The following is a 115,343-nucleotide window of genomic DNA, read 5'->3' as shown; positions in this document are numbered from 1 at the left end:
GCCGCTGACTTCACGGGGTTCGGCTGCGGTGGAGCCGGGATACGGGGCGGCGCATGGAGCCCCTTGCAGAGCGGGGACCGGCAAGGAGCCCCACCGTACGGCCGTCGCCTCTGTCGGCTCTCGGTATGTTCCGCCAGGCGCTCACCCTCCGCATGGGACGGCTCGGTGCGTTACGTGGCGGGGTACTGGCCTCAGCCGGATCCATGTTCCCTCGCAGCGTGTCGCCTTCGGCCCGCGACGGCGTCGGGTACTCGACGTTCTGGCTCCTGGCCGCCTCCGTAGGCCGCAACGCGTGTCTACAAAATGAGCCTAACGCCTCGCCCGGTTGGCGGCTTGGGCTGCGCGCATCGCCGCGCAGGTCGGGCCCGGAGCAGCTGCTGGGCGAGTTCGAGCCCGTCGCCGGCCCGGCCGGGGTCGGTGGAGGCGGCCGGCGTACAGGGTCATCAGGCCGGTGAATCGGCCGCCGACGACCTGACCTTCCGTGACGGCGTGACGCCTGCACAGCGCAGTTCCGCCCGGAACGCCACTGGAGTTGTCCCCGTGTGCTGATGGAAGAACTTCGAGAAGTTGGCTGCGTCGGGAAAGCCCACGGAAGCGCCGATGCGGCCGATCGCTATGTCCGTGTGGGCCAGTAGCCGTCTGGCCTCGAGGACGACGCGTTTGTCGATGAAGCCCTTGGGGGTCTTGCCAGTGGCCGCGCGCACCGCGCGGACGAGGGTGCGGCGGGAGTAGCCGAGGGCGTCCGCGTACGCGCTGACGCTGTGGTTGGTGGCGAAGCCCTTCTCGACCGCGTCCCGGAAGCGGGTGAAGGTGGTGTCGGTCTGCTCGCGTGCCGTCTCGGCGGAGCTCGCCGCGAGGTGGGCCAGGCGGAGCAGGAACGCGGTCAGGGAGTGCCGGAGCACCGCGGTGTGGAGGCTCAGCGGCAGCGTGGTCGTGTCGACGTACTCGCGTTCCAGCTGGGCGAGGGAGTGCTCGAGGGCGGCCAGCTGATCCGCGTCGGGGCGCAGCAGCGGGGGCTGGTCATAGCGGTAGAGGCCCGTCGCCTCGACGGTCGCTCGGGGCAGGAAGCCGGGCTGCATGGTCAGGGCGGTCCCGCGGTACCCGGCCGTGGGGGCGAAGCGGTGCACCTGGCCTGGGCGGATCCACAGGAGATCGCCGGCGGAGACCTCGTACTCGGCGAAGTCGATCATGTGTCTGACGGGGCCGCCGTGGAACAGCATCACCACGTGGAAGTCGACGCGGTGCACGCGCTCCAAAGGCGCGTCCTCATGCCAGGTCCGACCGGGCTCCATGGGTCCGACCTGCATACCTACGCCGGAGACGCTCAGGTTCGTGGGGAAGGGAAAGGTCTTGATCCCTCCACCCTCTTGATCCGTTCTGTCTGTCATGTCCCTCTCGCGTCGGCTCGGTACGGCACTCGCTGTCCCACTTTCACCGAAGGCTGACACAAGGGCACCTTCCCCAGCAAAAGTCATACTTTTAGGTTTGAACGCATCAGAGCACTTTCCCGGCCCCTATCGAGGACTTCTTGAAGATGAGCACGCAGATACCCGACAGCCTCCCTGACGGATTCGTGTGGACCGAACTCGACCGGCGTGCCGTCGACACCGCCCGCCTTCTGGCGGCCGATGCCGTACAGCAGGTCGGAAACGGCCACCCGGGCACCGCGATGAGTCTGGCGCCGGCCGCGTACACCCTCTTTCAGAAGGTGATGCGGCACGACCCGGCCGACCCGGAGTGGACCGGCCGCGACCGCTTCGTTCTCTCCCCGGGCCACACCTCGCTGACCCTGTACACCCAGCTCTTCCTCTCCGGGTACGAGCTGGAGCTGGACGATCTGAAGGCGTTCCGTACGCACGGTTCGAAGACGCCCGGTCACCCTGAGTACGGGCACACCGCGGGCGTCGAGACGACCACCGGTCCCCTCGGCCAGGGTGTCGCGAACGCCGTGGGCATGGCGATGGCCGCCCGCTACGAGCGTGGCCTGTTCGACCCCGAGGCGCCGGAGGGTGAGTCCCCCTTCGACCACACCATCTGGGCGATCGTCTCGGACGGCGACCTGGAGGAGGGCATTTCCGCCGAGGCCTCGTCCCTCGCGGGTCATCAGAAGCTCGGCAACCTCGTCCTCGTCTACGACGACAACCACATCTCCATCGAGGGCGACACGGCAACCGCCTTCTCCGAGGACGTCCTGAAGCGGTACGAGGCGTACGGCTGGCACGTCCAGCGGATCGAGCCCTCAGCCGACGGCGACATCGACGTCCGAGCGCTGTACGGGGCGCTGACCGCCGCCCGCGCCGAGACCGGGCGCCCCTCGATCATCGCGATGCGCACGATCATCGCCTGGCCCGCCCCGAACGCGCAGAACACCGAGGCTTCGCACGGTTCGGCGCTCGGCGCCGAGGAGATCGCGGCCACCAAGCGGGTCCTGGGCTTCGACCCGGAGCAGACTTTCCAGGTGGAGCCCGAGGTACTGGCCCACGCCCGCGAGGCCCTCGACCGCGGCGCCGAGGCGCACGCCGCCTGGGACAAGCAGATCGCCGAGTGGCGCACCGCCGACCCCGAGCACGCCAAGCTGTTCGACCGCGTCGTCGCCGGTCAGCTGCCCGAGGGCTGGGAGGCCGCTCTGCCGCAGTTCGAGGCGGGCACCTCCGTCGCGACCCGTGCCGCGTCCGGCAAGGTGCTGCAGATGCTCGGCGGTGTGATCCCCGAGCTGTGGGGCGGCTCCGCCGACCTCGCCGGCTCGAACAACACCACGATCGACAGGACCAGCTCCTTCCTGCCGAAGGGCAGCCCGCTGCCGGAGGCCGACCCGTACGGCCGCACGGTCCACTTCGGGATCCGCGAGCACTCGATGGCCGCCGGGATGAACGGCATCGCGCTGCACGGCAACACCCGCATCTACGGCGGCACCTTCCTGGTGTTCTCCGACTACATGCGCAACGCCGTGCGTCTGTCCGCGCTGATGGAGCTGCCGGTCACGTACGTCTGGACGCACGACTCCATCGGTCTCGGCGAGGACGGCCCGACCCACCAGCCGGTCGAGCACCTGGCCTCGTTGCGCGCCATCCCCGGGCTCAACATCGTCCGCCCCGCCGACGCCAACGAGACTCGTATCGCCTGGGCCGAGATCCTCAGGCGGCATGCCACGAACCCTGCGCCGCACGGCCTCGCGCTGACCCGCCAGGGTGTGCCGACATACGAGGCGAACCCCGAGGCGGTGAAGGGGGGTTACATCCTGCGCGACTCCTCCACCGAGACCCCTGACGTCATCCTCATCGCCACCGGCTCCGAGGTGCAGCTCGCCGTCGCGGCGCGTGAGCAGCTCGAGGCCGAGGGGGTCGGTACGCGTGTCGTGTCGATGCTGTCCGTCGAGTGGTTCGAGGAGCAGTCCACGGAGTACCGCGCGAGTGTGCTTCCGGCGTCCGTGAAGGCCCGGGTGGCGGTCGAGGCAGGCATCGGCCTGACCTGGTACCGGTACGTCGGTGACGCCGGACGCATCGTCTCCCTGGAGCACTTCGGCGCCTCCGCCGACGCCAAGACCCTGTTCGCCGAGTACGGCTTCACCGCCGAGAACGTCGCCTCCGCCGCGCGGGAATCTCTCGCCGCCGCGCGTGGTTGATCAGGCCGCCAGAAAGAAGAGAGTCACTGTGAGCAACACCGCCGAACCCCTCAAGTCCCTCACCCAGGAAGGCGTTTCCATCTGGCTGGACGATCTGTCCCGCAAGCGGATCGCATCCGGCAACCTCGCCGAACTCATCGAGCGGAAGCACGTGGTGGGCGTCACCACCAACCCTTCCATCTTCCAGGCCGCCATCGGCTCCGGGGAGGGTTACGAGGAGCAGCTGGCCGACCTCGCCGTGCGCGGCGTCACGGTCGACGAGGCCGTCCGCATGATGACCACCGCCGACGTCCGCGCCGCCGCCGACATCCTGCGGCCCGTGTACGACGCGACCCGCGGCCGCGACGGCCGGGTCTCCATCGAGGTCGACCCGCGCCTCGCGCACGACACCGCGGCGACCGTCGCCGAGGCCAAGCAGCTCGGATGGCTGGTCGACCGGCCGAACGTGATGATCAAGATCCCGGCGACGAAGGCCGGCCTCCCGGCGATCACCGAGGTCATCGGCCTCGGCATCAGCGTCAACGTGACCCTGATCTTCTCGCTGGAGCGCTACCGCGAGGTCATGGACGCGTACCTGGCGGGCCTGGAGAAGGCGCAGGCGGCGGGCATCGACCTGTCCACGGTCCATTCGGTCGCCTCGTTCTTCGTCTCCCGCGTCGACAGCGAGATCGACAAGCGCCTTGCGAAGGTCGGCACCGACGAGGCGCTCGCACTCAGGGGCAGGGCCGCGCTGGCCAACGCCCGTCTCGCATACGAGGCGTACGAGGGCGTCTTCGGCGCCGACCGCTGGACCGCGCTCGCCACCGCGAGCGCCAACAAGCAGCGTCCTCTATGGGCCTCGACGGGCGTCAAGGACGCCGCGTACAAGGACACCCTGTACGTCGACGAACTGGTCGTGCCCGGCACGGTCAACACCATGCCGGAGGCGACCCTCGACGCCACCGCCGACCACGGCGACGTCCACGGCGACGCGGTGACCGGCGGCTACGCCCAGGCCCGCGCCGATCTTGCGGCCGTCGAGCGGCTCGGGATCTCCTACGACGAGGTCGTGAAGCAGTTGGAGGACGAGGGCGTGTCGAAGTTCGAGGCGGCCTGGGAAGACCTGCTGCGAGTGGTCGCGACGACGCTGACCAGCAAGGGAGTTGAGGGGGAATGAGTGAGCGCGAGACGCTTCCCGGTGGTGCCGCGCAGAATGCGCCCGCCGCGGCGGGCGGATCTGGTGACGCGGCCGTGGAACCGGGCGGCTTGACCGCCGGATCGGGTGGCGCGGCCCGGGAATCGGGCGGCGACGCGGCGGCGGTACCCGGCGACGTGTTGGGCGACGGGAGCGCTACCGCCCCGGCCCTCGACTGGAACAACCCGCTCCGTGACCCTCGCGATCGGCGCCTCCCCCGTGTCGCGGGCCCCTCGGGCCTCGTCATCTTCGGCGTCACCGGCGACCTCTCACGCAAGAAGCTGATGCCCGCCGTCTACGACCTCGCGAATCGGGGTCTGCTCCCGCCGGGCTTCTCGCTCCTCGGGTTCGCCCGGCGCGAGTGGGAGGACCAGGACTTCGCGCAGGTGGTGCACGACTCGGTGCGCGAGCACGCCCGCACGGAGTTCCGTGAGGAGGTCTGGCAGCAGCTGGCCGAGGGCATGCGGTTCATCCCGGGCGACTTCGACGACGACCAGGCGTTCAAGCAACTCCGTTCTGCCGTCGATGAGTTGGACGCATCTCGGGGCACCAGTGGCAACTACGCGTTCTACCTCTCGGTGCCGCCGAAGTTCTTCCCGAAGGTCGTCCAGCAGCTGAAGAAGCACGGTCTCGCGGACGCGCCGGAGGGTTCCTGGCGGCGTGCGGTCATCGAGAAGCCGTTCGGCCACGACCTGGCCAGTGCGCGCGAACTGAACGCGATCGTGCACGAGGTGTTCGACCCGGACCAGGTGTTCCGTATCGACCACTACCTCGGCAAGGAGACGGTCCAGAACATCCTGGCGCTGCGCTTCGCCAACCAGATGTACGAGCCCATCTGGAACCGCAGTTACGTCGACCACGTGCAGATCACGATGGCCGAGGACATCGGCATCGGCGGCCGCGCCGGTTACTACGACGGCATCGGCTCGGCCCGTGACGTCATCCAGAACCACCTCCTCCAGCTCATGGCGCTCACCGCCATGGAGGAGCCGGCCGCCTTCGACGCGGAGTCGCTGCTCACCGAGAAGCTGAAGGTCCTCAAGGCCGTGAAGCTGCCGGAGAACCTGGGCGAGCACACTGTGCGCGGGCAGTACGCGGCGAGCTGGCAGGGCGGCGAGAAGGTGCGCGGCTATCTGCAGGAGGACGGCATCGACCCCGAGTCGACGACCGACACCTACGCGGCCGTCAAGCTGGAGGTCGACAACCGCCGCTGGGCGGGCGTCCCCTTCTATCTGCGCACGGGAAAGCGCCTCGGCCGCCGCGTCACCGAGATCGCGGTCGTCTTCCAGCGCGCGCCCCATTCCCCCTTCGACTCGACCGCCACCGAGGAGCTCGGCGCGAACGCGATCGTCATCCGTGTCCAGCCCGACGAGGGCATGACGGTGCGCTTCGGATCGAAGGTGCCGGGTACGTCGATGGAGATCCGGGACGTCACGATGGACTTCGCGTACGGCGAATCCTTCACCGAGTCCAGCCCGGAGGCGTACGAACGCCTCATCCTGGACGTCCTGCTCGGCGATGCCAATCTCTTTCCCCGTCATCAGGAGGTGGAGGAGTCCTGGAAGATTCTCGACCCGATCGAGGGGTACTGGGACGCGCACGGCAAGCCCGCGCCGTACGCGTCGGGCAGCTGGGGTCCCGAAGAAGCCCACGAGATGCTCGCACGAGACGGACGGAGCTGGCGCAGGCCATGAAGATCGATCTGACCGACACCACGGCAAGCAAGATCAACAGGGCGCTCGTGCAGGGGCGCCGAGCCATCGGTACCCCCGCCATGGGCATGGTCCTGACGATGGTCATCGTGACCGACGAGGAAAACGCGTACGACTCGATCAAGGCGGCCGAGGAGGCGTCGCGCGAGCATCCCTCGCGCACCCTGGTCGTCATCAAGCGCGTCGCACGCACCCCGCGCGACCGCACGAACTCCCGCCTGGACGCGGAGGTGCGGGTCGGCTCGGACGCGGGCACCGGTGAGACGGTCGTCCTGCGCACCTACGGCGAAGTCTCCGACCACGCCGACTCGGTGGTCCTGCCGCTGCTGCTGCCGGACGCGCCGGTCGTCGTCTGGTGGCCGGTGGACGCGCCCGACGTCCCGGCGAAGGATCCGTTGGGCGCCCTGGCACAGCGGCGGATCACAGACTTGTACGCCGTCGAGGCCCCACTCGTCGCCCTGGAGGCCCGCGTCTCCTCGTACGCGCCCGGTGACACCGACCTGGCGTGGACACGGCTGACGCCGTGGCGCTCGATGCTGGCCGCGGCCCTGGACCAGGCCTGTAAGAAGGTTGTGTCGGCCGTCGTGGAGAGTGAGGCCGAGAACCCGAGTGCCGAGCTGCTGGCCCGCTGGCTGGAGGCCCGGCTCGAGGTCCCGGTCGAGCGCGTCGTCACCGCCGGGCCGGTCGTGACGGCCGTCCGGCTCGGAACGGAGAGCGGCGAGATCGTGATCGACCGCCCCGACGGCCCGCTGGCCACGCTTTCCCTGCCGGGCCAGCCCTCGCGCACCCTCGCCCTGAAGGTGCGCAGCACCTCCGAGTTGATTGCCGAAGAGCTGCGCCGCCTCGACGCGGACGAGATGTATGCCGTCGCCCTGCGCGGGGACGGTACCAAGGAGAACCCCCGTCATGTCTGACACACCCCAGCTCACGCACCGCCCGGAGTGGACGGCCCTTGAAGGCCACCGCGCAGGGGAGCTGCGTGACCCGCAGCTGCGTGACCTGTTCGCCGCCGACCCCGGTCGCGCGGAGCGTTACACCGTGCGGGCCGGCGATCTGCGCATCGACTACTCCAAGCACCTGATCACGGACGAGACCCTCGCCCTGCTCCAGGAACTCGCCGCCGTGACCGACGTGTTCGGGCTGCGGGACGCCATGTTCCGCGGCGAAGAGATCAATGTCACCGAGCAGCGTGCCGTACTGCACACCGCGCTGCGCGCCCCGCGCGACGCCGTCATCGAGGTCGACGGCCAGAACGTCGTCCCGGCCGTTCATGCCGTGCTCGACAAGATGGCCGACTTCTCCGAGCGCGTCCGCTCGGGCGAGTGGACCGGGCACACCGGAAGGCGGATCCGTAATATCGTCAACATCGGCATCGGCGGGTCGGACCTCGGCCCCGCGATGGCCTACGAGGCGCTGCGGGCCTTCACCGACCGCTCGTTGACCGTACGGTTCGTCTCGAACGTGGACGGCGCCGATCTGTACGAGGCCGTACGGGACCTGGATCCGGCGGAGACGCTGTTCATCGTCGCGTCCAAGACCTTCACGACCATCGAGACGATCACCAACGCCACGTCGGCGCGGTCCTGGCTCCTTGCCGGGCTCGACGACGGGGGCGCCTCCCGCTCGAGCGAAGCCGAGGGTGGGGGAGAGAAGGCGGTCGCGAAGCACTTCGTGGCGCTGTCGACGAACGCCGGGAAGGTAGCGGACTTCGGCATCGACACGACCAACATGTTCGAATTCTGGGACTGGGTCGGCGGGCGCTACTCGTACGACTCGGCGATTGGTCTGTCGCTGATGATCGCTATCGGCCCGGACCGGTTCCACGAGATGCTCGACGGCTTCCACCTCGTCGACGAGCACTTCCGCACCGCGCCCGCGGCGGTCAACGCACCTTTGCTGCTCGGCCTGTTGGGTGTCTGGTACGGATCGTTCCTCGGCGCCCAGTCGCACGCGGTGCTGCCGTACTCGCACTACCTGTCCAAATTTACTGCGTACTTGCAGCAGCTGGACATGGAGTCCAACGGGAAGTCGGTGGATCGCGACGGCAATCCGGTGGAGTGGCAGACCGGTCCGGTGGTCTGGGGCACGCCAGGTACCAACGGGCAGCACGCTTACTACCAGTTGCTCCACCAGGGCACGAAGGTCATCCCGGCCGACCTGATCGGTTTCGTCAACCCGGTCGACGAGCTGAGCCCCGAACTCAAGGACCAGCACGACCTGTTGATGGCCAACCTGTTCGCGCAGGGCCAGGCACTCGCCTTCGGCAGGACGAGTGAAGAGGTGCGCGCCGAGGGCGTGCCCCAGGAGCAGGTGCCGCACCGCACGTTCCGCGGCAACCACCCCACGACGACGATCCTGGCAAGCGAGTTGACCCCCTCGGTCCTCGGCCAGCTGATCGCGCTGTACGAGCACAAGGTGTTCGTGCAGGGCGCGATCTGGAACATCGACTCCTTCGACCAGTGGGGCGTCGAGCTCGGCAAGGTCCTCGCCAAGCGCGTGGAGCCGGCGCTCACCGACGGAGCGGACGCCCCCGGCCTCGACCCCTCAACCGCCGCCCTGGTGGCCGCGTACCGCACTCTCCGGAAGAAGTGAAACAGCATGACAACGATGCAATTGGGCCTCGTCGGCCTCGGCAAGATGGGCGGCGACATGCGCGAGCGGATCCGCCGCGTGGGCCACACCGTCATCGGCTACGACCGCAATCCGGACCTTGCCGACGTGAGCAGCCTGGCCGAACTGGTCGAGAAGGTCGAAGCCCCGCGTGTGGTGTGGGTGATGGTGCCCGCGGGCGGCCCGACCCAGCACGTCATCGACGAGCTCGGTGACCTCCTGGAAGCCGGCGACACCGTCGTCGACGGCGGCAACTCCCGCTGGACGGACGACGAGAAGCATGCCGAGGAGCTGGCGGCCAAGGGCATCGGCTTCGTCGACGCAGGTGTGTCGGGTGGTGTCTGGGGTCTCCAGAACGGCTACGCGCTGATGGTGGGCGGCGACGCCGAACACATAGCGAAGGTCCAGCCCATCTTCGACGCACTCAAGCCCGAGGGCGATGCAGGCTTCGTCCACGCGGGCAAGGTCGGCGCCGGCCACTTCTCCAAGATGGTCCACAACGGCATCGAGTACGCCATGATGCAGGCCTACGCCGAGGGCTGGGAGCTGTTGGAGAAGGTCGACTCCGTCACCGATGTGCGTGAGGTCTTCCGCTCCTGGCAGGAGGGCACGGTCATCCGCTCCTGGCTGCTCGACCTGGCCGTCAATGCACTGGACGACGACGAGCACCTCGACAAGCTGCGCGGCTATGCGCAGGACTCCGGCGAGGGCCGCTGGACCGTCGAGGCGGCGATCGACAACGCGGTGCCGCTGCCCGCGATCACCGCGTCGCTCTTCGCGCGCTTCGCCTCGCGGCAGGACGACTCCCCGCAGATGAAGATGATCGCCGCGCTGCGCAACCAGTTCGGCGGCCACGCCGTCGAGTCGGCGAAGTAACCGCCATGGGCGACCTCCTGCTGGTCCGCCACGGCGAAACCGAGTGGAGCGTGTCGGGCCGGCACACAAGCTGGACCGACCTGCCCCTCACTCAGCGCGGCGAGGAGCAGGCCAAGTCCCTCGCCCCGCTGCTCGCCGGGCGGACCTTCGGCCTCGCGCTCACCAGCCCGCTGGGCCGCGCCGTGCGGACAGCGGAACTCGCGGGCCTGTACGACGTCGTGCCCGAGCCCGATCTGCACGAGTGGGACTACGGTGCGTACGAAGGCGTGACGACCCTCGAGATACATCGCACCCGGCCCGACTGGTACCTGTGGAACGACGGGGTGCCGCCCGGCGCGGCCGGTCATCCGGGCGAGTCGCCGATCGAGGTGGGACAGCGCGCCGACCGCGTGCTGAACCGCATCGGGACGGCACTCGACAGCGGTGACGTGGTGCTCGTGGCCCACGCCCACTTCCTGCGGGTACTCACGGCGCGTCGCCTAGGGCTGCCCGCCGCGGACGGGCGGCTGTTCCAGCTGGCGACGGGGACGGTCAGCCGCCTCTCCACCGAGCACGGACGAGCTGTGATCGCCGAGTGGAACGCCACAGGAACTTCTGCGACCGTCCACTGATTTCTACAGTGCCGTAGAAACCGAAGAGGTTCCGGTCAGCCCCCCCCGCGGGCTGGCCGGGCGGCCTTCTCGCCGAATAGGTTCTGCGGGCCGATCCGGGTCCCGTCCTCATGTCCGTGGCTGCCCTGGCCGTTCTCGGCGGGCCGGCTGTCAGGCTGTCCGGCTGTCGCGAAGCTCGCACCGTCCTCGGTCGTCGAGAAGATTGCCGAAGCCGCCAAGATCGCCGCACAGGCCGGGGCGGCGACGACGGTTCCGGCGCCCGTGGAGACTTCCTTGTTCAAGTCCCGGGCGGACGAGGCACTGGCGGCACTTGGCGGCGTAACCCAGCACGAACGCACAGGACGGCGCGCCGGCTGTCCGAAGCCGGACACGATGTTCCTCGGCACGGAGATGCTCAAGTACGAGCTGCACTTTGATGTAACGATCAACTACTACTACTGCGCCAACGCCGCTTCCCCGGCGGCCTTTTGCGCATCGTCGGCGTATTTCCGGGCCGCGGGAGAGTTCGCGACCGTTGCGGTCAGGTTGGAGGACATCCCGGCCCGTGTGAACAAGGCCCTGACCGAGGGCACGAGGGTCGGCTCCCAGGGGTCCGGAAGCAGATCTCCGAGGTTGTCTTGAACTGCAAGACCCAGCATGTGGCCATTGGCGTGGTGACCGTCTCCACTGGGAGCGCGACGCCCACGGCACACCGCCGCGCCGAGGGATTCGGGGACTTTGCTCCCGACGATCCCGCTGCCGCGCTGGGCCTGTCCGACGGCCTCGTCGCCGACCTGTACGCGTGGGCGAAGAACATCGACACCACGCTGAACCTGCAGGTGCGGGACCGGGAGGACGGCCAGTACGACGCCGAGTGGCAGCGGCTGTTCCGCGAGGGAATGGACCTGGCGAGACAGGTCGCGCATGAGCTCCCGCCCGGACCGTCACCTACAAGGGCCTGGCACATGGCGGCCCGGCGGCGCTGACGTCTGTCACCTGGCAGGGAGACCGGGAGTTGTAAATGCGAGCCGCGCGTGGCCGGTGGAGCGGACAGGGAACTGTGTACCTCCGTTCCACCCGCCACGCCGCTACCAGGGGTGGGGCCGGCGGCCGCGCCACCGGCCCCAGTCAGGGCCGCCGAGCAGAGGCCTACCAGCTCCTCGACCTACGGAATCCGGCGTCCAGCACCACCGCGGCAACGGTCAGCAGATCCAGCAGTCCACCCGGGCGTGAACGCTTGGGGCGCAGTCGGCCGATGTCGGCCCGGAAGGATTCGAAGCTGTCCACGCAAGGCACTCCCTCCGCCTGCCAAGCGACGCGGGACCTCCTGACGGCCTTCGCCTGCGCCGGTCTCCTTGCAGCTTCGGATACCCCCACTTTCCCCGGCCCCGCCGGTGTCCCAGCACGGTTGGCAGGTCGGAGTGGGCTTGGCTGACGGACGGCAGGCCACCGGCGCCCGCGTCATGACCGGCCGACGGCACGGTGGCGCTGCCCGCGTCGTCAGCGGCCACCGGGCCGCCTTCCTGTACGGTGCCGCGCTCGCCGAGGCAGCGCCGCGGTCCCTCCGGACTGGACGCTCGGCAGTCCGGTACCACTGGTCCTGTTGACCGCGGCGTAGATCATCCAGCCGGTCTCCCGTGGCAGGGCTTCTCGCCTGCGGTGAAAATGGTGATCGGAAGGCAAATGAGGAGGTTGGCATCCGGTGTGAAGCTCTCCCGTAGCCGTGCTGCGTCCGACTCGCGGCTCGCGCTCGGCTCAGGCGCGGGTAGGAAAGGGCTCAAATCCGGTGCCCTGGGACCGTGGTCCTCCGTTGCCATCGGCCTGGCGTCCACCGCCCCGGCGTACAGCCTCGCGGCCACGCTCGGCCTCATCGTGGCGGCCGTCGGCCCGCAGGCCCCGGTCATCACCATGCTGGCCTTCGTCCCGATGCTGCTGATCGCGTACGCCTACAAGGAACTCAACGCGAGCAATGCCGACTGCGGGACCACCTTCACTTGGGCGACCCGTGCCTTCGGCCCGCGCACCGGCTGGATGGGCGGCTGGGGCATCATCGTCGCCGACATCATCGTCATGGCGAACCTCGCCGAGATCGCCGGCATCTACAGTTTCCGGCTCCTGGGCTACGACTCACTCACCCAAAGCAGGGTGTGGACCACCATCGCGGGCGTCGTCTGGATCATCGTGATGACCGCGATCTGCTACGTCGGCATCAAGATCTCGGCTGCCGTTCAGTGCTGGCTTCTGTTCATCGAGGTGGTCGTACTGGTGCTGTTTGCCGTCACCGCCCTGGTCAAGGTCTACACCAGTTCCCCCGAGACGGCGATCCATGTCTCCGCCTCCTGGTTCAACCCCTTCCAGGTGCCATCGGCCGAAGCGCTGACCTCGGGCATCCTCGCGGCCGTCTTCATCTACTGGGGCTGGGACACCGCCGTCACGGTCAACGAGGAGACTGCGGACAGCACGCGCATCCCCGGGCGCGCCGCCGTCATCTCCGTTGTGCTCCTGCTGGTCCTCTACGCCCTGGTCGCCACCTCGGCGCAGGCCTTCGCCGGAATCGGCTCCGCCGGAATCGGGCTGGGCAACAAGGCACACGCGGGCGACGTGCTCTCGGGCCTGGGCAACGCCGTCTTCGGCAGCCAGGGCCTCGGGCCCGCCCTCTCCAAGCTGCTGATCCTCATGGTGCTGACCTCTGCGGCGGCCTCCACCCAGACCACCATCCTCCCGATGGCCCGGACCGTCTTCTCCATGGCCGCGCACAAGACCATCCCCTCCCGATTCGCCCGCGTGCACCGCAGATACCTCACCCCGACATGGTCGACCGTCAGCTTGGGCCTGGCCTCCGTCGGCTTCTTCGTCCTCCTGACGACATTCAGCCACAACGTTCTGGCCGACTCCATCGGGTCGGTCGGCCTCGCGATCGCGTTCTACTACGGCCTCACCGGCTTCGCCTGTGTCTGGTACTTCCGCAAGGTGCTCACCCGCAGCCGCCGGGACTTCCTGTTCAAGGGCCTGCTGCCGGGTCTGGGCGGGCTGACGATGCTCTTCCTCTTCTGCTACGCCGCCTTCGGCGTCTACGCCGACCCCGACTACGGTGAGACCTCCGTCGATCTGCCGTTCATCGGGCAGACGGGCGGGGTAACGGTCCTGGGCCTCGGCGCCCTGCTGCTCGGCGTCGTGCTGATGCTGGTCGTCACGCGCGAACACACCGCGGCCCTCAGACTTCAGCGCATCCTGCTGCCTCACCGGCTGCCGCAGCGGACCGCTGTCGAGATGGCGAGCCGCTATGTGCCCGCCGACAGCCGGTCCGGGGTGGGCGGTGACTGGTTCGACGTCATCCCGCTGTCGGGCACGCGTGTCGGCCTGGTCGTCGGGGAGGTGATCGGCCACGGACTGCTCGCCGCCGCCACCATGGGGCGCCTGCGTACCGGCGTACGCGTCCTCGCCCGCCTGGACCTCGCCCCGGACGAGCTCCTCTCGCGCCTGGGTGACCTGGTCGGCCAGACAGCCAAGGAGCAGGCGGCCGCTCAGGGCGCAGGCGGCGCGCGGCCCGGGGATGACGAAGCCCTGGGGGTGACGTGCCTGTACGCGGTGTACGACCCGGTGTCGGGACAGTGCAGCATGGCACGTGCCGGCCATGCGCTGGCTGCGGTCGTCCTGCCGGACAGTGGCGTCGCCACCTACCCGGAGCTCCCGCCGGGCCCTCCGCTGGGACTGGGGGGTCTGCCCTACGAGACAGCGGAATTCCAGCTGCCGCGGGGCAGCCTTGTCGCCCTCTTCACCGACGGCCTCGTCCAGCCGGCCGCCGACGGCCTCGACGTCGGACTCGGCCTGCTCGCCGAAATCCTCGCCCAGTCCCGGCGTCCCGTGGAAGAACTCTGTGATCGCGCAGTCGCGACCCTGGTGCCGGGGCCGGCGAACGACGACGCGGTGCTGCTCCTCGTACGCACACGGATGCTCGACGATCACCGGGTGGCTGTGTGGGAACTGGCCGCGGAGCCGGCGATGGTCGGCAACGCCCGCACCATGGCCACGGGACAACTCGGAGCATGGGGATTGGACGAGCTGTCGTTCACCACCGAACTCATCGTCAGTGAGTTGGTCACCAACGCCATCCGCTATGCCGCCGGGCCGATCCACGTCCGGCTCATCCGTGACGAAACCCTCATTTGCGAGGTTGCCGACACCGGGCACACCTCACCCCATCTGCGCCACGCCGCGGCTGACGACGAGAGCGGCCGCGGCCTGTTCATCGTCGCCCAGATCGCGCAGCAGTGGGGCACGCGCTACACGCCCACCGGCAAGACCATTTGGGTGGAGCAGGCCCTGCCGGCAGCCCCTGCCGTCGGTGAAGCGCCCTGACAGAGCGTTTCGTCCCGGGACCCCCAGGCGGCATCCGTGCAGGCCACGGCCCCGACCCCTGGCCGCGGGCGACAGCCGTCGGTCAGGGGTCGGGGCCGTGGAGCCGTGGCAGACGTCGGACATCGGCGCCGCGGGGTCCAGGAGCTGCGCGCAGGCGTGTCGTGCACGGGGGCGCCGTCACACCGGGTTCCGTCGCCCGTGACAGACCGCCTCATGGCGCGCGGTGGAGGCGAGTCGAGGCAAGCGGCTTTCCATGGTCGAACGAGGATGTGATGCCATGTCCATGGCTCGAATCCGAGTCTCCCTGTTGGCGACGGCAGTCTGCACCGCGGGCACCTTGGCCGGCTCTGAAGATCAAGGACCAGCAGACCGGGGAGGTCGCCTCCGACCGGGAGACCGGCGCGCCGCTGTACACATTGACCGTGATGGGCCGTGGCCCCCGTTGTGACAAGCGCGGATACGTCTGCCTCGGCACCGTCACCGCCGCTGCCCTGTTGATATGGCTTCGAACTTGACCGCGGACGGCAGTTCGCGGCTGGCGCCTGCGCCGGGTCCTTACTTGCTGTGCACGATCTGGATCAGGTTGCCGCAGGTGTCGTCCAGAACCGCGGTGGTGACCGGGCCCATTTCCAGCGGTTCCTGGGTGAAGTGCACCCCGAGCTCGCGCAGCCGGTTGAACTCCGCACGTACGTCGTCCACGGCGAAGGAGGTGACCGGGATGCCGTCCTTGACCAGCGCCTCCCTGTACGGTTTCACCGCAGGATGGCCGGCGGGCTCCAGGAGCAGTTCGGTCCCGTCGGGGTCATCCGGTGAGACCACGGTCAGCCACCGGTCCTCGCCCAGCGGGACCTCGTTCTTCTTCTCGAAGCCGAGCACGTCGGTGTAGAAGCGCAGGGCTTTGTCCTGGTCATCGACGAAGACACTGGACAGGTGGATCTTCATGGGGTGCTCTCCGGTGTATCGGGCCTGAGCCACCGGGTCACGATGCGCTCAAGGGGTTCGGTGTTCAGATCGTGGAACTTGTAGCGGCCCTGGCGCCGCGAAAGGACCAGACCCGCGGATTCCAGTACGGCCAGGTGCTGGCTGATCGCCTGGCGGGACAGCCCCAGGCCGTGCTTCGTCACCAGCCGTGTGCAAATCTCGAACAGGGTCTGTCCGTCGCGTTCCACCAGCTCGTCCAGGATGCGCCGACGCGTGGGGTCGGCCAGTGCCTTGAAGACTTCCTCCGCCATGACCAACACCATAGGCAAGTGGTGGCTTGCCTATCAAGTCGGGTACCCCGGCATCGCCTGATCGAAGAGAAAGGCCCTGGTCAGCGTGTGGCTTCTGGTGACGGTGGTGCGCTACGTGCGGGCTGATCGCCGGCAGAAGGGCCGTCAGGCCGACGGAACGGACTGGACGGACAGCGGGCTCGTCTTTGCGACCGCGCATGCGAGCGCGAGCAGTGGGTGACGGCATCAGGAGGTCTGCGTCGTCGGCACGGTCAGCGCGGAGAGCAGCGTCAGGTCGGCCTGTTCGAGGCTGTCCAGCAGGGTGATTCGGTCGGCCTTGGCGATCGGCATGGCGGAGGGAACGGCCACCACCGAGCAGCCGGCGGCGCGCGCGGAGGCGACCCCGGCCGGAGTGTCCTCGACGGCCACGCAGGTCGAAGGGTCCAGCCCGAGTCGATCAGCGGCGGCCAGGTAGGGGGCAGGGTCGGGCTTGGTGCGCTCGGTGTCCTCGGCGGCGAGGGTGACGGTGAACCAGTGATCGCCGAGGCTGCCGAGGACCAGGTCTACTACGCGGCGGGGGGAGGACGAGACCAGCGCGGTAGGCACGGCGGCGTCGCACAGTTCGGCGAGCAGCGCCAGTGCGCCGGGCCGGGGGACGGCCTCGGCGGCGACCTTGCTGCTGAACGCGTCGCTGAGGAGTTCGGCCAAGGTATCCGCAGTGAAGCTGGTCCGGGTCATGCGGTACAGATGGGCGGCGGTGTGGTCGACGGCGCGGCCGAGCACCTCGGGCAGGTCCTCCTCGGTGAGGGTGTGGCCGAGGCCGGCGGCGAGTTCGGCGGTGACCTGAAGCCAGAGGCGCTCGGTGTCGACCAGGGTGCCGTCCATGTCGAACAGGACGGCGGCGGGGAGTGCGGGCATGGCGGTCCTACCTTTTTGGTCGTGGGTTGACTGATCACTTGTAAGGTCGGTGGCCCCGGGGATCTATGGCCGACATGGTGGAGCCGATGGAGTGGCTTAAGGGACACGGCTGCTCGGAGCCCCGCGACGACTCGACCGTCAATTGGGATGTGCGACTTGACCGCTTCGCGGGGCTATGTCGGTGAGGTCGGTCCTGGTGAAGGCGTTCCTCAAGGCGGCGTCCTCGCTGAGGGCGGCGTGTTGGAGGAGTCCCGCTCCGGAACTCCGCGAGGGGGCATCCTCTCTCCGCTGCTCGCCAACATCGCCGAGTGATCCGTTACGAAGAGTGCTGCCACCTTGCTGACTGTCACGGAAGTGGCCTGGCAACACATTGGGATGTCCCTACGAAGTCGGCGGGTGCGAGGGTCTGCGGGTGTCGTCCAGGGGCACGGGACTGCCTGCGGGCGTCCCCGGGGCGCGGGGAACGGTGCGGGACGGGGGACTGATGGCCGTGCCGGCGCTCGTCGCGGGGCGGCCGCACCGCCGCCGCCGAACGCTCACGGCCCGCGCTGAGCGCAGTCCCCCACCCCCCAGGCCGCGCCGGGCCGCTTCCGTCTGAGTTGGGCGTGGCCCGCGCGGACGAGCGGTGCCGGGGACGTCGAGGAGGGGTGACGGTAGTGCCCCCGGCGCTGTCCGGACCGGGGGCGGGTACGGACGGACGGATGGCCTGCCAGGAAACTGGCTCTGACGGCTCTGCGACAGGATTGCCTGGTCTCCGGATACCGCGGCACCCTCGCGGGGTGAGATCCCACCAGCACGCTGCGGACGGTGGAGACGGCCCGTCCCGGAAGGCCTCGGTCAGTCACCCGTCCGGGGCCTCAGCCGTAGAGTGAGGATCTGGAACGGGCGGAGTGCCAGGCGCACCCTTCGGCCGTCCGCTTGTACGGCGTCCACGTTCTCGCGCGGGTCGAGTTCGCGCTCCAGCAGATCAGTCTCGGCCACCGACGCCAGCGGGAAGCCGGCGGTCAGAACGGTTCGTGCGCGTCCGCCGTGGGCCTCGTAGAGGCGTACGACGATGTCGCCGGAACGATCGTCGGCAAGTTTGACCGCCTCGATGACGACGGCCTCGTTGTCCGCGGTGACTAGCGGTTGGACCTCGGTCGAGCCGGGGAGGCTGCGCTCCGGCTGGTTGAACGCGTAGCCCTCGCGGACGGCGTCGGCGATGTCGGCGCCGATGACGAACCCGTAGCGCAGGCGGTGGTGGCCCTGGTCGGCATCCGGGTCGGGGAAGCGGGGAGCGCGGAGCAGGGAGAGCCGGACTGTGGTGGTGGTGCCGCCGCCTGCGCGGACGTCTCGGGTGACCTCGTGCCCGTAGGTCGAGTCGTTGACCACAGCGGCGCCCCACCCCCGTTCGCCGAGGTGCAGGAAGCGGTGGGCGCAGATCTCGAACTTGGCGGCGTCCCAGCTGGTGTTGGTGTGGGTGGGGCGCCGGACGTGTCCGAAGGGGATCTCCGCACTGGAGTGGTCGGCCCGCACGTCGAGCGGGAAGGCGGCCTTGAGGAGCTTCTCCTTCTCGTGCCAGTCGATCTCGGTGTCGATGTCCAGGCGTCGGGAGCCTTTGGACAGGGAGACCAGCTGTTCGATGCGGGAGTCACCGAAGGTCCGCACGATCCGGACACCGCCTTCCTCTGCCCTGACCGAGTCGGCGTCGAGGAGGTTGTGAACGGTGTTGCGGTAGAAGGCGTCGATGTCCCAGGCGTCGTACTCGTTGGGGAAGTCCTGGTGCAGCTGGAGCAGGTTGGCGGCGGCGCCGGGGGCCAGCGCTTCGCGTTCGGCCGCGATGTCGTACGCCGAGGTCACCAGGCCCTGGGCATCGATCCGGACGCGGACCAGGCCGTTGTCCAGCACGAAGCCGTTCCCGCAAGGGACCGGGGCGACGGGTCGGCCCGGCGGCCGGGTCCGGAGCGTGGCGCCGAGGGCGGGGACACCGTCACGGGCGAATGGAGCGGCGTTGAAGACCACGGGCAGGTTGCCTTCGCCGGCGAGGGTGCGCTGGGCGGCGTCCGTGATCGCGCGCAGCTCGGCGGTGACGGCGGCGTAGGTCTGCTCCGCCTCCCGGTGCACCCAGGCGATGGAGGAGCCGGGCAGGATGTCGTGGAACTGGTGCAGCAGGACCGTCTTCCACAGCCGGTCCAGGGCCTGGTGAGGGTACGCGAATCCGGTGCGCACGGCGGCGGTCGCCGACCACAGCTCGGCCTCTCGCAGCAGGTGCTCGCTGCGCCGGTTGCCCTGCTTGGTCCTCAGCTGGCTGGTCAGCGTGCCGCGGTGGAACTCCAGGTACAGCTCCCCCTGCCACACCGGCGCGTCGGGGTATTCGGCGTGTGCCCGCTCGAAGAAGTCCGCGGGGCTCTCGATGACGACTCTGGCCGAGCCCTCCAGGTCGACGAGGCGCTCGGCCCGGGCCAGCATCTCCCGGGTGGGGCCGCCGCCGCCGTCTCCGTAGCCGAACGGGAGCAGCGAGCTGTTGGCTGCCTCCTTGTCCTGGAAGTTGCTGACGGCATGGGCGAGTTCGGCGCCGGTGATCTCGGCGTTGTAGGTGTCGACCGGCGGGAAGTGGCTGAAGATCCTGGTGCCGTCGATGCCCTCCCACCAGAAGGTGTGGTGCGGGAACTTGTTGGTGGTGTTCCAGGAGATCTTCTGGGTGAGGAACCACCGGACCCCGGCCAGTTTCATCAGCTGCGGCATGGCCGCGTTGTAGCCGAAGGTGTCGGGAAGCCACATCTCCTCGGTCTCGACGCCGAACTCATCGAGGTAGAAGCGCTTTCCATGGATCAGCTGCCGGGCGAGGGCCTCGCCGCCGGTGATGTTGGTGTCCGGTTCCACCCACAGGCTGCCGACGGGGAGGAACTGCCCCTTCTTCGCCTTCTCCTGGACCCGGCCGTAGACCTCGGGGCGGTGCTCCTTGAGCCAGGCCAGCTGCTGGGCCTGGGACATGGCGAAGAGGAAGCCCGGGTGGTCGTCCATGAGATGGGTGACGTTGGAGAGCGTCCTGGCGACCTTGCGGACGGTTTCGCGCAGCGGCCACAGCCAGGCGGTGTCGATGTGGGCGTGTCCGACGGCGGACATGCGGTGGGCGCTGGCGGCCGCGGGGGCGGCGAACGCCGGGCGCAGCACCTCGCGGGCGGCGGTGGCGCTGCCGGCGATGTCCTGCAGATCGACTGCGTCCAGGGCCCGCTCGATGGTGTGCAGGAGCTGCCAGCGGCGCGGGTCGGCCTCGGGCAGTTCGCGCATGAGCCCCCCGAGGACGTCCAGGTCGTGGACGAGTTCCCACACCTGCGCGTCGAAGACCGCCAACTCCAGTCGGAGCAGCTGGTACAAAGGTGCGCTCTCGGAGCCGACTCCCGTCATCCAGGAGGGCCGGTCCCCGGTCCGGGACGGGATGTGGTCATCGACCAGGTTGGGGTTGGCGGCGGCCTCGACGTAGTAGGTGAACTCCTCGCCGCCGACCGCCGGGTCGGCGACCGGAATATAGGCGTTGCGGGGGTTGAGGGCTTTCACCACGCTGCCGTCCGCCCGGTAGACCAGGCCCTCGGTGGAGAAGCCCGCGCCGGTGACGTTGAAGCCGAGGTCGATGACCGCCTCGACCCGCAGGCCGGCCCACTCCTCCGGAACCCTGCCGCTGATCCTGAACCAGCTCGTGGACCAGGGCGGCCCCCACCTGTGCCCGAGTGCCACAGGTTCGTACGGTGCGGCCAGGCCGTCGGACACGGGGACCGGTTCGCCCGGCACGCTCCAGATCGCGATCTCGACCGGGACGGGACGGGCGTGGACCGCGGGCCGGATGCGCTGGTTCAGCACCCGGTCGAGCCGCTGCTCGGTGAGGCGTCGCTTGCTGTGCATGGATTCCTCTGTCGTCGGTGGAGCACGGTGATCTGGTTGCGGCCGGCCGGCCGTCAGGAGCGGAGCGGGAACGGGGGCGTCAGACCGTCCATCACACCGTGGTGTTCGCGGCCGGCTCGAAGCTCGCGCCGTGGGAGCCGTTGGTGGGACTGACCGGGGAGCTGGCGAGCAGCAGACGCCGGGGTGCGGGGATGCGTACCGCGTCATCGGTGGTGTTCATCGTGCAGACGAAGCCCTGGCGGCGGAAGACGAGCACGCCCGCAGGTGCGTCGGTCCATTCGCCGGCATCATCTGCGCCGAGCCCCGGGTGCGTCCGCCGTACCGCGAGCGCGCGCGGTACAGCTCAAGCGTCGAGTCCGGCTCGCCGGCCTGGGCTTCGACGCTGAGGGCTCCCCAGCCCTCAGGCTGCGGCAGCCGGCTGCCGCCCGTACCGAAACCGTACGAGGTGCCTTCGACCGTCCACGGGATCGGTACCCGGCAGCCGTCGCGGAAACCGTCCTTCCCCTGGGAGCGGGCGAAGGTGCCGATCCCAGGCCCTCCTCCAGCGCTCGGAGGAACCACCCGTGCTGGTCGGGGGAGTGGTTGGGCACGAGGTCCACGATAATGCGCAGCCCGAGCGCGTGGGCGTCCCGGATCAGCGCGTCGGCGTCAAGCAGCGTGCCGAGTGCGGGCTGGACCGCACGGTGGTCGGCGATGTCGTAGCCGACGTCGGCCGGTGAGGAGGCGTAGAAGGGGTTCAGCCACAGGGCGTCGACGCCGAGCTCCTTCAGATACGACAGCCGGCTGCGCACGCCCGGGAGGTCGCCCACGCCGTCGCCGTCCCCGTCGGCGAAACTGCGCGGGTACAGCTGGTGGATGACGGCCTGTCTCCGCCAGATTGCCGGGGATCCGGCCGGGGCGGCGGTGTCATGGGCACCGGCAGGGTGCTGGGGCATTCTCGGTCCCTCTGGAGGTTCGTGTCGGCGTGGCCGGTCGGTCCACCGGCTGAAGCGTGCTGTCCGGTGTCGCGGACGTCAGTCCTCGGTGGGGCCCAGATCGGGAGTGCCCCGCAGTTCCACCGTGCGGGTGGTGGAGCCGTGCAGTTCGAGGACCGTGATCTCGTTCCGGCCGGCGTTCAGGACCGGTGCGGGGACGTAGAGAGTGGTCTGCGGTCCTCGGGACCAGTACCGGCCGAGTGCGAAGCCGTTGATCCAGACGTGGCCCTTGGTCCAGCCGTCCAGGGCGATGTAGCCGTCGGCCGGCTGCTCGATGTCCAGGTGTCCACGGTGGAACGTGGGGCCGACCGGGGGCGAGGCGGGCTCGAACGCGGTGAAGGACAGCCGGCCCAGATCGTCGAGAGGCAGCGGCCGGCTGTACCAGCCGTCCGGGGCCAGTGCGTTGACGGAGACCTCGCCGAGCAGTCCCTTGCGGTCGTGCATGCCCTGCCCGTAGTTGACCCTGCCCTGGTTCTCCACCAGCACGGCCAAGTGCGCGCCGCGCCGGGGGGTGTGGAAGGCGAGGGTGTGCTCATGGCTCTCGCGTTCCAGGACGCCGACCGGCTGGCCGTCGACGAAGACCTGGGCGCGGTCGTGCACCTCGGCGATGCGGAGGACGGTCGGCCCGGCCGCCGGGAGCGCCGTCTCGTACAGGATGAATCCGAAGGACTGGCCGAGCTGTTCCATGACCTGCGGGCGGTCGGCGTGCACCGCGCTGCCGAGCCGCTCGCACTGGTCCAGGAGGCTTGCGCATGCGGTGAGTTCGGCGACGGCCGGGGCAAGCTTGGGTGCGGGGGCGGGTACCGGCTCCTCGGGGACGGGCGCGTGCCGGGCGATGACCTCGCGGAAGGCGGCGTATTTGGGCGCGGGATCGCCGGCCTCGTCCAGCGGCGCGTCGTAGTCGTACGACGTGACGGTGGGGCGGTACGTGCCCTTGTCGTTGGCGCCGTTGGTGAATCCGAAGTTGGTACCGCCGTGGAGCATGTAGATGTTGACCGAGGCGCCGGCCGCGAGCAGCCGGTCGAGGTCCGCCGCGGCGTCGGCCGTGCTGCGGGTGACATGGGTGCCGCCCCAGCGGTCGAACCAGCCGATCCAGAACTCGCTGCACATCAGCGGCCCGGACGGCTGATGCGTGCGCAGTTCGGCGAGCCCGGCGTCCACCCGGCTGCCGAGATTGACGGTGCGCAGGACGCCGTCGAGGCCGCCGCGCTCCAGGTCGGAGGGCTGGTCGCAGGTGAACAGCGGTACGTCGACTCCGTGCCGGTGCAGCAGCTCCGCCAGATCCTCCAGGTAGCCGGAGTCGTCGCCGTACGCGCCGTACTCGTTCTCCAGTTGTACGGCGAGGACCGGGCCGCCACGCGTGGAGAGGTAACGCAGGACGGGCGGCAACAGGGCGCCGAGGTAGTCGTCCACCGCCTTCAGGAATCGCGGGTCGCGGCTGCGCAGTTCGATGTCCTCGTCGGCCAGCAGCCAGGAGGGCAGGCCGCCGCCCTCCCACTCGGCGCAGATGTACGGGCCGGGGCGGAGCAGCACGTGCAGGTCCTCGGCGGCGGCCAGATCGAGGAACCGGCAAAGATCGAGACCTGCGTCCAGCCGGAACTCACCCGGACGGGGCGAGTGGAGATTCCATGGGACGTAGGTCTCGATCGTGTTCAGCCCCATCAGGCGCGCCTTGCGAAGCCGGTCGGCCCACTGCTCCGGATGGATCCGGAAGTAGTGCAGCCCGCCGGAGATGATCCGCAGCGGTCGGTCGTCGAGACGGAAGCCGTCTGCGGCAACCTCGAGTCGTGGCATTGCCTTGGTCTCCTCGATGATGGAACTGATGGAACTGATGGAACTGATGGCGGTGGGTCAGCTCAGCGGACGACAGAGCAGTGCGTCGGGGACACCGCCGTGGTTCCACTTCCAGGTGAAGGCGACGCCGGCGACGTACTCCTTGTCGGTGCACTGACCCTTGTAGTAGCCGGGAGCCCAGTCACTCTCGACCGAGCCGCCCGTGGCGGGGCGGTTGTTGCCCTGGTCGAACCAGACGTTGCGGCCGTTGAGCGGCAGCGGTGCCGCGGACGGAGCGCAGAGCAGGCCGGCCATGGCGTTGCCACTGACGCTGTAGCCGACGGCGAAGGTGTTGTCGGGGCACTGGAGCTTGTTGTAGCCCGGGGCCCAGTCACCGTGGGTGACGTAGCGCTCGTCATGGACGGCCACCCAGTCACCGGCGCCCTTGGCGGGCTGGTTCGCGTCGGTGCACAGGCCGCGCTTGTCACTGCGGCCGAGGCCGGTCAGGCGCTGGCTGTCGGGGCAGTTGCCCTTGCGGTAGCCGGGGCTCCAGTCGCCCTGGGCGAGCATGCGGGAGGAGACGTTGTGGTCCCGGAAGTCGAGGTCGAGCATGTTCCAGTGGTTGACCTGTGCGACCGGACCGGAGACGCCCGAGGCGTTGACCAGCTTGTTCCAGTCGGCGGACCGCCAGTCACCGGAGTCGCTGAGGCTCTGTCGTTTGCCGGCGGTGTCGTAGGAGATCAGGGCCCAGGTGTCCTGCGGCGCGCCGTTTGCGCCGGTCCATCCGACCAGCGGCCAGATGGCGAAGTCGGTGTCGTTCTCGACCAGGATGTCGGTGAAGTTGCCGAACCAGGTCTTCTCCTTGGTGTCCTGCGACCCTCGGCCGCCGGCACCGAACTCGCTGATCCAGACGGGGGCGGTGAAGTGCTGGCCGGACTGGGTGACGAACAGGGCCTCGTCGTGCACCAGTTGCTTCAGCTTTTCGAGCGGGAAGTCCTCGTACGGCCAGTCGTTGGTGTGACCCGGTCCGCTGTCGGCACCCGTGTAGTTCGGCCCGGTGTAGCCGTAGAAGTGCGCGGCGTAGACCAGCTTCCCCGAGGTGGTGAGGGTGTTGGAGAGTTCGCGGACCGGGGTCAGCATCGGCCTGCCGTAGTCCAGCCCGTCCAGCGGGATGCCGTACCAGTTGATGCCCTCCATGATGATCAGCATGTCGGGGTCGGCCTGCAGGATGCGGGTGCCCGCCAGCTCGAAGGCCGCGTACACGTCGTGATCGTCGCCCCGGCCCCAGTTGGGATCGTCCCAGGTGTCGCGGCGGATCTCGTTGCGCAGGTCGGCGCCGACGACACGCTTGTTCGCCTTGTAGCGGTTCACCAGGAAGAGCCAGTCGTCCTGCCACTGCTGGGCGGACTGGCCGCTGTTCCAGCGCTCGTTACCGTCCAGGCCGCAGCAGAAGCGGTAGGTGGTGGTGTGGTTGTTGAGGATGACCGCGAACCCCTCGGCGGTCAGGGCCGCCACCACCGCGTCGAACACCTGCAGCGGGGTCTTGCCCTTCAGCTGCGGGTTGGCCGCGACCGCCGAGTCCGGTACGACCGTGGTGTCGCGCATCATCGCGTTGGCGAAGGGCAGCCGGATGCTGTTCAGCCCGAGCGCGTGGAAGTCGTCCGTGATCTGCTTCATCGGCGCGCGGTCCAGGCCCAACGGGATGTTGTGCGACATCTGGTCCGCTTGGTGGTTCGCGGGGTCGTTGACGTCGCCGCTGCCCTCGTAGGTGCCCTGGGCACCGGCCCAGTTGCCGGCCTTCAGCTTGAAGCGGTTGCCGTTGGCATCGACGATGTACCGCCCGCGGGTACTCAGCGGCCCCGTCCAGGAGGCTGCCAGCTGCGGTCCGGTCAGGGCAGTGGCGGTGGGGGTGGCGCCGGTGGGTGCTGCGACAGAACCGGAGGTTCCCGCGAGAAGGAGGGTGATCGCTGCTGCCGTGGCAGGCAGGATCCGGGAGAAGAATTTCCTGACGGCGGGAGCCGACCTATCGGATCTCATGAATGTCCCCTCCAAGGGTGGGGGTTGGGGTTGGACCTTCAGGTGGAGCGTCCCGGACCGGCGGTCCGGAGTCAGGTGCGGCTCAGCCCTTGAGGCCGCTGGTGGCGATGCCTTCGACGATGTAGCGCTGGGCGACCAGGAACATGGCCACCAGTGGTGCGATGGTCACGACGGCCCCGGCGAACAGTCCGGGCAGGTTGATGGTCTGTGAGGTGAGGAACGTCGACAGGGCGATCTGGGCCGTCCACGTGGACGGGTCCTGACCGATGACCAGCGGCCACAGGAAGGCGTTCCAGCTGTCGATGAAGGCGAGGGCGCCGAGCGAGGCGAGCATCGCTCCGGACGACGGCAACGCGATCCGGCGGTAGAGGCCGAGCCAGCCGAGCCCGTCCAGGCGTCCGGCCTCCTCGATCTCGCTGGGGAACTGGAGGTAGAAGTTACGGAAGAGCAGGACGGCGAAGGGGTTGAACAGCCCGGGGATGATGATTCCCCACAGCGTGTTGACCCCGCCCATGGAGCCCACGACGACAAAGGTGGGGACGAACGTCACCGAGCCGGGGATCATCAGCGTGGCCACCACCAGGGCGAGCAGGACGCCGCGTCCGGGTACCGGGATCCGCGCGAGGGCGTACCCGGCGGCCGAGGCGAGGAGCGTCGACACCGGGGCGGTGATCGCGGCGATCAGCAACGAGTTGCCGAGGGCCTGGCCCATGTGCAGTGCGGGGTCGCTGAAGAGCGAGCTGAAGTTCTCCCAGTGCATCGTCGACGGCCACCAGGTCCACTCCGGTGACGTCAGGCCCTGCGTGTCCATCAGTGCGTTGCGCAGCATCAGGTAGAAGGGCGCCAGGAACACTGCCGTCAGCAGGCCGGCCAGCAGGCCGCGCATGGACCGGCGTACTACCTGCGGCAGTTGTCGTGTTGTTGTCATGTTGCTCACTCCTCACCCTTGCCGAAGCCGGTGAGCCGGCCCTGGATCAGGGTCACACCGACGATGAGGGCGGTGAGTACGAAGGCTCCGGCCGATCCGAGGCCGTAGTTCTGGGAGCCCATCGCGGTGTCGTAGAGGTAGCCCAGAGGGGTTCGGACCGGGGCCGCGAATGCCCCGGACAGCCCGCTGTTGAACAGGTTGTAGAACTCGTCGAACGCCTGGAAGGCGGCGATGAACTGCAGCATCAGGACGGCCACCGAGGTGTTGCGCAGCATTGGCAGGGTGATCCTGCGCAGCAGGCGCAGGCCGGTGGCGCCGTCGAGGGCGGCGGCCTCGTACATCTCCTTGGGGATGGCCTGGAGCCCGGCCAGGAAGAGCACCATGTAGAAGCCGACCTGGAGCCAGAGGCGGAGGGTGATGAGGACGACCCAGTACAGCGGTGGCGAGGTGGTCTGCAGCCACGGGACGGCATCCATGCCGAACCATCCGCCGATCGTGTTGGCGATGCCGGTCGGCAGCCCGTTGAACAGGCACATCTTCCACAGCAGGGAGGCTGCGACGTAGGAGACGGCGGCCGGGATCAGGAAGGCGGTGCGCAGCACGGCCCGGCCGCGCCGGATCCGGTGCACCAGCAGCGCCAGCCCCAGCGAGGCGGCGAACGTCACCGGCACGATGAACACCGTGAACAGCAGGATCTGGCCGAGCGACTTGCGGAACACCGCATCGGAGAGCAGCGCCTGGTAGTTGTCCAGGCCGACCCAGTGACCCAGGGCGATGCTGCCGCGGGCCTCACTGAGGCTGAGCAGGAAGCTCCAGCCGATGGCGACGTACTTGAAGAGGCCCAGGCCGATCAGCAGGGGCCCGGCGAGCAGTGCGAACGCTCCCCAGGCACGCCAGTCCGGGCGGGAACGGCGGACCGGGGCGGTGCCCCGCGGCTCGGACGCGGGGCACCCGACACGCTCGTGGTGAAGCGTGGGTGGAGGTGCGGACTTCATCATGCGCGCTGCTTGTCGATCTCGCCCTGGGCCTTCTTGGCCGCGTCGGCCAGGAGCCGCTCCGCATCGCCCTTCCCGCCGACGATCTTCGCCGCAGCCGCGGTGAAGAGGGAGCTCACAGCACTGTTCCAGGTGCTGGGGTTGTTCCTGCCGTACTTGGCGGCCAGTTCGACGGTCTCCTTGGCGGGCCCCTGGGTGAGCTTGTCGGCGGTGGCGGCGACGGACGTGCGCGGCGGGATGTGGAGGCCGTAGCTCTGCGACCAGTCCGTCTGGAGGTCGGTCTGCTGGATCCAGAGCCACCGGACGAACTTCTTGGCCGCGTCCACGTTCTTGCCCTTGGCGTTGACGCAGGTGCTCCAGCCGCCGACGCGCACCGCGGGCTTGCCGCCGGGCTTGAAGGCGGGCCACGGCAGGACGCCGAAGTCGTCACCGAGCGCGGTCTTGATGGCGGGCATCGACCAGAGGCCGCCCCACTGCATCGGGACGACGTTCTGGGTGAGGGCGGCGGGATCCCACCAGTCGGTGGTGAAACCGAGCAGCAGGGACCGGTCGTCGTGAAGGCGCTTGAGCCCGGCCACGGCCTCGGCGGCCTGGGGGGAGCCGAAGCCCGCCTTGCCGTCGACGGTGACGAGGTCGCCGCCGTTGGAGAACACGGACAGGATGGCGCTGTCGCCCAGGCCGTTCTGGCCGACGAACAGACCCTTGGTCTTCTTGGAGCTCAGGGCCTTGGCCGCGTCGGCGAGTGCGTCGAAGCTGTCGGGCGGGGTGATGCCGGCCTTGGACAGCACGCTCTTGCGGTAGTAGAGCATCATGACGTCGTCGAGCGTCTTGACGCCGTAGAGCTTGCCGTCGACGGTCACCATGTCGCGGGCGCCCGGGTTGAAGTCGGACTTGGCACTGCCGTAGATGTCGTCCAGCTGGGCTATCTGGCCGTGCCGGGCGAGGCTCTCGCTGAAGTCGCCGATCTCGAAGACGTCCGGGGCCGAGTCGGTGAGCAGGGTCGCGTAGAGCTTGCTGCTGTAGTCGCCCGGGGTCCAGGTGACCTTGACCGCGATGTCCGGGTTGGCCTTGGTGAACGCGGTGGCATAACGGGTGAGGGCCTGCTGGGTGCCGGCCTCGCCGTAGGCGTGGGACCAGACATTCAGGGTGGTCTTCGCACCGGAGGAGCCACCGCCGGCCGGGTCGGTACTGCAGCCGACCGCCGCTCCGGCGACGAACAGGATGGATCCGCCGAGGAATCCTCTGCGGCTAAGCTTGGAGCTCCGTGCGCTCACTTCGCGTCCTTCAGGTTGAGAGGGTCGGGTGTACGTGTTGTTGTCCGGCGCAGCCGGTGTCCGGCATTCACAGTTGGCAGACGGTGATGGACATCGGTTGCGCCGGAAGCTTGGGCCGGCGAACGGGATGGTGATACTCGTTCAGGGGAAAAGGGCCTGGATGCCGACGACGGCGGCGCCGCGGGCCCACTCCTCCCAGGGGAGCGGACGCAGGGTCAGCGGGCATTTCGCCGCTGCTTTGAAGCAGTGCGCTTCGTAGGCGTCCCTGATGTGCATTCCGAAAAGGTCGTAGGTGTCGAGCCCCTCGCCTGTGACGACGACGCGCTCGGGACCTACGAGGTTCACAAGTGTGGCGATGCCGACGCCGATGGCGTGGCCCGCCCTCGCGAAGACGCCCTGCGCGGCGGGGTCTCCACCACGGGCGAGCTGAACGGCGCCGTCGAAGTCCAGGTCCGGGTCGTCGGTGGCACAGCGGATGGCGGCGAGGACGGCATCGCTGGAGGCGATGGCCTCGACGCAGCCGACCTGGCCGCAGTGGCACCGTGGCCCGGCCGGGTCGATGCTGATGTGCCCCATTTCTCCGGCGACGCCGTACGCGCCGGCGACCAGCTCACCATTGATGACGATCCCGGAACCGATCCCCGCTCCGATGGTGACCAGCGCGAAGTACTCGGTGCCGATGCCCTCGCCGAACCAGTGCTCGGCGGCGGTGATGGCCTTGACGTCGTTCTCCACGGTGACGGTCAGGCCGGTCGCCGCGGCGACGGTCTCGGCCAGCGGCACGTCGCGCCAGTTGGGGAGCACGGAGTAGCGGACACGCCCGCAGGGGCGGTCCACGTCGCCGGAGACCGCGATGCCCAGGTGCCGGGTGCGGGCCCGGTACTCGGGTTTCGCGTCGAGAAGTTCGGCGACGAGTTCGGTCAGCAGCCCACATACGGCGGCCGGGTCGCGGTCGCCCAACGGTCGGCTGGCGGTGGTGCGCATGTGGGCCCGCAGGTCGCAGACCGCGCCGAAGAGGGTGTCAGCACTGATCTTCACACCGACGACGAACTCCCGGTCGGGAGTGACGGCCAGCGGGTTCACGGGGCGTCCGGCCCCTGGAGCGGTGCGCTCCGGGGGAAGTTCGTGCAGGTAGCCGTCGTCGATGAGTGGTCGCGCGGCCTTGGTCACAGCGGTCGAGGACAGACCCGTCCGGCGGGCCAGCTCCACCCGGCTGAGCGGGCTTTCGGCCAACAGCAGGGCGAGGATGGCGGTTTCGGCCGGTGCCGTCACCAGTGGTCGCGAGTGGTTTGGAAACACGGCGGCAACCTACGATAAATAAATAACTTCGTCCAGTATTGATTTTCTCGTTCGAGCGGCCCTACGCTCTGGCCCAACTCCGGCCACTTCAAACGTCATTCGGCGTTTCCGTTTGCCCGGGTCCTCACCGACGCTCGACACCCCTCGGGACCTCCTGTGCCTCCCACGCCCTCATCCGTTTCCTTCGACCCCACCCGCGGGCTGGTGGTCCTGCGGACCCCGAACAGCGTCTACGCCGTGCGCATCGGCGCCGACGGCAGCCCCCGGCATCTGCACTGGGGGGAAATGCTCGACACCGACGCCCTCTGTGGACTGCCCGCGCCCACCTCACCTGCCGCGAGCAGCTTCGAGACAGACCCCACCCCGGACGAATTGGCCCCGCAGACCGGTGCGCGGTTCGGGCCGGCCGGCCTCCAGGTGCGGTTCGCCGACGGCACCCGCGGCGCCCAGTGGTCCTTTACCGGCCACACGGTCCGGGACGGAGAACTCTGCCTGCAACTGGCCGACCGCCGCTACCCGTTGGCCGCCGAACTGGGCTACCGCGTCCGCCCCGGCAGTGACGTCATCGAGCGCTGGGTGGAACTCACCCACACCGGAGCCGACGACTCGGGCCCCATCACCGTCGACCGGCTGGACTCGGCCTCCTGGACGCTGCCGCCACTGCCCGACTACCGGCTCAGCCACCTCGTGGGCGGCTGGAACAGCGAGTTCCAGCTACAGCGCGACCGGCTCCCGGTCGCCGAGACCGTGCTCACCAGCCGCCGCGGCGTCACCAGCCACCACGCCAACCCCTGGCTCGCCCTCGACGACGGCACCGCCGACGAGGAACACGGCGAGGTCTGGAGCACCGCCCTGGCCTGGAGCGGAAGCTGGCGCATCACCGTGCACCGCGACCCGGTCGGCCGGACCACCTGGACCGGCGGCTTCGGCCACGAAGGACTCAGCTGGACCATCCAGCCCGGCCAGAGCCTGCACACACCCGTCTTCGCCGGCCTCTACACCCCCGGCGGCTTCGGCGCCGCCAGCCGCGCCTGGCACACCCACATCCGCACAAGCGTCCTGCCCGCCCCCGACCAGGACCGGCCCGTCGTCTACAACTCGTGGGAAGCCACCGGCTTCGACGTCGGACAGCCCGGCCAGCTGCACCTGGCCCGGCTGGCCGCACGTCTGGGCGCCGAACTCTTCGTCCTCGACGACGGATGGTTCGGCGGCCGTACCAGCGACCGGGCGGGCCTCGGCGACTGGACACCCCGGCCCGAGGCGTTCCCCGACGGGCTGCGCCCACTGGCCGACGAGGTGCACCGCCTGGGCATGGCGTTCGGGCTGTGGGTGGAGCCGGAAATGGTCAACCGCGACAGCGACCTCTACCGTGCCCATCCCGACTGGGTCGTCCATGCGGCGACTCGGGACGCGACCGAACTGCGCAACCAGCTCATGCTGAACTTCGCCCGCCCTGACGTCGAGGCCTGGGCCCATCGGACCCTGGACCAGTTGGTGCGCGACCACGACGTCGACTGGTTCAAGTGGGATGCCAACCGGGTCGTCACCGAAGCCGGATGGGCCGGCCATCCGGACCCCGACCGGCTGTGGATCGACCACACCCGCGCTGTCTACCGGATCATGGACCGCCTCCGTTCCGACCACCCCGGCCTTCGCATCGAGGCCTGCGCGGGCGGCGGCGGACGGGCCGATCTCGGCATCCTCGCCCGCACCGACCAGGCCTGGACTTCCGACAACACCGATCCCGTCGACCGGATCAGCATCCAGCACGGCTTCAGCCAGCTCTTCCCCGCTCAGGCCATGGCGGCCTGGGTGACCGACAACCCCAATGTCACCACCGGCCGCACCACCCCTCTCCGGTTCCGCTTCCATGTCGCCATGGCCGGAGCGCTCGGCCTCGGCGGGGATCTCACCGCCTGGTCCGAGGAGGAGCTCGACGAGGCCACCGCGCTCGTCATCCGCTACAAGCAGATCCGCCCCCTGGTCCAGCACGGCCGCCAGTACCGCCTCCACGGCCCCGACGGAGTGACAGCCGTGCATCATGCGTCCCAGGACGACACCGAACACGCCGTCCTCGCCTGGCGCCCCGCAACCCGCTTCGGCCACCCGGCCCCCGGGCTCGCCCTGCCGGCCCTGGACCCCGCGGCCCGCTACCTCGACATCGACGAGGGCATCACCCACAGCGGCGCCGTCCTGACCCGCCGGGGCATCGACCTGCGGCTACCCGCCGGCGACTACGCCAGCCGCCTGATCCGGCTGCGCCGTACCGTCTGACCCCCGCCCCCTTCTCTCCCCGACCCACGAAGGAACCGAGAACATGCCCACACCCCGCGTCCTGGTCGTCGGAATCGACGGCGTCCGCCTCGATCTGCTGCCGATGCTGGAAACGCCCAACCTCGACGAACTCGCGAACGCCGGCTTCCTCGCGCCCGTCCACATCGACGACGACACACCGACCATGTCGGGCCCCTGCTGGACCACGATCGTCACCGGTGTCGGCGTGGCCAAGCACGGAGTCTGGGGCAACAACTTCACCGGAAACCGGCTTGGGGTGTTCCCCGACTTCACCACCCGGCTGGCCGCCGAGCAGGGGCTGCGGACCTTCGCGGCCGGCGGTTGGGAACCCCTGTTCCTGGCCCGGCAGGGCGGCCCGGTCTTCGCGGCCCCGAGCAGGCTCGCCTACATCGCTCCGCGCGAGGACACCCCGCAGGGCTGGGAGGAATGCGACCAGAGCGTGACCGACGAAGCCGTAAGAATTCTCAGCTCCGGCGAAGACCTCGACGCCTCCTTCGTCTACCTCGGCGCTGTCGACGAGACCGCCCACTTCCTCGCCTGCGGAGCCGAGTACCGAAGCGCGATCGAGACCGCCGACCGGCAACTCGGACAGCTTCTCACCGCCGTACGTGAACGTCCCGACGCCCGGTCCGAGGAGTGGACCATCATCGTGGTGACCGACCACGGCCACCGCGACGAGGGCGGCCACGGCGGTCGCAGCACATTGGAGCGCACCGCCTGGATCGCTGCGAACGGCCCCGGTATCGCCTCCACCACCCCACCGGACAGCCTCCGCCACGCCGATGTCGCCGCCCACGTCTACGCCGCCCTGGGGATCACGCCCGACCCGCACTGGACGCTCGACGGACGGCCCTTCCACTCCCTCACGCCACAGACCGCCTGACGCCGGCAGGAAACCGCCGGCCGGCGACCCCAAGGCGCGGCAGCCAACCACAAGGACGCCCCACTCGCGTCCCGCAGAGAGGTCCCCTCCGTGGATACCACGTCCCTCGACTCCATCGACTTGGCCGCCTTCGACCCCGGCCAGTGGGAAGACGGCGCGAACACCCTCGATGTGGGCGACACCCGAATCAGCCTGCGTACCCTCGCCGACAGTGCCACCCTGACCCTGCAGCACGACGGCGCTGCCGGGACCGACGTTCTCGTCACGGCAACGGCGGACGGCACCGTGACCCTGCGCCTGGACGTCCCACTGGGCGACGCCGTGGGCTTCTGGCACCCCGACGCCGGCTGGGAGCGCACCCTGCCCGCCGACTGGTCGGCATGGCGCGGCCTGTCACTCGTACGATCCGCACCCGTCGGCTGCCTCTACGACACCGCCGGTCGCAGCCTGCTCGCCCTCGCCACCGACCGCACCGTCCAAGAGACCTGGATCCGCTTCGGTGTCTCCGAGGAGCGCAAGCGCTTCGGCGTGTGGCTGCGCCTCCCCCTCGACGCCGGGCAGACCTGCCGAGTCCGCATCCCCGCGCCGGGCACCACCATGGCTGCCGCCCTCCGCCGGCTCCGCCAGTGGCTCGCCTGTCTGCCCGACGGAGAGCCGCTGCCCGTTCCGGAGTTCGCCCGGACGCCCGTCTACTCGACCTGGTATGCCTTCACCCAGGACATGACCGCGGCCGAGGTCGAGGAAGAGGCCGCCCTCGCCGCCGCCCTCGGCTGCGGCCAACTGTTCCTGGACGACGGCTGGCAACTGCACGGCAACGGCCGCGGTTACGCGGGCTGCGGCGACTGGCAGCCGGACCCCGTCAAGTTCCCCGACTTCCGCGCCCACATCAGAACCGTTCGCCAGACCGGACTGCGCTACACCGCCTGGATCGCCCCGCTCCTCCTGGGAGAGCGCTCCTGCGCCTACCAAGCCTGGGCACCGTACGCGCCGCACCACGTCCCGCACCTCGACTGCCACATCCTCGACCCCCGCCACGCCGAGGTGCGCGCGCACATCGCGGACACCTGCCGCACCCTGGTCGACAAGTACCAACTCGACGGCCTGAAAGTCGACTTTCTCGACGAGGCCATGGCCTACGCCGCCGCACCCGCACCCGACCAACCGGCCCCCGGTTACACCCCGGACGTCGGAGAGGCGATGGCCGCGCTGCTCGCCGACATCCGCGACGCCCTGCGGGCCCTGCGCGGCGACCAGTTCGTCATCGAGCTGCGCCAGCCCTACACCGGGCCGGCCATGACCGCACTCGGCAACGCGCTGCGCGCCACCGACTGCCCGGCCGATCCCGTCGCCAACCGCATCCGGACGCTGGACATCGCGCTGCTCGCACCCGGCGGAGCAGTCCACTCCGACATGCTGATGTGGGATCCGCAGGCAACACCGGAAAGCGTGGCCCGCCACTTCCATGGGGCGCTGCACTCCGTGCCGCAGATCTCCGCCCGCCTCACCCGGCTCTCCCCGAACCACCGCGACACCCTCGCATTCTGGCTCGCCACCTGGCGTCGACTGGCTCCCGTCCTCACCTCCGGCCACTACGAACCCGGCCGCCCGGACGAACTCTTTCCCCAGGTAACGGCCACCTGCGGAAACCAACGGGTCATCACCAACTACACCGACAAGGTCATCCCCCTCCCCACCGAGGCCTGGCGTTCTCTCTCCCTCATCAACGCCCCCACCGCTTCACGGATGGTGCTCGACGTGTCCGGACCACCCCGCCGGGTCTGCGTACAGACCTACGACGCCCAAGGCCGATTGCAGCAGGCCACGGCTCTCTCCCTCACACCAGGCATCCACACGATCGAGGTACCGCCCTCCGGATTGTGCGTCCTCGACGGGAGTGTCATGAATCAGGTGCTGACTCTCCACGAAGGAGTCACCTGATCGAGTCCGCTGAGGGCGTGTCGCTTGCCGGGTCCGGCGAAGGGGTCCAGGGTGCCGACGTGAAGTCGGTGCCGGTATCCGTGAACGGTCTGTCCGTCGAGCTGCTGGAGGAGCCGGCCGCGCTCGCGGCGGAGCGTACCGCCGAGGGCGGGCTGCGGCTGACGGGCGAGGGCGGGCTGTTGCCCGAGCCGGCCCAGCACCTCATGCAGGCCGCGCTGGAGACCGAGACGGACCAGCCACCCGGCCGCGGGGGCCGGACAGGCCGGCGGACGTGGGTCACGTTCGGGCCGCAACACCCGCAACGTCTACCGGACCAAGAAGGTCATGACGGAAGAAGACTCGACCGCATCGGCTGCACGATGAAGGACATCCATCGTTGGGTCTACGACACCACTGACCAGAACGTCCGTGTCGCGACCGCCGGCAGTCGCATCGACAGCGACGACGAAATGTTCGGAATCCAACTCAGCCTCCGCGCCTGCATGGCCGATTGCGGCCCGGCCTCGGCCTCGCCCAGCAGATGGTGGACGATCTGCGCGAACCGGAGCCCGCCGCCCGGGTGTTCTGGCAACCGGTCGAGGACTACGACAACATGATGCCCGGCGGAGCACACGAGGCGGCCCCTCAGTCCCAGGGGGCCCGTCCGACCGCCCTGCCGAAGCCGCCCGGTCGAGCCGCTGTTCACGCGCCCGTCGGCGAACGTGCCTCGCCCCGCGACGTGGCCTGAGGCGTCACAGCGTGGCCGCGCCCGTCACGATCGCCGCTGTTCCGGTGAGCAGGAGTGTGACGATGAAGGCGATGCTCTTCGCTCCGGAGCGGCGGTCGGCTGCGGGGTCGGGCGTGTAGACGGCCGGATCCGTGGGGGCGTAGTGGATGGTGAGGTCCCGGCCGAGGGACAGGCCCGGGTCGGGGATGCCGTCGCGGGACAGGACAGTGACATGGGCGCCCTGACGGGTGGTGAATATGACGACGGGGGCGTGGCTCACGATCTCGCCGGCCTCCCCGTCGGTGTAGACGTCCTTGGTGACGGCCACGACATGCGCCGGGACGGCGACGGCCGAGGCCAGCAGGGCGTTGCGGGCGCGCACCGCGCGGATGTCGGGGCTGATCGCCGCGAGGGCGGTCAGCAGGGCGCCGAAGCCGAGCAGTGCCCACGGGTAGCCCCAGACGACGGTCGCATGGATCACCAGCCCGATGAGGAGCAGGACGACCGCGCAGTTGGGGACGTTGCGTCCGCTCTTCTCGCCCGTGGTGTCGATCACGATGAGGAACCGGTGCGGTTGCCCGGGTGGGTAGCGCACGTCAAGTTCCCGGCCCACCCAGGCTTCCTGGATCGCGTCGCCGTGCCTGCCTGCGTTCGGCAGGGTGAACTCCTGCCCGGTGGCCGGGTCCTGGAACGCGATCGTCACCGGTATCCCTGGCTTCTTGGAGTCGCCGTGGGCCGGCTGCGCCACTTCTGCGATCCGCGCCTTCACCCATACCGCTCGCTGGGCCCGGGTCACTCCGGCGAGCGAGCGCCCGTAGCCGAGCAGCGCCAGCCCCGCGGGCACCACCCACCACAGCCCCAGTACCTCGTAACTGCTCATCCGAGCCCCTGCCCTTCTCCGCGGAAGGCAGCCCGCGGGACGCTTCTGCCGCGCACCCGGCACACGGGCCGCGCACGCATGGATAAACCCCGATGTCCGGATGCCGGGAGGGAGGCCGAGGAGGAACTGCGGATGCTCGACGCCGTACGCTCCGATGACGACGGCCATGACCTCGCGGAACCTCTGGGCCAGTGCTGCGCCGACTTTCCCACCGACGGCTGGGACTCCTGAGCCGACTTCGCCGCCGCGCCGTCCCCGCCGCCCATCTCCTCCGCGGGCGAGGCCGCTCAGAGCTCGACACGGAACCGGCCGCCGGACGGGTCGACGACGGCTGGGAGTCGAAGGCCTACGCGCAGGGCGGGATGATGCGAGCGCTTCCAGGTCGTCTCGAACGTCCGCAACCCCGGCCCGCTGACCCGTAGACCGACCGCGACGCCGGATTCCTCGCCGCTCCAGTCGAAGTCGGTCAGGTCGGTGATCTCCGCGGTCGCCGGAACCCCGACGGCGTCGAGCCGCCGGTTGTGCTTTCTGCCGACGACAGTGTTGCCCCAGAACCCCAGGCCTACGGGAACAAGGACCACCGTGAACACGATGCCCATGACCGTGAGCTCCGCGCCGGTGAGGACGGCGAAGCCCAGCATGACCGGACCACACAGGCACATCACCGCGGCAGCGATGTACAGGGTCGCGGCTTCCCCCGGGCCGACCTGCGATATCTGCGCCATCTGCGTCGGCTTGCGGCCGGTCCCGTCCCTGTCCCCGTCGTCGGCCATGTCAGTGCTCCGAGCCCTCGGGCCGGCTCCGCGCCAGCCGGTCCGCCAGGGCTTGCAGGCCGACGAGCCGGTGCGGGTCGTACAGGATGGAGTGGCGTCTGCCGTGCTTGGTGGTGATCGTCAGTCTGCGGCTTCGGCCGGGACGGAACTCCAGACGAGGCTCCTCCCAGACGTGGTACCGGGCGGCGTCGGTGTAGCCGAACACCTCCAGCACCCGGCCGTCGAAGGAGAGCAGGACGGAACCGGTCGCCGGCGCTTCGTGCAACGGCGTCGGGGTCACGGTGCCACGCCGTCCCCGGCATAGAGGTAACCGCCGGGCCGGGCGGGGTCGGACACCAGCAGCACCTGGTCGCCGGTGCGGGGGATCCGCAGTTTAGAGACGACGGTCTGGAGGGTGATCCGGTCCGTGGTCCCGGACGGTTGCAGGACCAGGTCGACGACCGGGTCGAAGTTGACCAGTTTGCCGGTGTCGCTGATCGATACGACGAGGGCGGGTATGGTCGGCGCTCCCATGGCGAGCAACCGCCGGACGTCCAGGCCGGAGTTGTACGCACCGATCGACTGCTGGACTCTGGCGAAGTCCTCGTCCCCGAGGAATGCACGCGTGGCGCGGCCGTAGAAGCCTTTGCCGCCGGCCACCTTGCCGGCGATCTCGGCCGCCCGTTCCTCGCGGTTCTGGCGACGTTTCCTGAAGATTCCCATGACGGCTCTCCTTCTGGTGATGTCCGGTGCGGTTCGGACGCGGGGGTTGGCCGGCAGCCGGAGGGCGACCTCGTTCTCGGCGTTCGGCAGGTACGGGACGGTGACGACGCGGCCGCTCCGGAGGCGGCCGGTCAGGCGGGCGGGGAAAGGCCGTTGGACGGTCGCCTCGTACGACGATCCGCCGGGGCGGCTGACGAGTTGCCCGGCGACCGAGGTGACCGTCCCACGGCCGGTGTCGCACGGTTGACCGTCCTGGTCACGGATTCCCTCCTTGCCGTCGGCCCGGTCTGACGGTGTGGACGCTAGCGGCCAGGGACACCTACCGATCCCAGGTTCGCCCGCCCGTTCCGGACGACGTACTCTCCTCACATGCCGCCTCCGAGCCAGCAGACCGGCGAGCGCCTCCCGCGCGCCATGGTCATCGACCTGGCCTGGCGTGGCCTCGGCCCGGGGCTGGAGTCGCTGAGCGGCCCCGGTGGCGCACCGTTGACCCGGACGGTCAAGCTGATCGTGCTGCCGCTGATCGTCAGGCCGGCGCTGCATCCTGAACTCGCGGCGGACTTCCTCGGACCGGCGCAGGCAGCGCGCCTGGACGCGCTGATCCGGGAGTCAGGTACGCGTCTTGAGGCGACGGCGCAGTGGTTCACGCTGCTCAAGAGGATCCGCCGGGCTCTGTGCATCGTGGCGGGCAACCCTCAGGATCTGTACTTCCAGCGGTGCTTCGAGTTGGCCACCGAGCACGGAAAGCCCTCGGCCGGTGCGGACGCGGTGGCCAGGGCCGTGGTGGAGGACGTGGTCGGCGCGGCCGGCGGACGCACGGTGGAAGTGCTGAAAGACCATTTGGCGGACGCTGTCCGGCGCGCCCGGCTCGACGAGGAACTGGCCACCGCGTGGGAGAGTCATCAGCCGGCCCCGGCCGCCGACGCGGTCGCGGTGGTCGCACTCGCGGCCGAGGTGCTGGAAGCCTGCGGTGCGCCGGGGCGGTCGCGGAACTCGACGGAGTACACGGCCATGGTCGAGGCGGGACACGGAGGATTGTTCGGCCGGGCCCTGTGGGCGGATGCGAGCGGTGTCTGGGGCCGCGACGAACTCCCGGTCCATCTGGGGCTGACCGCGTGCCAGGTGCCGCCGTGTCCGGAGGCCGGGCGGGGTGCCTCGACGGCCACGCTTCCCGCGCCACTGGACCGCACGCTCTTCGAGCGGCTCTTCGTCGTTCTGCAGTCGTCGGCCCGGCGCGAGGAACTGCCGACGGTGCCAGAGCTCGTGGGGCGGGAGGTCGGACGCAGTTGCGCTCCGCTCGGTCTGTACGACGAGAGCCTGCGCGTCGCCGTGGTCCTCGGCGGCCGGCTCGCGGTCGGTCTCGACCCGCTGGGCAGCGGGGATTCCGCGCTGGGGCGGACAGCGGCACACCGGGCCGTCAACAGCCGCTGGCGACGGGAGGCTTCGGTTCTTCGTGCACGCCGGATGACCGTTTCTCCCCGCCCGGACCCGGATGGCGGCGTCCTGGGTGCCCTCGCCAAGGACCTCCGTACCCCCTGGGCCGCGTACATGCGGCGGCTGTGGGTGCGGCTGCACGGGCGGGATGTCCGCGACGCACCGCTGGGCGACATCGCGTCGGCCTGGGCGGTGCTCGACGGGGTCGCCCGCTCGGTGATGATGGACCACCGCGCCAGGGTCCGGTCGGCGCTGCGCACGCTGTCGGCGACCGCCGCGGAAGCGGCCGAACGGAGCAGCGCGTGACGGCGCAGGCCGGCATCGACGTCCATGTCGCGCGGGGTGAGGACGGCACGATCCGGGTCGCCGCCGGTCATGTCCTCGGCCGGGCCGAGGACGGCAGCGACGCGGTCGCAGTGGGTCCCGGCTTCGCCGGGGCCGTTCTCGACGTCGCGGGCGCGGTTCTGGTCTGGCCGGTCCTCGGGGAACCGGGTTTGCCGGTGGCGGAGGTGCATGACGCGGGGCGGGCGCAGCAGTGGCTGTGGGCGGTCTACGGCGAGCGCACCGCCGCTGCCGTGCACGCCTGCGCGGCAGGGGAGCCGGCCGGTGTTCGGGTGACGGCGGACATGACCGCTCTCGCGGGCGGCGCCGCCCGGCTCGGCTTCGGGCACTGGGTGTCCCGGTGGTGGCCGGCGTCTTACACGGACGGGATACCGGCGCTCGAACCGGACGTGCTCGGCCTGGAGCTGGCCGCGCTCACCCACCGGTGCCAGCAGTTGTTCGACGACTTCGGTGATCAGCCCGATGACTGCGTGGCCGACCTGATCGAGGAGCATCAGGCCGCCCTCGACCCGCTGATCCAGTGGTGGTGCGCGGCACCGCAGCCGGCGGACACGGCACGCCACCTGGAGAGCGTCCTGCGGCTGATCGACGACGCGGCGGACAGCGCCGGGCTGGACGGGTCGGCGCTGCGCCGCCTCCGCTCATCCCTGGACCAGCGCCGTCCGGCCGGTACGCCGGTCGGCCCCGGCGCGCTGTTCGCACGGCACGACAACTACGCACTCGCGGCGGGCGAACTGCTCCTCGCGGGCGGCCGGGTGATCGCCCGGGGCTCGGGGACCAACGACTGGCGCCGCTACCCGCCCGGCTTCGTCGACGCTTCCGAGCACGCGGTGTCCTGGACCGCTCGCGCACTCGGCGCGCGACGGCGGATCGAGGTCGAGGTCGTCGCGCACGTAGCGGCACCCGCCGGCGGTGCGCCCCTCGTCGCGGAGGTCCGTGTGAACGGTGGTCTCCCGGACCGGGTGTTCCTCGCCAGACGGGACGACATGTGGACCGGCCGGGCGGATCTGGACCTGCACCTTCCGCCCGGGGGGATGCCGCCGCGTTTCGAGGTGGGTGTCCTGCTGCCCGGATTCGACCCGGGTCCGGGGCCCGAAGCCCGCGAAGACCGCGACGCGATCCGCGCGCTGGTCCGGCGGCGACTTGCGACCGCGGCACAGCCCCTGGCGTTCGACGCGTCGCCGCACGACGCGTCTTCGGGGCCGTTCCTTGCCGAGATCGCCGCTGCCGTCACCGGTGAGGACTACTGACGGATGCCGGGCGAGGACGAGGAGAACGCAGCGGTGATGCGACTGTACGGGGAGCCGTTCGACAGCGGCTTCGCCCTGGCCGAGGAGCATCAGCTGGCTGCTGATCCCGGGGCCGCGTGCGCCGTCTACGAGGAGTTGCTCACCGTGGCCGAGTCCATCGAGGACTCGCCCGACGTGCGGTTCCTGCGGGCGCACCTGCTGTCCGACATCGCGAGCGTCCGGCTCACCGCCACGGACCTGGTCGGGGCGGAGAAGGCCGTCGAGCGGTCCCGCGGCCTGCTGGACGGCATCGCGTCGGTGCCGATGGGGCCGCGTGGTCGTCAACTGTGGCTGGAAGTCCTGCTGAAGACGCTGCTCGCCAGGGCCGACCTGCTGCGCAGGACCGGGCGCCTGGACGAGGCGCTGGGGTGTCTGGACGAGGCGGCGGTCAGGCTGCCCGAATTCGACGATCCCGAGGGGCTGCGTACTTCCGAACTCGGCCTGAACCGGGTGCATCTGCTGATGGATCGGGGCGAGTGGGGAGCGGCCGAGGAGCAGGCATCGGCGCTGCTGTCCACCCTGCCGGCGACTGTCGTGGAGACCGTGCCGCGGCTGCTGACCGCCCTCGGCGTGATCTGCGCCTCGACCGGGCGGCTCGTCCTGGCCGAGGACTACTTCGCCCGAGCGGAGGACGGCTTCCGGGCGATGGGGGACACCGGTGAGCTGCAGTCGCTGGTCGCCCACCGGGCGTACGCCGCGATGCACCGGGGCGACCTCGACCTCGCGGAGCGGTTGTTCGCCGAGGCATCCGCGGCCTTCGAGCGGCAGGGGCGGTTCGGTGACCTGGCGGTCTGTGAACAGGCCCGTGGCTTTCTCGCCGGCAGGCGTGGCGACGCCACCGGCGCAGACGACCTGCTGGGGGCGAGCCTGGCCCGGTTCGAACGACTCGGCGCCTCGATCGCCGCCGCCGACACCATGCTGCTGGGTGCCCAGCACGCCTATGACCGGGGCGACGTCGAGGAGATGAAGCGGCTGGCCCATGAGGCCCGAGAGGTGTACCAGGCGCGGGAGGTGTACGAGCGGTGCGCACAGGTCGACCTCATGCTCGCGAAAGCCCTTGAGCACAACCTGAACCTCACGCACCACGGCGACCGCGAGACGGAGTCCATCGGCACCGCGCTCTCCCTCGCCCTTCCCGCCGCGCTGGCCCTGGAGGCGGCGCGCTACGACTTCGTCACCGCCCACGCGCGCAGTCAGTGGCTGGAACTGGCGGACGAAGCCATGCAGTTGGTCTTCCGCCTCGCCGTACGCCGACAGGACCAGGGGCTGCTCTTCGAACTGGTGGAACACCGTTGCGCGGGCGCCTCCCTGGCACTGGACCGTACGCCGCTGTCGCCGACGCGCACCTCGCTCTCGGGGCCGGCCGAGTCCGCCGCATCGGTCTTCCCGAGTGCGGCAATGAAGGCGTACGGGCATGTCGACGGCCCCATGACGCTCGGGGGTGTGGCGGCGGAGGCCGCTGCCTCCGTCGGCCTGCGCGTCGCGCCGCCGCCGAAGGTGCGGATGTCGCCGGAATCCGGCCGCGTCGCGCTCCAGGAGTACATCGCGGCGGCCGAGTTCCGCTATCACCGGCCGATCGTGAACGAGGAGGAGGTGCCGTTCTGGATCACCGACGATCTGACGAGCCGCCCGGTGGTCCAGGTCCGGCTGGCCGACGCCGGGGACCTGTTCATGACCTGGTCGTGGGCCGGCGGGGCCCGGGGGTTCGGCACCGGCCGCGGGCCCGGTGACGAAGTCGACCAGGCGGTCGGTGCACTGGCCGCCGCGCTACCGGGGGCGGGCGGCGGAGCGGAGGGGATACGGCGAGCGTTCGACTCGGGAGCGATGGCCGATCACCGGACCGAACACCGGCTCGCGCGGGTGCTGGCCGAGGCGCTGTGGCCGGAGGGGCTGACGGCGCAGATACGCCAGGTGTCGGCGCGGGCGGGCCGTCCGCTGGTACGGATTCAGCCGTCGTCCCGGGTCGCCCAGGTCCCCTGGGAACTGCTCGCCGTCGGCGACGACGATGTCCGACTCATCGATCTGGCGGACGTCGTGACCACCGCCCCGGTGTCGTTGCGGCGGCAGGATCCCGCCGCACGTCCGGCGCCGGACGCGGACACCGACGCCGACACGGTCGTTCTCGTCCTTGACCCCCGGGTGCCCGGATTCCGGGCCGACTCCTCGCTCGGCTCGGTCCTGGGACCGCCCGGCTCGGACCCGGAGCTGCTGTCGTTCGTCCAGAGCCGCCTCGACACGGGCGCCGTCGTACCGCCCGTCGCCACCCCGGCCGAGGCATTCCGCCGCACCGACCTGGACCGGGACTGGCTGAGCGGCATGCTCCGCAAGGGGGCGCGCAGACTGATGTACGTCGGGCACGTGAGCGGCGCGCCGGTCGAGGGCGGGCAGAGCGAGGACGGCACGCTCCATCTGTGCTGCGGTCCGGGGACCGACGGCCTGGCCGAGCCGATCCGCACCCATCGGCCGCTGTCCGCCAAGGACCTCCTGCTCGGCACGCTTCCCCTGCGCGCGGACGGGGAGCCGGGTGCGCGGATCTGGCCCGCGCCGTCCCGTGTCGCCCTCATCGGCTGCGAGAGCGGCGGCGATCTGCGGTTCGCCGAGTCGTTCGGCCTGGCGACAGCGATGATCCACAACGGTGCCGAGCTGGTCACCGCCACCCGCTGGGTGCTGCCCACCAGCTTCGCGTTCCACCGGCTGGCCGGCCTGGCCGAGTCCGTACGCCCGCTGTCGGAAGCGATCATCGCCGTCGACACCGCCCACGAGCACCGCGACCCCGTACACCGGCTCGGCCGCTGGCAGCGCGAGCAGCTCAACCGCTGGCGCGCCGGCGGCCGGATCGAGCACTCGCCCCTGCTGTGGGCGGCCATGACCTGCATCGTCGTGTGACCAGCAAGCGCGGTGCCGGTGGAGGCACCCGCACCCGGGACCGTCGACGTTCCCGTCCTGCAACCTGCACCCGGAGAGGACTTGCCCGGCCCTCGCCGAGCACCCGATCCTGCTCGTGACCGGTGGCCCGGGCGCCGGTAAATCGGTACTCCTGGCGCACTGTTTGGTCTGGGCCGACCCACTGCTGTCGCCGACCGTGCCCACCTGCGGCCCGCACCTTCCGACCGGGGCTTCCGATGCGGCGCTCCACTTGAAGGGGCACACCTGCCCCTCGTCCTCAACGGAGTCTGAAAGTGATCAACCTTGGGAAACCTGCTGGCGAACTTGGGCTCTCATGGACGAACATGGAACGTATGAGTGATCAACCCGGACGATGGAGCCGAGCAACCGTCTACCCCGACATGTGGGCTGACCCGGACGACGACCCGCGCAACAGCGAAGGAGCCAGTTCGGACGGCGAGCTCGCGACGCTGCAGGGCTTCCTGACGGACTACCGCATGACCCTGCGGATGAAGTGCGAGGGTCTGGATGCGGAGCAGTTGGCCCGTCGGTCGGTTCCGCCGTCGACGATGTCGCTGCTCGGCCTGCTTCGACACCTCGCCGAAGTGGAACGTGACTGGCGGAACTGGATCAGCGACGGTGATCCACTGCCGAAGCTGTACGGCGAGAAGGACGCGGACTTCGAGGGAGCCGTCGCCGAGCAGGCCGAGGTCGACGCTGCGTACTCCGCTCTGGAGCGCGAGCAGGCCGAGACCGACGCCGCGCTGGCCGAGCACCCGGATCTGAGCGAGCGTCTGGGGAAGGACGGGACCTCAGTTCGGGAGCTGATGGTGCACAGGGTCGAGGAGTACGCCCGCCACTGCGGGCACGCCGACCTGTTGCGCGAGCGCATCGACGGAAGGGTAGGCCAGTGAGGTTTCCTCAGTAGATAACTTCCATTGGTTGTTGAGGGCGAGGGCGAGGGCGGAACGGGTCACCGGTCCGCCCGGAGCTGAGGCATCAGCGTCGTCCTCCGGTGACAGCTGGTTGCTTCCAAGTGTCGGCCTGGGGAAGGTCGTCCCGACTCCACAGGCACGGGAGGGCGACGTGCCAAAAGCGCTTCCATGCTCCGGCGCCGTCCACCCTCGCTGCCGGCCGAGGGGCGGTAGTTGTATGTGACGGACAGCTTGGGCTGGTTGGCCGTGGCGTTCGCGGAGTTGACTCGCTTCCGCGCCTTGGTGTCGTCGGTGGCAGCCGCCCTCTTCGGCGCCTCGGGCGAGAACGCCCGGCTGACATGGTTGCCCAAGCGGGGGTAAGGCTTCCGACGGTTACTCCGGTTGCTGGCGTGGGGCGCCCCGGTTTGGAGGATCCGTCGACTCGCCTGCTGCCCCATTGGAGCCGCCCGTCGCCTCGGACTCCTTGGGGGTCGCGACCTTGACCTCCTTGCCCAGCCGGGCATCCAGCGTGATCGTCCGAGCCGCCTTCAGCTCCACCACGGGCTCACCGGCGAGGGTGTAGTCCGTCACCTGGGACGAGGCCTCGTCCCTCGTGTGGACGACACCCATGACGGAGTAGCGTCCCTGCGGCACTGCGACCGTCTTGGTTCCGTCCTGGGGGAAGGCCTGCTGGAAGGCCCCCGTGTCCAGGTTGAACACCGCAAGCTCGCCGGTCGCCGGGTTTCCGTGCCGGTCGATCGTGTTGACCGTGAGGTCGACGGTGGGCGCCCCCTTCGTCGCGCCGACGGTGGTGTGGATCGCGGTGCCGTCGGTCGCGGTGGCGGTGATGACACCGGTGTAGTCATCCAGGTCGCCGAGCTCGGGGTGGAAGGTCACCGTCACGCTCGCGGTGGAGTTCGCCGGGACCGTCACGTCGGTGGCGCCGAGCGTGAACGTGCCGTCCGGCGCGGGCCCGGTCTCCCCGGAAGAGGCCAGTTGGAGCGAGAGCGTGGTGTCCGCCGCGGAGGTGTTCACATAGCTGACCGTCTTGGTGACCGGCGCGCTCTCGGCCGATGCCTTGCCCATGCTGACGACGGCGGGGCTGGAGTAGAACGGGGCGTCGATGGCCTTGGCCACATCGACTCGGCCGTTGCCCTGCTGATAGGCGGTGTACGCGCCCTGCTTGGCGGTGCCGACCAGCACCTGCTTGAGCCGGTCGGCGGTCCAGTCCGGATGGCGCTGAGCGAGGATCGCCGCGGCGCCGGCCACATGCGGGGTGGCCATCGAGGTGCCGCTGGCCGCGGTGTAGTCGGCGTCGACCGGGGTACCCATCGAGGTGCCCGCGGCGCGCGCGGCGACGATGCCCACGCCCGGCGCGGTGATCTCCGGCTTGACCGCGAAGGTCTCCTTGACCGGGCCGCGGCTGGAGAAGTCCGCGAGCTGGTCCTGCTTGGACACCGCGCCGACGGTCAGCGCGGCATCCGCGGCACCCGGAGAGCCCACGGTCGACTTGCCGGGGCCCGTGTTGCCGGCCGCGATGACGAACAGCGAGCCGGAGGACGCGGTGAGCTGGTCGACGGCCTCGCTGAGCGGGTCGGTGCCGTCACTGGGGGCCTCCGAGCCGAGGCTCATGCTGACGACGTCCGCGCCCTGAGCCACCGCCCACTCCATGCCGGCGATGACGGCCGACTGGGGGCCTTCACCGGCGTTGTTGAGGACCTTGCCGATGTACAGGTCGGCGCCCGGCGCCACACCCTTGTACTTGCCGCCCGACGCGGCGCCCGAGCCGGCGATGGTCGAGGCGACATGCGTGCCGTGACCGTGGTGGTCGACCGCGTCGGGGTCGTCGGTGAAGTTCTGCGTCTCCTTCACCCGCCCCGCCACATCAGGGTGGTTGGGGTCGACACCGGTGTCGAGGACGGCCACCTTGGTGCCGGTGCCGTCGTAGCCCCTTGCCCACGCCTCCGGCGCACCGATCTGCGGCACACTCTGGTCCAGCGTCACCTGCACCGGCCGGTCGAGCCAGAGCTTCTTGATGCCGTTGGCAAGCTTCGGTGCCGTCGCCGCGGCGGCGCTGTCGTCGTCGACCGCCTCCCAGAACGTCACCGCCTTCTTCCTGTTCGCGTGCAGTGCCACCGCGTTGGCGCTGGGCAGCTCGTCGTCCTTCACCGAACCGGCCGGCGCGGCCTGCTTGAGCGCCTTGCCCGCCTTGCCCGGCGCGCCCGAGAAGGTCGCCAGCAGCGGCACGGCGGGGCGGTGCGCGTCGTCGTAGCCGTAATCGACCAGCTTGGTGATGTTGAACAGCTCGCGGTCGAGCTCGTTCGCGGCAAGGTACGGCTGCGCCTTGTCCGGGATGACGTAGACCTCGTCGCCCACCTTCATGGTGGAGAACGCCGCCGGGGTGCCGTCGGGCGCGGGCGCGACCGTCGCCGCCTGCAAGCCGTTGGCGTGGCGCTCCAGCGTCACGACCTCGCCCGTGACGAGGGTGATCGTGTGTGCGGCGACGACCGGGCCGTTCTGCTGCGACTGGGTCGGCCGGGTGGCCGGCTTTTCGGCGGCGGCGACGGCGGGGATGCCGAGCGTCCCGGCCACGCAGGCCGTGGCCAGCAGCGCCGTGAGCGCCCGATGTGAGCGGTGTGGCAAGCGCCGGAGTATGGGGATGGTCAGGTGGACCGGGAGCCTGGATGCCCCAGCCGGTGGTGACTGTCTCATGCGGCAATGACCTTTTCTCAGGGGAGAATGCGCGCGGATACTGCGCGGTTGCGGGGATTGCGCATCGCGCCGAATGGCTGCGATGAACGTGGTGGGTGCCGGCCAGTGCTGCTTCGGACCGATCGGTGGTACAGCGCCGGGCGGCGAACGACGCGTCCCGCTGCTGCGCCAGTGACCTGGCACCGGTCGGTCGGCCTGCGGGGTTCGCCCCGGAACCCGGCCTCGTCCAGAAACCAGGAGGGCTGGGCCGGTCGAGGCGATCCGTCAGATTCGACCGTGCGCCAGAAGCCCTGCGGACGCGGGGAGATGAGCGGCGACAGGCGGACGTAATGATTCCATGCCGTTGAGTGTTGTTCGCGCACTGGCTACCGGACGATTGGGCAGATGACCCAATTTTGCTGCCGCGCCCGCCTAACGGTGGCCGCCGGTCCGGCTGTCGACGACGACGCCGCCTTCGACGACCTTCACGGCCAGTGCCGTCCGGGACGACACCTCGAGCTTGCGCATCGCTGCCTCCACGTGCCGCGCGACCGTCTTCGGCGACAGGATGAGGACACCGGCGATCTCCCGGTTGGTCCGGCCTCCGACGAGCAGCCGGACCACGTCGAGCTCACGGGGAGACAGTTGATCGCCGTAGCTTCGTCGTCCACCGTGCCACGACGGACGCTTCACCCCGACACCGGATGCACGCAGTGTGTGCATGACGCGCTCGGCGTCGCCACGAGCGCCGAGGGTGGACAACCCCTGGAAGGTTTCCGTAAGGACGGAGAGAGCCGCATCGGACCGGTCCGCACGCAGCAGACAGCGGGCCTGTCGCTCGCGGCTGAGCAGGGCGTCGTACGGCCGGGGAAGGCCCTGCCACGCGTCGGCCGCACGCGCGAACAGTTCGGCGGCGCTGAGGGGATCGCCTTGATGCTGGGCCAGGATCGCCCTGCAGGTCGACAAGGCGGCGTGCGGGCCTGGTGCGTGGCGATCACGCACTCCCGCCGCGAAAGCGTCGACCAAGTCGCCGGCTTCGTCGATGCGGCCGGCCATGAGTAGTGCCTCGGCCCGGACCGGGGCGAGTTCGGTGGCCCAGATCCAAGTGCCCTTGCGTTCCAGGAACCGGATCGGCTCGTCGGTCAGCTGCAGCACGTCGTCGATCCGCCCGGCGCCGAGCCGGAGCCTGGCCAGGGCGCCGGCAGGTTCGATGGAGTACTCCGCCCCGCCATGTCGGTCCGCCTGTTCAAGGACGAGCCGCAGGCACTCGTCCGCTCTCTCCTGATCACCGCGGGCCGCGTACAGCAAGCCGGTGACCATGGCCGGCGCCAGGCGACTCACCGGCTGCAGGAGTTCCTCGTCACCGGCCAGCGATCCGGCCCGGTCGGCCAGCCCGTCCCAGGCTCCGGTGAGCCAGTCCAGGTGAGCCAGCGTCACCTGCCCGAGCCTACGAAGTTTCCGGTACTGATACGTGTCGGCCAGCCCTGCGGCCAGCGTGAGCACCCGCCTCGCCTCCGGGTACCTCCCCCAGATCAGCGCCATGTGCCCGACGTTGAGTTGGCCGACCGTGATCTGCTGCCTCTCCGCGGCGGTGGACGCGTCATCGGCGATCAACGCCGCCTCTGCCCACCCCTCCTCCTCACCGAGCAGCAAAAGCCCGCTCGCCCGTCCGACCCGGATGCTCAGCCGGTCCCCCGGCGCCATCGAGACCGGCACCTGCGCCACGCGCCGCAGCCACCTGAGGTGTTCGGCCGCCGGCGTCGTCGTCCCGTACGGCAGGCCGAGAAACACCATGGCGCGGGCTGCCTTCGCCGGGTCGTGCCCGAGGTCGGGCAGCGCTCGTTCCATCTCGATCCGGGACTGCTCGAACGCCTCCGTCTGCTGCAGCAGACGGGCGACATGGAAGCGGATCTCCGCCGCCTCGCTCGGCGCCGGCTCACCGGTGTCCAGCACGAGGCGGAGAGTGTCCATCAGTTCGCGGTAGCGTTCGTGTCCGCTGAGCAGACAGAACGGAACCTTGCTGGTCAGCCGGACCACGTCGGCGGGCGGCAGATCGGCGTTGGTGAGCAGATCGTGCAGCAGGATGACCGCCGTAGCGTCGTCACCCGAGGCGAGGGCGAGGTCGGCAGACTGTTCCGCGTACCGGCACCACGCCGTCGTGTCGCCGGCCTCCCGGAAGTGGCGCGCCAGCTGGGCGACCGGGGACGGGGTGGTGCCTTCGAGGACGTGTGCGGCACGCAGGTGCATCGTCCGCCGCTGCGGCACAGGAATCGCCTCGTACACCGCGCGGCACGCCAGCATGTGCCGGAACGAGACCAGCCCGCGCTGGTCCTCCCTCAGCAGCCCCGAACCCACCGCCTCCGCCAGGCCTGCCAGCCTGCTCGCCGGATCGCCTTCCGGAGCCATCACCTCGACGACGGCGTCCTCGGGGGCGGGGTCGGTGAGTACGGCGGCCGTGCGCAACGCCGCCTGCGCCGCCGGGCCGAGCCGTGCGCCGCGTTCCAGTACGACGTCCCGCACCGTCGGCGGTACGTCGATCTCACTCAGTCGCTGCCGCACCCAGGAATCATCCCGCCGGGTCGGGTCGGCGCGGTTCCACATCAGCCGGACGGACTCCTCGACCGCGAGCGGAAGCCCGTCGGTCCGGTCGTGCAGGATGGTCGCGAACTCGTCGGAAACCCGTTCCCCACCCAGCATCGAGGACACCATCGCGGCAGTCCCGGGGACATCCAACGGCTCCAACGACAGCCGCAGCCGCGCCGCACCCGCCGGTTGCCGCGACGACAACCGCAGCAGCAGAGAGTCCGGCGCGACTTCCTCCGGGCGGTAGCTCACCAGCAGACTGACCTGTTGTCGCGGACGTGATGCCAGGAACAGCAGGAACTCCAGGGTGGCCTCATCTGCCCAGTGCACGTCCTCAACCGCGAGCAACCCGATCCCGAGCCGTTCGAGGATCTCCTCGATGGCCCGGAACAGTCGGTGTCGTGCCGCTGCTGCGTCTTCGGCCGGGTCGGGTGTGGGCGGCAACGCCGATGCCCACTCGGGGAACAACGGCCGGAGCGCCCCCGCCAGCCCGCTCAGGCCGAGCCGGGCGACGTCCTCGGTCGCCGGCCGGATCGCGTCCACCACCGGCCCGAGCGTGAAAGGCTGTCGAACAGCCGGGCAGGCCGCGAGCAGCACCTGCTGCCGGGCCGGGGCATGCGCCGCGAGTAGCTCCTGGACCAGTCGGCTCTTACCGATCCCGGCCTCGCCCTCGATCAGCACGACCACCGGCGGGTCGGACAACGCCGCTCTCAAAGCGGCGAGTTCGCGCTCGCGTCCGACCAAGCCTGGTGAGGCGATCGCCGGCAGGTCGCGTGTGTCGGGATCGCTGGCAGACATTCGCCCCACCGTGGGAGACAGACGACGGCGTGCCCGAACCGTCGTGTGGTCCGGGAACAACATGATCAGAGGTTACAAGGCGGGGCGTCGGGCGGATAGGCCATGTCTGCGGGCGTGGTGTAAAAGACGATCACTGTGGAGTGCTGCTCTCCATCCGAGCCCACTCCGTATCGGACAGCTCACCCCGCCCCATACATACGAGGGTGAACGATCCACGATGCAGGCCGGGAACCGTAAATCGTTCGGTGTAACTCCCATCAAAGGAAGATGCGTCGATGACCGGCGACAACATGACCGAGGCCGAATCTGGTGAGGCGGCCGAGCCGCAGCCGACGCGGGCCGCGAATGACCGACTCATCGACGAGTTGGCCGGCCGCGCCCAGGCCGAGGGCCTCCAGGTGAAGTTGAGGGGCGCCGCGGTGTCCGGGGCTCGGAACGGGTTGGTCAACCGAGGGAGCGGCGGGCGGCTGCGGCGTCGGCGGGGTTCCAGCCGCGTCGGGGGACTGAGCTGAGCAGCAGGCGTGTGTAGGGGTGATGAGGCGCGTCCAGGATCCCGGCCGTAGGGCCCGCCTCCACCACCTGTCCCTCCTTGAGGACCATCACCTCGTCGGTGATGTGCCGGACGACGGCGAGGTCATGGGTGACGAAGAGGAAGCCGATGCCGACCTCGCGCCGGATGGTGCCCAGGAGTTCGAGGACCTGCGCCTGAATGGACACGTCCAAGGCCGCCACGGCCTCGTCGAGGACGAGGACGCGCGGTTCGGCGGCCAGCGCGCGGGCGATCGCCACGCGCTGGCGCTGGCCGCCGGACAGCTTGCCGGGCAGGGCGGCCGCCTCCCGTTCGCCGAGCCCGACCTGGTCGAGGAGTTCGGCGACGCGCTCCCGCCGGGCCGTCGTCTCCATCGGGAAGTGGAGGCGCAGGACCTCCTCGACGCACCGGCCCACGGTCACCCGCGGATCGAGGGACAGGTACGGATCCTGGAAGACCATCTGGATCTCGCGTGCGCGGGCGAGCCGCTCGGCTCTGCCCCGGGCGGGCGCCGAGCGGTCACGACCACCGATGCGGATGGTGCCGCCGTCGGGGCGCTCCAGGCCGACGAGCATCCGCACCGTCGTGGTCTTGCCGCTGCCGGATTCGCCGACGATGCCGAGGGAGGCCCCCGGTGACAGGGTGAAGGACACGTCCTCCACCGCCGTGTGGTCTCCGTACCGCTTGCGCAGTCTCTGAACGACGAGTTCCTCGGTCGCCCCGGTCACAGTTCGATCCCTTCGTCGGCGCGGTGGCACGCGGCGAGTCCGTCGCCGTGGTCCGCAAGTTCGGGCGTCTCCTCAAAACAGCGCGGCTGCGCATGGGCGCAGCGCGCTGCGAAGGCGCACCCCGGTGGGGCCTCGGCGAGGGAGACGGGTCGGCCCGGGATGGGGCGTGGGGCGGCGGCTGCGGCCTCGATACGGGGCGTGCAGGCGAGGAGTCCCGCCGTGTACGGGTGGCGTGGACGGTCGAACAGCGCGTCGGTGCCGCTGGTTTCGACGATCCGGCCCGCGTACATGACGTACACGCGGTCGCAGATCGCCGAGGCCAGTTCGAGGTCGTGGGTGACGAAGAGCATTCCGGTGCCGCGTGCGGCCTGGAGGCGAGTGAGGATCGCGATGATCTCCGCCTGGGTGGTGACATCGAGGGCCGTGGTCGGCTCGTCGGCGACCAGCAGAGCGGGCTCGCCCGCGAGGGCAGCCGCAATGACCACGCGCTGGAGCATCCCGCCGGAGAACTGGTGCGGGTAGCGGCGCAGCGCGCCCCGCGGATCGCGGATGCCCACCGCGTCGAGGAGTTCCTCGGCCCGGTTCTCGGCCGCGGCGGCGGGGGTGCCCGCCCCGCGCAGTCCCTCGGTGAGGAAGTCGCCTACGCGGCGCAGCGGGTTCACGGACGCGCGCGGGTCCTGGAAGATCATCGCAACCTGTCTGGCGCGCAGCCCGGCCAGTTCGGCGCGGTTCATGGTCAGGACGTCGCGGCCCGCGACCCGCACCTCACCACTCGTTCGCGCCCGAGGCGGCAGCAGCCCGAGCACGCTGCGGCACGCGACCGACTTGCCCGAGCCGGATTCGCCGACCAGGCCGACGGTCTCGCCGGCCTCGACCCGCAGCGTGACGCCGTCGAGGATGGGCCGGGCCGCCTGCTCGCCGGGCAGACGGACGCCGAGCCCGTCGATCTCCAGCGCCGGGGTTTCGTACTCGGTCATGGGACTCACCGCTCCCGCTTCGCGATTCGGTCGGCGAGCCCTTCGCCGACGATGCCGAAGGCGACCACGGCGAGGACGATGCACGCGGACGGTGCGAGCGCCGGCAGCATCGCCCCCTGCTGGATCGCCGACTGGCCTTCGTTGATCATGGCTCCCCAGTCGGCCGTGGGCGGCTGCACCCCGAACCCGAGGAAGGACAGCGCGGCGAGATCCATCAGTACGTAGCCGAAGTTCATCGCGGACTGCGCGAACACGGTCGGCGCGATGTTCGGCAGCAGATGACGCAGGCAGATCGTCCAGCCCGACCAGCCCTGCACGCGGTAGGACTCGATGTAGGCGCGGGCCTTCTCCTGGCGGGCGATACCTCGGACCAGGCGTCCGACGTACGGGGTGTAGGCCACGGCCATGGCGATCACGGGCGCGGTCATGCCCGAGCCGAGGACAGCTACCAGGAGGATGGCCAGCAGCAGTCCGGGGATCGCGAAGGCCAGGTCCATCGACCGGGACAGCAGGGCATCGGCCCAGCCACCGCGCCAGGCGGCGACCATGCCGACGAGCGTGCCCAGGAGGGTCGAGGCGCCGACCACGAGGAGCGGTCCGAGCAGGCCCGTGCGCGCGCCGTGGATGAGCCTCGACAGGATGTCCCGGCCCGACTGGTCGGTGCCGAGGAGATGGTCACCGCTGGTGCCCGTCAGGCTGGCCGACAGGTCGAGCACGTCGGGGTCGTACGGTGCGAGCACGGGGGCGAGGACGGCGATCAGGACGAGCACCGCGAGCACGGCGACGCCTGCCGCGAACAGTGGGCCCTGGCTGAGAACCCGCAGTCCGCGCAGGCCCCGGCGGCGGCGCAGCGCATCCGGGGAGGGGGACGCGGGGGAGATGGCGGTGGTCATCGGGAAGCCTCCCCGTAGAGGGACAGCCGGGGATCGACAAGCGGCACGAGCAGGTCGACGATCAGGTTGACAAGGACGAACGCCGCCACGCTGAGCAGGGTGATCGCCTGAACGACGGCGAAGTCCTTGGCTGTCACCGCCTGCACCAGCAGGGAGCCGATACCGGACACGTTGAACGCGGTTTCGACGATCGAGGTGCTGATCAGCAGGCCGGCGAGCATGGTGCCGCCGACGGTGACGATGGGGCCCAACGCGTTGCGCAGCACATGCCGACGGACCACGGCGCCTCCCGCGACCCCGCGGGCGCGGGCCACCTCGACGTGTTCGCGCCCGAGTTCGTCGAGCATCGCTGACCGGGTGACCCGGGCCAGCAGCCCGGCGAATGTGATCGCCAGGGCGAAGGCGGGCAGCGTCAGATGGTAGAGGCGGTCGCCGAGGCCCTCGGGAGTGCCACCGGGCCCGGGAAACCAGCCCAGTTGGACGGAGAAGAGCGAGACGAGCGCGATGGCGCTGACGAACGAGGGAGTGGCCGTGGTGACGCCGGTGCCGAGGAGCACGGCGCGGTCCACCGCCCCGGGGCGCAGGGCTGCCATGATGCCGCCCGTCACGCCGAGGACTGCGACCAGCAGCGCCGCGTAGCCGACGAGCAGCGCGGTGCCCGGCAGGCGGGAGACGATGAGGGAGCCGACGTCCTGGTGGAACTGGGTCGAGCGGCCGAAGTCGCCCTGCAGGACGCCGCCGAGCCACTTCGCGTACTGGACCGGCAGCGGGTCGTCCAAGTGGTACTGCGCACGCAACGCCGCGACCGCGTCCGGGGTCGCGGGACGGCCGTGGAGCAGGAAGGTCACCGGGTCGCCCGGCGCGAGATGCACGGTGCCGAAGACGATGAGCGAGGTGACGAGCAGCACCACCGCCAGTCCGCCGAGGCGGCTCATCAGATAACGCGTCATTACTGCGCGGCCCCGATCGTCGCGGCCCATGGGTAGTACAGCTGGGCGATGCCGGTCGGGGCACCTGACACCCGGCTGCCGAGGAAGACCGAGTAAGGGGCTTCGTACAGCGGGATGATCGGGAGCTCGCGCACGGCGATGCGCTGGAGTTCGGCGGTCAGGTCCGCGCGGCGCGCCCCATCGGGCTCCGCGTTCGCCTTGTCGAAGATGGCGTCGAACTCGGCGTTCGACCAGTTGCCGTAGTTGCCGAAGTCACCCGTGCGCAGGTACTGATAGAACTCCAGCGGGTCGGGCGTGTTGTCGTACCCGTTGGTGATGACGAGGTCCAGTCCCTTACGGGCGCTGGCGTCGACGAAGACGCTGGTGTACGCCTCCGGGGCAACGGACTTCAGCTGGACGTCGAGGCCGATCTGTTTGCCGGCGGCCTGGACGGCATTGGCCACGACGCTGATCTCCGGGGCGAGCGAGCTGGTGACGAGGGTGACCTTGCGCCCCGTGGCACCGGCCTCGGAGATCAGCTTCTTCGCGCCGGCCACGTCGTACACGGGCTCGGGCAGCGCCTTGAAGAAGTCGTCGGCCTTCTCGGGCGCCAGCGCCCACGCGTCACGCGCAGCGGGCGCCTTCGAGGAAGTGCCGATGCCGCCGGCGGCAGCCTTGATGATGTTCTTGCGGTCGAGGGCCATGGAGAGGGCCTGGCGGACCTTGAGGTCTCCGAGCGGGCCCTTGAGGTCGAGCACGGCGAGATCGGCGGCCCCGGTGTTGGGGCCGAAGTACACCTTGCCCTTGGAGCTGGTGCGCAGCTGGGCGAGGGAGGAGGAGGGCACCAGGTAGCCGCCGTCGGCCGTGCCGGACAGGAAGGCGTTGGTGCGGGCGGACGGGTCCTCGATGAAGGTGAATCTCACGGTGTCGGTCTTGGGCGACAGCGACCGGTCCCAGTAAGCGGTGTTCTTCTTCAGGGTGATGCTGTCGCCCTGGGCCCAGCTGTCGAGCGCGTAGGGGCCGGTGCAGTTGACCTTGCCCTTGGGGCCGCCGTAGTCCTTGCCGGCCTTGGCCAGGAAGGCGGCGCTCTCGACGGTGCCGGGGGAGGCCGCCATGAGTTCGTTGAGGAGCACGTCGGGCTTGTTGAGCCGGATCGTCACCTCCAGCGGGCCGCTCTTCTTGATGGAGGCGACGTTCTTGAAGGTCGAGCCCCACGGGGAGCCGGTGGCCGGATCCATGTGGCGCTTGAGGGAGGCGACCACGTCGTCCGCCGTCATGGTCGATCCGTCGTGGAACTTCACACCCGGTCGAAGGGTGTACACCCAGGTCTTCGGGTCCGGGTTCGCGTACTTCACGGCCAGCCCGGGTTCGATCTTCATGTCGGGGGTGACCCGCAACAGCTGCTCGCACACGTTGGCGAGCACGGTGTTCGGCGGGTAGTCGTAGGCGAGGGCGTAGTCGAGCGTGTAGGGCTCGGCGTACAGCGACCAGGTGAAGGAGTCGAGGGAGCCCTTCGCCGCCGGGGAGTTCGGGGTGACGGTGTAGGCGGGGGCGCCGCCGGGCCGGGACCCGGTCGCGCCGGAGCAGCCGGCGGTGGCCGTGACGACGGCGGAACAGACAAGCAGCGCGGTGGCTCTGGACATGCGCAAGGAGACCCACCCCTTTACGGGTGTAGTGACGGGCGCTGGGGGATGGAGCGAGTATTGATGCGGGAACGTTCCCGCGCAAGACTTTGCGGGAACGGTTTTGCTGAGGTCGCGAGGGTGGCAGCATCAGTGCATGACCTCAGCTCCCCAACGCGGCGGCCACACTTCGCGAACTGCCCCGCCCCGCGTCCGTCTCGTCGATGTCGCCCGAGAGGCGGGCCTCTCCAAGACCACCGTCTCGGCGGCCCTCAACGGCACGGGACGGCTCTCGCCGGCCGTGCGGGAGAAGGTCAGGGAGACTGCGCGCAGGATGGGATACCGGCCCAACGCCACCGCCCGGCAGCTGCGTGCGGGGCGGGCCCCGCTGATCGGTTACGTCGTGGGGGAGTTCGCGGGGACCCCGTGGACGTATCTGGAGTCGCCGTACTTCGCCCAGCTGACCGGCGCCACGGCGGCTTCCGCGCTCAAACACGGATACGCCCTGGTGATGCTGCCCGCGGGATCGCTGCACAGCGAGTGGGCCGACCTGCCGCTCGAAGCGGTGATAGTTGCCGATCCGGTCGCCGACGACCGGGTGGTGGAGGATCTGCTTGCCGCCCGTATCCCCGTCTTCAGCGACGGATCGGTGGACGGCAGACCTGGAGCGCGCTGGGTGGACGTCGATGCCGAGGAGGCGGTCCGCGAAACCCTGGAACATCTGGCATCGCAGGGCGCACGGCGGACGGCGCTCGTGCTGCCCGACAGCACCACCCGCTTCCACCGGAAGGTGCTGGCCGCCTACCGGGGCTGGTGTGCCGTACGTGGCGACACGCCCCGGGTGACCTTCGTCGCCGACGCCGGAAACGGCCCGGCGGTCCGGGCCGTGGAGAGCGCGCTGACGGCCGCTGAGCGGCCCGACGCCCTCTTCGTGGTGGCGGAGCTGAGCCCGCCACTCGTCCTGGAGGCGGCACGCCGCCACGGCTACGACGTACCCGGCGACCTTCTCGTGGTGTGTGTGAGCGAGGACGATACGGCCGAACACACGGAACCTCCGATCTCGACGCTGAGCCTTCAGCCCCGGAAAATCGCCGAGGCCGGGACCGAACTCCTCGTCGCCGCTCTGGAGAACGGCGACGAAGAGCCTTCGGGCGTGCTCGTGCCGACGCGCCTGCTGGTCCGGGAGTCCTCGCGGCGGCCGTCTTAGGCCCTCAGGCGGAGTGCACCAGTGAGCCGCCGACGTAGGTGCGCAGGACCTGGGCCTCGGCGATCTCCTCCGGGGGCAGGGTGAAGATGTCCCGGTCCAGCACCACCAGGTCGGCCAAGTGGCCGGGGAGCAGACTGCCGGTGTCGTCGAGCCCGTTCACATGTGCCGAGCCGGCGGTGTAGGCGGCCACCGCGGTGGCGAGGTCGAGGCGCTGCTCCGGCAGGAAGACCCGACCGTCGGTGGCCTCGGGCTCCATCCGGTTCACCGCGACATGGATTCCGGCGATCGGATCGGGGCTGCTGACGGGCCAGTCGCTGCCCGCGGCCAGGGTGGCTCCGGCGCGCAGCAGGGAGCCGAACGGGTACTGCCAGGAGGCCCGTTCGGGTCCGAGGAAGGGGATCGTCAGCTCGTCCATCTGGGGTTCGTGTGCGGCCCAGAGCGGCTGGATGTTGGCGATGGCGCCGAGCCGTGCGAAGCGATCCAGATCGTCGGGGTGGACCACCTGGAGGTGGGCGAGATGGTGGCGGTTGCCACGCCGCCCATGGGCCTCGACGGCTGCCTCGACCGCGTCCAGGGCCTCGCGCACCCCCCGGTCGCCGAGCGCGTGGAAGTGGACCTGGAAGTCGTGGGCGTCGAGCTCGGTGACGTACGAGCGCAGGGCGACGGGGTCGACGAAGCTCAGACCGGAGTTGGCGGTGGCGCAGCCGCAGCCGTCGAGGTAGGGGGTGGTCATGGCTGCCGTGAAGTTCTCGGCGATGCCGTCCTGCATGATCTTCACCGCACGGGCCCGGAACCGCCCGTGGCTCAACTGCTCCCGCTGGGACAGCAGCTCGGGGATCTGCTCGGCCCCCCGCTCGCGGTCCCACCACAGGGCCCCGGTCACCCGGGCGGTGAGCGTGCCTTCACGGGCGGCTGTCATATAGGCGTCGGACGGGTCCGGCTTGCCGCCGAACACGCCCAGCAGAGCGTCCTGCCAGCCGGTGACACCGAGGGAATGCAGCAGCTTCTGGGCCCGCAGCAGACCGGCGAGGCGGTCCGCCGGTGTGCTCGGCGGCACGATCCGGGAGACCAGGGCGGTGGCGCCCTCCTGCAGCATGCCGCTCGGGGTGCCGTCCGGCTCGCGCTCGATCCGGCCGTCGAAGGGATCGGCGGATTCCCGGGTGAGACCGGCCAGTTCGAGTGCCCGGGTGTTGGCCCAGGCGCCGTGGTGGTCGCGGTTGGCCAGAAGGACCGGGCGGTCCGGGATCACCGAGTCGAGGAGCTGCCGGGTGGGCAGTCCGCCGTCGAAGCTCTCCATGGACCAGCCGCCGCCCGTGATCCACGAGCGGTCCGGGTGCGCGTCGGCGTAGGAGCGTATGAGGGTGAGGTATTCCTCGACGCCCACCGTGCCGGTCAGATCGCACTCGGCCAGTTCCATTCCGCCGAACACGGCGTGGATGTGGGAGTCCTGGAATCCGGGGAGCAGCAACTTGCCCTGGAGATCGATGACTTCGGTGTCCGGGCCGATCAGTTCGCGCACCTCGTCATGGCCGACGGCGGTGATGCGCTCCCCGGTGACGGCCAGGCTGCTTGCCCGGGTGCGCGCGGGATCGCCGGTGTGGATGGGGCCACGGGTGAAGATCAGATCGGGCTTGGCCATGAGGTGCTCCAAGGCGAGAGGGAGGGATGTGTCGAACGGTCATGCAACCGAGGTGCCCATTTACATGTCAACGCTGTTGTCGTAAGACTGTGTCCGGCGAGGGGTTCGAGGAGTGGCGGGGCGCAGGCGGCCGCAGGGCGCCGTGTGCGGGACAGCGGCTGCACCGTCGCCCCTGAGCTCATGCTCTACGCGGCGGCATGGCTGCCGGGGAGCGACGGTGAGGGGGCGAGCCCGAGGGTGGCGGCTTCGGTGGGCGCCCCTCGGGCTCGTCGTGCGACTCAGGCGTAGAACCTGTACACCGCCTGGGCGACGCAGGCGGGCTTCGCCGAGCCGTCGATCTCCACGGTCAGGTCGACGACGACCTCGACCCCGCCCTGGACCTCTTCCGCGGACACGACCTGGCCGTGGGCGCGGACCTTCGCGCCGACCCGCACGGGAGAGGGGAAACGGACCTTGTTCAGACCGTAGTTGACGGCCATCGAGACGCCCTCGACCCGCAGCAGTTCGCTCCACAGGGGGATCAGGAGGGAGAGGGTGAGGTAACCGTGGGCGATGGTCCCGCCGAAGGGGCCGTCCTTGGCGCGCTCGACATCGGTGTGGATCCACTGGTGGTCGCCGGTGGCGTCGGCGAAGGTGTTCACGCGCGGCTGGAGGATCTCCAGCCAGCCGCTGTGGCCGAGATCGGCTCCGGCCTGGGCCTTGATCTCGTCGATTCCGTTGACTGTGAGGGGCATGGGGTACTCCCGGGTGCTGAGAGGGATTCAGTCGATGAGGGGCGGTCAGTCGCCGAATTCGGACCGGATGACGCCCTTGAGCAGCTTTCCGGTGGCGTTGCGCGGCAGCATTGTGCCGCGCAGGAGGCGAAAGGTCCGGGGAATCTTGTAGCGGGCCAGCCGGCCGTTCAGATGGGCGAGGAGTTCAGTCTGCGTCGCGGTGGAGCCCGGAGAGAGGACGACCACGGCCCGGCCGACCTCGCCCCACTTGGAGTCGGGCACGCCGAAGACCGCGCATTCGATGACGTCCGGATGTTCGAGGAGCGCGTCCTCGGCCTCGGCGGGGTAGATGTTCTCTCCACCCGAGATGATCATGTCCTTGAGGCGGTCGACCAGATGCACATAGCCGTATGCGTCGACCAGCGCCACGTCGCCGGAACGGAACCAGCCGTCCTCGGTGAAGACCGCGCGGCTCTCCTCCGGAAGATTCCAGTAGCCGGGCGTGACGTTCGGGCCCGAGACGACGACCTCGCCCTTCTCGCCCGGTGCCGTGTCCTCGCCCGCCGCGTTCCGGACGCGGACATCCGTGAAGAAGTGCGGTACCCCGGCCGATCCGACGCGGTCGAGGGAGTCGGCGCGGTCCAGTACGAGTGCCCCGGGCGAGGTCTCCGTCATCCCGTACCCCTGGACGAACGCCAGTCCGCGCTCCAGATAGGCGCGCGCGGTGCGGGCGGGGACGGGTGCCCCGCCGCAGAGGAGGGTCCGCAGGCTCGACAGGTCGGCGGTGTCCCAGCCCGGCGCCGAGGCCATCGCGTCGTACATGGTCGGAACCCCGAACAGACAGCTGACACGGTGCTGTTCCACCAGCCCAAGCGTGCGGTCCGGATCGAAGGAGGACTCCAGCAGGACCGTGCCGCCCTTGAGCAGGGTGGGCAGGGCGGTCATGTTGAGGGCCGCCGTGTGGAAGAGGGGCGCGCTGACGAGCGCGACCTCCTCGCCGGACAGGTCGGTGTCGACGAGGACGTTGACGCTGTTCCAGATGATGTTGCCATGGGTCAGGACGGCGCCCTTCGCCCTGCCCGTGGTGCCCGAGGTGTACATGATCAGGCAGGGCTCCTCATGCCCCACCTCCTCATCGATCTCCTTTGCCGAGGCGGCGGCGATCGTCTCCTCGTAGGCGAGTCCCGGACCGGCCGTCACAGCGATCAGCGTCGCGAGACCGGCCCGGTCCGCGAGCTCCGCCATGTCGGCGGCCGGCCGGTGGGCGTGGACCAGGACGCGGCTGCCGGAGTCGGTGATCTGGTGCACCAGTTCGGGCATGGTGAGACGGGAGTTCAGCGGCACGAAGACAGCCCCGAGTTGCCCCGCCGCGAAGAGGGCCTCCAGGAAGGCCGGATGGTTCGGGCCGAGGAAGGCCACCCGGTCCCCGCGTTCGACTCCTGCGTCACGCAGGGCATGGGCCAGCCGTGTGCAGCGGTCGTGCAACTCCCCGTAGGTGAGGCCGTGACCCTCGTGGACGAGGGCGGGGCGGCGCGGCGTCTTGCGATTGCGCCGGGCGGTCCAGGAGCCGATGCCCTGATTGCGCATGACTCACTCCTCCGTCAGGCCGAGCAGCCGGGCCGCGTTCTCCTTGAGGATCTTCGGACGCACCTCGTCCTTGACCGGCAGCTTCGCGAAGTCGGCGAGCCAGCGGTCGGGGGAGAGCAGCGGGTAGTCGGACCCGAACAGCACCTTGTCCCGCAGCAGGCTGTTGGCGTACCGCACGAGCTGTGGCGGGAAGTACTTCGGCGACCAGCCCGACAGATCGATGTACACCTCCGGCTTGTGCGTGGCCACGGCGAGAGCCTCGTCCTGCCAGGGGAAGGACGGATGGGCGAGGATGATCCGCATCCCGGGGAAGTCGGTGGCGACGTCGTCGACGTCCAGCGGATTCGAGTACTTCAGCCGGATGCCGCCGCCTCCGGGCGCCCCCGCGCCGATGCCGGTCTGCCCGGTGTGGAAGACGGCGATCGCGCCGGCCTCCTCTATGGCCTCGTACAGCGGGTACGCCATGCGGTCATTGGGGTGGAACGCCTGGATGTTGGGGTGGAACTTGAATCCCCGTACCCCGTACTCGGCGACCAGCCGGCGGATCTGGCGCACGGCGGCCCTGCCCTTGTGCGGATCGACCCCCGCGAACGGGATGATCACGTCCGGGTGCTCCCGGGCCGATTCGGCGATCTCCTCATTCGGTACGGGTACGGTGCCGGTGGCCGACTCCGCGTCGACCGTGAAGACCACACAGGCCATCCTCCGCTCGCGGTAGTACGCGGCGATCTCCGGCAGGGTGGGGCGGCGGTGCTCCGCCTTGAAGTACGTGCCGGCGGCGCTGTCCAGTTCGGCGGAGAGCGAGGTCGTGCCCCGCGTGGACACCTCGGCGTGGACGTGCATGTCGATGGCGGTGAGCTCGGCCGTGTTCGGCCCACGGGTGCCGCTGGTGGCCGTGGTGCCCGTCACAGCTGCGGCGCCGGGATGCCGTAGGTCTGCTCGGAGCGGGCGAAGGCACTCGGCCAGGCCGCCGCGACAGCGTCCGCGCTCCAGCCGCCGTCGGTGTAGGCCACGGCGACCTCCTGCGGGTGCGACCAGAGCGCGAGCTTGTCGCCGCCGACGCCGATGCACTGACCGGTGATGCCGGCCGAGGCGTCCGAGGCGAGAAAGGCTACGAGGCCGGCCACGTCCTCGGGGGTGCCGAATCCCTCGCCCTTGCGCAGGCTGTCGGGGAACGCGGTGCCCTCCAGCTCCAGCGCCTCGACGTGCGGGGCGAAGGCCGGAATGGTCTTCGTCATCGCGGTGGCGGCAACCGGTATGACCGCGTTGGCGGTGATTCCGGCGCGAGCCAGCTCCAGCGCCCAGGTGCGCACCATGGCGGCGATTCCGGCTTTGGCAGCCGCGTAGTTGGTCTGCCCGAAGTTGCCGCGCTGACCCGCGGGGGAGCCGGCGACGATCACACGTCCGCCTTCGCCCTGTTCCCGCATCCGTGCGACAGCGGCCCGGACGCAGGTGAACGTGCCCCGCAGGTGTACCTGGACCACCGTGTCGAAGTCGTCGTCCGACATCTTCCACAGCACCTTGTCGCGCAGGACGCCGGCGTTGGTGACGATCGCGTCCAGGCGGCCCCAGCTGTCGACAGCCCGGGAGACCAGAGCATCGGCGGCCTCGGTGGAGCCGACGGGCACCACCTCCGCGACCGCGCGTCCGCCGTCGGCGGTGATCTGTTCCACGGCCGCGGTGGCGGCCTTCGCGTCCACGTCGTTGACGACGACGGCCGCGCCCGAGGCGGCGAGTGAGCGGGCGTAGGCCAGACCCAGACCGCGGCCGCTGCCGGTCACGACGGCGACCTTGCCGGAGAGATCCATGCTGCTTCCTTTCGTGAAGGCCGGTGCGCGGGTGCGGGAAGGGCGACCACAGCGGAGACCGGCGGCCCCAAAGCTAGGCAAAATTCAAACGACGGTCAACAGAGTGCCGAATAATTATCTCCGAGAGCAGCGCGGCGCCTACGCTGTCCCCGTGACCCGACCCCACTCGCCCCAGGAATCGATGGACGCCGCCGAGGGCGGCGCATCTGCCAGGCCGCAGTCGCTGATGATGAGCTTCTTCGGTATCCACGTGCTCGGCCGTGACATCGCGCTCTCTTCGGCGTGCGTCATCGACGCCTTCGCCCGTGTGCGGGTGGGCGAGGATGCCGTCCGCTCGACGTTGACGCGCATGGTCGGCCGCGGTCTGCTGGAGCGGCATCGGCGAGGACGCCGCATGTACTTCTCGCTCACGGAACGCGCGGCCGCTGTCCTCTCCGACGGGCAGGAGCGGATCTGGCGCGACGGAGCCGTCAATCGGGAGTGGGACGGCACTTGGACCCTGGTCGGTTTCTCGCTGCCGGAGTCCAGGCGCCGTGAGCGGCACGACCTGCGCTCGCGCCTGGTGTGGGCCGGATTCGGCCCTGTGCAGAGCGGCCTGTGGGTTGCGCCGCGCCGAGTCGACGTCGCCCCGCTGGCGGCGGAGCTCGGGTTGGAGGACCGTATCAGGGCCTTCCACGGCCAGGCCGCGCCGCCGACCGAGGCCGGGTCTCTGTTGCACGCCGCATTCGACGTGGACGCGATCGCCACCGGCTACCGGTCCTTCATTGATCGGTGGGGTGGCTCCGCTCCGCCGGGTGGAGCGGCGGACGACATGGCGCTGCAGCTTCTGCTGCACACCGACTGGCTGGAACTCGTGCGCGACGCCCCCTATCTGCCCGCCGAGCACTTGCCCGAGGGCTGGCCGGCCGCGCGCGCCGAGGAGCTCTTCCGTGAGTTGGCGCGGCGGTACGAGCCCGGTGCGTCGCGGATCGCGGACGAGATGCTGGACCGGATCGACCTGGCCGACGGAGCCGTGACCGAGGGGGCCGGGGGCGACGAGCCGGGGGGCGGCTGAGGTCTTACGACAACACCGTTGACGTTATAACCCCGAAACTGTCTGATGGCGGCACTTCGGAGGCACGTTCCTCCGTATTCCGAAGGAGCCGCCTCATGGACCCCCTCATCTCGCTCCGGGACGCCGAACCGATCCCCTTCTGGCTGGACGACCCCGACCGGCCCCACGCAGCCCGCGCTCTCGTCGGGGCTGCCCGCTGCGACCTGCTCGTGGTCGGCGGCGGATACAGCGGACTATGGACCGCACTGATCGCCAAGGAACGCGACCCGTCCGCCGACGTGGTGCTGATCGAGGCGCAGGAAGTGGGTGGAGCGGCTTCGGGCCGCAACGGCGGATTCTGCGAAGCCAGCCTCACCCACGGCCTCAACAACGGACTGCAGCGCTGGCCGAACGAGATCGGCCTGCTGGAGCAGTTGGGCCGCGAGAACCTCCAGGCCATCGAGGACACGATCGAGCGGCACGGGATCGACTGCGCCTGGGAACGCACCGGCTCTCTCGTCGTGGCCACCGAGCCCTATCAGGTCGCCGGCCTGACGGAGGAGGCCGAGAGCGCCGCCCGGTACGGCGGCCGCCCGGTCCTCCTCGACGCCGACGCCGTACGGGCCGAGATCGACTCACCCACTTTCCTCGGCGGCCTCTGGAACAAGGACGACGTCGCCATGGTCAACCCGGCCAGGCTGGCCTGGGGCCTGAAGCAGGCGTGTCTGAACCTCGGAGTGCGCATCCACGAGCACACTCCCGCGACGGAGCTCACCGAGGCCGGCTCCGGAATCGCCGTCCGCACCCCCTACGGCCGCATCGACGCCGCGCGCGTGGCGCTCGCCACCAACGCCTACCCCTCCCTGGTCCGCCGCCACCGCCCGTACACCGTGCCCGTGTACGACTACGCCCTGATGACGGAACCACTGACCGACGCCCAGCTGGCTTCCGTCGGCTGGCGCAACCGACAGGGATTCGCGGACAGTGCCAATCAGTTCCACTACGTACGCCTGTCCGCGGACAACCGCGTCCTTTGGGGCGGGTACGACGCCGTCTACCGCTACCGAGGCCGTGTCAGCGCCGAGCGCGACCAGCGGCCGGAGACCTTCGCCACCCTCGCCCGGCACTTCTTCCGGACCTTCCCGCAACTGGAAGGGGTCCGCTTCACGCACGCGTGGGGCGGCGCCATCGACACCAGCACCCGCTTCTGCGTGTTCTTCGACACGAGTCACCGCGGGAAGGTCGCTTACGCCGCCGGCTACACCGGCCTCGGCGTCGGTGCCACGCGCTTCGGCGCGGAGGTCATGCTCGACCTGCTCGCAGGCGACCGCACCCGGCGCACCGCGCTGGAGATGGTCCGGCGCAAGCCTCTGCCCTTCCCGCCGGAGCCGGTCCGCTCCATGGGAATCAACATCACCAAGTGGTCCCTCGCCCGCGCGGACGAGAACGCCGGCCGGCGCAACCTCTGGCTCAAGGCCCTGGACCGCTTCGGTCTCGGCTTCGACAGCTGACACCGGACGCGGCTGCTGCCAGGAGCGGCCCGACGATGCCTGCAGTGAGTCCGTGAGGGAGGCCGACGCCACGGCGCTGTTCCACGATGGGTGTACCGGCGTCGCATCCGTCACCGCCGACCGCATGGCCGAGGACGGCCTGGCGCGTACCCGCCACTACATCGAGCGCGAGGCGCCCCGCCACTGACCGACACCATCAGAGAGGCCCCGCATGACGGAAGACATCATCCGTACCAGCCACGGACCGGTGCGTGGCGAACGGACCGAGACAGGCGTCCGCTTCCTCGGCATTCCCTACGCCCGGCCGCCGATCGGACCGCTCCGCTTCGCCGCGCCCGTCCCCCCGGAGCCGTGGGCCGAGGTCCTCGACGCCCGCGTGTACGGACCCACCGCGCAGCGCCGTCCGTTCGCCGAGGCAACCACCATCCCCGAGCCCTGCGTTCCCGGCGAATCCACCCTGAACCTCAATGTGTTCACCCCGGCCCGCGCCGCCGGGCAGACCGGCCTCCCCGTCCTGGTGTGGATCCACGGCGGCGGCTTCGTCGCGGGCTGCTCGGCCAGCCCCTGGTACGACGGCGCCGCCTTCAACCGCGACGGAGTGGTCCTGGTATCACTGGGCTACCGGCTCGGCATCGAGGGCTTCCTGCACGTGGAGGACTCGCCCGACAACCGCGGGGTGCTCGACTGGATCGCTGCCCTGCGGTGGGTACGGGAGAACATCGCCGCCTTCGGTGGGGACCCGGACAAGGTGACCGTCGCCGGACAGTCGGCAGGCGGCGGCGCGGTCCAGACACTCCTGGCCACGCCGGCCGCGGCGGGCCTGTTCCGGGCAGCGATCTCGGCTTCGGGCGCGGTCATGCGACCGCAGGGCCCCGAGCTCGCGGCGACCGTCTCGGAGCTCTTCACCGCACGCACCGGGATGCCCGTCACGGCCGCGGTGCTCCAGAGCCTGACGGACGAGGAGATCCTGGCCCTCCAGGACGCGCTGAACGCCCCCGGTCCCGATCGCGATGCCCTCCCGATGCTGGTCCTCGCCCCCTTCGCTGACGGAGCGCTGATCCCCGAACCCGTACCGGACGCACTCATCGCCGGCGTGGCGGGCCAGGACATTCCGCTGATGATCGGCTGCACCGCGCACGAGTTCAACGCAGTCGCGGAGGGAGAGGCTGGTCAGGCCCTCACCGACCAGATCTTCCGTGCACCTGCCCTTGCCCTCGCCGAGTCCCGGGCGAGCCGCGCTCTCCCCACGTGGCTCTACCAGTTCGATTGGACCGCGACCGCACCCGCGTTCGAGGGCCTGGCCCACCACTGCGCCGACCTTCCCTTTGCCTTCGACCTTCTGGGCGCCGAAGGGGTCGACAAGGCGTTGGGGGAGGCGCCCCCGCAGCAGCTCGCCGACGCCGTGCACGCGGCCTGGGTCGGCTTCGTCCGCGACCTCGACCCCGGCGCGGCCTGGCCCGCCTACTCCACCGAGCGGCGCGAGACCCGAATCTGGAATACCGAGTCCCGTACGGAGCGCGACCCGCTCCGCTCCGTACGGGAGACCTGGCTGGGTGCGGAGACCTGACCACGGTCACCGCGCCCCGTCGCTACCGGCCCGGCGTGCTGGGCCCGATCGAGGTCGGTGAGGACCAGTGCGAGGGGCGTGCGGCCACGGGCATCGTTGCGGTGTCCATGATGTCCTGCTTGGTCGCGCCCCGGTGGACGCAGGGGCCGTACCCCCGTGGCACGGCGGCCGTGAGGTCAGCGACCAGAGGGATGACGGGGTTGCCGCCGCGCGCCCGCAGGGCGAGATCCTTCAGGTCGAAGCGGGGGGTGTCGGCGGCCTCCGTGACTGCGCGGGCGTCCGCCTCCGGGGCGAGGCCGGCGCATGCCTGGGCGCAGGTGAGAGCGTCCTTGGCGTCGAGCAGCGCCTGGAGGAAGGCGGGGTCGGACGTCGCGGCCTCGGAGGGGGAGCCGGCCCGCCTTGTCGGTGATCAGTATGAGTCCGGGGCGGTCGGTGCCAGGTGGGATTCGCGGGCGAGGAGCGCCATCAGGACCTCGCGCACGTCGGCTTTCGAGCAGGCCAGAGCCCGGGTGATCGGCATCCTGGCCGGGGTATCGACCAGGCAATCTGCCAATGGCGGCAATCTGACAGAGAGATAGGATTCGCCTGAGAAGAATCCGCTCGGTGCACGCGAGCTGCGCCAGGGCCGGACACGGTGGCCGCCCGAGGAGGAGCCGGATGCTGCAGGCGCTGGGATTGGGCCCGGACGAAGAGGCCATCTACACGGCACTGCTGGCCCACCCGACAGCCTCCGCGCAGGACCTCGCCCGGCAGACCGGACTCGAGATGGCCGAGAGCGTGCGCATCCTGCTCGACCTCGCGGCGCGCGGCCTGGTGGCCGTCGCCACCGAGGCCGGGAGTGGGGCACCAGACTCGGCCGATTGCGAGGCCGGCCTCCAGCCTGCCCGCTACCGGCTCACACCGCCCTCGGTGGCCCTGGCCCCGCTTCTAGTCGAGCAGCGCAACGCACTGCACCAGGCCGAGACGGCGTTCTCGATGCTGACCGAGCAGTACCGCACTACCGCCGCACACACTGCGGGCGGTGTCGTGGAGGTGGTCGTCGGCGTGGAGCAGGTCGCACACCGGTTCCACCAACTGCAGCGCGGCGCACAGCGGGAGTTGCTTGTCTTCCTCGTCGGCGAGCCTATCGCGGTGCCGCGCGAGGATACCGACACGTCGGAGAGTTCCGCGCTGGACCGCGGGGTCGACTTCCGGGTCGTGGCTGCCAAGAACTACCTCGACGGTCACGACGTTGTGCGGGACGTGCGGGCGGCCGTCACGGCAGGCCTCGAGCTTCGCCTCGTCGATTCGCTGCCGCTGAAGATGGTTGTGTCGGACCGGGAGCGCGCCATGGTGCCACTGGACACGGCGGACTCCGGCGGTGAGCCGAGCGCAATCGTGGTGCACCACAGCGGCCTGCTGACGGCCCTGGTCCATCTCTTCGAGAAGGAATGGGCCCAGGCCCGGCCGATGTTTGCCACTACCTCGGGTGTGCACGAGGAGTCGGCAGTCGATCAGCAGCCGACCGAGGAGGAACTGGAGGTCCTCGCCCTGCTGCTGGCAGGGATCTCCGACCGGCGGGCGGCATCGCAACTCGGTCTCTCCATACGCACCGTGGAGCGGCGGATACGCCGTCTGATGGACCTTGCCGGAGTGGAGTCGCGCCTGCAACTCGGATGGCACGCTGCACGTACGGGCTGGCTTTGACCTCCTCTTCGGCCTGCGAGCCGTGGACTTTCTATCTGTTGGTGGTCCCCCTGCGAGGGCGGCCGCCAACTCCTGGCGGGTTCCCGCTTCACCGCTGGCGGGCCCGTGAACCGGGCTGGAGACATCTACCGGAGCGGCGGCACGCGCACCCACGCCGACAGATACCTGACCGAGTCCCTGTCGGCTCTCGACGGCTCAGGGGATGAGGGACGAGGGCGAGCGTCGGCCCGGCGAGGTGTACCCCCACCTGCCGGACCCGAAGATTCACCGAGCTGACGAACCAATTGACTTGACCGCGTGACGGAATACCGCCACGTGGGAAACCCGTCACGCACGGCAACCCTATGTGATCCGTATGTCTGCCAGGATGCAGCCGCAGCATGGCATGTTCACGGTTCAAGTAGGGAGACTCATGCATCCCATAGCGCGTATAGCCTTGGGCGCGGCGACCGCCGCCGTCCTGGCTGTCACTGCGGTAGCGCCTTCCGGGGCGGCGGATACGCCGTCTGACGGTGCCTCGGGAAAGAGACCCGTCATCGGCAGCGGGGCCGCAGGAAAGGGTGGCAAGCAGGTCGCGGTCACGCTCATCACCGGCGACAAGGTCCTGGTGACCACGGACACGTCGGGCCGCAGCTCGGCGGCCGTGCTGCCCCGCGAGGACGGCACACAGCCGATTGTGCAGACCTTTCAGATGGGCAAGGACCTCTACGTCTACCCGGAGGATGCCTCCCGGGCGATCGCCGAGGGCAAGGTCGACGAGCAGCTGTTCAACGTCACTGGGCTGATCCGCCAGGGATACGACGACACACACACCGACACGCTGCCGCTCATCGCCACCTACCGGAACAGTGTGAACGTTGCCGACAGCGCGCCGGCGGCCCCGCGTGGGGCCGAGCGGGGCCTGCGCCTCCCGGCTGTGGACGGCGTCGCGCTCAAGGCCGGCAAGGACACTGCCGCCACCTTCTGGCAGGACGTCACCAACACCCGCTCACGTTCTGCCTCCACGTTGAAGAAGCTGTGGCTGGACAGCAAGGTCAAGGCCACGCTGGACCGGTCCACCAAGCAGGTGCACGCGCCGGAGGCCTGGGCCGAGGGCTACGACGGCAAGGGCACCAAGGTCGCCGTGCTGGACACGGGTGTGGACGCCGGGCACCCGGACCTGGTGAGCCGGGTCGCCGCGTCCAAGAACTTCACAGACTCCAACAGCACCAACGACCGGCAGGGTCACGGCACCCACACCGCCTCCACGGTCGGCGGTTCCGGAGCGGCCAGTGACGGCCGCAAGAAGGGCGTCGCCCCCGGGACCGACCTGCTCATCGGCAAGGTCCTCAACGACAGCGGCTCCGGCGCAAGCTCCTGGATCATCGCGGGTATGCAGTGGGCCGTCGACCAGCAGGCCGATGTCGTCTCCATGAGCCTGGGCAACCCCGCGATCGGCGACTGCACCGACCCGCTGGCCGAGGCCGCGAAGCAGCTCTCGCAGAACACGCACACCCTGTTCGTCGTCGCCGCCGGCAACGCCGGCTCGGGCATCGAGACCGTCTCCTCGCCCGGCTGCGCGCCCGGCGTGCTGACCGTCGGCGCTGTCGACCGTGACGACACCACCGCGTGGTTCTCCAGCCGCGGTCCGGTGGCTGTCACCCACACCCTCAAGCCCGAGATCGCTGCCCCCGGCGTCGACATCTCGGCGGCCAACGCGGGCGGACGCGGCGTCTACGCCTACCAGACGATGTCGGGCACCTCCATGGCGACCCCGCACGTCGCAGGCGCAGCGGCCATCGTCCGCCAGGCCCACCCGGACTGGACCGCGCAGCAGATCAAGGCTGCCCTCGTCTCCTCCGCCCGCACCGACGGCAAGGTCGCCGGCGCCGACCAGACCGGGGCCGGCGTCCTCGACGTGGCCGCGGCGGTGCACCAGAAGGTTCTCTCCGCGCCCGCCGTCCAGGGCGGCAGTTACAACTGGCCGCAGGACACCTCGGACCGCACCACCGTGCAGGTGCCCTTCACCAACACCAGCTCAGGCGACCTCGCCCTGAGTCTCAAGGTCAGCGGTGTGCGCGGCAACGACGGCAGCGACGTCAACTCCGGCGTCATCAAGCTGGAGCAGGGCAAGGTGACCGTTCCCGCGGGGGCCACCGTCCAGGTGCCGGTGCGGATCGACCCCACCGCCCATCTCAAGGCCGCCCAGTACGGTGCCGTCACCGGCCGGATCATGGCCACCGGCAGCAAGGCGCACGTCTCCGTGCCGGTCACGCTCTACGTCCAGCCCGAAACGGTCACCCTCCGGGTCGAGGTCATCGACCGCAACGGCAAGCCCGCGACCGGCGCCTCCTCCCTGGACCTGGTCAGCCTCGACACCGACAAGGGCGAGCGCCGCAGCAACCAGGGCGCGACCGAGCAGACGTACAGCGTGCGCCCGGGCGACTACGCCCTCGCCGCCTTCGTGGCCACCTACGATGCGAACAACGCAGCCGAATCCATCGGCTACCTCGGGCGCCCGCAGCTGCGGATCACCCGTGACACCACCGTCGTCCTCGACGCTCGCAAGGCCCACCGGCTGAGCCTGCACACCGACCGGCCCTCGAAGGTGAACAACACCACGTTCAGCTACGCCCGCACGTGGGACGACACCTGGCAGATATCCGGATCGCTCATGGCCGGCAACACCGTCCAGAAGTTCTACGCGGACGTCGACGGACGTGCCGAGAACGGCACCTTCGAGTTCCGGCCCACCTGGCGCGCGACCGGCTCCGAGAACGGCTCGCCCTACGTCTACAACCTGTCGTTCCCGACCCGGGGTCCGCTGCGGTCCGACCAGGTCTACAAGCCCAAGGACTCCAAGCTGGCCCAGGTCACCGAAACGTGGAACGCCATGGGCAAGGAGGCCGACTACATCGACGCGATGTTCATCCGCCCCACCGGTAGCAGCGGCGCCTACGTCCCCGTGAGCCCGTTCGGCACGGTCCACGTGCCCGGCACTCGCACCGCCTACTACACGACCGGCGACGACGCCTGGTACCACGGCGCGATGACCAGCTTCCCGTTTGCCGCGTTCATGAACGACCAAGAGCGCACCTACCGGGCCGGAGAGCGGCGTGCCGAGGAGTGGTACGGCGGCCCTCTGCGGCCGGCCGCGCCGCGCGACGCCGACGGCAAGCTGATGCTGACCGCCGAGCGGCAGGGCGATCTGATCGGCTTCCAGAACGCGCTCTGGCTCGACGCCTCCGGCGACCACTGGTCCTACGGCGGGTCGTTCGGCGACCTCGGTAACCTGGTGCTGAAGCGCAACGGTGAGCAGATCGCCACCAGCACCTATCCGTACGACGCGTTCGAGGTTCCGGCTGAGGACTCCGCGTACGAACTCACCCAGAACCTGTCCAAGATCGACACCTCGGACCGGAACTGGCTGCGCTCCACCGCTGTCACCACCACCTGGAGCTTCCGCTCCCACCTGGAGCCGGACGTCTACTCCCGCGGCCTGCCGATTCTCTTCCCGGCGTACGACCTGCCGGTGGACGGTACGAACACGCTGCCCGCGCAGAGCGGCATCAAGGTCGGCCTGTCGGCCGAGGGCCACGCCGGGTACACCCCGGGCACGATCACAGCGGCCTCCATGTCCTACTCCTACGACGGCGGCACCACCTGGACCCAGGCGCCGACCGAGCAGCAGGACGGCAAGTGGACGGCCGTCCTCGACCACACCGGCGCCGCCGGCAAGCAGGTCACGCTGAAGGCCACCCTCACCGACTCCAACGGCAACGCGGTCACCCAGACCATCACCCGCGCCTACGACGTCCGGTAGCCACACAGTCCGGCCGGGCGGTCTCCCGCAACAGGGGGCCCGCTCGGCCGCCCACCTGCTGCCCCACCCGTGATTATCAGGGCGTACCGCAACCGTGCTCGAGGTGACGAGGCGTCAAAGTTGCCTCAGGCAGGGCGAAGCCCGGTTGACCGGGGGGCAGGGCGGGCAGTGAGCCATCGCCGAGAGCCGCCGCCAAGTTGAGGCCGTCGCGCATTGGCCGCAGTCTGGCACATGGTCAACACCGGGCGGTCATCCGCAGATTCCGCCGGCCGATCGCCTCGACGACCATGGATCCCAGCCTTCTCTTCGGCATGCTTCGGCCAGGCTGCCGACGGTGTTGCCCGCACTCGCGGCCGTACTGCTCACGAGGCGGATGGGCGTGCTGCGTGGGACAATCGGAGAGATTGTTCCCGGCCGGCAGGTTGCGGGAGGAGCAGACATGGAGATCAAGCCGCAGGCGGCGGTCATCCCCAAGATCGACCGGCTCGAGCAGGGGAAATACGGGCCCGTCTTTCCGAAGACGCCGGCGTGTTATGGGTTCACCATCGTCGCGAAGGTCAAGCCGGGCCGGGCCGACGCAATGCGTGCCTACGGCAACACTCTGGCCAAGGCTTTGGAGGAAGACCCCTATCTCCTGGCGCCACTGAAGTTGCACTACCTGCGCTGGGTGCTCTTCGACGACGACACGCGCTTCATGTATCAGGGGATCTTCGATACCGACTTCGACAAGTACACCGAGGACGCCATCGCGCTTTTCGGCAAAGCCGGGGTGAACACGGCCTTCGAGAACCTCGAAGGATTCCCCGAGGACTGGCGGACCAACCCTGAGGCGTTCGTCAGGTTCGTGCGCGAACACCACTGTCCGAGCTTCATCGAGTACGGGGAGTACCCGTACGTGTCCGCTGACGAGGTCAAGAAGGCCCTGCGGATCAAGAGTGCCCTGTCGGAGATGCTCGACCAGTTGCAGTGAGAGCGGGCTGTCGTTGCGCTTGTCACATTGCGGATCGGAGACGAGATGAGCGAGGTCAGGACCGCGCGCACCTACAACCAGAACCACAACCCGCGCGAATACACCCCTGGTCGGCGACGGGTGAGCATCTACGTCTCGTGGAGCTATCCGGCCGAAGCGGGCAGAAATCCGGCTGAGCTGGACAACCGGTTCTCCACGATGACGGAGGTCAGGCGGGTGGCGTGGCCTGCCTACGAGGATCCGAAGTGGTCCGACCCGTTGTATTTCCAGCAGGGCATCGCCGGCTCACTGGAATTGTTCTTCTGGGCCTGGGTGCCGTTCCAGCAGTTCGTCGAGGAGGTCACCGGGCACCCCGTTCCGGTGTATCAGCGCATCGACCAGGCCGGGTTCCGGACCCCGCTCGACGAGCGCGTACTGGCCGACACCGACACTCTCTTCGTGTTCGGGCTGGACCACATGGTCACCGGGCAGGAGGCCAAGCCCGAGGAGGTTGAGGCACTGCGGGCCTTCCTCGGCCGGGAGGACGCCCGTCTGGTCCTGGGGCCTCACCATGACGTCGGGGCATCGGACGATCTGGCCGTTCGGGACGTGGAGTACCACCATCACGGCGATCTCTTGGTCCCCCGCCAGCAGCGATTCGCCACCTACGTCCGGGACTTGATGCAGGGCCTCGCGGTGCCGGTCGAGAACCGCTACGGACTGCGCCCCGCGGTGCGGGAGAAGAACAAGATCGCCCCGCTCTCCACGGTGAGGGACCTGGACGCGAAAGGGTGGCTGGAAGGGGTGACGAACTTCAACTTCCATATGCACCTGCCGCACTACGCCGTGACGACCGACGAGCCGGATGTCATCCACGTGCTGGCCAGGCAGCCGATCGACACCTCCAGGCCGCATCCGTTCACCGAGGCCGGCAACACCGAGTTCAACATGTTCCTGTGGATGCCTCCGAGCGGTGAGCGGGCCGGCGATGTGCTGCTGGCGGACTCCACGATCTTCAGTTCGCTGTTCGGAGGCGACGAGAGTCTCAGGAACTTCTGGCGGAACCTCGTCTCGAAGTAGTGCTGCAGGGAGGTGGACCGTGAGCGGACCTACGCAAGTCGCGTTGGAACTCGACGACATTCAGCGCGGGGTTCTCAGCCCTCGGCCGACTCCCTACGCGGCGACCTACGTGGTGTTCCGCGTCGATGACCGGGCGGCCGGGCGGGAGCTGATGCGGCGCGCGAGCGCGGTGGTGACCTCCGCCGCCGACTCGGTCAGTCCCCGGGGGGACACCTGGATCAGTGTCGCGGTCTCCTGTCACGGCCTGGAGGCCCTGGGTGTGCCGCGCGCATCACTGGACACGTTCGCCTGGGAGTTCCGGCAGGGGATGGCCGCCCGGGCCAGAACGCTGGGCGATGCCGGCGAGAGCAGCCCCGAGAACTGGGAAGCGCCACTGGGCACGCCGGACATCCATGTGGTGCTCACGGCGGTCGCGCCTGACACCCCGCGGTTGGAGGCGGCCCTCGACCGGGCCCGCCCCGCGTACGACCACCTTTCCGGTGTGACCGCGATCTGGCGACAGGACTGTTACGCGCTGCCCACCGAGACCGAGCATTTCGGGTATCGCGACGGCATCAGCCATCCAGCCGTCGAAGGAAGCGGCATCGCCGGGTCGAACCGGCTGGAAGTGCCATTGAAGGCCGGGGAGTTCGTGCTCGGCTACCGGGACGAGATCGGCGGTCTCCAGACCCCGCAGCCGGACGTGCTGGGGCGCAACGGCAGCTACGCGGTCTTCCGCAAGCTCCACCAGGACGTCGCCGCGTTCCGGCGCTATCTGCGGGACAACGCCACTTCTCCCGAAGACGAGGAACTGCTCGCGGCCAAGATCATGGGACGCTGGCGCAGCGGAGCCCCTCTCGCGCTCAGTCCGCAACACGACGACCCCGCTCTCGGTGCCGACCAGCACCGCCACAACGCCTTCCTGTACGAGCGGGACGATCCGGCGGGATTCATCACGCCTGGTGGCTGCCACATCCGCCGGGCCAACCCCCGCGACGCCTCGGTGGCGGGCGAAGTGCGACTGCACCGCATGATCAGACGCGGAGCCGCCTATGGACCGCCACTGCCCGAGGGGGTCCTGGAGGACGACGGTGCCGACCGCGGCCTGATGTTCGCGTTCGTCGGAGCCCACCTCGGGCGGCAGTTCGAGTTCGTTCAGTCGGAATGGATGAACGACGGCGTCTTCTTCGGCGCGGGCAACACCAAAGACCCCGTCACCGGATCCCACGACGGAGTCAGCGTCCTCACCATTCCCCGGCGGCCGCTTCGACGGCGCCTCACCCCACTGCCGCGTTTCGTCGTCACCCGCGGTGGCGAGTACTGCTTCCTGCCGAGCCTGAGCGCCCTGCGCTGGCTCGGGGAACTCCAGAACTGACAGGGCGGCCACGCACGCCGTGGCACCACCGCGCTGCGCACGCAGCGTCTTCCTGCGGTTGCCGCCGGCGAACCAGATCGGTTCAGTCCGTGGACTCCTTCTGCTCGACGACGATCTCCCGCTTGACGATCTTGCCCGTTGCTCCCTTGGGGAGTGCGTCGGTGAATGTGACGATCCGCGGATACTTGTAGGCCGCCACCCGCTGTTTGACATGGTCGCGTATCTCATCGGCCGTGATCCGTGCACCGTCCCGGAGGGTCACGACGGCGGCTATCTCCTCTCCGTAGGTCGCGTGCGGCACGCCGATTACTGCGGCCTCGGCGACGGCCGGGTGTTCGTAGAGCACCTCCTCGATCTCACGTGGGTAGACGTTGTATCCGCCGCGGATGATGAGGTCCTTCTTCCGGTCGACGATGAAGTAGTAGCCGTCCTCGTCGACACGGGCCAGGTCGCCGCTGTGGAACCACCCGTCCCGGATGGCATCCGCGGTCGCGTCCGGACGATTCCAGTAGCCCTTCATCACGTTGTCACCGCGGATCGCGATCTCGCCCACCTCGCCCGGGCCCACCGAGGTGCCGTCGTCCGCCACGACCTTGAGCTCGACCCCGCGGATCGGGAGGCCGATCGAGCCGGCCTTGCGTGGCCTGTCCGGGGGGTTGAACGACGCGACGGGCGAAGTCTCCGACAGCCCATAGCCCTCCAGCACCGTGATGCCGAATGCCCGTTCGAAGTCGTGCAGTACCTCGACCGGCAAGGAAGCACCGCCGGAAACGGCCAGGCGCAGCCGTGAGAGGTCGTAGCCGTCGGGGATCTCGGTGTGGAGCAGGGCTGTGTACATCGTGGGGACGCCCAGGAAGATGGTGGCCCCGTCGTGATGCATGATCTCCAGCGCCTTGGCCGGCTCGAACCGCGGTAGCAAGGTCAACGTGGCGCCCGCGGCGACGGCAGTGTTGAGAGCGCAGGTCTGCCCGAAGGCGTGGAACAGCGGCAGGCCCCCGAACAGTACGTCGCCCGGCCCGACGTGGAGCAGCGTCTCGGTCGCGGTGGCCGCGTTGGTCATCAGGTTGCGGTGGGTCAGCTCGGAGCCCTTCGGGGTTCCTGTCGTGCCCGATGTGTAGAGGATCACGGCAGTGTCGTCCTCTGCCCGGTCGGCGACGTGGGGCATCGGTTCGGTGGCCCGCACTTGGGTGTCGAACGCCGTCGAGTCGGTGACCAGGCAGTCGGCCCCGACTTCCGCCGCGGCCGTTGCGACCTGGTCCGCGCACCGCGGGAGTGTCACTACGATCCGCGATCCGGAATCCCGGAGAGTGAAGGCTATTTCACGGGCCTTCAACAGCGGATTCATCGGTACCACCACGCCACCGCACCGGAGGATGCCGTAGTACGCGACCGGGAAACAGGTGACGTTGGGCATGACCAACGCGACGCGGTCGCCCGGCCGGACGCCCTTGGTCTGCAGCAGTGTGGCGAACCGGGCGCTCGTGTCGTTCAGTTGGGCATAGGTGAGGGCGATCTCATCCTGGCGAACGGCGACGCGGCCGCCGTCGGCCCGGGCGGATTCGGTCAGGAGCGTGGCGAGGTTGTTCATTCGGTTTCCTCTTCGATCTGGGTGGCGGCGTTCACCGTTGGTGCCGGCAGCCGCCGAGGCCCACGGAGTTCTGTGTCGCGATGACGTCGCGGGGGGCAACCCCGCCGCGGTCGGGACCGCCGCCGGTGCTGTGCGGATCTCCCCAGAAGTCGGGCGGCAGGCCGCGTCCCTTCCGTACGGTCAGCCACAGCCGCAGGACGTGGCGCTTCAGTTCGGGCTCGGCGAAGTCCTCATATTCCGTGCGGGAATGAAGAACCGCATGGTTGTTGATGAACAGCAGGTCGCCGACCTCGAAGTCGACCTCGAGCCGGAGTTCCGGTGACCCTGCAAGTGCGTCGACGAGGTCGAACAGTTCCACGTCCGTCGGCTCCAAGCGGGGAATGCCAGGAAAGCGCTGAGCGGATTCGAGGTAGCAGCGGTTGTAGCGCATGCTGAGCTTGCCCCCGCTCCAGGACACGAGCGGGACCGCGGCATACGGGCACTCGCCGGGGGCTTGCTCCTCCCGCCGGTCGAGGAAATGTGTGCGATACAGTCGCTCGAGCAGATCCGGCCGCCGTGCCAGGACGGCGTTGTAGACCGCTGCCGAGCTGACGACGGCGGTCCGTGCGCCGGAGCGGGCCGCTCGCAGGCACAGCAGCCCGAGGGCATCGGATCCGTCGGTGTGGAACGGCAACCTCGCTCTGGTCTGGTATCCGCGCGTTCCAGGGTCGGCAAGGCTACGGCCGGTGTCCCGGGCGTGGCCCAGCATGTGGCCTGATGCGTTCTGCGACACCGGAACACCCAGATGCTGACCCACTCCCCAGAAAATGGTGCTTGCCGCCGCCGCGCTGCATCGCTCGACCGGAATGCCTTTGACGAGGACGAACCCGCGTCCGTTCTCCAGTACGCCGGCGATGCGTTCCAGTTCGCCGGCCAGGGTCGGCAGCGGAAAGTCGCCGGCGGTCATCTTCAGCAGTGGAAGGCCCCGCGCACGCACCGCGCGCAGGGCCGCCTCGAGTTCGTTGATCTGCGCCGGCGAGAGCCGCAGGACCCACTCCTCGGAGTCCGCCAGTTCCGGACCCGCCCACACGGCCGGCCCGGTGCAGGGCCGACGCAGCACGTTGATCACGCTTGTCATGGTGACCTCCCTCAGGTCGTACGTCTCTCTTCGGACTCGTGTGCAGCTCATTGCCGGCTGGAACAGGAATCGTGCGTACGACCTCTCGCCTTTCTTTGTGGAATATTTCTGACGGCTTCGGTGCGTGTCATTGCCCCGAATCCATTGATCTGCAGGAAATTCCGTGCCGCCTTTTCAGGGCTGGTCAGCACTTGAACTTTTTTGCGATGGTGCTCTCCGCTGGATTTCCGATCGGCCGGGACGCCGTATCCAGGTGGAGAACCCCACCGCAGTGGTGCAACGCTAGGTCACGACGTGGCCCATGGCTTGACGTGACGTGACATCTCACTTATCACTTGGGGACAAAGCCCCCCTGGAGCGCGCCCATGAAGCCTCTTGTCCGCAATGCAGCGCTGAACAACTATGTCGAGGTCAGCCAGTCGCTGGGCATCGATCCCCGGGCCCTGATGAAGCGCGTGGGCCTGGACCCTGTCGGCCTCGCGGTCCAGGACAGATGGATCCCCGGCACGGCGGTCACCCAGCTGCTCGAACTCTCGGCGGCGGCCTCACGGCGCGGGGACTTCGGCCTGCTCCTGGCCGAGCGACGCAGCTTCTCCAATCTCGGCCCCATCAGTCTGGTGCTGCGCGACGAGCCCGATGTCCGCAGCGCCCTCGAACTTCTCGTCCGCCATGAGCACATGTACAACGAAATGCTCCGCAGCCGGCTCTCCGGGGCGAACGGCCTGGCCACCCTCAAGGTGAGCCTCGAACTGGGTGAGGCCCTGGCCGCCCGCCAGGCCACGGAGCTGGCCGTGGGTGCCTTCCATGGGGTCCTCCGCAGCTTTCTCGGCGCCCGGTGGCAGCCGTTGTCCGTGTGCTTCACGCACGACGCGCCGGCGGATCCCGGCACCCACCGGCGCCTCTTCGGTCCCGTAGTGGAATTCGACCGGGAGTTCAACGGGATCGTCTTCTACGCCAGCGATCTCAAGGCTCCCAACCCCATGTCGGACCCGCTGCTGCGGACCTACGCCCGGCAGTATTTCGAGTCCATCGCGGTCTCGAAGGACACCACCGTGCTGGACCGCGTGCGTGAGCTGATCGAAGTCCTGCTGCCCACCGGGCGCTGTTCGATCGAGCAGGTCGCAGACAGCCTCGGCGTCGACCGAAGGACGATCCACCGGCACCTCGCAGCCTCGGGCGAGACGTTCTCCGCCGTTCTCAACGCCACACGTACCCAGCTCGCGGAGCAACTCGTGGCGAACCCGCGCCGCTCGTTCACGGAGATCTCCGGGCTTCTCGGATTCTCGGCACCGAGTGCTTTCTCGCGCTGGTTCCGCGAGCGGTTCGGCTGCAGCCCGAGGGAGTGGCGGGTCCGCGGTACCAAGCAGCAGCCTTCCGGCGAGGTGTGACCACCAAGGTTTCTGCAGGGGCGTGGAACGGCCGTTCACGCCACATCCCGGCATGACCCTGCCTGGGCCTGGGGACGACGGCCGCGAGGGCAAGGCATGTCCCCAAGCGGCAAGTCTTCTGTCACCTTCGGTCAAGCGCGCGCAGTTAACCCGCCCTTAACGTTGCCTCACCGCAAGGGACATGGCCGACCCCACGAGAACGGGCAGAAACCCTGCCCGCAGCCGAATGTTCCCTCCCGGGCCCGCCGATCGTATCCGAGCCCCCGGCGAGCCCGGGGACCCGTCTGCAACCCTGCGTCCGCTCCTCGCAAGCCCTCCGGGCCTCGCATCGAAGGCAGTGATGCGTGCGGCGAGTGAAGACCTATCCGACAAAGGAGATGGACCATGCACTTCTTCGACGACTCCCTGTATCCGGAGAACCAGGAGAGGCTGGTCATCCAGGCCGCGCCCTACGGGCCGGAGTGGTTGCCCGGTGACGCCGACGACCTGCCGCTCACCATGGACGAGCACGTGCAGGCGGCCGTCGACTGCTACAACGCCGGTGCCACGGTGCTGCACATCCACGTGCGCGAGCTGGACGGCCACGGATCCAAGCGCATCTCCATGTTCAACGAGCTGATGGCCCGCCTGCGCGAGGCCGTGCCGGACATGGTCCTGCAGATCGGCGGGTCGATCTCCTTCGCCCCCGAGGACGAGGGCGGCGACGCCAAGTGGCTCAGCTACGACACTCGTCACATGCTGGCCGAGATCACTCCCAGGCCTGACCAGGTGACGATCGCGATCAATACCAACCAGATGAACATCGTCGAGCTCTTCGACGACGAGGACATCGAGGGCACCTCGATCGCCAAGCCCGGCTACTACAAGGCCTATCGGGACATGGTGGTCGAGGCCGGGCCGGACTTCTACCTCGAGCACCTCAAGCGGCTCCGTGCCAACGGCATCCAGCCGCACTTCCAACTCGCCAACATGGCGCAGCTGGAGACCGTGGAGCGGCTGATCCGCAAGGGCATCTACAGCGGTCCGCTGGTGCTCAACTACGTTGCCATCGGCGGCGGGTTTGCCGGCCGGCACCCGGCCGATCTGATCGAGTTCATCCGCCGTGTCCCGGACGGCGCCGTGCTCACCATCGAGGCATCAATGCGCGCGGTGGCGCCGATGAACGCGATCGGCATCGCCCTCGGCACGCACGTGCGGGTGGGTAACGAGGACAACCTGTGGCGGCACAAGGGCGAGCGGATGTCCTCCGTGGAGCAGGTCGAGCAGATGGTCAAGATCGCCCATGCGCTCGGGCGTGAGATTGCCACCGGGCAGGAGGCGAAGAAGATCTACAAGATCGGCGAATGGTACTCGGACGCCGACGAGACCCTGGACCGGCTCGGCATGGTGCCCAACCGCCGCCCCGGCCGGCGCGGTTCCATGCTGCGCGACCTCAAGAGCTGACTCGACCCCACTGGCGGCGGCCCGGGTTCCTGCCCCGCCGCCGCCCCACACACGAGCAAATGGAGCACGCCTTGGCACACGCCATTCGATTCCACGAAACCGGTGGCCCTGAGGTCATGCGGTGGGAACAGGTCGTCGTCGGCGACCCGGGTCCGGGCGAGGTACGGATCCGGCACGTCGCCGTCGGACTCAACTTCGCCGACACCTATTTCCGCACGGGCCTGTACCCGGCTCCGCTGCCTGCGGGGCTCGGCGTGGAGGCCTCGGGTGTGGTCGAGGCCGTGGGCGAGGGTGTGTCGCATGTCGCCGAGGGCGACCGTGTGACCTACACCGGCAGTCCGCTGGGTGCCTACAGCACGGAGCGGGTCATGCCCGCGGATTCACTGATCAAGCTGCCGGACGAGATCGGCTGCGAGACCGCCGCGGCGATGACCATGCGCGGACTCACCTCGGCGTACCTGCTGCGCCGGATCCACCCGCTGAAGTCCGGCGATACCGTGCTGCTCCACGCGGCGGCCGGCGGCGTCGGTCTGATCGTCTCCCAGTGGGCGAAGCTGCTCGGCATCACGGTGATCGGCACGGTCTCCAGCGAGGAGAAGGCCGAGGTCGCCCGCGCCCACGGCTGCGAGCACATCATCTACTACCGGCGCGAGAACGTGGCCGAGCGGGTGCGTGAACTGACCGACGGCAAGGGCGTCCCGGTCGTCTTCGACAGTATCGGCAAGGACACCGTCGCCGGATCCATGGCCTCGCTGCAACGCCGCGGCCTGCTGGTGTGTTTCGGCACGTCCTCCGGGGTCCCGCCGCTCGACGCCATGCAACTGGCCATCCACGGCTCGCTGTTCGTGACCCGGCCCGCACTGGCCGACTACATCGCCGAGCCGGCGGAGCGGGACGCCTTGGCCGGGGAGCTGTTCGGGCACGTCGCGGCCGGTCGCATCAAGATCGAGACCAACCAGCGCTACGCCCTTCAGGACGCGGTACAGGCCCATCGCGACCTGGAAGCGGGACGGACCACGGGATCTTCCGTCTTCGTCCTCTGAGCTCGCCGTGCCCCGCACGTGACCCCCAGGAGTGAGCACATGCCCCAGACCGTCCGCCCGAAGGAAGACACGCCTGCCCTGGTGCGTCCGGGCGTCCTTCGTAACTCGATCAAGGTTGAGCCGCTGACCTGCACCATCGGCGCCGAACTGTCCGGTGTGAACCTCGGCGACGCCGCGCGCGACGGCGATCTGTTCTCCGAGATCAAGGCGCTGCTGCTGGAGTACAAGGTCCTGTTCCTGCGGGACCAGGACATCACGCGCGCCGAACACATCGCCTTCGCCGGGCGCTTCGGCCCGCTGGAGGACCATCCGGTGGCCGGCAGCGACCCCGACCAGCCAGGTCTGGTCCGCATCTACAAGGATCTGGACAGCAAACCCGAGCACTACGAGAACGCGCTGCACTGCGACGCAACCTGGCGCGCGTGCCCGCCCATGGGCGCCGTGCTGCGCTGCGTGGAAACACCAGAGGTGGGCGGTGACACGATCTGGGTCAACATGGCTGAGGCCTATCGCAGGCTGCCGGAGCACATCAAGACGCAGATCGCGGGCCTGCGCGCACGGCACAGCATCGAGGCGACCTTCGGTGCCGTGATGCCGACGGAGCAACGTCACGAGCTGAAGGCCCGCTTCCCGGACCCGGAGCACCCGGTGGTGCGTGCCCACCCGGAGACCGGCGAGCAGATTCTCTTCGTCAACGCCTTCACCACGCACTTCGTCAATTACCACACGCCGGAGAACGTGCGCTTCGGCCAGGACTACGCGCCCGGAGCGGGCAGTCTCCTGAACTACCTGATCAGCCAGGCGGCCGTCCCCGAGTACCAGGTGCGCTGGCGTTGGCAGAAGAACAGCGTCGCCATCTGGGACAACCGCTCCACCCAGCATTACGCCGTCCAGGACTACTGGCCCGCCGTCCGCAAGATGGAGCGCGCGGGGGTTGTCGGCGACAAACCTTTCTGAGCCCCGACCAGAGACGAAAAGGTGATGCCAATGGGACTGCACACTGCCGGCACAACGGTGCCGGGGACGTCTCCCGCCGCACCGGCTGTATCCCGTAGCTATGCCTGGCTGGTGTTCGCCCTCGGTTTTGGGCTTCTGCTGTCCGACTACATGTCGCGACAGGTCCTCAACGCGGTCTTTCCCCTCCTGAAAGCGGAATGGCTGCTCTCCGATGCCGAGTTGGGCTCTCTCAGCGGCATCGTGGCCCTGATGGTCGGAGTGCTCACCTTCCCCCTGTCGCTTCTGGCGGACCGCTGGGGCCGGGTCAAGATCTTGGTCATCGCCGCGACGGCGTGGAGCCTGGCGACCCTGGGCTGCGCCATTTCCGCGAGCTACGGCGAGATGTTCCTGGGCCGGTTCATGGTGGGCGTCGGAGAGGCGGCCTACGGGAGCGTCGGCATTGCGGTGGTCCTCAGCGTGTTCCCCATCGGTTTGCGGGCCACGCTCTCCGGAGCCTTCATGGCGGGAGGGTCGTTCGGATCCGTGCTGGGCGTGTCGGTCGGCGGTGTGATCGCCCAGGAGCATGGCTGGCGGTGGGCGTTCGGCGCGATGGGAATCCTCGGACTGGTCCTGGCCGCGGCCTACGGCCTCGTGGTCACCGAGAAGAGGCTGGGCCCGGCGTCCATCCGTAACAGCGCCGTGTCCGGCGAACGCGCCCCCATCAGGACCCAGCTGCCGCGGCTGTTCTCCTCGGTCTCCGTGGTCTGCGCCTACATCGGCAGCGGGCTGCAGATGTTCATCGCGATGGCCCTGCTCGCGTGGATACCCAGTTTCCTCAACCGGTACTACGACATGCCTCCTGCGAAGGCCGGCCTGGCCGCCGGGGTCTTCGCGCTGATCAGTGGCATTGGCATGATCCTCTGCGGGATCGTCGCGGACCGCCTCAGCCGGAAGGCCGCGGCTCGGAAGTGGATCGTTGCGATCGTCTGCGCGCTCGGGTCGTTCGTGCTGTTGATGGCGGGATTCCACTTGCCGGTCGGCCCGCTGCAACTTGTATTGATCGCGGCCGGGACCCTGGTGGCCGGCGGCACCGCCGGTCCGGCGGCCGCCATGGTGGCCAATCTGACCCCCGCCGCCATTGCTGCGACGGCTTTCGCCACCCTCACTCTGGCCAACAGCCTGCTCGGGCTGGCCCCCGGGCCCGCGGTGACGGGCATGCTCGCGGACCACCTGGGCCTGCTCGGCGCACTGCAGGTGATCCCGCTCGTCGCGCTCGCGAGCAGCGTGGCCTTCACCATCGGCAAGTTCTCCTACGAAAATGACCTGCGCCGTCTGGGGCTGTTCCCCGGCCCGGCGCTCAAGACCCCGGAGCTGCAGTCATGAGTCTCAGCGCACAGCCGATGGTCGTCTTCGTCCCCGGACTGCGCGATCATGTGCCGGACCACTGGCAGACCGTCCTCGCCAACAAGATCGCCGACGCCCGAACCGTTCCCCCGCTGGAGAAGGACAGACTGAGCCGCGACGCCCAGGTTGCCGCACTCGACAAGGCGCTGTCGGACATCTCCGGGCCCGTCGTACTGGTTGCCCACAGTGCCGGGGTGATGACCACCGTGCACTGGGCGCAACGACACCGGCGTCCCGTCAAGGGCGCACTGCTGGCGGCGCCGCCGGACTTCGACACGCCGCTGCCGGAGGGCTACCCCACCCTGGAAGCCCTGCGCGAAAACGGCTGGACGCCGACGCCGCGGACACCCCTGCCCTTCCCCAGCATCGTCGCGGCGAGCACGAACGACCCCCTGGCCGCTGCCGATCGCGTCGCCGATCTCGCCAGGGCATGGGGGAGCCGCCTCGTGGACCTCGGCCCGGTCGGACACCTCAACCCTGCCTCCGGCTACGGCGCATGGCCCCGGGCGGAGGAGTTCGTCCGCGAGCTCGCCCGAACCTCGTCCGACATGTCCGCCTGACCGGCGACGGCCTTGCCGCACGGCTCCCTCCTGCCCGCGCCGGGCAGGAGGGAGCCGTGTGCGGCCGAACACCCCTCGTTGCAGACATGTCGATGCGCCCCGTAGGCCCTTCCCCTGGCCGGCCTCCGCGCACCGGTCCCCACCCGCACGACCCCGCCCCTGGAGGCGCTGATGAGCACCGATACCGACCTGCTGTGGTCCCCCAGCCGCTCGACGGCCGAAAGCTCCAACATCGCCGGCTTCATGCGCTGGCTGAGCAAAACACGGGGGCTGTCCTTCTCCGACTACCCGGAGCTGTGGCGGTGGAGCACCACCGACGTGCCCGCCTTCTGGTCGGCGGTATGGGAGTTTTACGGCCTCGACGCCGTCAGCAGCTACGACGAGGTGCTGGCCGACGCGTCGATGCCCGGAGCCTCCTGGTTCGGGGGAGCGCGGATGAACTTCGCCGAGCAATGCTTCGCCCGTACCACCGACGAGCGCCCGGCCTTGATCAGTATCTCCGAAGGCGGCGTTCCGGTGGAGACGTCATGGCGGCAGCTCGGACGCGACGTCGCTGCTCTCGCCGCATCCCTTCGCGAGATGGGGGTGGGGCCCGGTGACCGCGTTGCCGGATACCTCCCGAACACGTCGCATGCCGTGGTCGCGTTGCTGGCCAGTGCCGCTGTCGGCGCGGTGTGGACCGTGTGCTCGCCGGACTTCGGTACGTCCAGCGTGCTCGCGCGGCTGCAGCAGGCGCAGCCGACGGTTCTGGTGGCCGCCGACGGCTACTCCTACGGGGGGAAGAAATTCGACCGACGTCCGGCGGTCGCTGAGATCGCGGACGGGCTGCCCACGGTCCGGCATCTGATCGCGGTCGGCCACCTCTCCACGTCCTCAACCACCTCACCGTGGTCGCAGCGGCCTCAGCTGGAGCAGCACACGTGGTCCACGCTTCTCGACAACCAGGCCGAACTCACCTTCGCCGGCGTCGCCTTCGACCACCCCCTGTGGATCCTGTGGTCATCGGGCACCACAGGCGTACCGAAGGGCATCGTGCAGGGGCACGGCGGCATCGTCGTCGAACTGCTCAAGGCCCTCGGTCTCGGCGTCGACCTGCGGAGCGACGACCGCTACTTCTTCCATACGTCCACCAGTTGGATGGTGTGGAACTTCATGGTCGGCGGCCTGCTGCACGGCGCCACGATCGTCCTGTACGACGGCAGCCCCACATACTCCGACGTCCACGGCGTCTGGAGGGTCGCCGAACAGACGCGCGCGACGATGGTAGGCGTGGGAGCGGCCTACCTGGTCGCCGCAGAGAAAGCGGATGCACACCCAGCAGCTGAGATCGATCTGAGCGCTCTGCGGTCCATCCTGCAGACCGGCTCATCGCTTCCCGACAGCACGTGGCGCTGGGTTTACGACCGTCTCGCTCCCGACGCCTGGCTGCAGTCGATCTGTGGAGGGACCGATGTCTGCTCGGTCCTCGCGGGGGGCTCCCCGCTCCTGCCGGTGCGGGTCGGCCGGATCCAGTGTCCCGCGCTCGGCGTCGCCATCGCCGCCTGGGACGCCTTCGGACAGCCGCTTGTCGGGGCGCAGGGGGAGCTGGTGGTGACGGCACCGCTTCCCTCGATGCCGTTGCACTTCGTCAACGACCCGGAGAATCAGCGCTATCTGGCGAGTTACTTCGATGTCTATCCCGGAGTCTGGCGGCACGGCGATTGGGTCACGGTCGAACCGGACCTGTCGGTCGTGGTGGCGGGCCGTTCGGATTCAACACTCAACCGCATGGGCGTGCGGATGGGGTCCGCCGACATCTACGCCGTTGTCGAGCAGCTTCCCCAGATCGCAGACAGTCTGGTCATCGGCGCCGAACTGCCGGACGGCCGGTACGTCATACCGCTCTTCGTCGTCCTCGCCGAAGGGGAATCCGTCGACGACACACTTCGGAGTGCCATCGCGACGTCGATCACTCACACGCTCTCACCTCGGCACGTTCCGGATGTCATCGTTCCGATAGCTGCCGTGCCGCGCACCTTGACCGGGAAGAAGCTGGAGGTCCCCGTCAAGCGCATCATCCAGGGAGCCCGCGCCGCTGATGTGACCGCTGAGGGCGCCGTCACCCACCCCGAGATGCTGGCCTGGTTCGAGGGGTTCGCCACCAGGCTCCCTTCCGGACACCGACGCGTCCGCCGAGACGGTAGATGATCGCCATGCCCCTTCCTGGGACAGCCCGCTCACCGGATCCATCACAAGCGTCGAAGAACGCGGATTGACGACCCGCAGCAAGGATGCAGGGGCCGCGGATCATCGTCGCCCTGCCCGGCGGAGGTCATTCACCTCCGGCGTTCGCAGTGACACTTACCCAAGGCCGGATGAGGGTGCTCAACCTGTCCGGTGGTGTCGTCACCGCCGGGAAGGAGTGGACCGACGACGGTGCTGCTGCACGGCCGCGGGCAATGAGTTTCCCTGCTTGCGGGCGGCCGACTTCCTGCCGTCCACGAACAAGCAGCCGAGACGCGGGCGCCATCTCTTTCCCCGCCTGCGTGCGGAAGTTCCGTACGACCCAGGGTGGGCTGTTGTGGAACTCCCGCACGTCATGCTTCGTCTGCTGGGGCTTTGGTCCGCACGGCACCGGGCGCGGTCAGTCCGGCGGCGACGAACGCGATGACCGTCTTCGTGGACGGGAACACGGCGGACTCTGTGGGCAGCTTGGCCAGGGGGCGTCCGTTGGTCTCCATCACCAGGCTGAAGGCCGGGCGGCAGCGTTCGGTGACTTCCTGGGCGGCAGGTCGGGCAGTGCGCGCCCGATCCGTACTTCGAAGGGGGCCGGCGTGAAGAGGGTTGGCATGTTGGCGAGTTGGCCTGCGGGCAGGGACGTACGTGCCAGGAGGTGGCAGAGCATGCGGCCGTCGCGGGTGCGGACGAGGTCGGCGAAGCGTTCGACCAGGGTCGGTGTGCGGCTCGTCGCTCTGCCGCAGTCTGGCGTTCGTCGGCGTTGAGGGGCAGAGGGGGCCGGGCCGTTGGACCCGTTGTTGGCCTTCTGTGTGGCCCAGGCGAACATCTCGGCGACCGCGGGGCCGCTGGAGCCGATCTGGGGGTGGCCGAGGCTGTCGCGGAGGGAAGCACTACCCACCGGAGTCCAGGGCGGACGCGGTCGCGCCGTACCAGCCGCATCCCGGAGCGACGATCGAGGCGGTCGCCGCTGATCCGGGAGTCAAACCGGAGACGCTGCGGAACTGGGTGCGGGCGGCCGGAGCGAAGCGGCCCCGGGTATGCCGGCCGGAGGTGCCGGCGGAGCCGCCCATGCCGCTGGCGGCGGAGTAGGCGACCCTGCGCAAGGGGATCCGCGAGTTGGTCGAGTAACGCGAGATCCTGCGGAAGGCGGCGAGGTATTTCGCCGGGGATTGTGTCCTGAACACGAAGGGGAGTTGGCTGTAGGACACTCTCCCGCGCCGAAACGGGCCTCGACTACGCCTCCTCCAAGGCGGTGCTCGTTCCGCTGACCGGCTCCCTCCGGGGCTTCGCCGAGCACGAAGACATCAGGTGTGTCGACCGCATCCACCTCTGACAACCTGCGCCACCACGGCAGTCAGGCTTGCGACGAGGACGCCCGAGCGCCCGAACGGCGAGGCCACCTCAAGGAGGGGTGACCCCGCCACACACGCCGCTCCTGCTTCGCACACCCGCGGCCTGCTCAGGTCCGTACGCGCAACCACAGGGCTCAGCCCAGCGGACCGTCGGAGGCCGCCGTCGGTACTTCCCGATCGTGGACGTCAGCCCTCAAGCTTCCGGCACAGAAGGGCGTCCGGGGTCTTCCCCGCGGCCCAGGCGCCGGTGAAGGCGACACCCGCGGGTTTGCGCACACACTGGCCACGCACCTCGGCCACTACGCCTACCCGGCCGCCCGCGCCGCGGCGGCCGACCTGCTGCCGGACAAGGTGATCGTGCATGCCACGCTGCTGTCCGCGCTCACGCTCCTCGCCCCGGCCGCCGGCGTCGACCAGCTGGCTTTCGCCACCCGGCTTGCCCAGGCCGACCCGCCCGCCACAATGCAGCTCGCCGACTTCCTCGCCCAGGCCGTCACCGCAGAAGCCGGAGCCGGAGCCGACCGAGCGTGAAGCTGAGAGGCTCACGCTACGCAACCTCCCAGGTCCCCGGATCACCGGGAAGGTACCCGGGGGTCTGGGGGATGGAATGCCCTGTCCGTCTGGGGCGTCTGGGAGGTTCACCCACTGTTTTGCCTGGTGGGCGCGCTCCTGGGGGGAGAGCTGGGAGGCGGAACTCGTCATTCGGCTCGCGACCGCTTACGTCCTCTGAGCGACCGGGCGCGCCCTTCGGCCCGCTCCTTCAGGCGTGTGGTCGAACTTCAACGGTACGTATGGGTTGCACACACCTGGCCGCACGGCCGTGTCAATCCTGAGACATTCCCCGCGAGAGTTGAGGGGCAGGAATTGTGTTGACCATGGTTCTGATGGAGAACACCCGCAGGGCCATTAAGCGAGGCAAGGAGTGTTCAGGATGCGTACGAACTGGAAGTTCGCCGTCACCGTCGCCGCCACTGCGCTGACGGGTGCTGCTGGTGCGGGAGTCGCGCAGGCTTCGCCCGTAACGGCCGGCAGCGCCGCCCCTTCGGCCTGCCGGCCGGCCAACCACACCGCGAAGATCATTGAGGCGCCCGCCAGCGCAGGGCACCACCACTACCGCGTGACGCTGACCGCGCCGCGCGGGTACGAGCCGTGCAAGCTGGCCGGTTCGCCCACCAACGTGCGGTTCTCGGACCGCGGTTCGGAGATCGGGGTCACTGCTGGCCACTACGGCAACCAGGCAACCGTGGTGACCTTCGGCCCGGGCCACCCGGTGCACTTCGATATCCAGGTTCCCAGCAGCGGCCGCAGCACCGCCGCGAGGGAGGCATCGTTCACGCTCCAGGCTCCGGACGGGGAGATCCCCGGCACGTCCGTCGCCCAGGGCAAGCTCACGGTGGCCACCGGTACCCTCGTCGGTCCGGTCCAGCGCGGAGCCTGACCTCCTCCCACAGCCCCGGTGCGTCCCGCGGCAGTGTCACGGCGGCGGGACACACCGGGTCTTTCGTGCACGTCGTACCGCCGAACGGCCTCAAACGTCACGTCTTCTCGTAGTGCGCATCTTCAGTCCTCGACACGCTCCAGGACCACATACGCGCATGGACCGGCACATGCCCCACCTGCCACCGCGACATACCGAAGAGGAGCGCGCCGAGTTGTCGCGTTGGGTGGGTGGTGGGGCGGGGTCTCGTCCGGCCGAGCGCGCGGATCGTCCTGTCTTGCGCGGATGGTGCGTCAAGTTCCCAGGTGGCGGCCGACTTGGGCGTGAACGTGGCGACGGTACGCAAGTGGCGCTCCCGGTTCGCGGGCCTGCGGGTGGCGGGCTTGGTCGACGAGCCGTGGCCGGGCCGGCGCAAGTCGGAGCTGGTACTCAGTGAGGCCGAGCGCGCGCAGTTGACGCGCTGGGCGAGGCGGGCGAAGGCCGCGCAGTTTCTGGCACTGCGCGCGTAGATTGTGCTGCGGTGTGCGGAGGGCGGGACGAACAAGCAGGTCACCGCCGAACTCGGGGTGGCACAGGCGACGGTCAACCGCTGGCGGTCGAGGTTCGTGCTGGCTCAGGCCCGGGACGACCACCTGTCCTGGCGAGAGGCGGTTGGGCAGGGTGTCGGCCCGGTTGAGTTGCGCTGTGAACCCGTTGGCGGCTCACACGCCGGCGCCGAGCGAGCCGTTGCCGAGAGGCATGGCCTGTGGCGGTGCGGTGTTCGGCTGGTCGAGTATCACGTCCGACCGGCCGACCACGCCTGGCACGTCGACCCGAAACGCGCCGTCGTGCCATGCGGTGCTCGCCCCGTCGCCGACGGACGCTGAGGAGACCCCCGGCCGAACGACCACAGCGATGACGGACGCGAAGGCCAATGCGACGGACATGGACCGATGCCTTTTCCGGAAATGGAACGACAGTCCTGTCCTCCTCAGGTCGCCATGAGGAGGACACAGAGATTGATGAAACGTATGACCCGGCGGCCGACCCAGGTGAGCTGCGCAATGCGATCGGCGACCGAAGTACGCAGGTGCGCACGCCCGTTTCCGCGCAAGGCAGGACGAGCTCTGCTTCCGGTGGGCGGAGGTCACCGGAAGCCGGACCGTCTCAGGCATGCAGGACGCAGTCCACCACCTGCCCTGAGGGGAAGGCGACCCGGGGCGGTGCGGCCTGCCCGCACTCGACACGTGCCAGCGGGCAGCGCGGGTGGAACCGACAGCCCGGCGGCGGGGCGATCAGGCTCGGCGGTTCCCCCGGCGACGAGGTGATGTCGAAGGCGCTGCCCGCGTCCGGGGCAAGGAGCCGCTCTGGGTCGGGCGAGGAATCCAGCAGGAGCTTTGTATAGGGGTGTTTGGGGCGCTGGATGACTTCTTCGGTGGGCCCCGACTCGACGATCTGTCCCGCGTACATCACATGAATACAGTCCGCGAGATAGCGGGCGCTGGCGATGTCGTGGGTGATGTACAACAGGCTGAGACCCTCCTCATCCCGCAACCGGGCAAGGAGGTTGAGCATGTCCAGGCGGATCGACACATCGAGCATCGAGATCGGTTCGTCGCCGATCAGGACACTGGGGCGGACCGCGAGGGCACGGGCGATCACGACGCGCTGACGCTGGCCGCCGGACAGTTCGTGGGGCAGCTTGTCGATGAATTGCTCGGCCGGTGTGAGGTTGACCTTCTCCAGGAGTTCGAGGACCTGGAGCCTGCGTTCGCTCTTCGAAGCCGCCGCATGGCCGTGCAGCCGCAGCGCCCTTTCCAGATTGTGCCGGACCCTGCGCTGCGGGTTGAGTGAGCCGAAGGGGTCCTGGAAGATCATCTGTACGGCCGAGTGATAGGCCCGCGCGGCCTTGGACTTCGGGTGCACGGCGGTGCCGTTCAGCCGGATCTCCCCCGCGGTGACACCGTGGAAGAGGGCGAGGAGCCGGGCGAGTGTGGTCTTGCCGCTGCCGCTCTCGCCCACCAGGGCGACGATCTCGCCCCGGTGGAGCGTGAGATGGGCTTGCTCCACGGCGCGCACCACCTGATGCCGGCCGAGGCCGCGGCTGACGTCGAAGTGGCGACTCACCCCGACCGCCTCGAGTACGGGCGCCCGCTCACGGGCCTGCGCGGGAACGGTGGTCGTCACCGGTTCAACTCCTCGTGTGGGGCGGATTGTTCCGCACGCTCGGCCGCAAGCAGGGGATCGCACGTATGCAGATGGCAGGCAACCTGACGGTCTCCCGCCGCTACGAGCTCGGGGGTGCGGGTGTCGCAAGGTGCGAACGCCCGGTCGCAGCGCGGGTGGAAGGCGCACCCTGCGGGAGGGGACACCAGGCTCGGCGGGGCGCCGGGTATGCCGGTCAGTTGCCGCTTGGGCGCGAAGAGCGGCGGGAACGAGTCCCGCAGACCGCGTGTATAGGGGTGTTTCGGGTCGGCGTAGAGAACCTTCGCCGGGCCCTCCTCCACAATGCGTCCGGCGTACATGATCGCGATCCGGTCGGCAAGTTCGAGCAGCAGGGACAGGTCATGGGTGACGAAGACCACGGCGAAGCTGAGCTGTTCGCGCATGCGGAGCACCTGCGAGAGGATCTGGCGCTGCATCACCACGTCGACGGCCGTGGTGGGTTCGTCCATCACAATGAGGGACGGTTCGCAGGCCAGGGCAAGCGCGATCGAGGCGCGCTGACGCATGCCGCCGGACAGCTCGTGCGGATAGGCGCGAAGCCGGTCCGCGGAGATGCCGACCATGGCGACCAGTTCGGCTGCCCGCTCCCACGCGGCCTTCCTGCCCATCGTCGGATCGTGGGCGCGCAGGACGTCGGCGAACTGCGCACCGAGCCGCATCACCGGATTGAGCGCATCCATGGCGGACTGCATCACGATCGCCATCTCACTCCACCGCAGCCGGCGCAGCGCGCGCTCCGGCTGCGCCACCAGGTCCAGAGGGACGGAGCCCTCTCGGTGCAGGTGGATCGAGCCGTTCGTGGTCACGGCGGGCATCCGCTGCAAGCGGGTCAGTGCGGTGACCAGCGTCGACTTGCCCGATCCTGACTCACCCGCGACCCCAAGGATTTCACCCCGGTGCAGGTCGAAGGTCAGCTCGCGGCAGGCCACGACACCGGGGTCGGGCGCGGGCCTGACGTATTCGACGGTGAGGTCCTTCACCTCGAGCAGGAGGTCCTGCCGGTGCTGCGCGGGGTCGGCAGCGACCGCGCTCTCCGGGTATGCGGCGCCGGTCATGACGGGACCTCCTGGGTATGCGGGGCGGCCGACGTCGGGACCGGCCGGGCAGCCGCCTTGGCACGCCTGTCCACCTGGCGGACGAGGCTGCGCCGTGCAGCTTTGAGACGAGGGTTGGCGATCTCGTCGATGCCGAAGTTCACCAGACCGGTGGCGAGGCCGAGCAGGGCGATGCAGGCTCCCGGTGGCACGAACCACCACCACATTCCGCGCAGCAACGCCGACTGCTGGTTGGCCTGCTGAATCATCGTGCCCCAACTGACCGCGTCAGGGCTGGTGATACCGAGAAAGGCGAGCCCGGCCTCGGCGAGTACCGCCCCGACCACCGCGTGCAGGAACATCGCGGAGATCCAGCCGGCCAGGTGCGGCATCGTCTCGACGCACACCAGACGCCATCGGCGCTCGCCGAGCATGCGCATCGCCATGATGAAGTCCCGCTGGCGCAGGCTCAGGGTCTGGGCCCGCAGGGTACGCGCACCGCCGGGCCAGCCGAAGAAGCCGATGAGGAGCCCGATCATCAGCACCCCGCCGCCCTGCAGATATCCGGCGACAACGAGGATCAGCGGGAAGACGGGGACGACCAGGAAGAGGTTCGTCAGAAAGTTGGCGAACCCGTCGGCGTGGCCGCCCGCGAACGAGCCGATGACTCCCACAAGCACCGCGATGGCGGTACTGATGGTCCCGGCGATCAGCCCGACCATGATCGAGCCGCGAGTTCCGACGAGGAGCTGCGCAAGGACATCCTCTCCGCCAGTTGTCGTACCCAGCCAATGCGCGGCGGACGGCGGCTGCTGGGTGGCCTGGTAGTCGATGGCGTGCGGGTCCAGACCGAGCAGGGAGTTGAGGCTGGGGCCGAAGATCGCGAGCAGGCCGTACAGGAACAGGATCGCGAGGCCCGTGCGGACCTTCCAGCTGTGCAGGAAGTCCTTCATGGTTCAGCTCACCTCCCGGGTGCGCGGGTCGAGGAGGCTGTACAAGGAGTCCGCGACGAAGTTGGTGAACAGGGTCGCCAAGGTCACGAGCAGGAAGACCGCCTGCATGAGGGGGTAGTCCCGCTTGTCGATGGCGTCGAACAGCAGGAATCCGATACCGGGGTAGGAGAAGACCATCTCGGTCAGCAGGGAGCCTCCGACGACATGGCCGAGGGCCAGCGCGAAGCTGGTGAAGCTGGGCAGGATCGCGTTGCGGGCGCCGTAGCGGGTCATCACCCGCCAGGGAGACAGGCCCTTGGCACGCCCGAGCTGGACATAGTCCTCGCTGACGGTGGTGACCGTCATGTTGCGCATGCCCACCAGCCAGCTTCCGGCGGAGGCGAGAATGATCGTCGCCACCGGCAGAGCTCCGTAGTGCAGCAAGCTCAGGACGTAGCCGATCGATCCGGGCGCCGCGTCGGGTGCGTATCCGCCGGAGAGCGGGAACCAGCGCAGCTTGAAGCCGAGCACCCAAACCGCGAGCAGGGCGATCCAGAAGTACGGCACGGAGGTGGTGAACATCGCCAGCGGGGCCATCACCGAGTCGGCGAGGCGCCCCGGCCGCCACCCGGCGACGACGCCGAGGACGATCCCGATGACGAAGGCGAGGACGGTGGAGATTCCGGCCAGCATCAGGGTCCAGGGAAGGCCCGTCGTGATCAGGTCGGAGACGGGCACGGGGAACCGGCTCACGGAGACGCCGAGGTCCAGATGCGCGAGGTTGCCGAGGTAGTCGACGTATTGCTGGAACAGGTTGGCTTTCGGGTCGCCGAACAGGGCCCGGATGTTTTCGACGGCCCCCGGCGGCAGCTGCTCTCCCCCGGAGGTCTTCTGGAACTGGCGGAGAATCACCTCAGCGGGGTCGCCGGGCATCAGGCGCGGAATAAGGAAGTTTGCGGTGACAGCGGCCCAGGCGGCGACCAGGTAGAAGCCGATTCGCCTGCGCAGCGGCCGCCAGCGGCCGGAGGAACGGCGGCGCCCGGGCGCTGCGGCCGGGGCAGGTGGGGCCCCGGCCGCTGCGGATGTGGCGGAGGAAGGAGTTTCCTCCGCGGTGCATTCGGTCATGGCGCGGTCCTTGTTCCTATTCGGCCGGCTTGAGGTGCTGGAGGGTCAGGGTGAAGTCCGGGCCATTCATGAAGTGCGGGATGTAGCCGTCGCTGCCGGGCTTGGGCCAGCCCTTCCACCGGCTGGTGTTGATGTCCATGAACCACACACTCTGGAACAGTGGGCGCAGCGGCACCTGTTCGGCGACGATCTTCTCGAGCTTCGCCGAGATCTCCTTGATCCGCGCCGGGTCGTCCGTGGCACGCAGCTGGTCGAGGAGGCGGTCGGTCTGCGGGTCCTTCCAGCGTTCGGTGTTGTTGAAGTTGGAGTTCTTGCCGATCGGCTTGGCGTACGAGCTGCCGAGCATGGCGGAGTAGGACTTGTAGACCCCGGTGCCGCTCCCGGCATAGTTGAAGGCCATGCCGTAGTCACCCTCGTTGACCTCGGGGTCGAAGCTGGAGGACTGCACCGGCGTCACCTTGACGTTCAGGCCGAGAGCCTTCTTCGCCTGGTCCGCGAAGCCACGTGCGTAGGCCTGCCAGTTGGCGTACTCCTGGACGATCTTCAGTTCCAGGGGGTAGGACTTGCCCGCCTTGACGAGCTTGCCATCCTTGACCGTGTAGCCACCGGCCTTGAGTTCCCTCTTGGCGAGCGCGATGTCCTGCTGGTTGACCTTGCCGCGGTACTCGTCGGCGATGACGTCGCCATAGGCCTGTTCGTCGAGCCCGGTGATGTTCGCGGGGGCCTGGCCGGTGTTGTTGAGCGAGAGCATCCTCTGGGCGTCCACAGCCGCGGAGAGGGCGCGCCGCACATGGACGTCGTCGTACGGGGCGACGGCATTGTTGAAGTACAGGGCCGTGCTGCCGCCCGTCGCGTACACCGCGTAGACGTTCGTCTTCGGGTTTTTCGCCACGAAGTCCTTGTCGGCGTCGGCCCACGCGGACGTGGCCAGGTCGAGTTCGCCGGTGAGCATCTTGGGCTTGGTCGCGTCGTCGAGGAGCGCCGGGACCTTGATGGTCGGTACGGCCACTCGGGCGCCCCAGTAGTCGTTGCGAGCCTTGTAGGTGACCTGCTGGCTGCTGAAGCCGCCGAGGGCGTACGGTCCGGTGCCGACCGGATTGTTGTTGGTCCAGGTCTTGAGGTCCTTGCCGGCCCACTGGTGCCGCGGAACGATGTCCAGGTTGCCGGTCCCGAAGCCGCTGAGCTCGGAGTAGGCCGCGTGGTCCCAGGTGACCTTGACGGTCGCGCCGTCCACCTTGGTCACCTTCTTGTAGGTGACGCCGGCGCGGTTGAGTTCGGGGTGCTCCAGCATGAGGCTCAGTGTGTAGACGACGTCGTCGGCGGTGAGCTTCTTACCATCCGACCAGGCAACATCGGTGCGCAGATGGAAGGTGAGCTCGGTGCCCTTGCTGTTCCAGTCGAAGGACTTGGCCAGCCAGGGGTCCACCTTGGCACCCCGGGTGTAGTCGACGCGCACCAGCGGTTCGAACAGCAGCCGCAGCGCGGGGCTCTTGTCGCTGGCGGGCGAGTAGATGTTGAAGTTGCGGGCCCAGGTCGTCACGGCCCCAGCGGTCATGGTCAGCGACGCGGCACCTTTGCCGCCCGTGCCCCCGACGGTGCCAGTGGTCCCGCTGGTGCAGGCTCCGAGGCCTGCCACGAGGCAGACAGCCACCGCGATGGTGTTCAGTCTGCGTCGGCCGTTGTCGATGGACAGCACAATGTCCTCCTTGCGATACGGAATGACGGGTACCCGGGCCACGGCGTCAGGGAGACGGAGCGGATCGTCAGGGGCGGCAGCTCGTCCGGGCTGCGCCACTGCGCGGGTAAGCAGTGCACGGACTGTACGAGATCACTTCGGAACTCGGCCAGAAACTCACCTCAACCGTTCAACATCGATCACTCGGGGGAAGATCGAAACCGCCGTGCAGAATTGTGAACAAGGTGGGCCCAGGTGCCTGCCGCCTTGCCGCGGCAGACCCCTGGGCCCGAGTTCGTCAGAGTGGGGTTCAGCCGCCTGTGCCCGCCAAAGTGGCGGTCAGGTAATCCACGTTCGGTCCGTCGTCTTTGGCCGACGTGAGACGTATGGTGTTGGCGCCCGCCTTGAGTGGCAGCTGAAACCTCCGCTCCGACCATGTCGACCACGAGCCCGTAAGAGGCCAGGACTGCGTCCCGACGTCCGTGCCGTTGACGGTGAGCGTCAGTGGCCTGTCCCCGGACAGCAGGGCGTAGTGGACGGCCAGGGTGTAGTCGCCCGCCTGCTCGGCGTCCACGGTCCACTCGACGGAATCCCCGTTGCCCGAGGGATAGTTGACGTATCCGTCGCCGCTCTGCCCTCTGGCAAGGGTCTCCGTCGTCGTCCCACGCAGCACGGCGTCCTCCGCCTCACAGCGCACGCCTGGACGGCAGTTGAACGTCATCTTGCTGTCGGCGAGTGCCGTCACACGATGTTTGTTGAACGTGGCACTCGCCTCGCCGCTGACGTGGTACGAGCCTGGTTTCGCGCCGTTTGCCGGGAACCGCAGCCTGTAGGTGGCCTTCAGGCTTTCGCCGGGCGCGAGGGTTACGGCCGCAGTCGGTGAGACGGGCTCCAGGGTGAAGCCACTGGGCGCGGTCAGCTTCACACCGATGTCGGTGACGGGTACATCAGCGTGGTTCGTGAGGGTCGCCGTGACCGGCGCGTCCTGGCCTGCACCGGCCCGGATGTCGTCCACGGACAGGCTCAGCACACCCGTGGACGGGCACTCGGACGCGGAGCCTGCCGGAGCCGGTCCGAGGTCGTCGACCACGAGGTCGTCGACGGTGACAGCGCCCTTGCCGCCGGCCGAGGTCAGCGCCAGATAGGGGTCGCCGCACTGGGCACCGCCGGTGCTGAAGACCGTGCCGTACTCCTTGCTGGGCGCACTGCCCTGCGGCGGCGCACTGTCGGTCCATCCCTGGGGCCGGGGGGCGTCGGCGGCAGGCCAGCTGTCGAGGGCCCTGGCGGTCGTGGCCGGTAGCGCGTCATCGACGAGCGTACGCTCCGGCTCGACGCTGCCCCCCGAGCGCACCTGGAGCCGATACTGACCGGCTGCGTCGGACTGGTACTTCAGACCTACGCGATAAGTGCGCCCTGCCTTGAACGTCAGCGTCCCCGGCACCGTGCGCCACACGTCACCGTGCCCGATGCGGAAGGACTTGAACGAGAAGTCGCCGTCGATCGTGTCCCGCGTGTAGCCATCGTGACGCTCGGCCCGATGACTGTGCGGGTTGTCGCTGCCGGAGCCCTCACTGTTGACGAACGGTCCCCAGGCGCGATCTGCGGCCTCGAAGTCCTCGTAGAAATAGTGCTTGGCCTTCTCGGCACTGACATGCGTCGGACTGACGCGTATGTCGGCGAAGTCGGCTGAGCTGCCGTCAGCGCCCGCGGCACCGGCAAGGCTGACGGTGGCCGTGCTGTGGCCCGGCGGGACGGTGAACGCGGCGTACGTCTTCTGGAATGTGGTCCCGTTCCAGACATTCACCGGATCCTTCAGTTCGGCCGGCGAGGTAGCCATGGATCTGCTGACCGGATCGCCGCCGTAGCCGCTCACCCCCAGCGTGGCGGTGCGCCCGCCTGAGACCCGTACGTAGGCGGACGCCTCGTAGGTGCCGGGTGCCAGGCCGCTGATCCGCTGCGTGAGGCGCCCTGCCCCGGACCCGTCGAAGCGGGCGAACTGCCAGCCCTTGTCGCTCGTCTCGATGCCCGCACTGCCCTCCTTGGACCAGGCGTCGAGAGTGTGACTGTTGAAGGACCCGTCCTTGACGAGTGCACCCTCGCCCCACACCGTGTGCTGTCGCGCCGCTTTGCCGCGATAGAGGACATACCCGGTGCGGGCGTCGGCGGTGACGGTGACCTCGCCGTCCGTGACCTTCAGGGTCTGCTTGTCCTTGCGGCCGGTGTCGGTGAGCCGGTACAGGGACACGGTATCCAGGCCACGCCACTTGGGGGGCAGCTTCCAGGTGGTGGTGCCACCGTCGTCGTTCCAGTGGTAGATCTTGCTCTGCTTCTCCGGGTCCCAGGGGAGGAACAGCTTGTTGCCCTGGGCGAGTTTCGTATCACCCTGGAAGAGCTGCCAGGTCCCGGTGGCATCCGTCGAGTACACCCCGTCCGTGAAGTCGACCCGGTGATCGGTCCACTTGGTGATCGGGAAGTGCTGCATGAACTTGGTCGGCAGGTTGTTGGTGAAGATCTTCTGCTGCCAGGCCTTCAGATCGGTCTGGCCCATCCAGCCCCCGTAGGAGAGGTTCGAGAGGCCTTTGAGCAGCGTGGCGTCCTTGCGGTACCAGATGTCGCGGTCGGTGTTCTCAATGAACCGGATGATCTGCGAGCGCACACCGTTGTCCTCGTACTGACCTGAGCGGTGATACCAGAGCGCGTCACGGTCGAGGAAGTCCTCGAACTCGGTGTGCACCATCCAGCCATGGGCCTGCTCAGCCCTGGCCAGCTCATAGGCGTTATATCCACGGGCGAAGTACACGTCGTTGTAGATGAACGCGAGACCCGGCACATCCTTGGCCAGACCGTCGAGCCGCTTGCCGAAGGCGCCCGTCTGGACGTCCTTGTCCCGGTTCATGTGGTACGAGACGTCCCGGTAGATCCAGCCCGGGTCGTCCGCTCCGTTGGTCATGTCCCATCTGAAGTTCTTCGCATCCGGGTACGCCTCGGTGGAGTTGATGTGGACCCCGATGGCGGCGTCGTACTTTTTCGCCTTCTCCACGAGGAAGTTGAGGTCCTTGCGGCCGCCCGCGCCTTTATTGATGTGGCCGCCGTAATCCGGGTGCGCGTTGTCGTGGCCCTCGGCCTGATAGCCCTTGAGCTGCACCAGCTGGCCGAGACCGTCGGTGAGCAGGCTGCCCTTCTTGATGTCGTCGAGCACACGCGTGAAAGGGTGGCTGGCGAAGCTGTTGGTGTTGTACTCGATGTTGGAGACCACGTAGTCCTTGGTCCGCTCGGCGCCCAGCGGCCGGTACATGATCTCCCGGTACGCCATCGCGCCGTCCTGCCAGTCGACTGCACCGTCGTCATTGCGGTCGCCTGTGAGGACGACTTTGGCGTAGGGCAGTTCGGTGGGCTTCGGGTCCTGCCCGTCGACGGGCTCGGGCCGCCAGGTCCAGGTCCCGCTCGAGACGGACGTGGTCTTCTCCTCGCCCGTCCGCGCCGTGCGGATCAGCAATCGCGACTGGTCCTCGAGCGAGTTGGACTCGACGGCGGCGGCGAGATGGTCGGTGTTGAGCATTGCGTAGGTGGTGCCGCGGGGCGCGCTGTCGACGGGAGCGTCCGCGAGCTTGATGTGCTTGTCGATGTCGCTCTCGCTGTTGTACGCGGTGGTGAACGAAAGTCGCGCGTCGGCCAGTTCGGCACCCGGCTGGTCGGAGCGGGCGGATATCAGCCCTTGGTCGGGGATGGCCAGCGTACGCAACTTGTGCTCGGGGCTCTCGTCGATGCCGGTGACCTTGAAGGTGAGCACATGGCCGCTGACCGCGAGACGGGCCTTGAGCGTCAGATCCAGGTCGTCGACGCGCAGCGTGTAGTCGACCGCCGTTCCGTCGGCCGCGGCCGTGCTGTGGACGCCGGGTGTGTATGTCGTTCCGTTGACGACGACTTTGCCAGGGCCGCCCTTCGTGCGGCCGTACATGACCGCCCCGTCGGCCGACCAGTCGTAGCGCCGGACCGCGGGGAAGCCCGGGTCGGCCTGAATGGTCAGCTCGGGGGACGAGATCGGGATTGTGTCCGCGGCCCCGCCGTCATCGCGGTCGCCCGCGGCCGCCGTCGCCGGCAGAGCCACGGTGAGTGCGCAGCAGAGCGCGACCGCGGCCAGTCTCCGCGCCACAGGCCCGCGCGGCCACCGGCCGTTCGGGTTGTTCAAGGCCTTCCAGGCCGTCGTACTCATGAGACTCCTTCGTCTGCCCAGGTGGGGACAGACGCTCATGCTGCTGAGCGGCGACGATAGGAATCAACAAGAACTACGCGGACTCCAAGGGGATTTCCCGCCGCAGGATGCCCGCACCACGATCCGGGGACGTAGCCCCACTTGGTGCACGGGGCCTGTGCCGTCGTCGGCCAGACGCTGCAGCAGGATCTCGGCGGCGAGCCTGCCCAGGCGATACTTCGGTGGCGACACCGCGGTCAGTGGTACCTCGGCCACATCGGCAAACTCGTTGTCGTAGCTGATCAGGGCGAGATGCTCCGGAACCCGCAGCCCCGCTCTACGCGCCGCCCCCAGGATCAGGGAGGCCTCACGGTCGCCGAAGCACAGGGCGGCACTTGCACCGTCGGCCGCCAGGACGGCAATCGCGGCATCCGCGCGCCGCGAGTCCCACGCTTCCAAGGGCTCACCGACCCGGACTGCCGCCAGAAGGCCGAGGTCGCCGACGGCACGGTCGAACCCCTCGGAGATCGGCACAGCGTGCGGGCCGTCGGTACGCACCAGGAGCGCGATCCTGCGGTGTCCGAGATCATGGAGGTGCCGTACCGCGGCATAGGCGCCGCTGGCATGGTCGGTGCACACATGTTCGGTGGCATCGAGAGGCCCCGCGGCGGCCAGCCGGCGCTCCATCAGCACCACAGGCACCGGCGATTCGAGCAGTTCGGCCATCCGCCCGAGGGGATCGGCGAGTTCGTGCAGTTGGGGCACCAGCAACAGTCCGTCCACCCCGGAGCCGACAAGTCGGTCGATCGCCTCGCGCTCGACGACCTGGTCGTAGTGGGAGCACGCCAGGACCATGCGCGCCCCGGCGACAGCCAGCGCCTCCTCGATCCCCTGAAGCACTCTCGGGTAGTACGACGATGTGGTGGGTACCAGCACTCCCACGACCGCGGAGGCATGCCGGACAGCGCCCGGCCGCGGCGCCGCGAATGTCCCGGCGCCCTGCCGCCGCTCGACCAGCCGCTGCTCGACGAGGACTTCGTAGGCACGCCGGACCGTGGTCAACGAAAGGCCGGTCTCCGCAGCCAGTTCCTGCTCTGTCGGTAGCTTGCTGCCCTGTGGCCAAGTGCCGTCAAGGACCCCCCGACGCAGCTCCGCCGCCAGGCGTTGGAACTTCAACTCCCGTGCGGCGTACGGCTGGGCCACCATCTGGGCCTCCCCTTCCGCGGCTGGAGCCGCGCTTCGCACCGGCCTCCGCGAAGCGCACCCGTGGGATGCGGGGGCCGGCGGGACAGCTTGATGTGCGCCGATCACTGGACAGAAGCGCGCACCACTGGGTCTTCGGCGTGCCCGGCGACGTCGGCGCGGTGTTCGTCGGTCATCGGGAACACCACGTTCGGGCGGCAGGCAGTGACCTACTCATCTGTGTCCTCTCATTCCTCTGACGCTCGGACCGTCGGGTCGTTCGTTCAATGGGAGACGACGACCGGCCGCTCGCCGGGAGTCAGCCGGGCGTACCGCACCGGCCCTTCCAGCACCTGTCCCCCCAGCTCGGGTGAACGCGCGGGCGCCGGCCCCAGGGCGACAAGGACCCGGGTGCCGTCGGGGAATCGCGCGGCGACCGTGGTTCCGTCGATCCGGCACCGCACGTCCGGTACTTGCGCTGTCGCGCCCTGCCCGGTGAGTCCGACCAGCGCCACGTGCAGCGTGCGGTGTTCGGCCCGCTCGGCGACGGCATAAGGGAAGGCAGTCCTCACGCCGAACGCGCTCGCGGTTTCGTCGTTCGCGAGCCGTACCGGGTCATGGCCGTGCAGGGAGACGAAGCTGCTGGTGAGCCCGGCGGTGGTGACGGCCGAAGACCGGTCCCCGCCGTCCGGTTGCGAGACCAGCGCTTCCCCGGCTACCTGCCACCCGCTGTGGTAGAGCGGTAGGCCGGGGGAAGCATCCACGAGATGGACGCGCAGTTCGTACGGGCCCCACACCACGCTCGCCGTCTCGATACGGGCGTCCGCCGCACTGGCGGGGCCCTGTCCGTCCGGCGCGGCCGGCCAGACGGGACGGTGCCACGACGCGGCGTGGCGGTCGACGACGCGCAGCCGGTGGATGCGGTGACGCTGGGACAGTCCCAACTTACTGTCCATAAGACCCACGTGGTTGTCTGCGTGCTGCGGCCGCCCAGGTTTCGGATGGGCGGGGCCGGTGGCTGTTGAGTACGCCAGACGCGCGTAGTGAGGATCAGCGGCGGCGCCGGGCGCGAGCCGGTTGTCGCTGCCATGGTTGAACAGCCGGACGACGCCGTCGGCGCGTGTGGCCGAGAGGACGAAGCCGGGGGAGGGCAGGGCCCTGACCTGGTCCGCGCGCTCGACGGGGAGCGCCTCCTCCACCGCGGTCCAGCATGGGTGATCCGCCGGCAACAGCAAACCGAGGAAGCCCTTGGACAGCCAGTATGGCGAGCCGGGCCCTGAGTAGCGCTGCACCAGCGGCGGGAACTCCCCGTACCAGCCGAGCGTGGCGATCCCCCGGTGGTCGCGGAAGCCCCGGTCGGTGAAGTGCCGCAACGCGCCGCTCGCCAGCCGTCTGGTCTGGCCCGGGGTGAGCGGTGTGGCGTCGGCCAGCGCCCCGACCCAGGGGGCCGCTGTTGCGGCGAACCGGTAGATCAGGGAGCGTCCTTGGTGCATGGGCGCACCGTTGGAGCCGAAGAACAGCGCGAAGTCTTCCAGGAACCGGCTCAGTCGCTCTCGCAGGACAGGCAGTCGCGCCTTCCCGCGCTCCCCGGCCATCAAGGCCCACAGCACGGGATATGTGTGCATGGCCCAGCCGCAGTAGTGGTCGAAGCAGTCGGCGCTGCGGGCATCGCCGCCGTCACGGTGCCACCCGTCACCGACGTAGAACTCTTCGATCCTGGCGAGGTCGGTGTCCATCTCGGCGCGGTCGTGCGCCCCGCCGACACTCGCCAGGAACTCGCCGACGATCACCCGGAACATGTGCCAGTTGTTGTCCGGGATGACCAGCCCCCAAGCACCCTGGAACCACAGGACGATCCGCTCCTGCACTGCGGAAGGCAGCTGGTTCCACAGCCACGGCCTGGTCAGATGCAGACCGAGCGCGAGGGAGCACGCCTCCACGAGTGTCTGACGGCACTCCTGCGCCAGCCTCGGCCACGCCTCGGGATGAGCGGGGTCGGTACCTGCGGCGAGACCGTCGGCGTACGACTGGATCAACCCGGCGGGCGCTTCTCCTGCGCTGCCCGCCATGCGGAAGGCGAACAGCAGGAAGGTCCGCGCGAAACCTTCCAGCTGATCCGAGTCGGGACCCGAGGACGAGGGACGGCCCGGCAGGGCGATGCGCGCACCCGAGGGAGTGGTGAACCGGTGTGCGTCCACGAGAAGTTGGTCCGCGAGCTCCACCCAGTGGGCCCGCCCGAACCCGGTGAAGGGGGAGAGCTCCCGGTCCTCGGGGGGCAAGGACTGGTGCGACAGGCTCATGCGCGGCACCTCGTTCTCTCATTCTGAGTCGCGACGGTATGGAAATGATCGCCATCATGAGCGTTCGGCCAAGGTGGTCACAAGAAGTCGAAGGGAAACGAAAAGAGCGAGGAGAACGAAAGCCGAGACTTTCGATCGATCGGAAAAGGCAGTACGCTCCACGCCCGATGGCCAGGTAGCCCCATGGCCGGGTAAGCGTCAGCCGATTCGGGGGACAGCACGTGATGATGGCGGTCGAGCGTCACGAGGCGATCATGCAGGTGGCCCGGAGTCAGGGCTGTGTGCGCGTGACGGACATGGCCGGCCGTCTCGGCGTCTCGACGGTCACTCTGCGGCGGGACATCGGAACGCTCGTCGACCGAGGCCTGCTGGAGCGGGTCTACGGCGGCGCGAGCATACCCGGCAAGCGGCCGGAGTCGGCGCGCAAGACGGCGCGAGGCAAGCAGACGGGCAGGCGCGACACCCACCGCCGTGCCACCGTCGGCCTGGTGGTCCCGTCCTCCGTGTACTACTACCCAGGCGTGATTCGGGGGGCGGAGTCTGCTGCCGGGGGGCACGGTGCCCGCATCGTTCTGGCCGTCTCCCACTACGACCGCGACCTCGAACGCGAACAGGTCGACCGGATGTTGAACCGCGGCGTGGACGGGCTGCTGATCGCGACTGCCCAACCGCCCGACGAGGATCCGGAGACCACGCAGTGGCTGAGCGGACTCGACGTGCCGGCCGTACTGGTCGAGCGATCGCTCTCGGGGACGGCCGCCGCGCACATCGAGTACGTGCGCACCGACCATGCGGCGGGCACCGAACTCGCGGTGGAACATCTGGTCTCCCTGAGGCATACGCGGGTGGCCGCGGCGGGTGGGCTGGGCAGCCCCACGGCCCGGTGGCTCTTCGACGGCCACGCGGAGGCGCTGGCCAGGCTGAGGCTGACCGACGGCGGCGTGGAACGTACAGAACTGCCGCGCAGCGACCTCGACCCGAAGGGCAACGCAGCGGCCGTCGCATCCTTGGTGGACCGCTGTCTGAGCTCCGGGACGCGAGCCGTCGTCGTGCACTCGGACGGTAACGCGGCGGCGGTCGTGCGGGCAGTCATGGAGCGCGGGCTGGACGTCCCCGGCGACGTCGCGGTCATCTCCTACGACGATGAGGTGGCAGCACTTGCCGAGGTGCCGCTGACCGCGGTGGCCCCGCCCAAGTTCGATGTGGGCCGCACCGCCGTGGACACCGTGATGCGACGCATCGCCGCGCCGGGTGATGAGGTGGCGACCCGGCGTATGGCACTGCTGCCCAAGCTCGTGGTCCGTTCCTCCTGCGGCGCCGGATGACATGACAGCCTGCCACCTGCCTGTTCATCATCTCCTCTCCTCGCTTTCGGTTCCTTTCGGTCAGCAGGGTGATCGTTGACGCTGCCGACCGACCGGTCATTGGATTGCCTCGCGACCTGTACATCAAATCCACAGCCGAGGAGACGCGTGACCAGCGACAGCCGACCCCGACTTGCCCTCGCCATGCACGAAGGCCTGGCAGGGCGCCTGTTCGACGATGAACTGCTGCGGCGTCTGGGCAGGGCCACAGACCTCGATCCAGCCCCGGTGCTCCATGAGTTCACCTCGCCTCAGTCGAAGGCCTCGCTCGCCCGCGTCGACATCCTTGTCACCGGCTGGGGATGCCCTCCCCTCACGGCCGAGGCACTGGCGCTGGCACCACACCTGCGTGCCGTTGTCCATGCCGCCGGATCGGTCAAGCACCATGTCACGGCCGCCTGTTGGGAGCGGGGAATCGCAGTTTCATCGGCCGCTGCCGCCAATGCCGTCCCCGTCGCCGAGTACACGGTCGCCATGATCGTCCTGGCCAACAAGCGTGTCCTGCCGCTGCTCGCGCGGCAGGCACCCGGCCACGTACAGGTGGACTCGCCCGACGGGTCCGGTCCGGCCGGCAACTACCGTAAGCAGATAGGGATCGTCGGCGCCTCTGCCATCGGCCGCCGCGTCCTCGCCCTGCTGCGGAACTACGACCTCGAACTCGTCATCGCTGACCCCTACCTCACCGAGGCGGAGGCCGGGACGCTGGGCGCACGACTGCTCGGGCTCGACGAGCTCGTATCCACCAGCGACGTGGTCTCCCTGCACGCGCCGTCGCTGCCGCAGACGCGGCATCTCATGGACACGCGGCGACTGTCGTCGATGCGCCCCGGCGCCACGTTGATCAACACCGCGCGGGGCGACCTGGTCGACACCGCCGCGCTGACGGCCGCGGTGGGCAGCGGGCAGTTGTACGTGGTGCTCGACGTCACGGATCCGGAACCGCTGCCCACGGACAGTCCACTGCGGGATCACCCACACGTCGTGCTGACGCCTCATGTCGCGGGCTCCCTGGGAACCGAGCTGCTGCGCATGGGAGAGCTGGCCGTCGGTGAGGTGGAACGCCTCGCCGACGGCCAGCCGCTGGACCACCCCGTCTCGGCTCGCCTGCTTGAGCGCATGGCATAGGCACGAGTTTCGTCCCTCATGCATACGAGGACATACCTGATGTCACTTTCGAAGACACCGGGGAGGAGCTGCGGCTCGGCGTGATGGGCTGGGACCGTGGTCCGAGTTGGGCAGACATGTCGCCGAGCAGGGTACTTCCGCCCCTGAAGCTTCTGTCCTTCCCTCGTAGCGTGGAGTCCGTGATTGCAGGGGAGGTCGAGGCTCATGGGGCCCATGAAACGGGCGTACGACACCGAGTTCCGTGAAGGTGCTGTACGCATCGTGATCGAGACGGGGAAGCCGGTCCCGCAGGTCGCCGACGAGCTCGGAGTCCACGCGGGCACACTGCACAGCTGGGCGGGCGGTGACGGCGGCCGGCGCCACTCACCGCGGCCCGCTCGCAGGAGATGAACGACGTTGGTGAGGGCCTCTACCGCACCCTCAACGGCACCTCGATGGCCACCCCGCACGTGGTCGGCGCAGCGGCGATCCTGGCCCAGCAGCACCCGGACTGGACCGGCGCGCAGCTCAAGGAGGAGGAGCGCTACGACCTGAACATCAAGCTGGTCGGCCGGGACGGCAAGCCCGCAGCCGACTGGGTCGGAATCAACCTGGCCGGCGACGCCTCGCCGTGGTCGGTCTACATCGACGGCTGTCGGGGAGTGTGAGGCGGAAGGTGGTGTGTCCGGGGCTGCTGGTGACGGTGGCGGTTCCGCCGTGGGCGGTGATGACGGCGTGGACGATGGAGAGGCCCAGACCGGTGCTCCCCGTGCTACGGGAGCGGGCGTGGTCGGCGCGGACGAAGCGGCCGAAGATTTCGGGCTGGAGCTCTTCGGGGATGCCCGGCCCGTTGTCGCTCACGACCACGGAGACGCTGGTCTGATCGGTGGTGAGGGTGATGGTCACGTTGGTGCCGGGCGGGGTGTGGGTTCGGGCGTTGGCGAGGAGGTTGCCGATGGCCTGCTGGAGGCGGTGGGCGTCGCCGGTGACGGTGACGGGCTCCTCGGGGAGGTCGAGGAGCCAGTGGTGGGCGGGACCTGCGGCGCGTGCGTCGTCCGTCGCGTTCAGGATCAGCAGGGTCAGGTCGACACGTTCGTGGTCGAGGGGGCGTCCGGCATCGAGGCGGGCGAGGAGGAGCAGGTCGTCGACGAGACGGGTCATGCGCTGTGATTCGCTGTTGATCCGTTCCAGAGCGTGGCGGACTTCGGCGGGGACGGGGCCGTGGTGACGCAGGGCGAGTTCGGCGTGGCCTCGGATGTTGGCGACGGGGGTGCGCAGTTCATGGCTGGCGTCGGCGGCGAAGTGCCGCAGGCGTTCCTCGCTGGCTTGGCGGCGCGTGAGGGCGTCCTCGACGTGGCCGAGCATGTGGTTGAGGGCGGTGCCGACCTGGCCGATCTCGGTGCGCGGGTCGGTGTCGGGAAGGGGCCCGGGCATGGCGACCTCGCCGCTGGCGAGCGGCAGCCCGGCGACCTCCGCCGCCCGGGCGGTGACTTTCTGAAGGGGGCGCAGGGAGATCCGCACCCAGAGGGCCGCGGCGGTGCCGGTGGCCACGAGGGCGGCGCCGAACAGGACGGCTTCCACTGCTTCGAGGCGGTGCACGGTCTCTTCCACCGGGTGCAGGGGCAGGCCGGTGATCAGGATGTCCTGGTCGTCGCCCTCGACGGCCGTGACGCGGTACTTGCCCAGAGCGGAGAGGAGGATGCTGTGTCCGTGTCCGTCAGCGGGGATCCCCGCCAGGGCGCGCCGGTCCCCGGGGGTGAGCGGGAGGGAGCGGTCGGTGGCTTGATCGACGACTGCTGTCTGGGTGACAGTGCCGTTCAGGAGGCGGGCACCGAAGGTCGCCTCGGCCTGACCGCGGGTGTCGGGGCGGTTGTCGGCGTCGGGCGTGGTTTCGTGTTCCAGGCTGGCGGCGAACCGGCCGCCGGAGGCGGAGAGCTGTTCGTCGAGACGCCCCATCAGGAAGCCGCGCAGGGCGAGGGCGGTGGTGATGCCGACGGCGAGGCAGGCGAGGGCGAGCAGGGTGACGAGTCCGGCGGTGAGCTGGCCTCGCAGGGTGCGCGGCGGCGGGGGCCTCATGGTGCTTCCGGCTTGAGGACGTAGCCGACGCCGCGCACGGTGTGGATCAGCGGGGTGCGTCCGGCGTCGATCTTCTTGCGCAGATAGCTGATGTAGAGCTCGACGATGTGGGCGCGTCCGCCGAAGTCGTAGGCCCAGACGCGGTCGAGGATCTGGTCCTTGGACAGGACCCGGCGCGGGTTGCGCATGAGGAAGCGCAGGAGTTCGAACTCGGTCCGGGACAGATCGACGGTGGCCCCGCCGCGGCTGACCTCCCTGGCTTCCTCGTCCATGCTGAGGTCCCCGACGGTGAGCCGGTTCGTGCCCGGCTCGGCGGTCATGCCGGCCCGCCGGAGCAGCCCGCGCAGCCGGGCCAGGACTTCTTCCAGGCTGTAGGGCTTGGTGACGTAGTCGTCGCCGCCCGCGGTGATGCCGGCGATGCGGTCCTCGACGGCGTCGCGGGCCGTCAGGAACAGCACGCACACGCGGGGTGCCTCACGCCGCAGGGTGCGGAGGATCTGCAGGCCGTCGAGGTCGGGCAGCATCCAGTCCAGGACCACCGCGTCGGGCCGGAAGGCGCGGGCGGTCGTGAGCGCGGTCGCGCCGTCGGCGGCGGTGCGGACCTGCCAGCCCTCGCCGGTCATGACTCCGGCCAGGACGTCGGTGACGTCGGGTTCGTCGTCGACGACGAGGATCCGCACGGGTTCTCCGTCGGGGCGGTGCAGAAGCGAGGTGGTACGCGGCTCGTTCATGGTTCCTTCAGCATCCCCCAGCCCGGCCCGGGGCGGTGCGAGCCGTGTCTCTGAGTTTCCTCTGAATTTGCGCTGAGGGTGGCCGACGGGGCGGTTTCAGAAGGTACGCAGAAGTTGGGCTGTGAGGCTGGCCGCCCATCGCCGGAGCGAGTCCCATCCGGAGGAACCCCATGACCACCACGTTCACCGGCACCTGTGCGAGCCGCGGGATGCGCCACCGGCGCCCGCGTCACAGCGCCGTGCCCTTCCTGGCTCCGCTGGTGATCTGGGCCGGCGCCGCTGGTGTGCTCGCACTGTGGTGGAGCGACACGACGTCGGTCGTCGGCCCGGCGGGCTGGCTCACCGGCGCGGGGCGCATCTCCGGGCTCCTGGCCGGCTACGCCTGCGCGGTCCTGCTGGCGCTCATGGCCCGCGTGCCGCTCCTGGACCACACCATCGGCACCGACCGCCTCGCCCGCTGGCACGCCTGGGGCGGCCGCTGCACCGTGTCCCTGGCCCTCGCCCACACCCTGCTGATCATCTGGGGATACTCGCTGACCTCCCACACGAACGTGGTGAGTCAGACCTCCGCGCTCGTGCTGCACTACCCCGACCTCCTCAAGGGCACGGCCGGGTTCCTGCTGTTCCTGGCCACCGGAATCCTCTCGGCCCGCGCGGCCCGCCGCAGGCTGAGTTACGAGACCTGGCACTACCTGCACTTTGCCACCTACCTGGCGGTCTTCCTCACCTTCGGCCACCAGCTCTCCAACGGAGCCGACTTCGTCGGCAACCGCTCCGCGCAGGCGGCCTGGTACACACTTTTCCTCGGCGTCGCCGCGCTGGTCGCCTGGTACCGGTTCGCCGTCCCACTGTGGCGCGGACTGCGCCACCGCCTGCGCGTTACGGCGGTCTGCCCCGAGGCACCCGGCGTGGTCTCCGTCCACCTCACCGGCGAGCACCTGGACGAGCTGGGCGGGCGGCCGGGACAGTTCCTGCGCTGGCGCTTTCTGGCCCGCGGACTGTGGTGGACCGCCAACCCCTACTCCCTCTCCGCCCCCGCACACCCGCACCACCTGCGCATCACGGTCAAGACCGCCGGCGGCCACAGCGCCGCGCTCGCCCGCCTGGCACCCGGCACCCGCGTGTGGGCCGAGGGACCGTACGGAGGCCTTACCGCGAACCGCCGCACCGCCCCCAAGGTCCTGCTCCTGGCAGGCGGCGTCGGCATCACCCCCCTGCGCACGCTCTTCGAGACACTGCCGGGCCAGGTCACCCTCGTCTACCGGGCCCGCCGCCCCGCCGACCTCGCCCTGCGCGCTGAACTCGACGCGATCGCCGCCCACCGACGGGCCACCGTGCACTACGTCGTCGACGAACCGGCCGCATACTCCTCACCCCTCACCGCCCGGGGCCTGACCGCCCTGGTGCCGGATCTCGCCGCGCACGACGTCTACCTCTGCGGCCCTCCCGGCATGACACACGCCGCGATCCAGGCCCTGCGCGATGCCGGCGTCCCGGCACGACGCATCCACCACGAGTCGTTCGCGTTCTGAGGAGAACCACCATGCGCCGAGCCGTCCTCGCCACCACCGGGATCAGCTCCCTCGTCGTCACGCTGCTCGCCCTCAAACCCCACCAGCCTCCCGCCCTCGCCGGGATGGCCCCCCGTTCCCCCGCCGTCTCCTCGGCCCCGCGTACCACCGCCGGCACCGCGCCGGGCACGCCCACCGGAACGGGCACGTTCACCGGGGATCCCATCGACACCCGGTACGGGACCGTGCAGGTCGCCGCCACCCTCACCCAGGGAAAGATCACCTCGATCAAGGTCCTCCAGGCCCCGGACCGCAACGGCCGGGACCAGCAGATCGCCTCCTACGCTCTGCCCCGCCTCACCCAGGAAGCGATCGGCGCCCAGAGCGCGCACATCGACGCCGTCTCCGGCGCCAGCTACACCAGCCAGGGCTACATCCAGTCCCTGCAGAGCGCCCTGGACCAGGCCCATGCCTGACACCGCACACGGACTGCGCCACGCCGAGCACGTCATGGGCACCGTCTTCTCCTTCGACATCCGGGACAAGCCGACCCCCGCCATCCACCGCGCCCTCGCCGAGGCCGTGCAAAACCTCCACCGGGTCGACGCTGTGTTCTCCACCTACCGGCCCGACAGCCACATCAGCCGCCTCGACCGCGGCGAGATCCGTCTTGAGGACTGCCCGCCCGAAGTCCACGAAGTCCTGTCCCTCTGCGCACAGGCCGCCCATGCCAGCGACGGCTGGTTCAGCATCGTCCCCGCAGGGACCCTCGACCCCTCAGGGCTCGTCAAAGGCTGGGCCACCGAAGCCGCATCCCAACTCCTCTACGACGCGGGCGCGCACCACACCTGCGTCAACGGCGGCGGCGACCTCCAGCTCCGCGGCCAGGCAGCCCCCGGCACCCCGTGGCGCATCGGCATCGCCCACCCTCTGCGCCCCGGCGAACTGGCCACCGTCATCACTGCCCACCACGACCTGGCCGTCGCCACCTCCGGTACCGCCGAACGCGGCGCCCACATCCTCAACCCGCACCGTGGCACACCCGCCACAGCGTTCGCCTCCCTCACCCTCGTCGGGCCCCGCCTGACGCTGACCGACACCTACGCCACCGCCGCGTTCGCCCGAGGCGACGGCGCACAGGACTGGGTAGAAGCACTGGACGGCTACGAAGCCCACGCGGTCCTGCCCGATGGCCAGGAATGGCGCACACCAGGATTCCGCCGGTATGGGGCATGAGACGGGACACGGCCTCATTGCCGGCCGCAGGGAACGGGCGCCTCCGCATCACGGCCGCAGCTTGCCCCACCGAGGGCGCCGCACGAGCCGAACTCGTCCCTTGTCCACTGTTGAACACCAACCTCGAAGGAGCCCCCCTGTGGGACTCGACCTGATCAACGGCATCCCCGCGCACGTCCTGTTCGTGCACGTCGTCGTGGTCCTGGTACCCCTCACCGCCCTCGCCCTGATCCTGTGCGCCGCCCTCCCATCGGTCATGCGCCGGTTCGGTCTCGCACTGCCGGCCCTCGCCTTGGTGTCTTTGGTCAGCGTGCCGCTGACGACAGACGCCGGCGAGTGGCTGGAGCGGCACGCGGACAGCAACGCCCTGGTCCGCAAGCACACCGAACTCGGTGACGAACTGCTCCCCTGGGTCATCGCGCTCTTCCTGGTGGCCACGGCGGTGTGGTGGTCCTACCGTCGCGCCGCTCACCGCGCCCCTGACGTGGTGGGATCCACCAACAGCACGCTGGCCACGCCTGTGCGTATCGCCGCCGTGGTGCTGTCCCTCATCATCGGCGTGGGCTCCGGCGTACAGGTCTACCGAATCGGCGACTCCGGCGCAAAAGCCGCCTGGTACGACGGCTACTCCGCCACCGCCCACCCTGACCGCGGCTGACACGCACTTGCTGCGACGCGCCCCAACCCAGGGACCGCGCTCGTTGACAACCGCACGGCATCCGGCCCTTCTGCCCGCTGTGCATCGAGCACCACAAGCAGAAGGGCCGGGACGTACCCGAGTATCACTGCTCGGCTCACGCGATCCTTGTGATGACAGCGCGAACCACGTGGGGAACTGACACCCGCAGCCACCGAGTGCCAGTGCTGAAAGGAACTGGATGGGCTTTGTTACGTCTCTGGGCAGGTGGTCGTTCTGGTGGTTTTCCTGCCGGTATGAGGGAGGGCGAACTCGCTGAGTGCCGGGGCAGGTTGGAGGATTTCGCTGGGGAGGTGTTCGCGCCGCCGGCGCGTGCTGACCAGCGGGTGAAGGGCGGGCTGCATCTGCGGGGCCTGTTGCTGGACGGGCTTCGGAAGTCGATGCAGCCGATGGTCGAACGGCTCGATGTGGACCGTCAGCAGTTGCAGCAGTTCATGACCTAGTGCCGCATCAGGCAACGTTTGCCCTGTTGTGATGTGACGCGCCGTCCGGATGCTGTGGTGGACGGCGCGTGGGCGTCATTCTGTCCGGGTG

91 protein-coding genes and 6 pseudogenes are annotated in these 115,343 nt (G+C 69.3%); 50 read left to right on the top strand and 47 right to left on the bottom strand.

Translation table 11 applies throughout. The features are described 5' to 3' along the window. Positions 1 to 443: 443 nt before the first annotated feature. A complete protein-coding gene (locus ACZ7IB_RS14320; protein ID WP_470912713.1) occupies positions 444 to 1,388 on the bottom strand; it encodes a helix-turn-helix domain-containing protein in 945 nt (314 codons plus the stop codon). Positions 1,389 to 1,534: 146 nt separating this feature from the next. Between ACZ7IB_RS14320 and tkt the strand changes: the two genes are divergently transcribed. Genes tkt through ACZ7IB_RS14285 form a run of 7 tightly spaced genes read left to right on the top strand, consistent with a single transcriptional unit; the run spans position 1,535 to position 10,605 of the window. Beyond that, complete coding sequence (gene tkt, locus ACZ7IB_RS14315; protein ID WP_470912711.1) at positions 1,535 to 3,622, top strand: transketolase; 2,088 nt, start codon at positions 1,535 to 1,537, stop codon at positions 3,620 to 3,622. Positions 3,623 to 3,650: 28 nt separating this feature from the next. Continuing rightward, on the top strand, positions 3,651 to 4,778 hold the full coding sequence (gene tal, locus ACZ7IB_RS14310) for a transaldolase (RefSeq protein WP_470912709.1): 1,128 nt from the start codon (positions 3,651 to 3,653) through the stop codon (positions 4,776 to 4,778). Beyond that, a complete protein-coding gene (gene zwf, locus ACZ7IB_RS14305; RefSeq protein WP_470912708.1) occupies positions 4,775 to 6,490 on the top strand; it encodes a glucose-6-phosphate dehydrogenase in 1,716 nt (571 codons plus the stop codon). The genes tal and zwf overlap by 4 nt, the downstream gene beginning before the upstream one ends. Beyond that, entirely contained in the window at positions 6,487 to 7,422 is a 936-nt protein-coding gene (opcA, locus tag ACZ7IB_RS14300) for a glucose-6-phosphate dehydrogenase assembly protein OpcA (protein ID WP_470912706.1), read from the top strand. The genes zwf and opcA overlap by 4 nt, the downstream gene beginning before the upstream one ends. Next, complete coding sequence (pgi, locus tag ACZ7IB_RS14295; RefSeq protein WP_470912705.1) at positions 7,415 to 9,100, top strand: glucose-6-phosphate isomerase; 1,686 nt, start codon at positions 7,415 to 7,417, stop codon at positions 9,098 to 9,100. The genes opcA and pgi overlap by 8 nt, the downstream gene beginning before the upstream one ends. Positions 9,101 to 9,115: 15 nt before the next feature. Then, positions 9,116 to 9,994: a phosphogluconate dehydrogenase (NAD(+)-dependent, decarboxylating) gene (gene gnd, locus ACZ7IB_RS14290; protein ID WP_470912920.1), complete on the top strand. Its 879-nt coding sequence runs from the start codon at positions 9,116 to 9,118 to the stop codon at positions 9,992 to 9,994. Between the two features lie 5 nt (positions 9,995 to 9,999). Continuing rightward, positions 10,000 to 10,605: a histidine phosphatase family protein gene (locus ACZ7IB_RS14285; RefSeq protein ID WP_470912703.1), complete on the top strand. Its 606-nt coding sequence runs from the start codon at positions 10,000 to 10,002 to the stop codon at positions 10,603 to 10,605. A 35-nt stretch (positions 10,606 to 10,640) separates the two neighbouring features. Here the strand turns inward: ACZ7IB_RS14285 and ACZ7IB_RS14280 are convergent, their stop codons facing one another. Beyond that, positions 10,641 to 10,886 (bottom strand): hypothetical protein, encoded by a 246-nt coding sequence (locus tag ACZ7IB_RS14280; RefSeq protein ID WP_470912701.1) that lies wholly within the window; start codon positions 10,884 to 10,886, stop codon positions 10,641 to 10,643. Between ACZ7IB_RS14280 and ACZ7IB_RS14275 the strand changes: the two genes are divergently transcribed. Next, positions 10,879 to 11,226, top strand: coding sequence for a hypothetical protein (locus ACZ7IB_RS14275; protein WP_470912698.1), 348 nt, complete (start codon positions 10,879 to 10,881; stop codon positions 11,224 to 11,226). The two genes, ACZ7IB_RS14280 and ACZ7IB_RS14275, sit on opposite strands and share 8 nt — an antisense overlap. Then, positions 11,223 to 11,570 carry a hypothetical protein gene (locus ACZ7IB_RS14270; RefSeq protein WP_470912694.1) on the top strand — a complete coding sequence of 116 codons (348 nt, stop codon included), beginning with the start codon at positions 11,223 to 11,225 and terminating at the stop codon, positions 11,568 to 11,570. The genes ACZ7IB_RS14275 and ACZ7IB_RS14270 overlap by 4 nt, the downstream gene beginning before the upstream one ends. Before the next feature lie 163 nt (positions 11,571 to 11,733). Here the strand turns inward: ACZ7IB_RS14270 and ACZ7IB_RS14265 are convergent, their stop codons facing one another. Further along, positions 11,734 to 11,871 carry a hypothetical protein gene (locus ACZ7IB_RS14265; protein ID WP_470912692.1) on the bottom strand — a complete coding sequence of 46 codons (138 nt, stop codon included), beginning with the start codon at positions 11,869 to 11,871 and terminating at the stop codon, positions 11,734 to 11,736. 417 nt (positions 11,872 to 12,288) lie between these two features. Between ACZ7IB_RS14265 and ACZ7IB_RS14260 the strand changes: the two genes are divergently transcribed. After that, positions 12,289 to 14,943 (top strand): amino acid permease, encoded by a 2,655-nt coding sequence (locus ACZ7IB_RS14260; RefSeq protein WP_470912688.1) that lies wholly within the window; start codon positions 12,289 to 12,291, stop codon positions 14,941 to 14,943. A gap of 555 nt (positions 14,944 to 15,498) precedes the next feature. On the opposite strand, the gene ACZ7IB_RS14255 is transcribed toward ACZ7IB_RS14260, so the two are convergent. The 3 genes from ACZ7IB_RS14255 to ACZ7IB_RS14245 all read right to left on the bottom strand — a co-directional run bounded on the left by ACZ7IB_RS14255 (position 15,499) and on the right by ACZ7IB_RS14245 (position 17,072). Further along, positions 15,499 to 15,885 (bottom strand): VOC family protein, encoded by a 387-nt coding sequence (locus tag ACZ7IB_RS14255; protein ID WP_470912686.1) that lies wholly within the window; start codon positions 15,883 to 15,885, stop codon positions 15,499 to 15,501. Continuing rightward, the gene (locus ACZ7IB_RS14250; protein ID WP_470912684.1) at positions 15,882 to 16,175 is read right to left on the bottom strand and encodes an ArsR/SmtB family transcription factor; all 294 of its coding nucleotides are present in this window, start codon (positions 16,173 to 16,175) and stop codon (positions 15,882 to 15,884) included. The genes ACZ7IB_RS14255 and ACZ7IB_RS14250 overlap by 4 nt, the downstream gene beginning before the upstream one ends. 225 nt (positions 16,176 to 16,400) lie before the next feature. Continuing rightward, positions 16,401 to 17,072, bottom strand: a complete 672-nt coding sequence (locus ACZ7IB_RS14245) for an HAD family hydrolase (protein ID WP_470912682.1) — start codon at positions 17,070 to 17,072, stop codon at positions 16,401 to 16,403. Between the two features lie 156 nt (positions 17,073 to 17,228). Between ACZ7IB_RS14245 and ACZ7IB_RS14240 the strand changes: the two genes are divergently transcribed. After that, complete coding sequence (locus ACZ7IB_RS14240; RefSeq protein ID WP_470912681.1) at positions 17,229 to 17,384, top strand: hypothetical protein; 156 nt, start codon at positions 17,229 to 17,231, stop codon at positions 17,382 to 17,384. Between the two features lie 525 nt (positions 17,385 to 17,909). Here ACZ7IB_RS14240 and ACZ7IB_RS14235 read toward each other — a convergent pair. The 8 genes and pseudogenes from ACZ7IB_RS14235 to ACZ7IB_RS14200 all read right to left on the bottom strand — a co-directional run bounded on the left by ACZ7IB_RS14235 (position 17,910) and on the right by ACZ7IB_RS14200 (position 30,231). Then, complete coding sequence (locus ACZ7IB_RS14235) at positions 17,910 to 20,951, bottom strand: alpha-mannosidase (protein WP_470912679.1); 3,042 nt, start codon at positions 20,949 to 20,951, stop codon at positions 17,910 to 17,912. 91 nt (positions 20,952 to 21,042) lie between these two features. After that, positions 21,043 to 21,886 (bottom strand): annotated as a pseudogene (locus tag ACZ7IB_RS14230) (alpha-amylase family glycosyl hydrolase). 78 nt (positions 21,887 to 21,964) lie between these two features. Next, complete coding sequence (locus tag ACZ7IB_RS14225; protein ID WP_470912676.1) at positions 21,965 to 23,719, bottom strand: glycoside hydrolase family 35 protein; 1,755 nt, start codon at positions 23,717 to 23,719, stop codon at positions 21,965 to 21,967. 57 nt (positions 23,720 to 23,776) lie between these two features. Beyond that, the gene (locus ACZ7IB_RS14220) at positions 23,777 to 25,735 is read right to left on the bottom strand and encodes a glycoside hydrolase family 5 protein (protein WP_470912672.1); all 1,959 of its coding nucleotides are present in this window, start codon (positions 25,733 to 25,735) and stop codon (positions 23,777 to 23,779) included. An 82-nt stretch (positions 25,736 to 25,817) separates the two neighbouring features. Continuing rightward, positions 25,818 to 26,663, bottom strand: a complete 846-nt coding sequence (locus ACZ7IB_RS14215; protein ID WP_470912670.1) for a carbohydrate ABC transporter permease — start codon at positions 26,661 to 26,663, stop codon at positions 25,818 to 25,820. A 5-nt stretch (positions 26,664 to 26,668) separates the two neighbouring features. Then, entirely contained in the window at positions 26,669 to 27,661 is a 993-nt protein-coding gene (locus tag ACZ7IB_RS14210) for a carbohydrate ABC transporter permease (RefSeq protein WP_470912668.1), read from the bottom strand. After that, positions 27,658 to 28,932, bottom strand: coding sequence for an ABC transporter substrate-binding protein (locus ACZ7IB_RS14205; RefSeq protein WP_470912666.1), 1,275 nt, complete (start codon positions 28,930 to 28,932; stop codon positions 27,658 to 27,660). Before ACZ7IB_RS14205 ends, ACZ7IB_RS14210 begins: the two co-directional genes overlap by 4 nt. 141 nt (positions 28,933 to 29,073) lie before the next feature. Then, positions 29,074 to 30,231, bottom strand: coding sequence for an ROK family protein (locus ACZ7IB_RS14200; RefSeq protein ID WP_470912663.1), 1,158 nt, complete (start codon positions 30,229 to 30,231; stop codon positions 29,074 to 29,076). A 156-nt stretch (positions 30,232 to 30,387) separates the two neighbouring features. Here ACZ7IB_RS14200 and ACZ7IB_RS14195 point away from each other — a divergent pair, with 156 nt between their 5' ends. The 4 genes and pseudogenes from ACZ7IB_RS14195 to ACZ7IB_RS14180 all read left to right on the top strand — a co-directional run. After that, complete coding sequence (locus ACZ7IB_RS14195) at positions 30,388 to 32,505, top strand: alpha-galactosidase (RefSeq protein WP_470912662.1); 2,118 nt, start codon at positions 30,388 to 30,390, stop codon at positions 32,503 to 32,505. A 43-nt stretch (positions 32,506 to 32,548) separates the two neighbouring features. After that, positions 32,549 to 33,409, top strand: coding sequence for an alkaline phosphatase family protein (locus ACZ7IB_RS14190; RefSeq protein ID WP_470912658.1), 861 nt, complete (start codon positions 32,549 to 32,551; stop codon positions 33,407 to 33,409). 90 nt (positions 33,410 to 33,499) lie between these two features. Next, on the top strand, positions 33,500 to 35,347 hold the full coding sequence (locus ACZ7IB_RS14185) for a glycoside hydrolase family 36 protein (RefSeq protein WP_470912654.1): 1,848 nt from the start codon (positions 33,500 to 33,502) through the stop codon (positions 35,345 to 35,347). A gap of 59 nt (positions 35,348 to 35,406) precedes the next feature. Continuing rightward, positions 35,407 to 35,680, top strand: a pseudogene (locus tag ACZ7IB_RS14180) (IS256 family transposase); the annotation flags it as partial. Between the two features lie 398 nt (positions 35,681 to 36,078). On the opposite strand, the gene ACZ7IB_RS14175 reads toward ACZ7IB_RS14180, so the two are convergent. From ACZ7IB_RS14175 to ACZ7IB_RS14160, 4 genes are all read right to left on the bottom strand, one after another. Then, positions 36,079 to 36,933 carry a DUF3592 domain-containing protein gene (locus ACZ7IB_RS14175; RefSeq protein ID WP_470912651.1) on the bottom strand — a complete coding sequence of 285 codons (855 nt, stop codon included), beginning with the start codon at positions 36,931 to 36,933 and terminating at the stop codon, positions 36,079 to 36,081. A gap of 287 nt (positions 36,934 to 37,220) precedes the next feature. Then, positions 37,221 to 37,706 carry a hypothetical protein gene (locus ACZ7IB_RS14170; RefSeq protein WP_470912649.1) on the bottom strand — a complete coding sequence of 162 codons (486 nt, stop codon included), beginning with the start codon at positions 37,704 to 37,706 and terminating at the stop codon, positions 37,221 to 37,223. Between the two features lies 1 nt (position 37,707). After that, positions 37,708 to 37,986: a hypothetical protein gene (locus ACZ7IB_RS14165; RefSeq protein ID WP_470912648.1), complete on the bottom strand. Its 279-nt coding sequence runs from the start codon at positions 37,984 to 37,986 to the stop codon at positions 37,708 to 37,710. Further along, entirely contained in the window at positions 37,983 to 38,408 is a 426-nt protein-coding gene (locus ACZ7IB_RS14160) for a hypothetical protein (RefSeq protein WP_470912645.1), read from the bottom strand. The genes ACZ7IB_RS14165 and ACZ7IB_RS14160 overlap by 4 nt, the downstream gene beginning before the upstream one ends. Positions 38,409 to 38,777: 369 nt before the next feature. Here ACZ7IB_RS14160 and ACZ7IB_RS14155 point away from each other — a divergent pair, with 369 nt between their 5' ends. The 4 genes from ACZ7IB_RS14155 (at position 38,778) to ACZ7IB_RS14140 (ending at position 45,273) form a co-directional block, all read left to right on the top strand. Then, positions 38,778 to 40,148, top strand: coding sequence for a hypothetical protein (locus tag ACZ7IB_RS14155; RefSeq protein WP_470912644.1), 1,371 nt, complete (start codon positions 38,778 to 38,780; stop codon positions 40,146 to 40,148). After that, positions 40,145 to 41,434 carry a hypothetical protein gene (locus ACZ7IB_RS14150; protein WP_470912642.1) on the top strand — a complete coding sequence of 430 codons (1,290 nt, stop codon included), beginning with the start codon at positions 40,145 to 40,147 and terminating at the stop codon, positions 41,432 to 41,434. The genes ACZ7IB_RS14155 and ACZ7IB_RS14150 overlap by 4 nt, the downstream gene beginning before the upstream one ends. A 3-nt stretch (positions 41,435 to 41,437) precedes the next feature. Further along, positions 41,438 to 44,359 carry a CHAT domain-containing protein gene (locus ACZ7IB_RS14145; RefSeq protein ID WP_470912641.1) on the top strand — a complete coding sequence of 974 codons (2,922 nt, stop codon included), beginning with the start codon at positions 41,438 to 41,440 and terminating at the stop codon, positions 44,357 to 44,359. Between the two features lie 344 nt (positions 44,360 to 44,703). Next, a complete protein-coding gene (locus ACZ7IB_RS14140; protein ID WP_470912638.1) occupies positions 44,704 to 45,273 on the top strand; it encodes a DinB family protein in 570 nt (189 codons plus the stop codon). Between the two features lie 393 nt (positions 45,274 to 45,666). On the opposite strand, the gene ACZ7IB_RS14135 is transcribed toward ACZ7IB_RS14140, so the two are convergent. The 7 genes from ACZ7IB_RS14135 to ACZ7IB_RS14105 form a co-directional block, all read right to left on the bottom strand. Continuing rightward, positions 45,667 to 47,916 (bottom strand): S8 family peptidase, encoded by a 2,250-nt coding sequence (locus ACZ7IB_RS14135; protein ID WP_470912634.1) that lies wholly within the window; start codon positions 47,914 to 47,916, stop codon positions 45,667 to 45,669. A gap of 480 nt (positions 47,917 to 48,396) precedes the next feature. Further along, positions 48,397 to 51,345 (bottom strand): ATP-binding protein, encoded by a 2,949-nt coding sequence (locus ACZ7IB_RS14130; protein WP_470912631.1) that lies wholly within the window; start codon positions 51,343 to 51,345, stop codon positions 48,397 to 48,399. Positions 51,346 to 51,789: 444 nt separating this feature from the next. Further along, on the bottom strand, positions 51,790 to 52,602 hold the full coding sequence (locus ACZ7IB_RS14125) for an ABC transporter ATP-binding protein (protein ID WP_470912628.1): 813 nt from the start codon (positions 52,600 to 52,602) through the stop codon (positions 51,790 to 51,792). Beyond that, complete coding sequence (locus ACZ7IB_RS14120; RefSeq protein WP_470912624.1) at positions 52,599 to 53,579, bottom strand: ABC transporter ATP-binding protein; 981 nt, start codon at positions 53,577 to 53,579, stop codon at positions 52,599 to 52,601. Before ACZ7IB_RS14120 ends, ACZ7IB_RS14125 begins: the two co-directional genes overlap by 4 nt. A gap of 5 nt (positions 53,580 to 53,584) precedes the next feature. Beyond that, positions 53,585 to 54,472, bottom strand: coding sequence for an ABC transporter permease (locus ACZ7IB_RS14115; RefSeq protein WP_470912621.1), 888 nt, complete (start codon positions 54,470 to 54,472; stop codon positions 53,585 to 53,587). Continuing rightward, positions 54,469 to 55,422, bottom strand: coding sequence for an ABC transporter permease (locus ACZ7IB_RS14110; protein WP_470912619.1), 954 nt, complete (start codon positions 55,420 to 55,422; stop codon positions 54,469 to 54,471). The genes ACZ7IB_RS14115 and ACZ7IB_RS14110 overlap by 4 nt, the downstream gene beginning before the upstream one ends. Next, on the bottom strand, positions 55,422 to 57,044 hold the full coding sequence (locus tag ACZ7IB_RS14105) for an ABC transporter substrate-binding protein (protein ID WP_470912919.1): 1,623 nt from the start codon (positions 57,042 to 57,044) through the stop codon (positions 55,422 to 55,424). Before ACZ7IB_RS14105 ends, ACZ7IB_RS14110 begins: the two co-directional genes overlap by 1 nt. A gap of 136 nt (positions 57,045 to 57,180) precedes the next feature. Here ACZ7IB_RS14105 and ACZ7IB_RS14100 point away from each other — a divergent pair, with 136 nt between their 5' ends. Further along, positions 57,181 to 58,230, top strand: a complete 1,050-nt coding sequence (locus ACZ7IB_RS14100) for a LacI family DNA-binding transcriptional regulator (RefSeq protein ID WP_470912614.1) — start codon at positions 57,181 to 57,183, stop codon at positions 58,228 to 58,230. Between the two features lie 4 nt (positions 58,231 to 58,234). On the opposite strand, the gene ACZ7IB_RS14095 is transcribed toward ACZ7IB_RS14100, so the two are convergent. From ACZ7IB_RS14095 to ACZ7IB_RS14075, 5 genes are all read right to left on the bottom strand, one after another. Continuing rightward, positions 58,235 to 59,869, bottom strand: a complete 1,635-nt coding sequence (locus ACZ7IB_RS14095) for an amidohydrolase (protein WP_470912610.1) — start codon at positions 59,867 to 59,869, stop codon at positions 58,235 to 58,237. 278 nt (positions 59,870 to 60,147) lie between these two features. Beyond that, on the bottom strand, positions 60,148 to 60,603 hold the full coding sequence (locus ACZ7IB_RS14090) for a MaoC family dehydratase (RefSeq protein WP_470912608.1): 456 nt from the start codon (positions 60,601 to 60,603) through the stop codon (positions 60,148 to 60,150). A 45-nt stretch (positions 60,604 to 60,648) separates the two neighbouring features. Then, positions 60,649 to 62,169, bottom strand: coding sequence for an acyl-CoA synthetase (locus tag ACZ7IB_RS14085; RefSeq protein ID WP_470912605.1), 1,521 nt, complete (start codon positions 62,167 to 62,169; stop codon positions 60,649 to 60,651). 3 nt (positions 62,170 to 62,172) lie between these two features. Next, positions 62,173 to 63,012 (bottom strand): amidohydrolase family protein, encoded by an 840-nt coding sequence (locus tag ACZ7IB_RS14080; RefSeq protein WP_470912918.1) that lies wholly within the window; start codon positions 63,010 to 63,012, stop codon positions 62,173 to 62,175. A 62-nt stretch (positions 63,013 to 63,074) separates the two neighbouring features. Beyond that, positions 63,075 to 63,977 carry an SDR family NAD(P)-dependent oxidoreductase gene (locus tag ACZ7IB_RS14075; protein WP_470912603.1) on the bottom strand — a complete coding sequence of 301 codons (903 nt, stop codon included), beginning with the start codon at positions 63,975 to 63,977 and terminating at the stop codon, positions 63,075 to 63,077. Positions 63,978 to 64,128: 151 nt separating this feature from the next. Between ACZ7IB_RS14075 and ACZ7IB_RS14070 the strand changes: the two genes are divergently transcribed. The 4 genes from ACZ7IB_RS14070 (at position 64,129) to ACZ7IB_RS14055 (ending at position 68,088) form a co-directional block, all read left to right on the top strand. Next, positions 64,129 to 65,031 carry a PaaX family transcriptional regulator gene (locus tag ACZ7IB_RS14070; RefSeq protein WP_470912601.1) on the top strand — a complete coding sequence of 301 codons (903 nt, stop codon included), beginning with the start codon at positions 64,129 to 64,131 and terminating at the stop codon, positions 65,029 to 65,031. Positions 65,032 to 65,126: 95 nt separating this feature from the next. Then, positions 65,127 to 66,521 (top strand): NAD(P)/FAD-dependent oxidoreductase, encoded by a 1,395-nt coding sequence (locus tag ACZ7IB_RS14065; protein ID WP_470912599.1) that lies wholly within the window; start codon positions 65,127 to 65,129, stop codon positions 66,519 to 66,521. A 52-nt stretch (positions 66,522 to 66,573) separates the two neighbouring features. Further along, positions 66,574 to 66,708 carry a hypothetical protein gene (locus ACZ7IB_RS14060; protein WP_470912597.1) on the top strand — a complete coding sequence of 45 codons (135 nt, stop codon included), beginning with the start codon at positions 66,574 to 66,576 and terminating at the stop codon, positions 66,706 to 66,708. A 24-nt stretch (positions 66,709 to 66,732) separates the two neighbouring features. After that, positions 66,733 to 68,088, top strand: coding sequence for a carboxylesterase/lipase family protein (locus tag ACZ7IB_RS14055; protein ID WP_470912594.1), 1,356 nt, complete (start codon positions 66,733 to 66,735; stop codon positions 68,086 to 68,088). Between the two features lie 32 nt (positions 68,089 to 68,120). Here the strand turns inward: ACZ7IB_RS14055 and ACZ7IB_RS14050 are convergent. Continuing rightward, positions 68,121 to 68,482, bottom strand: a pseudogene (locus ACZ7IB_RS14050) (3-carboxy-cis,cis-muconate cycloisomerase); the annotation flags it as partial. 263 nt (positions 68,483 to 68,745) lie between these two features. Between ACZ7IB_RS14050 and ACZ7IB_RS14045 the strand changes: the two are divergent. From ACZ7IB_RS14045 to ACZ7IB_RS14025, 5 genes are all read left to right on the top strand, one after another. After that, on the top strand, positions 68,746 to 69,774 hold the full coding sequence (locus ACZ7IB_RS14045; protein ID WP_470912591.1) for a helix-turn-helix domain-containing protein: 1,029 nt from the start codon (positions 68,746 to 68,748) through the stop codon (positions 69,772 to 69,774). A 412-nt stretch (positions 69,775 to 70,186) separates the two neighbouring features. Beyond that, positions 70,187 to 73,576 carry a S8 family serine peptidase gene (locus ACZ7IB_RS14040; RefSeq protein WP_470912589.1) on the top strand — a complete coding sequence of 1,130 codons (3,390 nt, stop codon included), beginning with the start codon at positions 70,187 to 70,189 and terminating at the stop codon, positions 73,574 to 73,576. Positions 73,577 to 74,015: 439 nt separating this feature from the next. Further along, positions 74,016 to 74,546: a hypothetical protein gene (locus ACZ7IB_RS14035; protein WP_470912587.1), complete on the top strand. Its 531-nt coding sequence runs from the start codon at positions 74,016 to 74,018 to the stop codon at positions 74,544 to 74,546. A 45-nt stretch (positions 74,547 to 74,591) separates the two neighbouring features. Continuing rightward, complete coding sequence (locus ACZ7IB_RS14030; RefSeq protein WP_470912585.1) at positions 74,592 to 75,605, top strand: hypothetical protein; 1,014 nt, start codon at positions 74,592 to 74,594, stop codon at positions 75,603 to 75,605. A 19-nt stretch (positions 75,606 to 75,624) separates the two neighbouring features. Further along, the gene (locus ACZ7IB_RS14025; RefSeq protein ID WP_470912583.1) at positions 75,625 to 76,959 is read left to right on the top strand and encodes a Dyp-type peroxidase; all 1,335 of its coding nucleotides are present in this window, start codon (positions 75,625 to 75,627) and stop codon (positions 76,957 to 76,959) included. A gap of 82 nt (positions 76,960 to 77,041) precedes the next feature. On the opposite strand, the gene ACZ7IB_RS14020 is transcribed toward ACZ7IB_RS14025, so the two are convergent. Both ACZ7IB_RS14020 and ACZ7IB_RS14015 read right to left on the bottom strand, forming a co-directional pair. After that, positions 77,042 to 78,547: a long-chain-fatty-acid--CoA ligase gene (locus tag ACZ7IB_RS14020; RefSeq protein ID WP_470912581.1), complete on the bottom strand. Its 1,506-nt coding sequence runs from the start codon at positions 78,545 to 78,547 to the stop codon at positions 77,042 to 77,044. A 31-nt stretch (positions 78,548 to 78,578) separates the two neighbouring features. Continuing rightward, a complete protein-coding gene (locus ACZ7IB_RS14015; RefSeq protein ID WP_470912579.1) occupies positions 78,579 to 79,664 on the bottom strand; it encodes a TauD/TfdA family dioxygenase in 1,086 nt (361 codons plus the stop codon). 365 nt (positions 79,665 to 80,029) lie between these two features. On the opposite strand from ACZ7IB_RS14015, the gene ACZ7IB_RS14010 reads away from it, so the two are divergent. The 7 genes from ACZ7IB_RS14010 (at position 80,030) to ACZ7IB_RS13980 (ending at position 88,625) form a co-directional block, all read left to right on the top strand. Further along, positions 80,030 to 81,052, top strand: coding sequence for an AraC family transcriptional regulator (locus tag ACZ7IB_RS14010; protein WP_470912577.1), 1,023 nt, complete (start codon positions 80,030 to 80,032; stop codon positions 81,050 to 81,052). Positions 81,053 to 81,436: 384 nt separating this feature from the next. Continuing rightward, on the top strand, positions 81,437 to 82,495 hold the full coding sequence (locus ACZ7IB_RS14005; RefSeq protein ID WP_470912575.1) for a beta-keto acid cleavage family enzyme: 1,059 nt from the start codon (positions 81,437 to 81,439) through the stop codon (positions 82,493 to 82,495). 71 nt (positions 82,496 to 82,566) lie between these two features. Continuing rightward, the gene (locus tag ACZ7IB_RS14000) at positions 82,567 to 83,538 is read left to right on the top strand and encodes a quinone oxidoreductase family protein (protein WP_470912573.1); all 972 of its coding nucleotides are present in this window, start codon (positions 82,567 to 82,569) and stop codon (positions 83,536 to 83,538) included. A 39-nt stretch (positions 83,539 to 83,577) separates the two neighbouring features. Continuing rightward, positions 83,578 to 84,495, top strand: a complete 918-nt coding sequence (locus ACZ7IB_RS13995; protein ID WP_470912570.1) for a TauD/TfdA dioxygenase family protein — start codon at positions 83,578 to 83,580, stop codon at positions 84,493 to 84,495. A 30-nt stretch (positions 84,496 to 84,525) separates the two neighbouring features. Then, on the top strand, positions 84,526 to 85,857 hold the full coding sequence (locus ACZ7IB_RS13990; protein WP_470912568.1) for an MFS transporter: 1,332 nt from the start codon (positions 84,526 to 84,528) through the stop codon (positions 85,855 to 85,857). Continuing rightward, on the top strand, positions 85,854 to 86,438 hold the full coding sequence (locus tag ACZ7IB_RS13985; RefSeq protein ID WP_470912566.1) for an RBBP9/YdeN family alpha/beta hydrolase: 585 nt from the start codon (positions 85,854 to 85,856) through the stop codon (positions 86,436 to 86,438). The genes ACZ7IB_RS13990 and ACZ7IB_RS13985 overlap by 4 nt, the downstream gene beginning before the upstream one ends. Positions 86,439 to 86,609: 171 nt before the next feature. Beyond that, on the top strand, positions 86,610 to 88,625 hold the full coding sequence (locus tag ACZ7IB_RS13980; RefSeq protein ID WP_470912564.1) for an acetoacetate--CoA ligase: 2,016 nt from the start codon (positions 86,610 to 86,612) through the stop codon (positions 88,623 to 88,625). Between the two features lie 389 nt (positions 88,626 to 89,014). Here ACZ7IB_RS13980 and ACZ7IB_RS13975 read toward each other — a convergent pair whose 3' ends face one another. Beyond that, on the bottom strand, positions 89,015 to 89,158 hold the full coding sequence (locus ACZ7IB_RS13975; RefSeq protein ID WP_470912562.1) for a hypothetical protein: 144 nt from the start codon (positions 89,156 to 89,158) through the stop codon (positions 89,015 to 89,017). Then, positions 89,158 to 89,553 (bottom strand): hypothetical protein, encoded by a 396-nt coding sequence (locus ACZ7IB_RS13970; RefSeq protein WP_470912933.1) that lies wholly within the window; start codon positions 89,551 to 89,553, stop codon positions 89,158 to 89,160. The genes ACZ7IB_RS13975 and ACZ7IB_RS13970 overlap by 1 nt, the downstream gene beginning before the upstream one ends. Between ACZ7IB_RS13970 and ACZ7IB_RS13965 the strand changes: the two genes are divergently transcribed. Further along, the gene (locus ACZ7IB_RS13965) at positions 89,463 to 89,744 is read left to right on the top strand and encodes a transposase (RefSeq protein ID WP_470912561.1); all 282 of its coding nucleotides are present in this window, start codon (positions 89,463 to 89,465) and stop codon (positions 89,742 to 89,744) included. The two genes, ACZ7IB_RS13970 and ACZ7IB_RS13965, sit on opposite strands and share 91 nt — an antisense overlap. 449 nt (positions 89,745 to 90,193) lie before the next feature. Here the strand turns inward: ACZ7IB_RS13965 and ACZ7IB_RS13960 are convergent, their stop codons facing one another. Next, on the bottom strand, positions 90,194 to 90,370 hold the full coding sequence (locus ACZ7IB_RS13960) for a hypothetical protein (RefSeq protein WP_470912559.1): 177 nt from the start codon (positions 90,368 to 90,370) through the stop codon (positions 90,194 to 90,196). Here ACZ7IB_RS13960 and ACZ7IB_RS13955 point away from each other — a divergent pair. The 4 genes and pseudogenes from ACZ7IB_RS13955 to ACZ7IB_RS13940 form a co-directional block, all read left to right on the top strand. Beyond that, positions 90,365 to 90,538 carry a hypothetical protein gene (locus ACZ7IB_RS13955; protein WP_470912555.1) on the top strand — a complete coding sequence of 58 codons (174 nt, stop codon included), beginning with the start codon at positions 90,365 to 90,367 and terminating at the stop codon, positions 90,536 to 90,538. The two genes, ACZ7IB_RS13960 and ACZ7IB_RS13955, sit on opposite strands and share 6 nt — an antisense overlap. Before the next feature lie 400 nt (positions 90,539 to 90,938). Beyond that, the gene (locus ACZ7IB_RS13950) at positions 90,939 to 91,445 is read left to right on the top strand and encodes a DUF4232 domain-containing protein (RefSeq protein ID WP_470912553.1); all 507 of its coding nucleotides are present in this window, start codon (positions 90,939 to 90,941) and stop codon (positions 91,443 to 91,445) included. A 305-nt stretch (positions 91,446 to 91,750) separates the two neighbouring features. Continuing rightward, positions 91,751 to 91,954 (top strand): hypothetical protein, encoded by a 204-nt coding sequence (locus tag ACZ7IB_RS13945; protein ID WP_470912551.1) that lies wholly within the window; start codon positions 91,751 to 91,753, stop codon positions 91,952 to 91,954. Between the two features lie 3 nt (positions 91,955 to 91,957). Continuing rightward, positions 91,958 to 92,008 (top strand): annotated as a pseudogene (locus ACZ7IB_RS13940) (hypothetical protein); the annotation flags it as partial. Positions 92,009 to 92,146: 138 nt separating this feature from the next. Here the strand turns inward: ACZ7IB_RS13940 and ACZ7IB_RS13935 are convergent. The 9 genes from ACZ7IB_RS13935 to ACZ7IB_RS13895 all read right to left on the bottom strand — a co-directional run bounded on the left by ACZ7IB_RS13935 (position 92,147) and on the right by ACZ7IB_RS13895 (position 106,090). Next, positions 92,147 to 92,371 carry a hypothetical protein gene (locus tag ACZ7IB_RS13935; RefSeq protein ID WP_470912932.1) on the bottom strand — a complete coding sequence of 75 codons (225 nt, stop codon included), beginning with the start codon at positions 92,369 to 92,371 and terminating at the stop codon, positions 92,147 to 92,149. Between the two features lie 220 nt (positions 92,372 to 92,591). Beyond that, the gene (locus tag ACZ7IB_RS13930; protein WP_470912549.1) at positions 92,592 to 93,611 is read right to left on the bottom strand and encodes an ABC transporter ATP-binding protein; all 1,020 of its coding nucleotides are present in this window, start codon (positions 93,609 to 93,611) and stop codon (positions 92,592 to 92,594) included. Further along, positions 93,608 to 94,705 carry an ABC transporter ATP-binding protein gene (locus tag ACZ7IB_RS13925; protein WP_470912547.1) on the bottom strand — a complete coding sequence of 366 codons (1,098 nt, stop codon included), beginning with the start codon at positions 94,703 to 94,705 and terminating at the stop codon, positions 93,608 to 93,610. Before ACZ7IB_RS13925 ends, ACZ7IB_RS13930 begins: the two co-directional genes overlap by 4 nt. Then, positions 94,702 to 95,637 (bottom strand): ABC transporter permease, encoded by a 936-nt coding sequence (locus ACZ7IB_RS13920; RefSeq protein ID WP_470912544.1) that lies wholly within the window; start codon positions 95,635 to 95,637, stop codon positions 94,702 to 94,704. The genes ACZ7IB_RS13925 and ACZ7IB_RS13920 overlap by 4 nt, the downstream gene beginning before the upstream one ends. Positions 95,638 to 95,640: 3 nt before the next feature. Next, positions 95,641 to 96,741 (bottom strand): ABC transporter permease, encoded by a 1,101-nt coding sequence (locus ACZ7IB_RS13915; protein WP_470912541.1) that lies wholly within the window; start codon positions 96,739 to 96,741, stop codon positions 95,641 to 95,643. Positions 96,742 to 96,757: 16 nt separating this feature from the next. Beyond that, positions 96,758 to 98,479 (bottom strand): ABC transporter substrate-binding protein, encoded by a 1,722-nt coding sequence (locus ACZ7IB_RS13910; protein ID WP_470912538.1) that lies wholly within the window; start codon positions 98,477 to 98,479, stop codon positions 96,758 to 96,760. A 247-nt stretch (positions 98,480 to 98,726) separates the two neighbouring features. Then, on the bottom strand, positions 98,727 to 102,629 hold the full coding sequence (locus ACZ7IB_RS13905; protein ID WP_470912536.1) for an endo-alpha-N-acetylgalactosaminidase family protein: 3,903 nt from the start codon (positions 102,627 to 102,629) through the stop codon (positions 98,727 to 98,729). A 63-nt stretch (positions 102,630 to 102,692) separates the two neighbouring features. Further along, complete coding sequence (locus ACZ7IB_RS13900) at positions 102,693 to 103,814, bottom strand: GntR family transcriptional regulator (protein WP_470912533.1); 1,122 nt, start codon at positions 103,812 to 103,814, stop codon at positions 102,693 to 102,695. Positions 103,815 to 104,074: 260 nt separating this feature from the next. Beyond that, a complete protein-coding gene (locus ACZ7IB_RS13895; protein WP_470912531.1) occupies positions 104,075 to 106,090 on the bottom strand; it encodes a DUF2264 domain-containing protein in 2,016 nt (671 codons plus the stop codon). Positions 106,091 to 106,314: 224 nt separating this feature from the next. On the opposite strand from ACZ7IB_RS13895, the gene ACZ7IB_RS13890 reads away from it, so the two are divergent. The 4 genes and pseudogenes from ACZ7IB_RS13890 to ACZ7IB_RS13875 all read left to right on the top strand — a co-directional run. Further along, the gene (locus ACZ7IB_RS13890; RefSeq protein WP_470912917.1) at positions 106,315 to 107,415 is read left to right on the top strand and encodes a substrate-binding domain-containing protein; all 1,101 of its coding nucleotides are present in this window, start codon (positions 106,315 to 106,317) and stop codon (positions 107,413 to 107,415) included. A 183-nt stretch (positions 107,416 to 107,598) separates the two neighbouring features. Further along, on the top strand, positions 107,599 to 108,579 hold the full coding sequence (locus tag ACZ7IB_RS13885; RefSeq protein WP_470912916.1) for a hydroxyacid dehydrogenase: 981 nt from the start codon (positions 107,599 to 107,601) through the stop codon (positions 108,577 to 108,579). Positions 108,580 to 108,783: 204 nt separating this feature from the next. Next, positions 108,784 to 108,969, top strand: coding sequence for a transposase (locus tag ACZ7IB_RS13880; protein ID WP_470912529.1), 186 nt, complete (start codon positions 108,784 to 108,786; stop codon positions 108,967 to 108,969). After that, positions 108,942 to 109,094, top strand: a pseudogene (locus ACZ7IB_RS13875) (S8 family serine peptidase); the annotation flags it as partial. The gene ACZ7IB_RS13880 and the pseudogene ACZ7IB_RS13875, both read left to right, overlap by 28 nt. Before the next feature lie 70 nt (positions 109,095 to 109,164). On the opposite strand, the gene ACZ7IB_RS13870 reads toward ACZ7IB_RS13875, so the two are convergent. Continuing rightward, entirely contained in the window at positions 109,165 to 110,634 is a 1,470-nt protein-coding gene (locus tag ACZ7IB_RS13870) for a HAMP domain-containing sensor histidine kinase (RefSeq protein WP_470912526.1), read from the bottom strand. Next, the gene (locus ACZ7IB_RS13865) at positions 110,631 to 111,365 is read right to left on the bottom strand and encodes a response regulator transcription factor (protein WP_470912524.1); all 735 of its coding nucleotides are present in this window, start codon (positions 111,363 to 111,365) and stop codon (positions 110,631 to 110,633) included. Before ACZ7IB_RS13865 ends, ACZ7IB_RS13870 begins: the two co-directional genes overlap by 4 nt. A 170-nt stretch (positions 111,366 to 111,535) precedes the next feature. Here ACZ7IB_RS13865 and ACZ7IB_RS13860 point away from each other — a divergent pair, with 170 nt between their 5' ends. The 5 genes and pseudogenes from ACZ7IB_RS13860 to ACZ7IB_RS13840 all read left to right on the top strand — a co-directional run. Then, a complete protein-coding gene (locus tag ACZ7IB_RS13860; RefSeq protein WP_470912523.1) occupies positions 111,536 to 112,897 on the top strand; it encodes a ferredoxin reductase family protein in 1,362 nt (453 codons plus the stop codon). A gap of 11 nt (positions 112,898 to 112,908) precedes the next feature. Further along, positions 112,909 to 113,352, top strand: a complete 444-nt coding sequence (locus ACZ7IB_RS13855; RefSeq protein WP_470912521.1) for an FMN-binding protein — start codon at positions 112,909 to 112,911, stop codon at positions 113,350 to 113,352. After that, complete coding sequence (locus tag ACZ7IB_RS13850) at positions 113,345 to 114,112, top strand: FAD:protein FMN transferase (protein ID WP_470912519.1); 768 nt, start codon at positions 113,345 to 113,347, stop codon at positions 114,110 to 114,112. Before ACZ7IB_RS13855 ends, ACZ7IB_RS13850 begins: the two co-directional genes overlap by 8 nt. Before the next feature lie 139 nt (positions 114,113 to 114,251). Then, positions 114,252 to 114,770: a DUF2231 domain-containing protein gene (locus ACZ7IB_RS13845; RefSeq protein ID WP_470912517.1), complete on the top strand. Its 519-nt coding sequence runs from the start codon at positions 114,252 to 114,254 to the stop codon at positions 114,768 to 114,770. Positions 114,771 to 115,045: 275 nt separating this feature from the next. Then, positions 115,046 to 115,249, top strand: a pseudogene (locus ACZ7IB_RS13840) (transposase); the annotation flags it as partial. Positions 115,250 to 115,343 lie beyond the last annotated feature (94 nt).

It is taken from the genome of Streptomyces sp. NPDC037301 (assembly GCF_055602785.1).
This window is presented reverse-complemented; position numbering and strand designations above follow the sequence as displayed.

Bases quoted from the DNA above. Each gene is read 5' to 3' on its own strand.
- ACZ7IB_RS13880 (WP_470912529.1), top strand. From the start codon at position 108,784: ATGGGGCCCATGAAACGGGCGTACGACACCGAGTTCCGTGAAGGTGCT.
- ACZ7IB_RS14235 (WP_470912679.1), bottom strand. From the start codon at position 20,951: ATGCACAGCAAGCGACGCCTCACCGAGCAGCGGCTCGACCGGGTGCTG.
- ACZ7IB_RS14245 (WP_470912682.1), bottom strand. From the start codon at position 17,072: ATGCCCGCACTCCCCGCCGCCGTCCTGTTCGACATGGACGGCACCCTG.
- ACZ7IB_RS14015 (WP_470912579.1), bottom strand. From the start codon at position 79,664: ATGACAAGCGTGATCAACGTGCTGCGTCGGCCCTGCACCGGGCCGGCC.
- ACZ7IB_RS13920 (WP_470912544.1), bottom strand. From the start codon at position 95,637: ATGAAGGACTTCCTGCACAGCTGGAAGGTCCGCACGGGCCTCGCGATC.
- gnd (WP_470912920.1), top strand. From the start codon at position 9,116: ATGCAATTGGGCCTCGTCGGCCTCGGCAAGATGGGCGGCGACATGCGC.
- ACZ7IB_RS14065 (WP_470912599.1), top strand. From the start codon at position 65,127: ATGGACCCCCTCATCTCGCTCCGGGACGCCGAACCGATCCCCTTCTGG.
- ACZ7IB_RS13860 (WP_470912523.1), top strand. From the start codon at position 111,536: ATGACCACCACGTTCACCGGCACCTGTGCGAGCCGCGGGATGCGCCAC.
- ACZ7IB_RS13900 (WP_470912533.1), bottom strand. From the start codon at position 103,814: ATGGTGGCCCAGCCGTACGCCGCACGGGAGTTGAAGTTCCAACGCCTG.
- ACZ7IB_RS13915 (WP_470912541.1), bottom strand. From the start codon at position 96,741: ATGACCGAATGCACCGCGGAGGAAACTCCTTCCTCCGCCACATCCGCA.
- ACZ7IB_RS14220 (WP_470912672.1), bottom strand. From the start codon at position 25,735: ATGAGATCCGATAGGTCGGCTCCCGCCGTCAGGAAATTCTTCTCCCGG.
- ACZ7IB_RS14030 (WP_470912585.1), top strand. From the start codon at position 74,592: ATGAGCGAGGTCAGGACCGCGCGCACCTACAACCAGAACCACAACCCG.
- ACZ7IB_RS13855 (WP_470912521.1), top strand. From the start codon at position 112,909: ATGCGCCGAGCCGTCCTCGCCACCACCGGGATCAGCTCCCTCGTCGTC.
- ACZ7IB_RS13850 (WP_470912519.1), top strand. From the start codon at position 113,345: ATGCCTGACACCGCACACGGACTGCGCCACGCCGAGCACGTCATGGGC.
- ACZ7IB_RS13985 (WP_470912566.1), top strand. From the start codon at position 85,854: ATGAGTCTCAGCGCACAGCCGATGGTCGTCTTCGTCCCCGGACTGCGC.
- ACZ7IB_RS14285 (WP_470912703.1), top strand. From the start codon at position 10,000: ATGGGCGACCTCCTGCTGGTCCGCCACGGCGAAACCGAGTGGAGCGTG.
- ACZ7IB_RS14110 (WP_470912619.1), bottom strand. From the start codon at position 55,422: ATGACGCGTTATCTGATGAGCCGCCTCGGCGGACTGGCGGTGGTGCTG.
- ACZ7IB_RS14175 (WP_470912651.1), bottom strand. From the start codon at position 36,933: ATGAGCAGTTACGAGGTACTGGGGCTGTGGTGGGTGGTGCCCGCGGGG.
- ACZ7IB_RS14255 (WP_470912686.1), bottom strand. From the start codon at position 15,885: ATGAAGATCCACCTGTCCAGTGTCTTCGTCGATGACCAGGACAAAGCC.
- ACZ7IB_RS14020 (WP_470912581.1), bottom strand. From the start codon at position 78,547: ATGAACAACCTCGCCACGCTCCTGACCGAATCCGCCCGGGCCGACGGC.
- tkt (WP_470912711.1), top strand. From the start codon at position 1,535: ATGAGCACGCAGATACCCGACAGCCTCCCTGACGGATTCGTGTGGACC.
- ACZ7IB_RS14215 (WP_470912670.1), bottom strand. From the start codon at position 26,663: ATGACAACAACACGACAACTGCCGCAGGTAGTACGCCGGTCCATGCGC.
- ACZ7IB_RS14145 (WP_470912641.1), top strand. From the start codon at position 41,438: ATGCCGGGCGAGGACGAGGAGAACGCAGCGGTGATGCGACTGTACGGG.
- ACZ7IB_RS14105 (WP_470912919.1), bottom strand. From the start codon at position 57,044: ATGTCCAGAGCCACCGCGCTGCTTGTCTGTTCCGCCGTCGTCACGGCC.
- ACZ7IB_RS14210 (WP_470912668.1), bottom strand. From the start codon at position 27,661: ATGATGAAGTCCGCACCTCCACCCACGCTTCACCACGAGCGTGTCGGG.
- ACZ7IB_RS13885 (WP_470912916.1), top strand. From the start codon at position 107,599: ATGCACGAAGGCCTGGCAGGGCGCCTGTTCGACGATGAACTGCTGCGG.
- ACZ7IB_RS14225 (WP_470912676.1), bottom strand. From the start codon at position 23,719: ATGCCACGACTCGAGGTTGCCGCAGACGGCTTCCGTCTCGACGACCGA.
- opcA (WP_470912706.1), top strand. From the start codon at position 6,487: ATGAAGATCGATCTGACCGACACCACGGCAAGCAAGATCAACAGGGCG.
- ACZ7IB_RS14035 (WP_470912587.1), top strand. From the start codon at position 74,016: ATGGAGATCAAGCCGCAGGCGGCGGTCATCCCCAAGATCGACCGGCTC.
- ACZ7IB_RS14130 (WP_470912631.1), bottom strand. From the start codon at position 51,345: ATGTCTGCCAGCGATCCCGACACACGCGACCTGCCGGCGATCGCCTCA.
- ACZ7IB_RS14160 (WP_470912645.1), bottom strand. From the start codon at position 38,408: ATGGGAATCTTCAGGAAACGTCGCCAGAACCGCGAGGAACGGGCGGCC.
- ACZ7IB_RS13995 (WP_470912570.1), top strand. From the start codon at position 83,578: ATGCCCCAGACCGTCCGCCCGAAGGAAGACACGCCTGCCCTGGTGCGT.
- pgi (WP_470912705.1), top strand. From the start codon at position 7,415: ATGTCTGACACACCCCAGCTCACGCACCGCCCGGAGTGGACGGCCCTT.
- ACZ7IB_RS14005 (WP_470912575.1), top strand. From the start codon at position 81,437: ATGCACTTCTTCGACGACTCCCTGTATCCGGAGAACCAGGAGAGGCTG.
- ACZ7IB_RS13950 (WP_470912553.1), top strand. From the start codon at position 90,939: ATGCGTACGAACTGGAAGTTCGCCGTCACCGTCGCCGCCACTGCGCTG.
- ACZ7IB_RS13935 (WP_470912932.1), bottom strand. From the start codon at position 92,371: ATGTCCGTCGCATTGGCCTTCGCGTCCGTCATCGCTGTGGTCGTTCGG.
- ACZ7IB_RS14010 (WP_470912577.1), top strand. From the start codon at position 80,030: ATGAAGCCTCTTGTCCGCAATGCAGCGCTGAACAACTATGTCGAGGTC.
- ACZ7IB_RS13905 (WP_470912536.1), bottom strand. From the start codon at position 102,629: ATGAGTACGACGGCCTGGAAGGCCTTGAACAACCCGAACGGCCGGTGG.
- ACZ7IB_RS14155 (WP_470912644.1), top strand. From the start codon at position 38,778: ATGCCGCCTCCGAGCCAGCAGACCGGCGAGCGCCTCCCGCGCGCCATG.
- ACZ7IB_RS13865 (WP_470912524.1), bottom strand. From the start codon at position 111,365: ATGAACGAGCCGCGTACCACCTCGCTTCTGCACCGCCCCGACGGAGAA.
- ACZ7IB_RS13980 (WP_470912564.1), top strand. From the start codon at position 86,610: ATGAGCACCGATACCGACCTGCTGTGGTCCCCCAGCCGCTCGACGGCC.
- ACZ7IB_RS14100 (WP_470912614.1), top strand. From the start codon at position 57,181: ATGACCTCAGCTCCCCAACGCGGCGGCCACACTTCGCGAACTGCCCCG.
- ACZ7IB_RS14190 (WP_470912658.1), top strand. From the start codon at position 32,549: ATGCCCACACCCCGCGTCCTGGTCGTCGGAATCGACGGCGTCCGCCTC.
- ACZ7IB_RS13870 (WP_470912526.1), bottom strand. From the start codon at position 110,634: ATGAGGCCCCCGCCGCCGCGCACCCTGCGAGGCCAGCTCACCGCCGGA.
- ACZ7IB_RS14095 (WP_470912610.1), bottom strand. From the start codon at position 59,869: ATGGCCAAGCCCGATCTGATCTTCACCCGTGGCCCCATCCACACCGGC.
- ACZ7IB_RS13890 (WP_470912917.1), top strand. From the start codon at position 106,315: ATGATGGCGGTCGAGCGTCACGAGGCGATCATGCAGGTGGCCCGGAGT.
- ACZ7IB_RS14170 (WP_470912649.1), bottom strand. From the start codon at position 37,706: ATGGCCGACGACGGGGACAGGGACGGGACCGGCCGCAAGCCGACGCAG.
- ACZ7IB_RS14085 (WP_470912605.1), bottom strand. From the start codon at position 62,169: ATGCGCAATCAGGGCATCGGCTCCTGGACCGCCCGGCGCAATCGCAAG.
- ACZ7IB_RS14250 (WP_470912684.1), bottom strand. From the start codon at position 16,175: ATGGCGGAGGAAGTCTTCAAGGCACTGGCCGACCCCACGCGTCGGCGC.
- zwf (WP_470912708.1), top strand. From the start codon at position 4,775: ATGAGTGAGCGCGAGACGCTTCCCGGTGGTGCCGCGCAGAATGCGCCC.
- ACZ7IB_RS14120 (WP_470912624.1), bottom strand. From the start codon at position 53,579: ATGACCGAGTACGAAACCCCGGCGCTGGAGATCGACGGGCTCGGCGTC.
- ACZ7IB_RS13960 (WP_470912559.1), bottom strand. From the start codon at position 90,370: ATGCACGATCACCTTGTCCGGCAGCAGGTCGGCCGCCGCGGCGCGGGC.
- ACZ7IB_RS14115 (WP_470912621.1), bottom strand. From the start codon at position 54,472: ATGACCACCGCCATCTCCCCCGCGTCCCCCTCCCCGGATGCGCTGCGC.
- ACZ7IB_RS13895 (WP_470912531.1), bottom strand. From the start codon at position 106,090: ATGAGCCTGTCGCACCAGTCCTTGCCCCCCGAGGACCGGGAGCTCTCC.
- ACZ7IB_RS13975 (WP_470912562.1), bottom strand. From the start codon at position 89,158: ATGGAGACCAACGGACGCCCCCTGGCCAAGCTGCCCACAGAGTCCGCC.
- ACZ7IB_RS14320 (WP_470912713.1), bottom strand. From the start codon at position 1,388: ATGACAGACAGAACGGATCAAGAGGGTGGAGGGATCAAGACCTTTCCC.
- ACZ7IB_RS13990 (WP_470912568.1), top strand. From the start codon at position 84,526: ATGGGACTGCACACTGCCGGCACAACGGTGCCGGGGACGTCTCCCGCC.
- ACZ7IB_RS14045 (WP_470912591.1), top strand. From the start codon at position 68,746: ATGCTGCAGGCGCTGGGATTGGGCCCGGACGAAGAGGCCATCTACACG.
- ACZ7IB_RS14090 (WP_470912608.1), bottom strand. From the start codon at position 60,603: ATGCCCCTCACAGTCAACGGAATCGACGAGATCAAGGCCCAGGCCGGA.
- ACZ7IB_RS14075 (WP_470912603.1), bottom strand. From the start codon at position 63,977: ATGGATCTCTCCGGCAAGGTCGCCGTCGTGACCGGCAGCGGCCGCGGT.
- ACZ7IB_RS14040 (WP_470912589.1), top strand. From the start codon at position 70,187: ATGCATCCCATAGCGCGTATAGCCTTGGGCGCGGCGACCGCCGCCGTC.
- ACZ7IB_RS14140 (WP_470912638.1), top strand. From the start codon at position 44,704: ATGGAACGTATGAGTGATCAACCCGGACGATGGAGCCGAGCAACCGTC.
- ACZ7IB_RS13925 (WP_470912547.1), bottom strand. From the start codon at position 94,705: ATGACCGGCGCCGCATACCCGGAGAGCGCGGTCGCTGCCGACCCCGCG.
- ACZ7IB_RS14055 (WP_470912594.1), top strand. From the start codon at position 66,733: ATGACGGAAGACATCATCCGTACCAGCCACGGACCGGTGCGTGGCGAA.
- ACZ7IB_RS14080 (WP_470912918.1), bottom strand. From the start codon at position 63,012: ATGCACGTCCACGCCGAGGTGTCCACGCGGGGCACGACCTCGCTCTCC.